Origin of the sequence: Burkholderia sp. BE17 (assembly GCF_009362305.1) — a bacterium.
GTDB classification, from domain to species: domain Bacteria; phylum Pseudomonadota; class Gammaproteobacteria; order Burkholderiales; family Burkholderiaceae; genus Burkholderia; species Burkholderia pyrrocinia_C.
Genome location: NZ_WHNU01000002.1, coordinates 1 through 114,231, shown reverse-complemented (window position 1 = coordinate 114,231; position 114,231 = coordinate 1). Strand labels below are relative to the sequence as shown.

The window sequence follows — 114,231 nt, the reverse complement described above, 5'->3', positions numbered from 1 at the left end:
CCGCGCCTTCCGGTACCGTATCGACCTTGGCAGCGGCACGCGCCTGCGCCTTCTTGCTGCGCGGGATGATGCGCTTGGCCGGCGCCGGGCGCTTGGCCGTGGCCTTCTTCGCGGTCGTGGCGGTCGTACCCTGGGCAAACGCGCTCGGAGCCGACACCAGCATCGTGGCGGACAAGGCGCCGATGGCGGTAGCGATCAGGAGTTTCTTCATGGAGTCAGAACCTTTCGATAATCAGTTGACAAGGGCCGGCAATCGAAGCTGCCGGCCGGTTTGAAACTGCACGCGCCCCGAAAGCGCGCAGCGGCCGCTATTTTCACCTATTTGGCCGCGCATACATCAGGTTTTCGGGCTCCGTTACGTTTTTTGTCGTTTCGCAAACCTCTGCCCGGTTCGCGCCCCGGCGAATGCATGAAACTCGTGTATCGGCCGGCGGCGCGCGCTCACCGCGCGTCGCCTGCGGCGGCCGGGCCGAACAGCGGCGCGGCCTCGGCCGGTACGGGCTGGCCGGTGGCCCGCGCGCGGCGCAGCACCGACCAGTAATAGCGATAGCTCGCGCGATCGTGCAGCGTATCACCGTGGCGCGTCGGACCCCAGTCGGCGGCCTGCGCGGCCAGCAGGATCTCGGCGGCCAGCACGACCTCGTCGGTGCGCGGCGCGAATGCGTCGACGATCGGGCGGATCTGCGCGGGGTGGATGCTCCACATCCGCGTCAATGCGAATTCGTCGCGCGCGCGGCGCGCATCGGCGGCGACGACGCTCATGTCGCGCACCTCGGTCGTCACGTTGTGCGACGGCGTCTTGCCGTGCGCATGGCAGGCCGCGGCGATTTCCAGCTTTGCGCGGCGCACGAGCGGGTGTTCGAACTGGCCGGGCGAGCGCATCGCGGCATCGGGAATCGCGCCGTGGTGCGCGGACACGAAATCCATCAGCCCGAAGCTCAGCGTGCCGACCATCGGCAGCGCGGCGAGGGCGGCCGCCTGCGCGAGCGCGCCGTGCGTCTCGACCAGCACGTCGACCGGGATCGGCTGCGCGATGCCGAGCTCGCGGCGCGCGCCTTCGATGAACGCGGCCATTTCGGCCGCGTCGGCGGCGTTTGCGATCTTCGGGAGCGTGAGGTAGGCGGGCGCGCGCGCGGCGCGCAGCACGATGCGGACGTCGTCACGCCAGTGCGGGTGGGAAAAGTCGTGGATCCGTACGCCGACGCGCCCGAAGCGGTTCTCGGCGCTGCCGAGCAGTTCGGCGACGAGTTCCGCGTGCGCCGCTTCCTGGCCGACGGCCGCGCCGTCCTCGCAGTCGAGCGTGATGTCGAACACGGGGCCCGTTTCGGCCTGCAGCGCGAGCGACTTGCGCATCAGCTTCTCGCTGCCCGCGTAGTGATCGCAGCATGGCAGGATCGCGGGCGGGGACGCCCCGTCGTACAGCACTTGTGCAGGAGTGAGCGCGGCCATCTCTTCTACGTCAGGGAAGCGGGTCAACGTGGAGAAAATCGGATTCGGGCGCGTTCTGGGCCGGTGCGCGGTGCGCACGAGGCGGCAAAACGTGCCCGGATCGGATCGGGCGGCAGGGCCGGCGGCGCGCCGGCCCTGCGGTGACGGGCTGCCCGGAGGCCGCCCGTCGCGGTGCCGAATTTAGTTCTTCAGCAGGTGGGCGACGCCGTCGCGCTCTTCGAGCAGCTCGTTCAGCGTGCCGTCCATCTTCTCGCGCGAGAACGCGTCGATTTCCAGGCCTTCGACGCGCTTGTATTCGCCGTTTTCGCAAACGACCGGCACACCGTAGATGATGTCTTCGGGGATGCCGTACGAGCCGTCCGACGGGATGCCCATCGTGACCCACTTGCCGTTCGTGCCGAGCACCCAGTCACGGACGTGGTCGATCGCCGCGTTGGCTGCCGACGCTGCCGACGACAGGCCGCGCGCTTCGATGATCGCCGCGCCGCGCTTGCCGACGGTCGGGATGAACGTGTCGCGGTTCCACACGTCGTCGTTGATCAGCTTCAGCATCGATTCGCCTTCGGCGGTCGCGAAGCGGAAGTCGGGGTACATCGTCGGCGAGTGGTTGCCCCACACGGCGAGCTTCTCGATCGACGCGACCGGCTTGCCCGACTTGGCGGCGAGCTGCGACAGTGCGCGGTTGTGGTCGAGGCGCAGCATGGCCGTGAAGTTCTTCTTCGGCAGGTCCGGTGCCGACTTCATCGCGATGTACGCGTTCGTGTTCGCCGGGTTGCCGACGACCAGCACCTTCACGTCGCGGCTCGCGACTTCGTTCAGCGCAGCGCCCTGAACCGTGAAGATCTCGGCGTTCGCCGACAGCAGGTCCTTGCGCTCCATGCCCTTCGAGCGCGGACGTGCGCCGACCAGCAGCGCGACGTCTGCATCCTTGAATGCAACCTTCGGATCGTCGGTGATCACGACGCCCGCGAGCAGCGGGAACGCGCAATCGTCGAGTTCCATCACGACGCCTTTGACGGCGGCTTGGGCTTGCGGGAGGTCGAGCAGTTGCAGGATGACCGGCTGGTCCTTGCCGAGCAGGTCGCCGTTCGCGATGCGGAACAGCAGGGAGTAAGCGATTTGACCTGCGGCGCCGGTCACGGCAACGCGCTTTGCGGGCTTAGCCATTGAAAATCTCCAGGACGGGTGAAGCGTTGGACGCTAGCGAAAACGCCATTCTATGCGCGTTGTGCGTAACGTTGCATTGAAGCAGGGCGGAGGACTCGCGATGGCAGACGCGGTGAACCTGGAGACGGCCGTGGCACGTAGCCGGGGACGCGCTTTTGCACCCGCGAACCCTTGCTCGACCGGGAGTGTAGGAGCCGTCACGCGCAAAGTCAAACGGTATCATATGTCTTATATAAGACAGATGTTTTGCGGAAATTGAGTGGACGAAAAAGTGCGGTTTGTGATGAAATGCGCGCCATGACATCGAACCAGGCGAATACCGCGAATCAGACCGGCGCAGGCGGCCCAGGGCAGCCGGGCGCGAGCGATCCCGCACCTTCGCCTGCGGCGTCTGCGTCGCCGACGTTCAGCCCGTTATACCAGCAGATCAAGTCATTGATCACGCAAAGTCTCGAAACCGGCGAATGGAAGCCGGGCGAGATCATCCCGAGCGAAGTGGAGCTCGCGGCCCGTTACAAGGTCAGCCAGGGCACCGTGCGCAAGGCGATCGACGAGCTGGCCGCCGAAAACCTCGTGGTCCGGCGGCAGGGCAAGGGCACTTTTGTTGCAACGCACAACGAGGATCGCGCGCAGTTCCGCTTCCTGCGCCTGCTTGCCGACGACGGTGCCGAGCACCCGCACGTGAGCCGCCTGCTCGAATGCCGGCGCCTGCGTGCGCCGGCCGAGATCGCGCGGCAGCTCGACCTGAAGCCGGCCGATCCCGTCGTGCAGGTGCGCCGCCTGCTGGAGTTCGACAGCGAAGTGACGGTGCTCGACGAGATCTGGCTGCCGGGCGCGATGTTTCGCGGGCTCACGTTCGAGCGGCTGAGCGAGTACAAGGGGCCGCTCTACGCGATGTTCGAGACGGAGTTCGGCACGCGGATGATCCGCGCGACGGAGAAGATCCGCGCGGTCGCGGCGGATCCGGCGGTGGCCGACCTGCTGCACGTGCCCGCGGGTTTTCCGTTGCTGTCGGTCGAGCGCGTGTCCTATACATACGGGGATCGGCCGGTGGAAGTGCGTCGCGGCTGGTATGTCACAACCGGGTACTACTATCAGAATGACTTGAGCTGACGACGGTTCGGTTCAGGCCGAGTGCCTCGCGACTCCCACGCTCGCGAAGCACGTTTCGGGCCGCCTTTGTTCTCGTTCGCGCAATTATCCAGAGCAGACTTTCGCTGCAGCGCGATATAAAAAGGCGCTAAAATCGCGGATTGGTGTGACAACATAGTAGGGGTCTAGCATGACTGACGCAGTAAGAAAACCGAGACCGGAATACCGGAACATCGGATTCGGCGATATCACGATGAAATATCGCATGCCGCTGGCAGCGATTTTGTCGATCCTCCATCGAGTCAGCGGTGCGCTGCTGTTCTTGTTCCTGCCGTTCCTGTTGTTCCTGTTCGACCAGAGCCTGACGTCCGAACTCAGCTTCGAAGTCTTCAAGGCCTTCCTCTCCAACATCGTCGTCAAGCTGATCGTCCTCGCGTTGTCCTGGGCTTTCTTCCACCATTTCTGCGCCGGCATTCGCCACCTGCTGATGGACGTCAACCACGACGCCGTCACGAAGGAAAGCGGCAAGCGGACGGCAGTCGTCGTCTTTGTCGTCTCGATCGCACTGACGATCGCCATGGCACTCAAACTGTTCGGAGCATTCTAAGAAAATGGCAGCCAATAACCGAATCGGCTCGAAGCGCCTCGTCGTCGGCGCGCACTACGGCCTGCGCGACTGGCTCGCGCAGCGCATCACCGCCACGATCATGGCGGTCTACACGGTCATCCTGCTCGTCCTGTTCTTCGGCGCGCACGACTTCTCGTACGAAGGCTGGGCGTCGATCTTCTCCGCGCAATGGATGAAGCTCGCGACCTTCGTGATGCTGCTTTCCCTCTTCTACCACGCATGGGTCGGCGTGCGCGACATCTGGATGGATTACGTGAAGCCCGTCGGTGTGCGCCTGCTGCTGCAATCGCTGACCATCGTCTGGCTGCTCGCATGTGCGGGCTACGCCGCGCAGATTCTCTGGAGAGTGTAAAGAATGGCTGCAATCAAAACTTCCCTCCCGCGTCGCAAGTTCGACGTAGTGATCGTCGGCGCGGGCGGCTCCGGCTTGCGCGCGGCGCTGCAACTGTCGCGCGCGGGCCTGTCGGTCGGCGTGCTGTCGAAGGTGTTCCCGACGCGTTCGCACACGGTGGCCGCGCAGGGCGGCATCGGCGCATCGCTCGGCAACATGAGCGAAGACAACTGGCACTTCCACTTCTACGACACGATCAAGGGCTCCGACTGGCTCGGCGACCAGGACGCGATCGAATTCATGTGCCGTGAAGCGCCGAACGTCGTGTACGAACTCGAGCACTTCGGCATGCCGTTCGACCGCAACGCGGACGGCACGATCTACCAGCGTCCGTTCGGCGGCCACACCGCGAACTACGGCGAGAAGCCGGTCCAGCGCGCTTGCGCGGCCGCCGACCGTACCGGTCACGCGCTGTTGCACACGCTGTACCAGCAGAACGTCGAGGCGAAGACGCAGTTCTTCGTCGAATGGATGGCGCTCGACCTGATCCGCGACGCGGAAGGCGACGTGCTCGGCGTGACGGCCCTCGAGATGGAGACGGGCGACGTCTACATCATGGAAGGCAAGACGACGCTGTTCGCGACGGGCGGCGCAGGCCGGATCTTCGCGGCATCGACCAATGCGTTCATCAACACCGGCGACGGCCTCGGCATGGCTGCACGTTCGGGCATCGCGCTGCAGGACATGGAGTTCTGGCAGTTCCACCCGACCGGCGTGGCCGGCGCGGGCGTGCTGATCACCGAAGGCGTGCGCGGCGAAGGCGGCATCCTGCGCAACGCGAACGGCGAGCGCTTCATGGAGCGCTATGCACCGACGCTGAAGGATCTGGCGCCGCGTGACTTCGTGTCGCGCTCGATGGACCAGGAAATCAAGGAAGGCCGCGGCGTGGGTCCGAACAAGGATCACGTGCTGCTCGACCTGTCGCACATCGGCGCCGAGACGATCATGAAGCGTCTGCCGTCGATCCGCGAAATCGCGCTGAAGTTCGCGAACGTCGACGCGATCAAGGAACCGATCCCGGTCGTCCCGACGATCCACTACCAGATGGGCGGCATCCCGACCAACATCCACGGTCAGGTCGTCGGCACGTCGCGCGGTCACAAGGATCCGGTCAACGGCTTCTACGCAGTGGGCGAGTGCTCGTGCGTGTCCGTGCACGGCGCGAACCGCCTCGGCACGAACTCGCTGCTGGACCTCGTGGTGTTCGGCCGTGCGGCCGGCAACCACATCGTCGAGCACGTGAAGAACCAGAAGGAACACAAGCCGCTGCCGGCCGATGCAGGCGAGTTCTCGCTGGCGCGCCTGAACAAGCTCGAGAAGTCGACGGCGGGCGAATACACGCAGGACGTCGCGAACGACATCCGCTCGACGATGCAGAAGCACGCAGGCGTGTTCCGCACGTCGGAACTGCTGAAGGAAGGCGTCGACCAGATGGCCGGCCTGAAGGCGCGCGTGGAAAGCATTCACCTGAAGGACAAGTCGAAGGTGTTCAACACCGCGCGCGTCGAAGCGCTCGAGCTGGAGAACCTGATCGAAGTCGCCCGCGCGACGATGGTGTCGGCGGAAGCGCGCAAGGAAAGCCGCGGCGCGCACGCACACAGCGACTACGAACACCGCGACGACGAGAACTGGCTGCGCCACACGCTGTGGTACAGCGAAGGCGATCGCCTCGACTACAAGCCGGTTCAAATGAAGCCGCTGACGGTCGAATCCGTGCCGCCGAAGCCGCGCACGTTCTAAGCCGAGTCAAAGGAATCCGAAATGGCAAAACGCATTTTTGAAGTCTACCGCTACGATCCGGACAAGGACGCAGCGCCGCGCATGCAGACGTATGAGCTCGAGATCCAGCACGAGCGCATGCTGCTCGACGCACTGGTCAAGCTGAAGGCACTGGACGAGACGCTGTCGTTCCGCCGTTCGTGCCGCGAAGGCGTGTGCGGTTCGGACGCGATGAACATCAACGGCAAGAACGGTCTCGCGTGCCTGACGAACCTGAACGACCTGCCGCAGAAGATCGTGCTGCGTCCGCTGCCGGGCCTGCCCGTCGTGCGCGACCTGATCGTCGACATGACGCACTTCTTCAACCAGTATCACTCGATCAAGCCGTACCTGATCAACGACGCGCCGCCGCCGGAGAAGGAACGCCTCCAGTCGCCGGAAGAGCGCGACGAGCTCGACGGCGTGTACGAGTGCATTCTGTGCGCGAGCTGCTCGACGTCGTGCCCGAGCTTCTGGTGGAACCCGGACAAGTTCGTCGGCCCGGCCGGCCTGCTGCAGGCTTACCGCTTCATCGCGGACAGCCGCGACACGGCCACCGGCGAGCGTCTCGACAACCTGGAAGACCCGTACCGTCTGTTCCGTTGCCACACGATCATGAACTGCGTCGACGTCTGCCCGAAGGGCCTGAACCCGACGAAGGCGATCGGCAAGATCAAGGAACTGATGGTTCGCCGCACGGTTTAAGGCCGGTGCAATGAGCGACGATTCGCATCAATCCGACCCGCACCGTCGCGCGCGCCTTCGCTGGCGCGCGCGGCGGGGTCTGCTGGAAAACGACATCATCTTCGAGCGTTTCTTCGGCAGATACGAGCATGACCTCACCGATGCAGACGTAGGCGCGTTGTCGCGCCTGCTCGATCTGAGCGACAACGACCTGATGGACTTGCTCCTCGCGCGCAAGGAACCAGAGGGCGACCTAGACAGCCCGGATATCCGCCGGCTGTTGGAGATGCTGCGCAACGTGTAACGCGTTACGCCCGTTATCGAATCCCGTTTCTTTATTTCGATTGAGGATGTGCCATGACTCCGTCTGATGTTAAAGCCACGCTATCGTTCAGCGACAACTCGCCGAGCGTCGAACTGCCGATCTACAAGGGCACGATGGGCCCGGACGTAATCGACATCCGCAAGCTGTACGGCCAGACCGGCAAGTTCACATACGACCCGGGCTTCATGTCGACGGCAGCTTGTAATTCGGCGATCACGTACATCGACGGCGACAAGGGCGAACTGCTGTACCGCGGCTACCCGATCGACAACCTCGCGCAAAACGCGGACTTCCTCGAAAGCTGCTACCTGCTGCTGAAGGGCGAGCTGCCGAACGCGGCGCAGAAGAAGGAATTCGTCGACACCGTCACGAAGCACACGATGGTGCACGAGCAGATGCACTTCTTCTTCCGTGGCTTCCGCCGCGATGCGCACCCGATGGCAGTGCTGGTGGCGGCTGTCGGCGCGCTGTCGGCGTTCTATCACGACTCGCTCGACATCAACGACCCGCGTCACCGCGAAGTGTCGGCGATCCGCATGATCGCGAAGCTGCCGACGCTCGTCGCGATGGCGTACAAGTTCAGCATCGGCCAGCCGTTCGTCTATCCGAAGAACGAACTGTCGTACAGCGCGAACTTCATGCACATGATGTTCTCGAACCCGTGCGAAGAGTACAAGGTCAACGACGTGCTGGTCCGCGCACTCGACCGCATTCTGATCCTGCACGCCGATCACGAGCAGAACGCATCGACGTCGACGGTCCGCCTGGCCGGCTCGTCGGGCGCGAACCCGTTTGCGTGTATCGCAGCCGGTATCGCCTGCCTGTGGGGCCCGGCGCACGGTGGTGCGAACGAAGCCGCGCTGAACATGCTCGAGCAGATCGGTTCGCCGGACAACATCCCCGAATTCATCAAGCAGGTGAAGGACAAGAATTCGGGCGTGAAGCTGATGGGCTTCGGCCACCGCGTGTACAAGAACTACGACCCGCGTGCGAAGCTGATGCGCGAAACGTGCTACGAAGTGCTGAACGAACTGGGCCTGCACGACGACCCGCTGTTCAAGCTCGCGATGCAGCTCGAGAAGATCGCGCTGGAAGACGAATACTTCGTATCGCGCAAGCTGTACCCGAACGTCGACTTCTACTCGGGCATCGTCCAGCGCGCGCTGGGCATCCCGACGTCGATGTTCACGTGTATCTTCGCGATGGCACGTACGGTCGGCTGGATCGCGCAGTGGAACGAAATGATTGCCGATCCCGAGCAGAAGATCGGCCGTCCGCGCCAGCTGTTCATCGGCGATACGCCGCGCGAAGCGAAGCCGATCAACGCACGTTAAGTCGTGTGCGGCGCGACGGCCGGCAGGCCGCTCGCGTCGGGCAATCGCAACGCCACGACACCCCGACGGGTCAGCCCGTCGGGGTGTTTTCATTTGCGCGCCGGATCGGCGCGGCGCTCCAGCGACGGCGGCCGCGTATCGAGCGCCGGCGCGTCTTCGTCGGGCGCGTGGCCGTGCCGCAGGAAGAACTGCCGGTACGCGCCGGGCGTCATCCCGCGCGCGGCGAGGAACTGGCGGTTGAAGTTCGCGGCATTCGGAATGCCGCAACGCGCGGCGACCGTCGCGATCGGCCAGTCGGTGCCGACGAGATGGCGGCATGCGTGCGCGAGCCGCAGCCGCTGCACGTAGCGACCGACGCTTTCGCCGAGATGCCGGACGAACAGGCGCTGCAACGTGCGCTCGGACATGTGCGCGGCAGCGGCGAGTGCGTCGATACGCAGCGGTTCGTGGAAGTGCCGGTCGATCGCGTCGAGCACGCGATCGAGGCGCTCGGCTTCGGGCGCGGCCGCATCGGCGTGCAGTGTCGTGCCGTCGGGCCCGCCGTACGCATGCGCGGTGGCGAGCGGCTCGCCGCCGGCTTCCGCGAGATCGGCGAGCGTGTCGAGCGCGGCCGCGAGCCGTACGCGCGGCGAAGGGTCGAGCAACTGCGGCAGCCGCGCGCGCATCGTGCGGGCCGTGTCCGCGTCGAAGCGCAGGCCCGGCGCCGCGCGCCGCAGCAGCGAGCGCAGCGGCGCGTATTCGGGGCAGCAGTCGGCAAGCCGCCGCACCCAGTCGCCGTCGAACCAGACGACGAGCGCGACTTCGGGCGCATCGCGATCGATGCGCGCGTTCGACGACCAGGTGTGCGGCAGGTTGGGCGGCACGAGCACCAGATCGTCGTCCGCGTAGCGCGCGACGTGATCGCCGATGAAGCGCTGGCCGCGGCTGTTGAGCGTGAGCGTCAGCTCGTATTCGGGATGGCGGTGCCATTCGAACGGGATGCGCGCGAGCTGGCGGTGGTACACGCGGATCGAACAGCCGGGAGCGAACGTCACGTGCTCGTATTGCGGTTTCATCGCGGCCTCCGGGTGGCGCGGGCTGCGCGCCGTGGCATGATCGTGAGCGATCGTCACCACGGAGCGATGCCATGTTTTCACATGTTTGCGTGGGCGTCGGCGATACGACGCGCGCCTACGATTTCTATGCGCCGCTGTTCGCGGAACTCGGGTTGCGCCTGAAGTTCCGCGAGCCGGACGGCTGGTCGGGCTGGATGCCGGCCGACGCCGACCGGCCGCTGTTCTTCTTCGGCCAGCCGCTCGACGGCCGCGCACCCGAGCCGGGCAATGGCCACACGATCGCGTTCGACGCGCCGACGCGCGCGCACGTCGACCACTGCCACGCGCTCGCGCTGCGACACGGCGGCACCTGCGAAGGGCCGCCGGGCCTGCGGCCGCATTACCACCGCGACTACTACGGCGCGTATTTCCGCGACCCGGACGGCAACAAGCTCTGCGTGGTTTGCAATCGTCCCGAGTAACGCACGGTTGTCAGGATTGTATCGATTGTTGACCGGATAGCGGTGATGGCGGTCGTGCGCCGGCCGTACGCTGGCAGCACATCACGACACGCTTCAGCGAGGAGACACGATGCAACTGACGATTGACGATCTGCCCGCCGCGATCCGCGCGGCGAAACAGGCGCTGCGCGCCGACCTGCCCGGTTATGCGGCCACGTTCCGCGAGCTGGAAGGCGACATCGCGCGGCAGGTCGACGCGATCCGCCGCGCGCATGCGCATGGCCGCGACGTGATTCCGGTCGTGCCGTCCGCGGATATTGCGGGCGGCGCCGTCGATCCGCACGCGGTTGCCGCGATCCGCGCGCATGGTGCGGTCGTGCTTCGCGGCGTGTTCGATGCGCGGCAGGCGCGCGACTGGAACGACGAGATCGGCGCGTATCTGGATTCGAACCGTTTCACCGACCGGCTGCATGCGCGCGCCGAGGATCGCTATTTCGGCAATCTCGCGTCGGGCAAGCCGCAGATCTACGGCGTCTACTGGTCGAAGCCGCAGGTGGCCGCGCGCCAGTCGCCGGCGCTCACGCAGGCGCGCGTGTTCCTGAACCGTTTGTGGCGGCATGCGGACGGCGCGCGCACGCATTTCGATCCCGACCAGGTGCCGGCCTACGCGGACCGGATTCGCCGCCGGCCGCCGGGATCGACGTCGCTCGGGCTGTCGCCGCATGTCGACGGCGGCTCCGTCGAACGCTGGCTCGGCGCGAACTTCCGCCAGGTCTATCGCCACGTGCTGGCCGGCCGCTGGCGCGATTACGACCCGTTCGACGCCGCATTCCGTCCCGACGTCGAGGAGATTCCGTCGCCGGCCGTGTGTTCGATGTTCCGCACCTTCCAGGGCTGGACCGCGCTGACGCCGCAGGGGCCCGGCGACGGCACGCTGCAACTTATTCCGGTCGCGAACGCGATGGCCTATGTCGTGCTGCGCGCGCTGCAGGACGACGTCGCCGACGACGACCTGTGCGGCGCGCGTCCAGGCCGAGCGTTGTCGATCCGGCCCGAATGGCACGCGCTGCTGCTCGACGGGCTGGTGCCGATCCCGCACATGGAGCCGGGCGACGCGGTGTTCTGGCATGGCGACGTCGTGCATGCGGTCGAGGATGCGCATCGCGGCAGCGGCGACAGCAACGTGATGTACATCGCGGCCGCGCCTGGTTGCGCGAAGAACGACGCGTACCTGCGGCGCCAGCAGTCCGCGTTCTTGCGCGGCGAGAGCCCGCCCGATTTCCCGGCCGATCATTTCGAGGTCGAATTCGACGGGCGCGGCGGGGAGGGCGATCTCACGGCGCTCGGCCGGTCGCAGATGGGGTTCGGGCCCGGCGCGTAACGGGCGCGCCGCATACGAAAGCGGTCGTTCGCGATGCGGCGAACGGCCGTCTGCCGATTCCGCTGCGTACTGCGCGCAATTCGACGCAATCGGCTGTCGGCGCAGCCGAAATCGACGCGAATTGCGCAATTTGGCTTCCGATAATGGTCCGGACACAACGCCGCTGCCCCGTGCGCCGCACGGGCGTGGCGATGACCAAGGAGGAGTCGATGCAATTCACGCAAGCGATCGTTCGCCGTCCCGCGCCGTCCTGTGGCGCGGGCCTGACCACCGCCGAGCTCGGCGCACCCGACTACGACAAGACGCTCACGCAGTTCCACGCGTATTGCGACGCGCTGCGCACGCTTGGCGTCGAGCTGACCGAGCTGCCGCCGCTGGACGCATTCCCCGATTCGCATTTCGTCGAGGACGTGGCCGTCGTGACGCCGGAATTCGCGGTGATCACGCGTCCCGGCGCGCCCGCGCGGCGCGGCGAGACGGCGCACATCGAAGCGGCGCTCGCCGCGCATCGCGACCTGCTGCCGATGCAGGACGGCCGTCTCGACGGCGGCGACGTGATGCTGGTGGGCAAGCGTTTCTACATCGGCCTGACCGGCCGCACCGACGCCGAAGGCATTGCCGCATTCGAGGCGCTCGTGTCGCGCTACGGTTATTCGGTCGTCGCGGTGCCGGTCGGCGCGGGCCTGCACCTGAAGTCGGTCGTCAACGCGCTCGGCGACGACACGCTGCTCGTGACCGAAGCGCTGGCCGCGCACCCGGCGTTCGCCGACTATCGCCGGATCGCGATTTCGGCCGCCGACGAATACGCGGGCAACACGCTGCGCGTGAACGGCACGCTGATCACGCCGGCCGGCTATCCGCGCGTGCACGATGCGATCGCGTCGCTCGGGCTGCCGCTGCACGCGATCGACACGAGCGAGTTCCGCAAGATGGATGGCGGCCTGACCTGCCTGTCGCTGCGGTTCTAGCCGATTGGCGATTGGTGTGCAGCCGCTTCGGCCGGATAATGTGGCCCCCCGCGCGGACAAGGAGACGTTCCGCGTACCAGCCACGACCCGACCGGAGCGAACGCGGATGACCGACAAGAAGATGCAGCTCGACAAGATAGATCTCCGGATCCTCGACATCCTGCGCAACGACGGACGGATTTCATACCGGAAGCTGTCGGAGCTCGTGAACCTCACGCCGCGACCCTGCCAGGCGCGCGTGGAGCGGCTCGAGGCGCTCGGCGTGATCGAAGGCTACCGCGCGGTGATCAACCCGCCGCGCGCGACCAAGCCGATCGTCGTGATCGCGCAGATCGTGCTGGCCGATCACGGGCGTTCGCAGGCGCCGTTCGAGGATGAAATGCGGGCGAATCCGGCCGTGCTCGATTGCTGGCTCGTCAGCGGCACGTTCGATTTTCTCGTGCGGCTCGCATGCGAGGATCTCGACGAGTACCGGCGGATCGCGAACGCGTGGCTGGAAAGCCCGCGGTTCCGGATCGAGAAGATCGTGACGACGGCCGAACTGCAGGCGATCAAGCGCAGCGTCGTTTGACGCGGCCGGGAAGGTCCGGTTTCGATGCGAATGACCAGGTCAATCAATTTGCATTCCGAATAAAATCAGGATGAACACCATGGATGCTTTGCAAGCGGCAGCGCAGACGGCCGCGCCGTCCGGGACGACGCTGAAGCGCCGTCTGCAGGGGCGCCACATCGCGATGATCGCGATCGGCGGCTCGATCGGCACGGGGCTGTTCGTCGCGTCGGGCGCGTCGGTCGCGCAGGCGGGGCCGGGCGGTGCGATCGCCGCGTATCTCGCGATCGGGATCATGGTCTACTTCGTCGTCACGGGGCTCGGCGAGATGGCGGCGCTGATGCCCGTGTCGGGCTCGTTCGCGATCTACGGCGAAAAGTACGTCGACGAAGGCTTCGGCGTCGCGCTCGGCTGGACCTACTGGTATAGCTGGGCCGTGACGATCGCGATCGAGCTGGTCGCCGCGCAGATCGTGATGCGCTACTGGTTTCCGGCCGTGCCGGGCGTATGGTGGGGCGCGGCCTTCCTCGTGCTGATCTTCCTGCTGAATACGTTGTCGGTGCGCGGCTTCGGTGAATCGGAATACTGGTTCTCGCTGATCAAGGTCGTCACCGTGATCGCGTTCATCGCGGCCGGGCTGCTGATCGCGACCGGCGTGCTAGGCAGCGGGCATCCGGTCGGCTGGCGCAACTTCACGACGGGCGATGCGCCGTTCGTCGGCGGCGTGCACGCGATGATGAGCGTCGCGCTGATCGCGGGCTTCTCGTTTCTCGGCACGGAACTGGTCGGGATCACGGCCGGCGAATCGGAGAATCCGCGCAAGACGATCCCGCGCGCGGTGAAGCAGATCTTCTGGCGGATCATGCTGTTCTACGTGCTCGCGATCTTCGTGATCGGCCTGCTCGTGCCGTACACGGATCCGAACCTGCTGAAGAGCGACGTGACCGACATCGGCGTGAGCCCGTTCACGCTGGTGTTCAGCCATGCGGGCTTTCCGATCGCGGCCGGCGCGATGAATCTCGTGATCCTGACGGCCGTGCTGTCGGCCGGCAATTCCGGCACCTACGCGGCGACGCGGATGCTGTACAACCTCGCATCGGAAGGGCGTGCGCCGGCGATGTTCGCGACGCTGTCGCCGGGCGGCGTGCCGCGCAACGCGCTGTACGCGACGATGGCCGTCGGCGGGCTGTGTTTCCTCACGTCGCTGACCAACAACCAGAGCATCTATCTGTGGCTGTTGAATACGGTGGGCATCACGGGCTTCATCGCATGGCTCGGCATCGCGGTCTGCCATTACCGGTTCCGCAAGGGCTTCCTGAAGCAGGGCTACCGTCTCGATCAGCTGCCGTATCGAGCGAAGTGGTTTCCGTTCGGGCCGCTGTTCGCGATCGCGATCTGCATCGTGATCTCGCTCGGGCAGGATTACCAGGCGTTCTTCGCGGCCCGCATCGACTGGATGGAAGTGCTGTCGATCTATGTGTGGATTCCGCTGTTCGTCGCGATCTGGTTCGCGTATCGCCGTGCACGCAAGAGCCGGCTCGTGCGCCACGAGGAGATGGACATCGGGCCTTGGCTGACACGCTCGGTCGAGGCCGTCGACGCGGCGGCGGACCCGCGCGAGCGAGCGCGCGACGCGTAATGCGCAGCGTGCGAGCCGGCCGCGTGACGGCCGGCCGCACACCGGGATACCATCGCGGTTCGCGCGGCGTGTCGCACAGGGCCTGCGGCACGCCGCGCATTTCCCGATCGATTCCGCGTCCAGCACACAACATGACAACACAGCCGAACCGCGTTTCTTCCCAGTCACCTGATTCCGGCGCCAGCGTGCGCGAGATAGCCGATGCGGTGCGCACGGCCGGACGGCGTGCCGTCGATGTCGCCGGCGACGCGCTCGCGCGTCTCGCGGCGATCGCGCCGCTCAATGCGATGGTGCATGTCGATGCCGATCTCGCGCGCCGCACGGCCGAGCGCGTCGATGCGCGCGTCGCGCAAGGCGACGCGCTGCCGCTTGCCGGTGTGCCGTTCGTGATCAAGGACAACCTCGATACCGTCGCGATGCCGACGCTCGGCGCGAGCCCGGCGGTGAGCGGCTATCGCGCGGCGGAAGACGCGCTCACGGTACGGCGCCTGCTCGATGCCGGCGCGGTGCCGCTCGGCAAGGCGAACATGCATGAACTCGCATTCGGCATCACGAGCGGCAACGGGCATTTCGGCGCGGTCGGCAATCCGCATGACCCGCGGCGCATCGCCGGCGGGTCGAGCGGCGGCACGGCGGCCGCCGTCGCGGCCGGCGTCCCGTTCGGTCTCGGCACCGACACCGGCGGCTCGGTGCGGATTCCGGCGGCATTCTGCGGCGTGTACGGGCTGAGGCCGTCCGCGCAGCGCTATTCGCCGCACGGCGTGCTGTCGCTGTCGCCCACGCGCGATACCGTCGGACCGATCGGCCAGGGCATCGACGACCTGCTGCTGCTCGATGCCGTGCTGACGCGCGACGGCAGCACGGCCGTCGCGCCCGAATGGCACCGCCTGCGCATCGGCGTGCCCGGCGCGCCTTACTTCGACGCGCTCGACCCGGGCGTCGCGGCCTGCATCGAGCATGCGCTCGCGTCGTTCGCGGCGGCCGGTGCGACACTCGTGCCGCTGCCGGCGATGCCGCTGCACGAGGCGAGCGACGCATGCGGCTTTCCGATCGCCGCGTTCGAGGCGAACCGGTACTGGCGCCGTTTCGCGGCGGAACGGCTCGGCATCCCGTTCGAGATGTTCGTCGAGCGGATCGCGAGCGACGACGTGCGCGACATCTTCCGGTCGTTCGTGTCCGCGCCGATCGACGCCGGCGCCTATGCGGAAGCGATCGTGTGCCGTCGGCATCTCGTGCACTGGTACGACGGCGCATTCGGCGCGCCGGTCGACTGCATCGCGATGCCGACGGTGCCGGGCGAGCCGCCGTCGCTCGACGACGTGGCCGCGATGACGGCCGGGCAGGGCGCGGCGCTGTTCGAGCGCGTCGCGCGCCAGACGTCGCCGGCGACTCTCGCCGGCGTGCCGTCCGTGTCGATCCCGGCCGGGCGCTCCGCGCAAACGGGGCTGCCGGTCGGACTGATGCTGGAAGGGCCGTGGGGCAGCGATCGCCGCCTGCTGGCGATCGCGCGCCGGATAGACGCGCGGCTGCGGGAGGGCGCGACGGCCAGCTGAGCCGCCGCGTTCAGGCCAGGTAGGCCTTCATGAAGTCGACCCACGCGCGCACCTTCTGCGGCACGTGCGGGGTCGACGGGTACAGCGCGTAGACGGCCTGCGGCGGAAACCGGTAGTCGGGGAGCGCGTCGACCAGCGCGCCGCTCGCGAGGTCGTCGCGCACGAGCCATTCGGGCAGCAGCGCGACGCCGCTGCCTTGTCGCGCGAGCACGCGCAGTACCGACGCGTTGTCGACGACCACGCGCGGCTTGGCGCCCGGTTGAAATGCGTGCGGGTTGCCGTCGCGATCCGCGAGCGTCCAGGTGGCGATCCGCTCTAGCCGCGTGTGGCCGAGCTGCGGCAGGCGCGCCAGCACGTCGGGCGAATCGATGCGCGACAGGCCGGCAGCGGCGAGCAGCGACGGGGCGATCACGGGCCGCACTTCATAGGTCGCAAGGCACGCGCCACGGTACGGCAGGTCCTGGAACTGTTCGAGGCGCCCGAGCCGGATCGCGACGTCGACGCGCTCGCGCACCAGATCGACCTGCGACGCATGCGTCTCGAGCCGCACGCGCAACGCGGGATGGCGCTGCATGAATTCGTGCAGCGCCGGCGCGACGACCATCGTCCCGTACTCGACGGTCGACGTCACGCGCAGCACGCCGTGCATCCCGCCGTGCTCGCTGCGGGCGTCGTCGATCGCGCTCTCGGCTTCCTCCAGCACGCGCAGGCAGCGCGCATAAAAGCGCTCGCCCGCGTCGGTCAGCTCGACGCGCCGCGTCGTGCGCGTGAGCAGCGTGACGCCGAGCTCGGTTTCCAGCTGCTTGATGTTGAAGCTGACCGCGGCCCGGGCCTGATTCAACTGGGCGGCGGCGGCCGTAAACGACCCCGATTCCACGACGGCGCGGAAGACGGCGAAACGATCGAGACTCACCATGGCATGTCGGCTGCTCTGCGGAAAACCGACATGTTGCCCTGATTGTCAAAATTTTTCGACCAGTCTTGCCGGCCGGGCGGTCTTATCGACGCGTGCGCCGAACCTTACACTGCGGCGTTTCGTTCGTCTTCCGCCGTCATGACCGATCGCTCGAAAATTGCCGCTGTGTACCTGCTCGGGTTCGCGATCGACCTCGCCAACATGTTCGTCATCAATGCCGCGTATCCGACGATCCAGCGCGAGCTGCACGCATCGGTCGCCCAACTGGCGTGGATCGGCAACATGTACGTGCTCGGGCTGACCGTCGTGATCCCGCTCGGCACGTGGCTCGCGCGGCGTTTCGGCGAGCGCCGGCTGCTGATCGCGTCGCTGCTGCTGTTCGCGCTCGGCAGCCTCGGGGTCGGGCTGTCGGCGTCGATCGGCGCGCTGCTGGCGTGGCGGCTGATCCAGGGGCTCGGCGGCGGTCTGCTGATTCCGGTCGGGCAGACGATGGCTTATCGTGCGTATCCGCCCGATGCGCGCACACACCTGACGTCGATCGTGATGATGGTTGCGCTGCTCGTGCCGGCGCTGTCGCCGGCGCTCGGCGGCGTGATCGTCGATCGTGCGTCGTGGCGCGCGATCTTCTTCGGCATGCTGCCGCTGGCCGCGGCCACCAGCGTGCTCGCGTTCGCGTGGCTGCCGCCCGACGACGCGAGCGAACGCCCGGCGGCGCTCGATGTGCGCGGCCTCGCGTTGAGCGCCGTGGCGCTCGTCGCGCTGCTGCTCGGCCTCACGTTCGCGGGACAAGCGGGGGCGGCCCGCCAGGCGATCGCGCCGCTCGCGATCGCGCTCGTCGCCGGCGGCGCATACGTCGCGCATGCGCGACGCGCGGCCGCGCCGCTGCTCGACCTCAGCCTGGTCGCGCAGCCGCTGCTGCGGATCGGCCTGATCGTCTATCTGTGCGTGCCGGGCGTGTTCACCGGTGTGAACCTGGTCGCGGCGCTGTATCTGCAGAACACGCTGGGGCTCAGCGCGACGCATACGGGCGCGCTGATGGTGCCGTGGGCGATCGCGTCGTTCGTCGCGATCGCGACGACGCGCCGCTGTTTCCCGAAGTGGGGCGCGAGGCCGCTGTTCATGTGCGGGATCGTGATCGACGGGATCGGCATCGCGTTGCTCGCGACGCCGCTCGCCGGTTTCGAGGCCGGGCGCGTGCTGGCTTTCGTCGCGATGGGGCTCGGCGCCAGCATGTGCACGAGCACGTCGCAAAGCGCGGCGTTCCTCGACGTGCCTGCCGCGCGGATGGGAGATGCGAGCGCGCTCTGGAACATCAACCGGCAGTTGAGCTTCTGCCTCGGCGTCGCGGTGCTGGGCAGCGCACTGAATTTCCTGCTGTCGATGCACGGCGACGACGCACGGCTGCCGTACCAGCAGTGTTTCGGCCTGGCCGCGTTGCTGACGCTGCTGCCGCTGCCGTTCGTCGCGCGCGTCGCGGGGCGACGCGCGCCTGCCGGGCAGCCGGTTTCCCAACGTTCGTGAGTGTCGAGATGAATTCGTCAAACCCGTTTTTCCAGGAAGTCGTCGGCGCGCATGTCGACATCGAGCAATGGCTGTCCGGCAGCGCCGCACGCGAGGGTCTCGCGCCGCTGCTCGCGCGTTTTTCGCGGCGTTTCTCGATGATTTCGCTGCAGGGGCATGCGCTGGACTTCGCGGATATCGACGTCCTGTTCTCGCGCGGCTTCGGCGTGCGTCCCGGCCTGCGGATCGCGATCGACGAACTGCACGAAGTGAGCGCCTGGCAGGGTGGCGCGGCGATCGCCTATCGCGAGACGCAAGTCGACGGAGAGGGGCGGCGCAGCGTCCGCCGCTCGACCGTCGTGTTCGAGCGTGACGCGAGCGGCCGCATCGGCTGGCTGCGCCTGCACGAAACACCGGTGACGGGCTGACCGTCACCGACACGCCTGCCGCCGGGTGCCCGGCGGCAGCACACGCTGCCCGAGCGGCACCCAAGACTAGAAACCTGAGAGATGACCATAAAAGCAATCGAATCCGCGCGCCGCGACGGCGCGCGGCGGCAGCGCGTCCGCGGCCGGAGGTGTGCATGACGGCGCAACCGTTCAACGATGCGGTGGCGGCGCTCGTGCGCGAGACCGAGGTGCACAAGGATCTCTACCTGTCGCCGCGGATCTTCGAGCTGGAAATGCGCCACCTGTTCGCGAACACGTGGGTCTATGTCGGCCACGTCAGCCAGATTCCGGATACCGGCGACTACGTGACGACGACGATCGGCGCCGAGCCGGTCGTGATGGTGCGCCACGTCGACGGATCGGTGCGTGTGCTGCACAACCGCTGTTCGCACAAGGGCACGCAGCTCGTGACCGATGCATGCGGCAACACGGGCACGTTCTTCCGTTGTCCGTACCATGCATGGTCGTACCGGACCGACGGCAGCCTCTATGCGATCCCGCTGCGGCGCGGCTACGAGAACACCGGCTTCGAATCGTGCGAGGCGAGCAAGGGCATGCAGGCGGTCGGCGCGACCCATGACCATCGCGGCTTCGTGTTCTGCCGCCTGAATCCGTCGGGTGTCGATTTCCACGACTATTTCGGCGATGCGCTGTCGTCGCTCGACAACCTGGTCGACCGCTCGCCGGAAGGACGTGTCGAGGTCGCGGGCGGCGTGTTCCGGTACGTGCACGCGTGCAACTGGAAGATGCTGGTCGAGAACCAGACCGACACCTGCCATCCGATGGTCGCGCACGAGTCGTCGGCCGGCACGGCCGTGCGCGTGTGGGAGCGCGACGGCGCGGAAGGTGCGAAGCCGATGGCGGTCGAGCTGCTGGAGCCGTTCATCCAGCCGCATGCGTTCTTCGAACAGATGGGGCTGCGCGTGTGGCCCAACGGGCACGGCCACACCGGCACGGCCGATTCGATCCATGCGCGCTATACGCCGATTCCCGGGTATCACGAGAAGATGGTGGCGGCCTACGGCGAAGCGCGTGCGGCGCGCATTCTAGGCGAGGTCCGTCACAACACGGTGTTGTTTCCGAACGCGATGGTGAAGGGGCCGATCCAGATCCTGCGCGTGTTCAAGCCGCTCGCGGCCGACCGCACGCTGGTGGAGTCGTGGTCGTTCCGTCTCGTCGGCGCGCCCGATTCGCTGTTCGAGCGCACGCTTGCGTACAACCGGCTGATCAACGCGCCGACGTCGATCGTCGCGCACGACGATCTCGAGATGTACGAACGCGCGCAGCGCGGCCTCGCGACGCAGTCGCGCGACTGGGTGCACGTGGGGCGGTTGTTCGATCCGCAGGAGTTCGCGCAGCCGACGTCGGAAACGAACGGCACCAGCGAGCAGCAGATCCGCAACCAGTTTCGCGCGTGGCTGCGCTACATCGCGCCCGCGGCGACGAAGGAGGCGGGCGATGCGCACCTTTCCGCACGATGAACTCGCCGCGTTCGTCTACCGCGAGGCGCGCCTGCTCGACGAGCGGCGCTACGACGACTGGCTTGCGCTCTACGCGGACGACGCGCGCTACTGGATGCCGCTGTCGCCGGACCAGCCCGACACCGGGCTGCACGGCGCGCTGATGGACGAGGACCGGCTGCTGCTGCGCATCCGCATCGAACGCCTGGCCGGCCGCCGCACGTTTTCGCAGCAGCCGGCGAGCCGCGGCCACCATCTGCTGCAGCAGCCGCAGGTCGAGCGTGCCGACCGCGAGCGCGGCGTGTACGTACTGCGCACGCCGTTCCATTACGTCGAAGCGCGGCGCGACGAGCAGACCCTGTTCGCCGGCTGGTACACGCATGAACTCGCGGTGCACGACGACGCGTTGCGCATCCGCGTGAAGCGCGTCGACCTCGTCAACGCCGACGCACCGCTCGGCAGCATCCACCTGCCCGTATGAGCGCGGGCTCGCGCATCCGGCTTCCACCTTTGATCCCGATCCCATGAACGCCCCTGAACGCCTGCCGCACACGCTACCGTACATCGACACGCTGTACGACTATGACGCTTTCCTGTCCCGCACCGGCGGCCGTCTCGGCACGCTGCCGGCCGAAGGCGCGCACGATGCGCGGATCGCGATCGTCGGCGCGGGCGTCGGCGGCCTCGTCGCGGCGTGCGAACTGCTGCGCGCGGGTGCCCGGCAGGTCGTCGTGTTCGAGGCGAACCGTGCGCGCGTCGGCGGTCGCCTGCTGACCCAGTCGATCAATCCCGATCATCCGCATCTGCTCGCCGAAATGGGTGCGATGCGCTTTCCGCCGTCGCAGGCCGCGCTTTACCACTACCTCGACCGGTTCGGCGTCGACAGCGCATCCGCGTTTCCCGACCCGGGCATCGTCGATACCGAGATCCACTACCAGGGCCACGCGTATCGCTGGCCGGCCGGCGATGCACCGCCCGCACTGTTCGAACGCGTCGACCGCGGCTGGCGCGCGTTCATCCGCGACGGCGTGCGGCTCGACGACGGCACGCTGCTGCCCGCGCCGGCCGAACTGACGGCGCTGCTGCGCGCGCATCGCTACGACGACGCGCGGCGCGGCTGGCAGCAGTACATCGACCGGTTCGGTGACGAGTCGTTCTATTCGGCGATCGTGAAGATCTTCACCGGCGCAACGCCGCCCGGCGGCGTGCGCTGGCGCAAGGGCGAGGACCTGCGCCTGTTCGGCACGCTCGGCATCGGATCGGGCGGCTTCCAGCCGGTCTATCGCGCGTCGTTCCTCGAAATCCTGCGGATCGTCGTCAACGAGCTTGAGGTCGACCAGCGGCTGATCCCGGCCGGCATCTTCGCGCTCGCGCAGGGGCTGCTGGATGACGGCGCCGACGGCGCGCACGTGCGCGACTGCATCGTTTACGCGGCCGTGCGCGGCGTGACGAAGCAGCCCGACGGCACGTTTGCGCTCGCGCTCGACGACGGATCGACACGCGTGTTCGACCGCGTGATCGTCGCGACGACGACGCGCGCGATGCAGGTCGGCATGGGCATGACGGGCATCGCGAACCTGTTCGCGCCGGACGTCGTCCGCGCGATCAACGAGACGCACATGGTCAGTTCGTCGAAGCTCTTCGTGCTGACCCGCGACAAGTTCTGGCTCAAGCACGGGCTGCCGCACAACATCCAGACCGATACGCTCGCGCGCGGCATCTACTGCCTCGACTACGCGCCCGACGATCCCGACGCGCATGGCGTCGTGCTGATCAGCTACACGTGGGAGGACGATTCGCACAAGATCCTGTCGCTCACCGACAAGATCGAGCGGTTCAAGCGGCTCGTTGCCGAGATCGGCGTCGTGTCGCCGGCGTTCGCCGCGCACCTGCGCCCGCTCGACGACGACTACGCGCGCAACGTCACGAGCCACGACTGGCTGTCGGACCGCTACGCGCTGGGCGCGTTCAAGCTGAACTATCCGGGCGAGGACATCCACTCGCAGGCGCTGTTCTACCAGTTCCAGACGGCGGCCGATCCGTCGACCGACCGCGGGATCTATCTGGCCGGCTGCTGCTGTTCGTTCACGGGCGGCTGGATCGAGGGCGCGGTGCAGACCGCGATCAACGCGGCGAGCGCGGTGATCCGCAGCCTCGGCGGCACGCTCGCCGACGGCAATCCGCTCGATGCGATGCGCAGCCGCTATCGCTATGGCGACTGATGCGGCACGCCGCTATTCGTCCAGCTCCGGATAGTGCCGGAAGATCCCCATGTCGTTGAACGGGATGCGGCGCTCCGAGTCGAGATAACGCGCGACGGGCGGATGCCGCGCGACGCGGTCGTGCAGTGCGACGAGCGCCGCGACCTTCCGCTCGGCGCGCTTCATCGCTTTCGGAAACGCGTAGCGCAGCCCGTCGATCAGCTGGAACATCGACAGGTCCGCATAGCTGAGCGCGCTGCCGACGATATAGCCGCTCTTGTGCGGATTCTGTTCGAGCACGCGATCGAAATAGCCGAGGAATTTCGGCAGCCGATTCTCGAGGAAATCGGCCGCGCGCTCGGCCGCTTCCGCTTTCTGGTCCTCGTAGTACAGGCCGCTTGCGATCGGATGATGGGTGTCGTGGATCTCGGTGACGAAATCGGCGACGGTCAGCTGGAGCTGGTGCACCCATAGCCGGCCGGCCTCGTCGTCGGGCGCGAGCCCGAGCCGCGCCCCGAGGAACAGCAGGATATTTGCGGTCTGCCCGACGACCACATCGCCGGCCTTCAGGAACGGCGGCGCGAACGGCACGCATTCCGCTTTCGTGCTGTCCATCATGCGCATCATCGCCGACACGCCCATGCCGCGGCCCGATTCGCGCGCGATGTCGACATAGTCGGCTTCGGCCGCCTCGAGCGCGAGCCGCACATATTCGCCGCGGCCCTGGATCTCGGGCCAGTAATAGAGTTCGTATCGCATGCTGTTCTCCTGTCCAGTTGAACCGGATGCTTGAGCTATCGTGATGACCGGGCGGCCGCGCACCGTCCGCCGCGAATTGACAGTCCAGGCAATCGCAAGAAAAGTGCTGCGCGTCATGCGCCGCGGTTGCCGCGTTCGCCGCCTTCGGGGCCGTAGAAGAACACCCAGGTCGAGAAGTCGCCGGAGAAACCGACGAAGCGGTGCTCCGCGTGCGCAGGGACGAACAGCGCGTCACCGGCTGCGACGTCGCATTCGCGTCCGTCGACGGCGAAGCGCGACGTGCCGTTGGCGATCACGTAAACCTCGTCGCGCGTATGCGGCTTCTGCTTGTCCTCGATGCGAGGCCGGTACAGCTCGACGTCGAGCGTGCCGTGCTGAAACAGCGTCGTGAACAGCGTGCCTTCTTCGTCGAGGCGAGCAAGCGATTCGTTCAGGCCGAGCTTCATCGTGGTGGGCTCCGGGTCGGATCGTGGGGGCGTGCGTTGCGCCATCGTAACGCGAAATCCGGAGATCACCCTGCAGTGCGCGACCATGCGCGCGAATCGCATGCTCGCCACCGGTGAAACGGCGGCTGCGTTCACTCGCCAAGGATGAAACACGCTCGTCCATCGGTGAAACGGCGTGACGATCGCCTGCATTCGATCGACAGGTTCACCGCAATTTAATAAACACCCACTACGATCCAGCATCGTCGATCGACAGAGCGCAGCGATCCGATCCGCGCGTCGATCCTGCCGTCCGTCTCCCAATCGCGCGACGTGCCCGCTTGTCCCTTCCCGTGAACCCGCGATTTGCAACGCCGCGACCTGCTGCCGGCGTTGTTCGCTTCGTTTCGTATCTCTTATGAATCTGAATCCGTCGGCTTCTTCACGCAGAAAATTTCTTGCCGCCGCACCCGCCGTTGCGGCAGCACCGCTGCTGAGCGCTTGCGGTGGCGACGACGTCACGTCGGCGCCCATCACCGATAGCGCACTTGCCGTACAGATGTCCGCGAAGCTGAACGCGCAGTTCGGCGACGCGGCGACGGTCAATGCGATCGTGCCGGCGATGACCGATGTCGGCTTCACCTGGGACCTGCCGACGGTGCCGGCCGCGCAGATCGGCGCGATCGTCGCATACAGCTTCGGCAACCGTCCGAACGCGGCGAGCGGCAACACGTCGAGCACGGGCGGCAACCAGTCCGCGCTGCCCGATCCGGGGCCGGTCAACGAGGCGCTCGCGGACGCGGTCTATCGCATCCATCAGCTGAAGCTCGTCAAGGTCTACGCGCAGTGGGAGATCGCGCGCTTTCTCGTGTCGAAATACGGGATGGGCGCCGACGTGCTGTCGTCGATCGAACCGGTGATCGCGAGCGACGGCACGATCGTGTACCTGAGCACGGCCGGCGTCGCGGCCGTGGCCGTGTCGCGCGCCGGCGGCGCGGCCGCGATGGGCGCCGTCGCGGTGGTCGGCCATCGCGACCATGCGAAGCGCTGCATCCAGACTTCGCGGCAGGCGGGCATGAATGCGGCTGCCGTTGCCGAGGTGCCGCTCCCGACGCTCTACGACCCGCAATCGGGCCAGCCGTGGACGCGCAACCGCAGCCTGTACCTCGTGCACGATATGTATGCGCAGATGCTTGGCCGCGCGATGACCGCGACGATGCAGGCGTTCCCGAAGGGCTGACGCCTTCCGCTCTCCACTCGATTCTCATGACCATGACGACCCGCCGCCATTTCCTGGCTTCCACTTCCGCACTCGCCGCATCGTGCGCGGCCGCCACGCCCGTGTTCGCGAGCGACGCGCCGGCCTCCGATGCCGAACTGCAGCGTCAGATGCTCGGCAAGCTGACGACCGAGCTGAACGACCGCGCAACGGCCGCCGACGAGGCCGGCTACCTGTTCGACGCCTTCTTTTCGTGGACACCGCCGACCGTCGATGCGAGCCGCATCCACACGATCGTCGCATACGGCTTCGGCAGCCGTGCGGCGGCATCCGGCACCGTGCCCGTACCGGGGCCCGTGAACGAAGCGATCGCCGATGCCGTGTTCCGGCTTCGCCAGACGATTGCGACGCCGGTCTTCGCGCAGCAGGAAGTGGCGGCCGTGCTCGCGTCGAAGTACGGGCTGACGAGCGGCGTGACGTCGATCGCGACGCCTGCGACGGTCGCCGGCAGCCCGATACCGACGCCCGCCGGCGTCGCCGCCGCGATCGTCAAACAGGCCGGCTCGGCCGCGGCGCTCGGCACGGTCGCGATCGTCGCGCACGCGGATCAGGCGTCGATCGCGGTGCGCGTGTCGAACGCGGCGGGAATGCAGGCGGCGGTGCCGGCCGGGCTGGCGCTGCCGTCGCTCTACGATACGTCCGCGCAGCAGCCGGCGATGCGCCGCCGCGATCTCTACCTGATGAGCAACGCCGGCATGCAACTCGCGATGCTGCGGCTCGACCTGATCAATCGCGAATATCCGAACGGCTGAGGCAGTCGGGTTCCGGCGCGTCGCGCCCGGTCCGGGCGACGCGATCCGCGATCGCGGTCATCCGGGCCCGGCGCGCCCCATTTGCCGGGTAATGCCGATACAGGTATTGGCACTACCAGCCAAACCACTGTTTTTAATGGGTTTTTTCGCGTCCGGCCTGCGCCGCGACGCGTTCCGCGTGGCATAATCGACCGCATCCGTAAGGCTTGTAGTCACAACGACCCCGCATACCCATGGCACAGACTCTCTACGACAAACTGTGGAATACCCACGTCGTCCACACCGAGGAAGACGGCACGACCTTGCTGTACATCGACCGTCAACTGCTGCATGAAGTCACGAGCCCGCAGGCGTTCGAAGGGCTGAAGATCGCGCACCGTCCGGTGTGGCGCATCAGCGCGAACCTGGCCGTGTCGGATCACAACGTGCCGACGACGGACCGCAGCCACGGCATCGCCGACCCCGTCTCGAAGCTGCAGGTCGACACGCTCGACGCGAACTGCGATGCGTTCGGCATCACGCAGTTCAAGATGAACGACGTGCGCCAGGGCATCGTCCACATCATCGGGCCGGAGCAGGGCGCGACGCTGCCGGGCATGACGATCGTGTGCGGCGATTCGCATACGTCGACGCACGGCGCGTTCGGCGCGCTCGCGCACGGCATCGGCACGTCGGAAGTCGAGCACGTGCTGGCGACGCAAACGCTGCTGCAGAAGAAGAGCAAGAACATGCTCGTGAAGGTCGAGGGCGCACTGCCGCGCGGCTGCACCGCGAAGGACATCGTGCTCGCGATCATCGGCAAGATCGGCACGGCAGGCGGCACGGGCTACGCGATCGAATTCGGCGGCTCGACGATTCGCGCGCTGACGATGGAAGGCCGCATGACGGTCTGCAACATGGCGATCGAGGCCGGCGCGCGCGCGGGCATGGTCGCGGTGGACGACACGACGATCGATTATCTGTTGGGCCGTCCTTTCGTGCCGACCGGCGCGGAATGGGATCAGGCCGTCGAATACTGGCGCCAGTTCAAGTCGGACGAAGGCGCGCAGTTCGACCGTGTCGTCGAGCTGAACGCAGCCGAGATCGTCCCGCAGGTCACGTGGGGCACGTCGCCGGAAATGGTCACGTCGATCGACGGTCGCGTGCCCGATCCCGAGCGCGAGAAGGATCCGGTCAAGCGCGACGCGATGGAGCGCGCGCTGGCCTACATGGCGCTCGAGCCGAACACGCCGATCGAATCGATCAAGGTCGACAAGATCTTCATCGGCTCGTGCACGAACGCGCGGATCGAGGACATCCGCGCGGCCGCGTATGTCGTGAAGAAGCTGAACCGTCGCATCGCGTCGAACGTGCGGCTCGCGATGGTCGTGCCGGGCTCGGGCCTCGTGAAGGCGCAGGCCGAACGCGAAGGGCTCGACAAGGTGTTCACGGATGCGGGCTTCGAATGGCGCGAGCCGGGCTGCTCGATGTGCCTCGCGATGAACGCCGACCGGCTCGATCCGGGCGAGCGCTGCGCGTCGACGTCGAACCGCAACTTCGAAGGCCGGCAGGGCGCGGGCGGCCGCACGCACCTCGTGAGCCCCGCGATGGCGGCGGCCGCGGCGATCGAAGGCCATTTCGTCGACATTCGCAAGCTGGGGTAACGCGTGACGGCATCGAAGATCATTGCGCGGCTGGTTGCCGCGCTGGCGCTCGCGGGGCTGGGTTTCGGCCTCGCGGGCTGCAATACCGTCCAGGGCTTCGGGCAGGACGTCAACGCCGCCGGCAACGCGCTGAAGCGCGCCGCGGAGTGACGATTCCCGCCGAGAATTTGTCGATGTGCGCCGGCTGAACGCCGGCCCTCCAACCGGATAGACGGATCATGGAAAAATTCACAGTACATACCGGCGTCGTGGCGCCGCTCGATCGCGAGAACGTCGACACCGACGCGATCATCCCGAAGCAGTTCCTGAAGTCGATCAAGCGCACGGGCTTCGGTCCGAACGCGTTCGACGAGTGGCGTTACCTCGATCACGGCGAGCCGGGCCAGGACAACTCGAAGCGTCCGCTGAATCCCGATTTCGTGCTGAACCAGCCGCGCTACCAGGGCGCATCGGTGCTGGTCGCGCGCAAGAACTTCGGCTGCGGCAGCTCGCGCGAGCACGCGCCGTGGGCGCTGCAGCAGTACGGCTTCCGCGCGATCATCGCGCCGAGCTTCGCGGACATCTTCTTCAACAACTGCTACAAGAACGGCCTGCTGCCGATCGTGCTGACCGAGCAGCAGGTCGATCACGTGTTCAACGACACGTACGCGTTCAACGGCTACCAGCTGACGATCGACCTCGACGCGCAGGTCGTGCGCACGGGCGACGGCCGCGAGTATCCGTTCGAGATCGCCGCGTTCCGCAAGTACTGCCTGCTGAACGGCTTCGACGACATCGGCCTCACGCTGCGCCATGCGGACAAGATCCGCCAGTTCGAAGCCGAGCGGCTCGTGAAGCAGCCGTGGCTCAACACCAAGCTGGTCGGCTGATATATCGCCTTCGAGGCGGGCGCGCTATCCGCGCGTTCGCCGGCCTGCTCCATAACCTACCCAGTCAGGAATAACGCATGAAGATTGCAGTGCTGCCCGGCGACGGCATCGGTCCGGAAATCGTCAACGAAGCGGTCAAGGTGCTGAACGCACTCGACGAGAAGTTCGAACTCGAGCAGGCGCCGGTCGGCGGCGCGGGCTACGAGGCGAGCGGCCATCCGCTGCCCGACGCGACGCTGAAGCTCGCGAAGGAAGCCGACGCGATCCTGTTCGGCGCGGTCGGCGACTGGAAGTACGACTCGCTCGAGCGCGCGCTGCGCCCCGAGCAGGCGATCCTCGGGCTGCGCAAGCATCTCGAGCTGTTCGCGAATTTCCGCCCGGCGATCTGCTATCCGCAGCTCGTCGACGCGTCGCCGTTGAAGCCGGAGCTCGTCGCGGGCCTCGACATCCTGATCGTGCGCGAACTGAACGGCGACATCTACTTCGGCCAGCCGCGCGGCGTGCGCGCCGCACCGGACGGCCCGTTTGCCGGCGAGCGCGAAGGCTTCGACACGATGCGCTACTCGGAACCGGAAGTGCGCCGCATCGCGCACGTCGCGTTCCAGGCCGCACGCAAGCGCGCGAAGAAGCTGCTGTCGGTCGACAAGTCGAACGTGCTCGAAACGTCGCAGTTCTGGCGCGACATCATGATCGACGTGTCGAAGGAATACGCGGACGTCGAGCTGTCGCACATGTACGTCGACAACGCGGCGATGCAGCTCGCGAAGGCGCCGAAGCAGTTCGACGTGATCGTCACGGGCAACATGTTCGGCGACATCCTGTCGGATGAAGCGTCGATGCTGACGGGCTCGATCGGCATGCTGCCGTCGGCGTCGCTCGACAAGGACAACAAGGGCCTGTACGAACCGTCGCACGGTTCGGCACCGGACATCGCGGGCAAGGGCATCGCGAACCCGCTCGCGACGATCCTGTCGGCCGCGATGCTGCTGCGCTACTCGCTGAATCGCGCGGAGCAGGCCGATCGCATCGAGCGCGCGGTGAAAACGGTGCTCGAACAGGGCTACCGCACGGGCGACATCGCGACGCCGGGCTGCAAGCAGGTCGGTACGGCGGCGATGGGCGACGCGGTGGTCGCGGCGCTGTAAGTAGGCAGTAAAGGGTGCGAACGCGACCGGTAAAAACGGCGCGTTCGCACCGGGTTGGCCGTTGTGCGGCCGAATAGGTTTGTGTAGACTCGAACGATGGCGCAAATTTCCCTGATCTCCCCGGTCTTGAAACTCCACGGCAACATTGCCCGTGCGGGTGCGCGCGCCATCGTCATCACGAAAACCATTACCACGAAAACGATCATTAAACGCTGATCGTCCGTCGTGCCCGCCTTTTTCCCCGCGCGGTCACAGCGGGGACGGAAATGGCGGGGAAGCTCCATTCAAAGGGTTAGTCATGAACGTAGGTCTCGTAGGTTGGCGCGGCATGGTCGGCAGCGTCCTGATGCAGCGCATGCAGGAAGAGGGCGATTTCGACCTGATCGAACCGGTGTTTTTCAGCACCAGCAACACGGGCGGCAAAGCGCCGTCGTTCGCGAAAAACGAGACTACGCTCAAGGACGCGACCAACGTCGACGAGCTGAAGAAGTGCGACGTGATCATCACGTGCCAGGGCGGCGACTACACGAACGACGTGTTCCCGAAGCTGCGCGCGGCCGGCTGGAACGGCTACTGGATCGATGCGGCATCGTCGCTGCGGATGAACGACGACGCGGTCATCATCCTCGATCCGGTCAACCTCGACGTGATCAAGGACGCGCTCGTCAAGGGCACGAAGAACTTCGTCGGCGGCAACTGCACGGTCAGCCTGATGCTGATGGCGCTCGGCGGCCTGTTCCGCGAGAACCTCGTCGACTGGATGACGGCGATGACCTACCAGGCCGCCTCGGGCGCGGGCGCGCAGAACATGCGCGAGCTGCTGTCGCAGATGGGCACGCTGAACGGCGCGGTGCAGGAACAGCTCGCCGATCCGGCTTCCGCGATCCTCGACATCGACCGCCGCGTGCAGGCCGCGATGAACAGCGACGCGATGCCGACCAGCAACTTCGGCGTGCCGCTCGCCGGCTCGCTGATCCCGTGGATCGACAAGGATCTCGGCAACGGGATGTCGAAGGAAGAGTGGAAGGGCGGCGCGGAAACCAACAAGATCCTCGGCAAGCCGGCGATTGGCGAGCCGGGTTCGATCCCGGTCGACGGCCTGTGCGTGCGGATCGGCGCAATGCGCTGCCACTCGCAGGCGCTGACGATCAAGCTGAACAAGGATGTGCCGCTCGACGAAATCAACGGCATCCTCGCATCGGCGAACGACTGGGTGAAGGTCGTGCCGAACGAGCGTGAAGCATCGATGCGCGACCTGTCGCCGGCGAAGATCACCGGCACGCTGACGGTGCCGGTCGGCCGCCTGCGCAAGCTCGCGATGGGCGGCGAATACCTGTCGGCATTCACGGTCGGCGACCAGCTGCTGTGGGGCGCGGCCGAGCCGCTGCGCCGCATGCTGCGCATCCTGCTCGACAAGTAAGCCCGCTTGCGTGCCCGGCCCGCGGGCCGGGCTGCACAAGATGACGCGCCGCGTCGGCCTTGACGATGTCAAGGCTGGCGCGGCGCGTTTTTCATGCGCGGATCAGCGCAGGTTCAGCAGCGTCTGGTCGACCGTCTGCTGGGTCTTGATCGTCTGCGCGTTGGCCTGGTAATTGCGCTGCGCGGTGATCAGGTTCACGAGCTCGGTCGTCAGGTTGACGTTCGAGTTTTCCAGCGCGCTGCCCTGCAGCGTGCCGTGGTTCGTGCTGCCCGGCGCGGAGATCTGCGGCACGCCCGACGCGGCGGTCTCCGCATACTGGTTGCCGCCGATGTTCACGAGCCCGTTCGGGTTGTTGAAGTTCGCGAGCGCGATCAGGCCGAGAACCGCGCTCTGGCCGTTCGAGTAGTTGCCGGTCAGCTTGCCGTCGGCGCCGATCGAGAACGTCGTCAGCGTGCCGCTCGCGAAGCCGTCCTGCGCGAGGTTGTTCACGCCATCCTTCCCGCCGTACTGCGTCGTGCCGGTCAGGTCGAGCGTCAGGTTCTGCGGGTTGGCGCCGCCCGTCGTGTTCGGGATCGAGAACGCGAACTGGCCGAGGCTCGGCGTGGGCAGGCCGGTGGCGGCCGACGTCGTCGAGCTGATCCGGCCCGATGCATCGAACGTGACGGTGCCGAGATTCGTCGGCGTCTGGCCCTGCACGCCCGCGTAGGCCTGCCAGGTGCCGGCGGCACTCTTCGCGAAATACATCGTGACCTGCTGCGAGCCGCCGAGCGTGTCGTAGACCTGGATCGACGAATTGTAGTTGTACGTCGTGTTGTCGCTCGCGTTGAACGGCGTCTTGGCCGGCACCTTGTCCTGCGAGTTCAGGTTGAACTGGCCGGTGATCTTGCTCGTCGCCTGCGGCGCGATGTTGCTGGTCGGCGCCTGCAGCGGCACGGTCTGCGCGGTGTTGATCACGCCGCCCGCGCCTGCCGCATAGCCCATCAGGTTGCGGCCTTGCGAGTCGACGATGGCGCCGGTCTTGTCGCGGTGGAACGTGCCGTCGCGCGAGTACGTCGTCGCGCCGTTGCTCGACATCTGGAAGAAGCCGTTGCCGTTGATCGCGATGTCCAGCGACGAGTGGGTCGTATTGATCGTGCCCTGGCCGAACTGCTGCTGCACCGACGCGAGCCTCGTGCCGATGCCGATCTGCGTGTTGACCGACGTCGCGACCGAATTCGCATACATGTCGGAGAAGTTCGCGCGGCCCTGCTTGAAGCCGGTCGTGTTTGCGTTCGCGATGTTGTTGCCGATCACGTCGAGGTTGCTCGACGCGCCGGCCAACCCGCTCAAACCCTGCTGATAGCCCATCTTCGATCCCCGTAACGAGCTGGTGAGTGAATGCAGTCTTGCAACTGCGCGTTGACCCTCTGACGCCTCGCGGCGTCAGCCCGGCCGATCGCGTTCCCGTTCCCGCCATTCCGGCAGATGCGAACGCGATGGTCGAATTGCGCCGATTCTTGTTTGAAGAAGATCGTAGCGACGGCAATTATTTGATCTGTGTAATTTTGTGTAATGTAATTGAATTGTTGTCGAAACGATCGCTTTTGTATGAGCAATTGGGCGCGATGTCAGGCATGAAAGCCTTATGGGGCGGGGATCTGGTGGGAGGGCTGTTCAATTCGTCGATAAGAGAGGGGAATTGCCTTCTTATCATTCAATTGAAATTGATTGGAATGGAATTGGCGATACGGCGGGGTTTATTTGGAATGGCGGCCGTTAATCAATTAACGGCAGGCGACGCGAATTGTTGAGCGAATGCGCTCGATTACCCCGGTCGTGGTTCGGCGCCGGATGTCCGCGTGTGCGGACCGCCCGGCTGAAATGTGGACGCACCGAACCGCTTGCGCGGCGGTTCCCGCATCGCATCGTTTGGCGCGCGGAAAGGAACCGGCGCAGCGTAAAGCCGTGTCATTCGTTCCGGATGCGATGTTGTCGCAAGGATTTCCATTCATCGATGCATATCGTTGCGGTCGATCCGGCGCGCCGGCTGCAGTGCGCGACCGGTGCGGCAGCCCGACGCGATCGCTGCGTGCGCCGCGACGTGCGAGCGCGGCCGGTTGCACCCGCAGCCGATGAATTCGGCCCGAACGCGAGCACGTGAAGTAAACTACGCGGTTACGACGCACAGACCAGCCGAAAGCGTCGCGTTCCGCGCGACGCTTTTGCATTTCTGCGGCAACTTTATTGACGCTTCCAACCGTGAATCCGAGCCGCGCCCGCGCGCGGCGATAGAGCCTACGATGTCCCGAATTTCCTTGTTTCCGCGTCAGTCCCGTCTGTCGCGCGCCGTGCGTGGCGCGCTGGCGATTCTGGCGCTCGGCGCAGCCGCGTCGGCCTGGGCGGCCAGCACGGGCGAACTGCCGGCGTCTGCCGCCGGCGGCGCCGCGCCGCTTACCGTGACGGTCCAGCCGGGCCAGTCGCTGAACGACATCGCGAAAGCGGCCACGCAATCGCACGATCCCGGCGTGCTCGCGCGCGCCGGCCGCGCGCTGTTCGACGCCAATCCGCAGGCGTTCATGAAGCGCGATGCGAGTCGCCTGAAAGTCGGCGCGACGCTGACCGTGCCCGCGCTCGACGCAACGGGCGCGGCGCTCGCGCCGGCCGGCGCGTCTGGCGCATCCGGCGCGGCGGCTGCCTCCGCGCCCGCTGCCGCGTCGGGCGGGGCGGCGCTCGCGCAGCCCGTTGCGTCCGCGCCGCATCCGGGGTCGGCCGTGCAATCCGCGCCGGTGGCGCCGGCCGTGCATGCGGCGCCGGTGAGCGGTGCGAGCGTCGCGACGGCGACGGCGGGGGCGTCGGCTTCGGTCGGCGCATCGGCCGCGCACGGCGCGTCGGCTGTCGAAAACATGCAGCCGGCGGCGCCTGCTGCCGGCGCCAGCGGCCCGCATGTGTGGAGCGGCGCGATCCAGTCGGCGCCGTCGTCCGCGAGCGAGGCCGCTGCGCAGCCCGCGCCGGGCAGCCAGGTTTCGGGCACGAACGAACCGGCTGGTGCGGCACCCGCCACGGGGGCATCGCAGCCGCGGCCGTCGAGCCTGCAGCAACTGCTGGCATTGAAGAACCGCGTGCTGATGGAGTTGCAGAAGCACGGCATCGGCAAGCCGGCCGCGACGAACAACGTCGCGCCTGCGCCGGCGCCTGCCGCGCCGCGTCCGGCAGCGAACGATGCGGGCGCACCGTCTGCCGCATCGCCGGCAGCCGAAGCGGCGTCCGGCGTGGCCGCCAGCGCTGCGCAGCCGGTATCGGCGCCCGCGCAGCCGGTCGCACCCGTGACGGCGCCTGCGCGCGCTGCGGATCAGACGGACTGGCGTCCGGTCGCAGCGGCCGGCGCGGCCGTGATCGTCCTCGCGGCCGGGTTCGCGTGGCGCAGGCGCAGGAAGGGCCGGCCCACGGACGATGCGGACACGACGGCTGCAGCCGCTGCAGCGGGCGGTGCCCTGGCTGCCGAAGCGGAAGCGGAAGCAGCGCCGTCCGTCGAACGCGAACTGCCGATCCTGCCCGAAATGCCGGTCGCCCGCGACGCGGCTACCGACATGAATCTCGCCGCGGCGACTGCCGCAGCGGCGGAGACGGTCGCGCCGCCCGAGGCGGATGCATCGCCGGCGCCTGAAGTAACGAAGCCGCATGACGACCAGCCTGAATTGCCGCCTGCGCAGGCTTACGCAGCAGTACCGCCGGAGAACGACGCGACTTCGGCTCCGGCTTTGCACGACGCAGAATCGGTAGAACAGGCGGCCGCCGACGTAACGAAGCCGCATGACGACCAGCCTGAATTGCCGCCTGCGCAGGCTCACGCCGCAGTACCGCCGGCGAACGACGCCACTTCGGCTCCGGCTCCGCACGACGCAGAACCGGTAGAACAGGCGGCCGCCGACAAGCCGGCCGAGCCGCCCGCCGCGCCTTCGCCGACCGAAGCGCAGCACGCGGCGCTGATGCAGAACGCGATCAGCGCGCTCAGCAGCCTCGACATGCCGCTGCCGCCGCGCACGCAGGACGATCCGTCGCTGGCGGCGGATGAGCCGGCTGAACAGGCAGGGCAGTCCGGCACCGATGAAATCGCAACTAACGGTCAGTCCGAGCCGCGCCCGCCGATTGGCTCGATCGAGCCGGCCGCGGAACATCCGGCCGACCAGGACGACGAGTTCGAATGGGATCCGGACGCGACGACGCCGGCCGACCACGCGGGCAGCCCGTCCGCGACGTCGTCGCTGCCGCCGCTCGGCGGCGCGCAGTTCGGCGCGCTGAAGCTCGATTTCGATCTCGACCTGCCGTCCGCGCCGGGCGCCGCGCTGCCCGCGCTGACCCCGGACGAGCTCGCACGCATCGCGCGCAACAAGCTCGACCTGGCGGCCGAGTACGTCGAACTGGGCGACCTGTCCGGTGCGCGGACGCTGCTGCAGGAAGTGGTCGACGCGAACGACGCGGCGACGCGCGACGATGCGCGCGCGCTGCTCGCGAAACTCGCGGACGAGGCGTGATGCGGATCGCGCTGGGCATTCAGTACGACGGCGCGGCATTCTGCGGCTGGCAGGCGCAGCCGCACGGCAAGACCGTGCAGAACGGACTCGAGCATGCGCTGGCCGAGTTCGCGCGGGTGCCGCTGCATACGACGGTGGCCGGGCGGACCGACACCGGCGTGCACGGGCTCGGACAGGTCGTGCACTTCGACACGGATCTCGATCGCGAGGCATTCTCGTGGGTGCGCGGCACCAATGCGTTCCTGCCGTCGACCGTGTCGGTGCAATGGGCGAAGCCGATGCCGGAGACGTTCCACGCGCGTTTCTCGGCGTTCGAGCGCACCTATTACTACGTGCTGTACGTGCACCCCGTGCGCTCGCCGATGCTGGCCGGGCGTGCAGGCTGGATCCATACGCCGCTCGACGACGACGCGATGCGCGCCGCCGCCGCCCACCTGATCGGCGAGCACGATTTCTCGTCGTTCCGGTCGTCGGAATGCCAGTCGAAGACGCCGGTCAAACACCTGTACCAGATCGACGTGCGGCGCGCGGGCCATTTCATCCATTTCCGCTTCCGCGCCAACGCGTTCCTGCACCACATGGTGCGCAACCTGATGGGCTGCCTCGTCGCGGTCGGGCGCGGCCGCTATCCGGCCGACTGGGTCGCCGACGTGCTGGCGGGGCGCGACCGCAACCTCGCGGCGCCCACGTTCATGGCCGACGGGCTGTACCTCGCCCACGTCGGCTACCCGGCGGAATTCGCCGTCCCGCCCGCGCAGCTCGGCAGCGTGCCGTGGAGCAGCGTCTGGGCCGATCTGGACCTTCAATCATGACGGATCACGCCGTGTCTCCTTCGACTTCCGCCGCGGCCGGCCTGCCGCCGCGCACGCGCATCAAGCTGTGCGGGCTGTCGCGTCCCGAGGACGTGCTGCACGCGGCAGCGCTCGGCGCCGATGCGATCGGCCTGGTGTTCTACCCGAAGAGTCCGCGCGCGGTGACGATCGCGCAGGCGGCCGAACTCGCGCGCCTCGCGCCGCCGTTCGTGTCGGTGGTCGGACTGTTCGTGAATGCGACCGCAGCCGAGATCGAAGCCGTCGTGCGCGACGTGCCGCTCACGCTGCTGCAGTTCCATGGCGACGAGACGCCGGAGCAATGCGACGCGCTCGGCCGCGCGGCACGCCTGCCGTGGTTGCGCGCGGTGCGCGTCGGCCCCTCGACGCAGCCGTCCGATTTGGTAGAATCGGCTCTTCATTATTCGAAAGCGCGCGGCCTCCTGTTCGACACCCTGGTGCCGGACTACGGCGGTAGCGGCAAGGTCTTCGATTGGTCTCTTATTCCCGCAGAGCTCGCGCATCGGGCCGTTTTGAGTGGTGGCTTGAGCGCGCAAAACGTCGGTGATGCGATCCGCCACTTGCGCCCGTTTGCTGTCGATGTCTCGAGTGGCATCGAAGTGGAGGGCGCGAAGGGCGTGAAGGATCACGCCCGGATGGCGGCGTTCGTACGCGCGGTGCGCGAAGCGGACGCCGGGTGATGCAAGCCGGTGCGGCCCCGAAAGCGGGGCGCATCGACCGATCGAGAGAGACACCATGTACAACCTTCCTGATGCTCGCGGCCACTTCGGCCCGTACGGCGGCACGTTCGTCGCCGAGACGCTGATTCACGCGCTGGACGAATTGCGCGCGGCGTATGAAAAATTCCAGCACGATCCCGACTTCGTCGCCGAATTCGAGCGCGAGCTGAAGCATTTCGTCGGCCGTCCGTCGCCGATCTACCACGCGCAGCGCTGGAGCGAGACGCTCGGCGGCGCGCAGATCTACCTGAAGCGCGAGGACCTGAACCACACGGGCGCGCACAAGATCAACAACGTGATCGGCCAGGCGCTGCTCGCGAAGCGCATGGGCAAGAAGCGCGTGATCGCCGAGACGGGCGCCGGCCAGCACGGCGTCGCGACCGCGACGATCTGCGCGCGCTTCGGGATGGAGTGCGTCGTCTACATGGGTTCCGAGGACGTGCGCCGGCAGGCCGCGAACGTCTACCGGATGAAGCTGCTCGGTGCGACGGTCGTGCCGGTCGAGTCGGGTTCGCGCACGCTGAAGGACGCGCTGAACGAAGCGATGCGCGACTGGGTCACGAACATCGAGAGCACGTTCTACATCATCGGCACGGTTGCGGGCCCGCACCCGTACCCGATGATGGTGCGCGACTTCCAGCGCGTGATCGGCGACGAGTGCAAGGTGCAGATGCCCGAGCTCGCAGGCCGGCAGCCCGACGCGGTGATTGCCTGCGTCGGCGGCGGCTCGAACGCGATGGGCATCTTCTATCCGTATATCGACGATCAAGCGGTGCAGCTGATCGGTGTCGAAGCGGCCGGCGACGGCCTCGACACCGGCCATCACGCGGCGTCGCTGATCGCCGGCAGCCCGGGCGTGCTGCACGGCAACCGCACGTATCTGCTGCAGGACGACAACGGCCAGATCATCGAGACGCATTCGGTGTCGGCGGGCCTCGATTATCCGGGCGTCGGCCCCGAGCACGCATGGCTGAAGGACAGCGGCCGCGCGCAGTATGTCGCGATCACCGACGAGGAAGCGCTGAAGGCGTTTCACGACTGCTGCCGGATCGAGGGGATCATTCCCGCGCTCGAGTCGAGCCACGCGATCGCGTATGGGGTGAAGCTCGCGCCGACGTTGCCGAAGGACAAGATCCTGCTCGTCAACCTGTCGGGCCGCGGCGACAAGGACATGCACACGGTCGCCGAGCGATCGGGCATCGAGCTCTGACCCCGACCGATGCGTGACCTGATCGAAGAGCCGGGCGGCGGCGGCGCGAGCGAGGCGGAGGCGGTTCAGCCCGCCGCCGTCGCGCCGCGCGTGCTGCCGTCCGGTATCGAACTGCACAACCGCGATTTCCTGACCGATGCCGCGAACCTGCCGGATGCGTCGATCGACCTGATCGTCGCCGATCCGCCGTACGGGCTCGGCAAGGACTACGGCAACGACTCGGACAAGCGTTCGGGCGACGACTTTCTCGCGTGGACGCGCGAGTGGCTCGAGCTCGCGATTCCGAAGCTCAAGCCGAGCGGGTCGATGTACATCTTCTGCACATGGCAGTACGCGCCGGAAATCTTCAGTTTCCTGAAGACGAAGCTCACGATGGTCAACGAGATCATCTGGGACCGGCGCGTGCCGAGCATGGGCGGCACGACGCGCCGTTTCACGTCGGTGCACGACAACATCGGCTTTTTCGCGGTTTCCAAGGCGTATTACTTCGATCTCGATCCGGTCCGCATCCCGTACGACGCCGACACGAAGAAGGCCCGCTCGCGCAAGCTGTTCGAAGGCAGCAAGTGGCTGGAGATGGGCTATAACCCGAAGGACGTCTGGTCGGTCTCGCGCCTGCACCGGCAGCATGCGGAGCGCGTCGATCATCCGACCCAGAAGCCGCTGGAAATCGTCGAGCGGATGGTGCTCGCAAGCTGCCCGCCGGGCGGCCGCGTGCTCGATCCGTTCATGGGCAGCGGCACGACCGCGGTGGCCTGCGCACGGCAGGGGCGCGACTTCGTCGGCTACGAGATCAACGAAAGTTATTGTGCGATCGCGCACGAGCGCGTGAGCGCGCTCGTCGCACCGGCATGCGCGTGAATCGCGCCGCCGCATCGCCGAACGAATCCTAGGAAAATTGCCATGTCCCGTATCCAGCAGACCTTTGCCGCGCTCGCCGAACAAGGCCGAAAGGGCCTGATCCCGTTCATCACGGCCGGCGACCCGGATCCCGCGAAGACCGTCGAATTCATGCACGCGCTCGCCGAAGGCGGCGCGGACGTGATCGAGCTCGGGGTGCCGTTCTCGGACCCGATGGCCGACGGCCCCGTGATCCAGCGCTCGTCGGAACGCGCGCTCGCGCGCGGCGTCACGCTGAAGAGCGTGCTCGCCGACGTGAAGCGCTTCCGCGAAACCGATGCGAAAACCCCCGTCGTGCTGATGGGCTATGCGAACCCGATCGAGCGGATGGGTGTCGACGCATTCGCGGCCGCGGCGCAGGCGGCCGGCGTCGACGGCGTGCTCGTCGTCGACTATCCGCCTGAAGAGGCGGGGGTATTCGCCGAAAAGATGCGCGCCGCGCAGATCGATCCGATCTTCCTGCTCGCACCTACGTCGACCGACGAACGCATCGCCGACGTCGGCAAGATCGCGAGCGGCTACGTGTATTACGTGTCGCTCAAGGGCGTGACCGGCGCGGGAAATCTGGATGTTTCGAGCATTGCGGGTAAAATCCCGGCCATCAAGTCGCGCGTGCCGGTTCCGGTCGGCGTCGGCTTCGGCATCCGCGACGCCGAAACGGCGCGCGCGGTGGCCGAGGTGTCGGACGCCGTCGTGATCGGCAGCCGCCTCGTGCAGCTGCTCGAAAGCGCCGCGCCGGAAGGCTCCGCCGCCGCGCTGAAGGCGTTCATCGCCGAGCTGCGTGCCGCGCTGGACGGCGCGGGCAAGACGGCGCGATAAACACAACACAGGGAGCGGGCGGGCCATGCGGCCCGGCCCGCCACGGAACAGGGAAACCATACGATGAGCTGGCTCGACAAACTGTTGCCGCCGAAGATCAAGCAGACCGACCCGAAAAGCCGCAAGGGCATTCCGGAAGGCCTGTGGGTCAAGTGCCCGTCCTGCGAGGCCGTGCTGTACCGCAACGACGTGGACGCGAACCTGCACGTGTGCCCGAAGTGCGATCACCACATGCGCATCGGTGCACGCGAGCGCCTCGACGGGCTGCTCGATCCGGAAGGTCGTTATGAAATCGGCCAGGAAATCGTGCCGGTCGACTCGCTGAAGTTCAAGGACAGCCGCAAGTACCCCGATCGTCTGAAGGAAGCGATGGACGAGACGGGCGAGACCGACGCGATGGTCGTGATGGGCGGTGCGATCCACACGCTGCCCGTCGTCGCGGCCTGCTTCGAGTTCTCGTTCATGGGCGGCTCGATGGGCTCGGTCGTCGGCGAGCGCTTCGCGCGCGGCGCGCAGAACGCGCTGGAACAGCACGTGCCGTTCATCTGCTTCACGGCGTCGGGTGGCGCACGGATGCAGGAAAGCCTGCTGTCGCTGATGCAGATGGCGAAAACCACCGCGATGCTGACCAAGCTGGCCGAAGCGAAGCTGCCGTTCATCTCGGTGCTGACCGACCCGACGATGGGCGGCGTGTCGGCGAGCTTCGCGTTCCTCGGCGACGTCGTGATCGCCGAGCCGAAGGCGCTGATCGGCTTCGCCGGCCCGCGCGTGATCGAGCAGACGGTCCGCGAGAAGCTGCCGGAAGGCTTCCAGCGCGCCGAATTCCTGCTGACCACGGGCGCGATCGACATGATCGTCGATCGCCGCAAGATGCGCGACGAGATCGCACAACTGCTCGCGCTGCTGCAGCGACAGCCGGCCGACGCGCTGGCCTGACCGGCGCGAGGTGGTGACTCTGCGCGTCGCCTGGCTTCAGCGTCAGGCGGCGCGCTTCGTTTTTTGGCGTAGTGGCGGTACCGATCCAGATTTGATCCGATGAGCACTTTTCCCACTCTCGACGCGTGGCTTTCGCATCTCGAACGCGCGCACCCGGTCGGCATCGACATGGGCCTGACCCGCATCGGGCAGGTCAAGGCGGCGCTGCAGCTCGAATTCGCATGCCCCGTCATCACCGTCGGCGGCACGAACGGCAAGGGCTCGACCTGCGCGTTCCTCGAGACGATCCTCGTGCGCGCGGGCTACAAGGTCGGCTGCCACACGTCGCCGCACCTGCTCGAATTCAACGAGCGCGCGCGCGTGAACGGGCAGAACGTCACCGATGACGAACTGCTGCCGCACTTCGAGGCCGTCGAAGCCGCACGGACGTCACTGGCCGAGCCCGTGTCGCTCACGTACTTCGAATTCACGACACTCGCGATCCTGCATCTGTTCGCGTCGCGCGGGCTCGACGCGGTGGTCCTCGAGGTCGGCCTCGGCGGCCGGCTCGATGCGGTCAACATCGTCGATGCCGATTGCGCGATCGTCACGAGCATCGACATCGACCACACCGAATACCTCGGCGACACGCGCGAGAAGATCGCGTTCGAGAAGGCCGGGATCTTCCGCGCGGGCAAGCCGGCGATCTGCGGCGATCCGGCCGCGCCGCAAACGTTGATCGACCATGCCGAAGCGATCGGCGCCGACCTGTGGCTCGTCGGCCGCGATTTTCGCTACGAGGCGCAGGCGGGCGCGGAGCGCCAGCAGTGGAGCTACCTCGGCCGCGAGAAGCGCTATCCGGCGCTTGCGTATCCGGCGCTGCGCGGCGCGAATCAGCTGATCAATGCATCGGCCGCGCTCGCCGCGCTCGAGGCGCTGCGCCCGGTGCTGCCGGTGTCCGCGCAGGACATCCGGCTCGGGCTCGCGAACGTCGAGCTGCCGGGGCGCTTCCAGGTGCTGCCCGGCAAGCCGGCGATCGTGCTCGATGTCGCGCACAACCCGCATGCGGCGGCCGTGCTCGAGCAGAATCTCGGCAACATGGGCTTCTTCCCGTACACGTACGCGGTGTTCGGCGCGATGCACGACAAGGACATCGACGGCGTGCTGCGGCATCTGAAAGGCGAGATCGACCACTGGTGCGTGACCGACCTGCCGCTGCCGCGCGCGGCCTCCGCGGAGCAGCTCGAAGCCGCGCTGCGCAAGGCTGGCGTGGAGGAGGGGCCCGACTCGAGCGTCACGCGATACGCGTCGCCGGCCGAAGCGTTTCGCGATGCACTAAAAAGAGCATCCGAGAATGATAGAATCGTGGTTTTCGGCAGTTTCCATACGGTTGCCGGCGTGCTGGCCTACCGTAAATCGCAGCAACACTGACTGACGGGCAGTTTCGGACTCAGCCATTCATGGGAATTTTCTCGTTCGGCAAAAAAGACGACGACGCGCCCACGCGGCGCGGCGGTCGCACCGGGACCTCCCGGAACGTGCGCACGGAGCGCACTGAACGCGTCGAGCGGCGCCCGCGCCGCACCGAGCGTCCGGAATCGGACGCACTTCTCCTCGATCCGACCCTTCCAGAAAAGCAACGCGCGCGCCGTCGCCTCGTTGGCGCGATCGCGCTCGTCGTGGCCGCCGTGATCGTGCTGCCGATGGTGCTCGATTCGCACCCGAAGCCGGTGACGGACGACATCGCGATCGACATCCCGAACCGGCCCGCGCACCAGGCGGTCGCGCCGCGTGACGACGATGCGTCCGACATGCAGGCAGGCGTCGCGCACGACGAGCCGCCGGCATCCGACACCGCCGTCGCGGCGGTTCCGGCGCCTGCGCCGAAGGATGCCGCCAAGCCGGCCGCGAAACCCGATACGACCACCACGGCGAGCGTGACGCCGCCGAAGCCGGCACCGAAACCGGCCGCCCCCGCGCCGAAGCCGGCTCCGGCGACCGTCGCGAATGCCGACGCCGCGAGCCCGGACAGCGGCGACGCATCGTCGCCGGCGTCGCCGGCCGGTGCGCGCTTCGCGGTGCAGCTCGGTTCGTTCAAGGATGACGCGACGGCCCGTTCGTGGGCCACCAAGTTGAAATCTGCGGGTGTGCCCGCATATGTCGAACATCGCAAGCAGGCGGACGGCAGCACGGCTACACTGTTGCGTGCCGGCCCGTTCGCGGATCGCACGGCGGCTTCCGCCGCGATCGCGAAGGTGCGCGAAGCCGGTCTGACGCAGTAACGCACGATGCTGACGGCTTTCGACTACGCTGTATTGGCGGTGATCGTGTTGTCGGCGCTGCGCGGTGCGTGGCGCGGCTTCGTGTCGGAGATTTTCGGGCTGATCGGCTGGATCGCGGCGATCGTGATCGCCGGTCGCTATGTTGGGCTGGTCGTGCCGTACATTCCGGCGAACTGGCCGGGCGGCGCGCTGACGCAGTGGGTGATCGCCTTCGCGTTGGTCGTGATCGGTGTGGTACTGGTCGCCGGCGTCGCGAACGCGCTGCTGTCGCGGATCGCGCAGGCGAGCGGCCTGGGCGGCGTCGACCGCTCGCTGGGCATGATGTTCGGGCTCGTCCGCGGCTGTGTGCTGGTGGTGCTGCTGGTCGCGGCGGCCGGGCTGACCGAACTGCCCAAACAGGAATTCTGGCGCAATGCGCTATTGCGTCCTTTTGCCGAACAGGGCGTGCACGAGCTGAAGCAGCTCCTGCCCGACGGCATGGCCCAGTATGTACGCGTGTGACGACGCGGCCGGGCAGGACGTAACCGATTTTGTCATTCTGAAGGACATGCCATGTGCGGCATCGTAGGCGTTATCTCCCAATCTCCGGTCAACCAGCTGATCTATGACAGCCTGCTGCTGCTGCAGCATCGCGGTCAGGACGCGGCGGGCATCGCGACGGCGGACGGCAGCAATTTCCACATGTACAAGGCGAACGGCATGGTGCGCGACGTGTTCCGCACGCGCAACATGCGCAGCCTGCCCGGCACCTACGGCATCGGCCAGGTGCGCTACCCGACGGCCGGTTCGGCGTCGAGCGAAGCCGAGGCACAGCCGTTCTACGTGAACGCGCCGTTCGGCATCATCCTCGCGCACAACGGCAACCTGACGAACTGGCAGCAACTGAAGGACGAGATGTTCCGGATCGACCGCCGGCACATCAACACCAATTCCGACAGCGAAGTGCTGCTCAACGTGTTCGCGCACGAGCTGCAACTGTCGACCACGGGCCTCGAGCTCGATCCGGCCTCGGTGTTCAAGGCGGTTTCCGGTGTTCATCGCCGCCTGCAGGGCTCGTACGCGATCGTGTCGCTGATCGCCGGCTACGGCCTGCTCGCGTTCCGCGATCCGTTCGGCATCCGCCCGCTCTGCATCGGCAAGCTCGAAACCGAGCACGGCACCGAATGGATGGTCGCGTCGGAGTCGGTCGCGGTCGAAGGCATCGGTTTCGAATTCGTGCGCGACGTGCAGCCGGGCGAGGCGATCTTCATCGACCCGGCCGGCAACTTCCACAGCCAGCAATGCGCGGAGAAGCCGACGCTGAATCCGTGCATGTTCGAATACGTGTACCTCGCGCGTCCGGATTCGTGCCTCGACGGCGTGCCCGTCTACAACGTGCGCCTGCGCATGGGCGACTATCTCGCCGAGAAGATCAAGCGCGAGTTGCCGAACGTGCCGATCGACGTCGTGATGCCGATTCCCGATTCGTCGCGCCCGGCCGCGATGCAGGTCGCCGCGAAGCTCGGCGTCGAGTATCGCGAAGGCTTCTTCAAGAACCGCTACGTCGGCCGTACGTTCATCATGCCGGGGCAGGCCGTGCGCAAGAAGTCGGTGCGCCAGAAGCTCAACGCGATGAGCATCGAGTTCAAGGACAAGCACGTGCTGATCGTCGACGATTCGATCGTGCGCGGTACGACCTCGCATGAAATCGTGCAGATGGCGCGCGATGCGGGCGCGAAATCGGTGATCTTCGCATCGGCGGCGCCGCCCGTGAAGTTCCCGAACGTGTACGGCATCGACATGCCGACGCGCGGCGAGCTCGTCGCGCACGGCCGCACCGACGATGAAGTCGCGAAGATCATCGGCGCCGACCACCTGATCTACCAGGACGTCGACGACCTGCGCCGCGCGGTGCGCGACATCAACCCGAAGCTCGAGGGCTTCGAGGCGTCGTGCTTCGACGGCAACTACATCACCGGTGACGTGACGCCCGAGTATCTCGATACGATCGAGCGCGCGCGCCTCACGCCGGCATCGCAGGCCGATCGCGATACGGCCGGCGACACCCAGCGCTCGCAGATGAACCTGCAGCTGTCGGTCGAGTGACACCGGCGCACGCTTTTTCCGAAGCGTGATAGGATGTGGCCTTGCGTCGATTTGATTCAGCTTGCGGACGCGGGGCGACTTCCCAAAACAGCTAAAGCGAAGGCCGGCGGCAGTCGGCCCGAGTCGATCGCTGTCGTACCGCACCGAAGCCCGCTGATGCCGACGCATAGCGGGCTTTTTGTTTTGGCCTGGTTTTGACTTGGCTTGCGCGACACGCGCGGCCATCGAATACGGAAAACGGAACATGGACGACTCCCTCAACTTCGACACGCTTGCCGTGCGCGCGGGCACGCTGCGCAGCGACTTCAACGAGCACTCGGAAGCGCTGTTCCTCACGTCGAGCTTCTGCTTCCAGAGCGCGGCCGACGCGGCCGAGCGCTTCGCGAATTCGGAAGACTACTTCACCTATTCGCGCTTCACGAACCCGACCGTCACCATGTTCCAGGAGCGTCTCGCGGCGCTCGAGGGCGGCGAGGCGTGCATCGCCACTGCCTCCGGGATGGCCGCGATCATGTCGGTCGTGATGTCCGCGCTGCAGGCGGGCGACCACCTCGTCAGCTCGCGCAGCCTGTTCGGCTCGACGCTCGGGATGTTCTCGCAGATCTTCAGCAAGTTCGGGATCACGACGACCTTCGTCGACCCGACCGACCTGAACGCATGGCAGGAAGCCGTGCGGCCCGAAACGAAGATGTTCTTCCTCGAGACGCCGTCGAACCCGCTGACCGAACTCGCCGACATCGAGGCGATCGGCAAGATCGCGAAGGCAGCGAACGCGCTGTTCGTCGTCGACAACTGTTTCTGCAGCCCGGTGCTGCAGCAGCCGCTGAAGCTCGGCGCGGACGTCGTGATGCACTCGGCAACGAAATTCCTCGACGGGCAGGGCCGCGTGCTCGGCGGCGCGCTGGTCGGCTCGAAGGAATTCATCATGGGCAAGGTGTTCCCGTTCGTGCGCAGCGCGGGCCCGACGCTGTCGGCGTTCAATGCGTGGGTGTTGCTGAAGGGGATGGAGACGCTGTCGCTGCGCGTCGAGAAGCAATCGGCGAACGCGCTGGAAATCGCGCGCTGGCTCGATTCGCATCCGGCGGTGGCGCGCGTGTTTCATCCGGGCCTCGAGTCGCACCCGCAGTACGAACTCGCGAAGCGTCAGCAGAAGGCGGGCGGCGCGATCCTGTCGTTCGAGCTGAAGGGCGACACGCCCGAGCAGCAGCGCGCGAACGCATGGCGCGTGATCGACAACACGAAGCTGATCTCGATCACCGGCAACCTCGGCGATACGCGCACGACGATCACGCATCCGGCGACGACGACGCACGGCCGCATCACGCCGGAAGCGCGCGCGGCGGCGGGGATTACCGAAGGTTTGATTCGCTTGTCGGTCGGCCTCGAGCACGCGGGCGACCTGCGTAACGATCTCGTGCGCGGCCTGGAGGGCTGAGCGACGCGGTGCTTTCGCCGCATCGACGCATCGACGACAACGCATCGACGACAACGCATCGACGACAACGCATCAACGACAACGCATCAACGACAACGGGCCGCCTGCAAAGCAGACGGCCCGTTGTTTTTTTCGCATGAAGCTGCCGTCCGGCGCACCGCGTTAGCGTATGCGCCGCGTGATTCAGCCGCCGTGCCCTTGCGGCGTGGCGCGCATCGCATCCACCATCCACCGCAGCGTTTCGTCGAGCGGCGTGACGGGCAGCTCGCCCACCGCGCGCCGCAGCTTGTCGCGCGACCCGCTCAGGCTTTTCACCTCGTTGTGCCGCACGAAACGCGGATCGACAGTCACGTCGATCACGTAACCGGCGATGCGCGACAGCATCGCCAGCACTTCCTTCAGCGAATACGCGCGCTCCGAGCAGACGTTGAACGTCTCGCCGGCCGGCGCCGCTTCGAGCAGCTTCAGATAGGCGGCCGTCACGTCGCGCACGTCGGAGAAATCGCGGCTCACGTCGAGATTGCCGAGCGAGATGCGCGGTTCGTTGCGCGCGTAGTGCGCGGCAAGCTTCGGCAGCAGATACGCTTCGCCCTGACCGACGCCCGTGTAGTTGAACGGCCGCGCGATCGCGATCGGCAGCCGGTCGGCCCACAGCTTCGCCGCGTATTCCATCGCGAGCTTGCTGACCGCGTAGTCGTTGGCGGGGGCGGGCGAGACGGTCTCGTCGAGCACGCCGGCCGTCGAATTGCCGTAGATGTTCGCACTGCTCGCGAGCAGCACGGCCGACGGGCGGCGGTCGAGGCCCGCGAGCGCAGCCAGCAGGTTGCGTGTGCCGACGATGTTGACCGCGTAGGTCTGCGACGGCTCGTCCTGCGCGACATGCGCGCGCGCGGCGAGATGCACGACCGCATCGGGCCGCGCATCGGCCGCCGCCGCGCGCATCGCGTCCGCGTCGAGCAGGTCGACGGGCAGCAGCGTGCAGTGCGCGAAGGCCGGATCGTCGGGCCGCGGCGCGCCGGGCGCGATCGTGCCCCAGACGTCATAGCCGGCCGCCTGCAGGCGCTCGGCCATGTAGCGGCCCGTGAAGCCCGTCAGGCCCGTGACGAACGCACGGCGCGACGGGCGTCCGGCTTCAGAACGTGTCATGGTGTTGATTCCGCGTCAAATCCGCTTCGACCATCATCTGGCAAAGTTGTTCGAGCGTCGTCTTCGGCACCCAGCCGAGCTTGGATTTAGCCTTGTCCGCGCAGCCGATCAGCAGGTCGACCTCGGCGGGGCGGTAGAACTTCGGGTTCACTTCGATCAGCACGTTGCCGTTCGACGCGTCAAGGCCGCGTTCCTGCTCGCCCTTGCCGGTCCATTCGAGCTGGTAGCCGGCAGCCGCGAATGCCATCTGCACGAAGTCGCGCACGGTCTCGGTGCGATCGGTCGCGAGCACGTAGGTGTCGGGCTCGTCGGCCTGCAGCATGCGCCACATCCCTTCGACGTATTCGAGCGCGAAGCCCCAGTCGCGCTTCGCGTCGAGGTTGCCGAGCTCGAGGCGGGTCGCCTTGCCGAGCTTGATCTTCGCGACGGTGTCGGTGATCTTGCGCGTGACGAACTCGCGGCCGCGCAGCGGCGATTCGTGATTGAACAGGATGCCGCTGCTGCCGAACAGGCCGTACGACTCGCGGTAGTTCACGGTCATCCAGTGCGCGTACAGCTTCGCGACGCCGTAGGGGCTGCGCGGGTAGAACGCGGTCGTTTCGGTCTGCGGAATCGCCTGGACCTTGCCGAACATCTCGGACGTCGACGCCTGGTAGAAGCGCGTCTTCGGGCTCACGACGCGGATCGCCTCGAGCAGGTTCAACGGGCCGAGGCCCGTCACTTCGGCAGTCGTCGTCGGCTGGTCGAACGACACGCCGACGAAGCTCTGCGCGGCCAGGTTGTACAGCTCGTCGGGCTGCGTGCGTTCGAGCAGGCGCAGGCTCGAGCCCGCGTCGGTCAGGTCGTGTTCGACGAGCGTGAGGTTCGGGTGCGTGTCGACGCCGAGCTCGGCGATGCGCCAGAAATTCACCGAACTGGTGCGGCGATAGGTGCCCGTGACCTCGTAGCCCTTGTCGAGCAGCAGCTTGGTCAGGTAGGCGCCGTCTTGCCCCGAGATTCCGGTAATGATGGCCTTCTTGCGAGTTTGGCTCATGGCGTTGTCCTGGTAGAAGCGAAAGGGAAAATCAGGCGGTCGTGCTGGTGGCGGCAGCCGGCAGCGCGCGGCGTGCGGGGCCGCGCGTCAGGCGCCGTTCGAAGCCGTACCAGCTCAGGGTCGCGTAGGCGAGCGTGATCGCGAGCGCGAGCGCGGCCGTGACGAAGCGGTTCAGGTGCAGCGGCCAGAGCGCGTACAGCACGCTCAGGTGGATCAGGTACACGGTGTAGCTGACGGTGCCTACGTAGACGAGCATCGGGTTCGTCAGCACGCGCTGCACGATGCCGCGGCCGCGCAGCGCGATCACGACGATCGACGTGCACAGCAGCAGCGAGATGCTGTAGAGCGCCGCATTCGACAGCGGCGTGTTCGCGGCGCGAAAGCGCGGGAACGACAGGTGCAGCCAGCCGAGGATCGCGAGCGACACGAGCGCGCCGAGGATCGCGAGCGGGTAGAACGGCTCCAGCGCGCGCCGGTCGCGGCGCAGCACGATCGCGAGCAGCGCGCCCGCGGCGAGCAGGTCCATCCGGAACGGCGTCAGGTAGTAGATCGGCCAGAACGAGTCGAACCACGGCGTCGCGATCGCGCGCAGCACCGGCGCCGCGACGATCAGCGCGGCGGCGACCCACAGCAGCGCGCGCTCCGAGCACCACAGCACGACGAACGGCCAGAAGATATAGAACTGCTCCTCGACCGCGAGCGACCACAGCACGTTCAGGCTGTCGTGGCCGATGCTGCCGAGCGACAGACCGATATTGGTCGAGAAGAAGGCGAACCACGGCCAGTGCGGCAGCCAGCTCGCACCGAACAGGAGCGTCGACACCACCAGCAGCAGCACGTACGGCGGCAGGATGCGGCGCACGCGGCGAGCGTAGAAGTGGCTGAAATACGACTGCCCGCGCGCCTTGCGATCGAGCAGGATGCCGGTGATCAGCAGGCCGCTCAGCACGAAGAACAGGTCGACACCCATCCACAGCGGCGCCTTCAGCGCGTGCTGCAGGAACACGGCGCCGACCGCGATCGCGCGCAGCCCGTCGAGCTGCACGATGCGGCCGTGTTGCGGCGGGGCCAGGTCGGCGGGTCGCGAAATGCCCGTCATCGCGCCGCTCCTTCGCGACGCGCGGCGGGGGCCGCGGCGTGTCGCACATCCGATGCGTGAACGTAATGCATGCCTTTAAATGAAATATCGAATCGAAAACGATTCTAGGGAAAAGAAATCGGCAAAAAAACGCGCGCCATTTATCTGACGACAAACATTCAAATGCCGATTATTCCGATCGTGAGATGAAAGGTTGATGCCCGGGCAGCCGCGACAGGCGGTGCGAGGCGGCACTTTCTACGTGGCGACGTGCGAGAGGCGGTCGTTATTGCCGTTTTCAGGCGCCATTTCGCGCTTGTTCCGGTTCGATATTTCAGGCGGAAACATCCCCAAATATTTCCAAATTTCTTGTGATTATTTTTGCTTGTAACCTGCATCGCGACGTTTGAAACCTATTTAGCGACAGGGTGCGCCGGCGGTAGTCCGCGGCGGTGCCGGTCGCTGTTGCATCGAGTCTGGAGAAGCGCATTGCGACGTCTGATTCTGGTAGGCATGACGGTATGCGCGACGCTGCTGACGAGCGTCGCGCCGGCCGAAACGGTGTTGCCCGCGACGACGTCGTGGATCGGCAACACGTTCGGCTATGGCGACGGCAGCTGGACGCAGATCGACATCCGCGCGATCGCGGTGACGCCTGAAGGCAAGGTGTATACGAATGCGCCGTGGGACGAAAGCGGGGCCGAGGCGAGCGTCTACCAGGACGGGAAGATGCTCGGCTTCGCCGGTGGCACGCACGGCTGGGGCAATCTCGGCGGCAACGCGATCGCCGTGAACAGCAAGTACGCGTATGTCGCGATCGGCGTCGGCAACGAGCGCGGCCACCTGCAGTCGCCCGGCATCTGGCCGGACAAGGGCAAGCAGTGGTTCGGCATCTCGCGGCGCACGATCGGCGACATGAAGCAGCCCGCGCCGTTTCGCGCGGCGCCGCAGGTCGCGCCGGGCGGGCGTGCCGACGCCGGCCGCGCGCGCATGGCCGCGAGCTTCATGATGATGAACGAGGTGCCGGCCCCCGCGCGCTCGGAAGTGGGCGAGGTGAAGGCGGAAGTGGGCGGCCTCGCGGCCGACGACAAGACGCTGTTCGCGACCAATCCGTCGCATGACGTGGTGGACGTGTACGACGCGGAGACGATGCAGCAGAAGGGCACGTGGAGCGCGCACGAGCCGGGCCGCATCGCGCTCGCGGGCGACGGCACGCTGTGGCTGCTCACGGACACGCTCAACGGCCCCGCGCACCTCGTGCACGTGCGCGCGGATGGCCGCAAGCTCGACGACGCGCCCGCGCTGCCCGAAGGCACCGACGCGGTGGATGTCGCGGTCGACGCGAAAGGGCGCGTGCTCGTCGCGGACAACGGGCCACGCCAGCAGATCCTGATCTTCTCCAAAGGCGGCAAGGGTTATGCGCAATCCGGCACGCTCGGCGAGCGCGGCGGCATCTTCGCCGGCCCGGTGCCGGGGCGGCCGGGGCCGCAGCGCTTCAACGGGCTGACGGGCGTCGGCGTCGATCGCGCGGGCAACGTGTATGTCGCGATGAACGGCATCGGGCCGCGCCACGACACGATCGGCGCGGGGCTCGGCGCGGTGCTCGAAAGCTACACGCCGGACGGCAAGCCGCGCTGGCAGGTGCAGGGGCTGCTGTTCGTCGACGGCGCGTGGCTCGACCCCGCGCGACCGAACAGCGTGTACACGGGCAACAAGCGCTTCGAGCTCGACCTGTCGAAGCCGCCGGGCCAGGACTGGAAATACGTCGGCTTCCTGTCGAACCGCTTCAAGTATCCGGACGATCCGGTGTTCCACACGGACCAGTATCCGGGCATGCCGATCGCGCGCCGCGTCGACGGCCGCACGTTCCTGTACCTGACCGACATGTATGCCGATCACCTGAAGATCTACCGCTTCGACGCGAAGCGCGACGGCGAGGTCGCGATTCCGTCGGGCCTGATCGCGGGCCGCGCGCGGCCGGTCGACAAGGTGCCGAACAAGCCGCCCGGCGGCGACTGGCTGTGGCGCGATGCGAACGGCAACGGCCGGCTCGACGCCGACGAGTTCGAGATCAACACGACCGGCAAGGCGAAGGCGGGCGGCTGGGGCTGGTGGGTCGACACGAAGGGCGACATCTGGCGCACGAGCGACGTGCGCGGCATTCACCGGTTCAGCTATGGCGGCGTCGACAAGGCCGGCAACCCGATCTACTCGTACGACAAGGTCACGACCTACCCGATGCCGCAGCCGTTCACGCAGTTGCGCCGCTCGATCTACGACGCGCAAGCGGACACGCTGTACGTGACCGGCTACACGGCCGACGCGCCGCCGCAGCCGGGCATCAACAAGGAAGTCGGCCGCGTGCTGGTGCGCTTCGACAAGTGGTCGAGCGGCTCGCCCGTCGTGCGCTACACGGTCGCGCTGCCGTGGCAGCTCGACGCGAAGCCGATCCTGGACCTGATCGGGATCACGGTCGAGGGCCGCTACATCTTCACCGTGGAGCCGGTCGGCAAGATCCACGTGTACGACAAGGACACCGGCAAGGAAGTGGGCGTGATGAACCCGGGCACCGAAGTCGGCAAGGCATCCGGCTGGGTCGACGTGCCGTTCGGCATCAGTGCGCTCCGGCGCGAGAACGGCGAGTACCTCGTGTTCGTCGAGGAAGACGCGCGCGGCAAGGTGCTGATGTATCGCTGGAAACCGTGACGGGCGGCGCGCCGTCGTCGACGTCACACAAGGCAGAAGCATGGACAAAGGCATACTCAAGAACGTTTCGATCAATTTCATCGGGCTGATCCTGCCGACCTTCGTGTCGCTGGTGACGGTGCCCGCGTATATCCACGCGCTCGGCGTCGAACGCTATGGCGTCGTCAGCCTCGTGTGGACGCTGATCGGCTATTTCGGGATCCTCGATCTCGGGATGAGCATGGCCGCGCAGAACCACATCTCGAAGGCGCTCGCGAGCGGCAACGACGACGAAAGCGCGCGCGTGTTCTGGAGCGCGTTCTGGCTGAATCTCGGCACCGGCGTCGTGGGCGGGTTGCTGATCTATTTCGGCGCGTTCGTCTACACCGCGTATTTCACGAAGGTGTCGGCCGCGATGCAGCACGAGGTGTATCTCGCGCTGCCGTGGCTCGCGCTCGCGATTCCGCTGGCGAACGTGTCGTGGGTGTTCGCCGGCGCGATCAACGGCGCCGAACGGTTCGGCGTGTTCAACACGAACCAGACGATCGGCACGTTCCTGTTCCAGTTGCTGCCGCTCGGCGCCGCATGGTGGATCGCGCCGAACCTGCAGACGGTGCTCGCCGCGGCAGTCGTCGCGCGGCTGATCGCGGCGGTGATGCTCGGCCACGCCAGCATCAAGGTGCTCGGCATCCGCCGCATCGATCCGCCGCAGTGGGGCACCGCGAAGGGGCTGTTCAACTTCGGCGGCTGGATGCTGATCGCGAGCACGACGAGCATGATCGCGGACACGCTCGACCGCGTGATGCTCGGCGCCGGCATGGGCGCGAAGTTCGTCACCTACTACACGGTGCCGCAGAACCTCGTCACGCGCCTGAACATGCTGCCGAACGCGCTCGTGCGCACGCTGTTCCCGCGCTTGTCGGCGGTCGGCCGCGACCACGCGGACACGCTCGCGCGCCAGTCGCTCGAATTCCTGAACGGCGTGTTCACGCCGGTCGGCATCGTCGCGATCTTCGCGCTCGCGCCGTTCCTCACGCTGTGGGTCGGCGCCGATCTGGCCGCGCACTCGGCGCCGGTCGGCCGCGTGCTGGTGATCAGCGTGTGGCTCGTCGGCCAGGCGAGTGTGACGCGGATCCTGATCCAGTCGCAGGTCAATCCGTCCCGTGCGGCATTCGCCGGGCTCGTCCAGATGCCGTTCTTCGTCGGCGGCCTGTGGTTCGGCATTCACCACTTCGGGCTGATCGGCGCGGCGGTGGTCGTCGCGGCGCGCGCGTTCGTCGACTACGGCGTGCTGCTCTACCTGTCGGCGATCCGGATGCGCGCGATCGTGCTCGACATGCTGGCGCACCTTGCCTTCCTGCTCGCGAGCCTGTTTCTCGCGCAGGCGTGGCCGGGGCTCGGCGAGTCGATCGGCATGTGCGCGATCGTGCTGGTGCTGAACGTCGCGTGGTCGCTCACGATGACGCCGGGGTTGCGCGCGCTCGTGCGCGACCTGTTTGTCCGTCTCAATGCGAGGAAAACCGTATGAATCGCGATCTGGCGGAACACGCCGTATTGAATCTCGCCACCGCCGATGCGGCCGTGGCCGAAGCGGGCGATGCCGTCGCGCTGCGCCGGTCCATGCCGGCCGAGCGGGCCAGCGCACGCCAGCCGGCGCGCGCGCTGCGCGTGGTGATCGTCCACGACTGGCTCGTCACCTATGCGGGCGCCGAGCGCGTGCTCGAACAGATCGTCGCGTGCTTTCCCGACGCGGACCTGTTCAGCCTCGTCGATTTTCTCGACGATCGCGCGTTCGTGCGCGGCAAGCCGGTGACGACGTCGTTCATCCAGAAACTGCCGTTCGCGCGCACCAAGTACCGCAGCTACCTGCCGCTGATGCCGCTCGCGATCGAGCAACTCGACGTGTCCGAGTACGACCTCGTGATCTCGAGCAGCCACGCGGTTGCGAAGGGCGTGCTGACCGGGCCGGACCAGGTGCACATCAGCTACGTGCATTCGCCGATCCGCTATGCGTGGGATCTGCAGCACCAGTATCTGGAGCAGTCGAACCTCACGCACGGGCCGAAATCGCTGCTTGCGCGGATGATTCTTCACTACATCCGCAACTGGGACACGCGCACCGCGAACGCGGTGGACGGCTTCGTCGCGAACTCCGCGTTCATCGCGCGGCGCATCAAGAAGGTCTACCACCGCGACGCGGCGGTGATCTTCCCGCCGGTCGACGTCGACGGTTTCTCGCTGAACGCGGTCAAGGACGATTTCTACCTGACCGCGTCGCGGATGGTGCCGTACAAGAAGATCGACCTGATCGTCGAGGCATTCTCGAAGACGCCCGAGCGCAAGCTGGTCGTGATCGGCGACGGCCCCGAGATGCAGAAGATCCGCGCGAAGGCCGGCCCGAACGTCGAGATCATGGGCTACCAGCCGTTCGCGGTGCTGCACGACCGGATGCGGCGCGCGAAGGCGTTCGTGTTCGCGGCCGAGGAGGATTTCGGGATCTCGGTCGTCGAGGCGCAGGCCTGCGGCACGCCGGTGATCGCATACGGCAAGGGCGGTGCGCTCGAAACCGTGCTCGACCCGCAATCGGGCGCGAACCCGACCGGGCTGTTCTTCGACGAGCAGACGCCGCACGCGATCGTCGCGGCCGTCGACGATTTCGAGCGCGCGCCGCAGCGTTTCACGCCGAACGCATGCCGCGCGAACGCGGAGCGGTTTTCCGCCGATACGTTCCGGCGGCGCTTTCTCGACTATGTGGAAACCGCGCTGCCCGGCTCGACCACGCAGCGCGGCACGGCCGTCGCGCCGATGCCGGCCGCGCGCGGCCCGGCGACGCTCGTGCTCGACCAGAGCGGCGTGCTCGGCGGCGCCGAGCTGTCGCTGCTCGAGATCATGAAGCACATGCGCGCGAACGCCGACGTGCTGCTGTTCGACGACGGCCCGTTCCGCGCGGCGCTCGACGAGATCGGCGCACGCGTCGACGTGGTCGACCAGGGCGCGCTCGCGGGCGTGCGCAAGCAGGGCGGCGTGTCGGTCGGCGCATTGAAGCAGCTCGTGCGGCTCGTGCGTGACGTCGCGCGGCGCGCGCGCCGCGCCGAGGTGATCTACGCGAACACGCAGCGCGCGATGGTGGTCGCCGCGCTCGCAGGGCGGCTCGCGCGCAAGCCGGTGGTCTGGCATCTGCGCGACATTGTCAGCACCGACCATTTCGGCAGCAAACAGTTGCTGGCGATCAAGTACTGCGCGCGGCTCGGCGTCACGCGCGTGATCGCGAATTCCGACGCGTCCGCGCAGGCGTTCCGCACGCTGACGGGCTTCACGCCGCAGCACGTCGACGTCGTGTTCAACGGCATTTCGGCCGAGCCGTTCGATGCGCTGGAAGGCGTCAGCCAGGCCGCGCTGCGCGCGCGCCTCGGGTTGCCGCAGGATGCGTGGCTCGTCGGCTCGTTCAGCCGCCTCGCGCGCTGGAAGGGGCAGCACCTGCTGCTGGAGGCTGCCGCGCAGCACCCCGACATGCACGTGGTGCTGGTCGGCGCACCGCTGTTCGGCGAGGACGAATACGCGGCGCAACTGCACGAATACGTCGCGCAGCACGGGATGGACGCGCGCGTGCATTTCCTCGGGTTCCAGCGCGACGTGGCCGCGTGCATGACGGCGGTCGACGTCGTCGCGCACACGTCGATCACGCCGGAGCCGTTCGGGCGCGTGATCGTCGAAGGGATGCTCGCGCGCCGGCCGGTCGTCGCGGCTCGCGCGGGCGGCGTCGTCGAGATCATCGAGGACGGCGACAACGGGCTGCTCTGCGAGCCTGGCGACGCGACCGCACTGGCCAACGCGCTGGACACGCTGAAGCGCGACGGCGCGCTGCGCGAGCGGCTCGTCGCGAGCGGGCGTGCGACGGCGGTGCGCCGGTTCGGCACCGAGACCTACGTGGAGCGCGTCGAGAAGATCCTCGCGGATACGGCGAAGGCCGCGAAGGCGAAGAAGCAGGCGTAGTCGACGGCGCCAGCCGGCGGGAAACGAGCCCTCATGCGGCGTTGCGCTGCGTGGGGGCTTCGTTTTTCAGGGTGGGGTGTTGGGTCGGGCGCGCGGCGGGGAGGTTGTTGCGAGCTGAACTGAGCCGAGTCGTGTCGGGCACGGGTGTGGGTTTGGGATCGACCGGTTGCCGATTCGATCGGGGTCGTGCGGCTGACCGGGCCGCAGGGCGGCCAGGCGGCGCCGGGACAAATCCGACAGGGGTGGCAGGGTGGATGGCATCGCAGCCGGACAGGCGGCCGTCACGCACGCCGGCATACAGGGTTGGCTGCGTACCTGCTCAACCCGCCATGCCGTCACGCGCCGGCCATGAAAAAGCCCCCGCGCAGCGCAACGCTGCACGGGGGCTTCGGAACCGGTCCGGCCGGATCAGACGGCCCGTTCGGGCGCCGGCGCAACGGCGCGGGCGGGGCGTGTCGGCTTGAAGCTGGCCGACCACGTCATCGCGGGCCGTTCGAACAGCCGGTAGAAGATGTACGCGACCGGAATCGCGGCGGCCATGAACGCGATCGACGGCCAGATCGACAGTTGCAGTTCGGAGTGGAACAGCACGGAGCCGAGGCAGACGAACAGCGGCAGGTGGATCAGGTACAGCGAGTAGCTGAAGTCGCCGAACCAGCCGAGCACGCGCAGCGGCGGCGTCGAGCGCGGCGGGCGGGCGAGCGCGCGGTACAGGAAGCACGCGAAACCGGCCGACCACAGCTGGAACGCGCCGTACTGGCCGAAACGGAATGCGCCGCAGCCGGCGGCCAGCAGCACGGCGGCCGCGACGTACCACGCGCGCGACGGCACGGTGGCCGGGCCGCGCGCCTGCTGGGCACGCACGTCGGCGATCCATGCACCGATCGTCCAGGACAGCCAGTACGACGTGAAGAACTGCAGGTCGTGCCGTTCGAGCAGCCACGCCGATGCGACGTTGACGAGCGCGACCGCGGCCACGACGGCCGGCATGCCGATGCGCCGGCGCAGCGCGAACAGCAGCGGATAGATCGCGTAGAACTGCACTTCGAGCGACAGCGTCCACAGCGCGCCGTTCGACCCGTACGTGTAGCCGGCGACGCCTTGCAGCGAGAACAGGTTCACGAGGAATGCCGTGAGGCCGATGTCGCGGATCTTGTGGCTGACGGGCTCGATCTGCAGGCTGACCGCGTCGAGCGCGAGCGTGAACAGCAGCGCGGCGAGCAGCACCGGGTAGATGCGCGCGAACCGGCGGGCCCAGAAGTTGGGCGCGTCGAGCCGGTAGGCAGGATCGGCCGCGAGCTTGAGCGCCGCGTTGCGGTGGATGCAGTAGCCGCTGATCACGAAGAAGATCGGCACGCCGGCGGAGCCCCACGCGAACGGGAAGGTCAGGTAGCCGACGATCACGCTCGGGTCGAGCGCGCGACCGTAAGCGTGATGGAAGGTCTGCATGCCGACCCAGACGACCTGGCGGCAATGGAAATAGGCGACGAGCAGCGCCGCGAAGCCGCGCATCGCGTCGATTACGTGTTCCTTGCGATCGGCGACGGGCGGCGCGGTCAGAGACGATCCGCTGAAAGCTTGCATGCGATTCGATTCCTTGCGACGGGTGAGTGGAAGACGGACGAACGGAAAGTTTCATCGTAATGCGCAAGAATTCGATCAATGAATAAAAAAATCTCGCCCGGAAATATCGGGATTCCACATGATGGTTTTATCGGGTTCTGAAAGCGGTTCCGCAGGCGCGTCAATTATTTGCCGATTTTTTTCTGATAGTTTGAAGCTCCAGTTGATTGATGCAAGGAGCGGCAAGATGGACATGCATTGGATCGCGAGCGCTGCAGTACTGCTGGTCATGGCCGTGCTGTCGGCGTACCGCGAAGCGCTGAAGAACGAGCCGATTCGCCCGGGCCTCGAACGGGGCGGCGTGCCCTATATCGAGGAATTCGAATCGTAAGAATTTGTATCTGGAAAATCGGTAATTTGTTTCTGCTTCGGCACACGGTCCGGAAATATCGACCGGATTGAAGGGATTATATTTTTTTCGGAATAATTGGGCAATCAGTCCATATCGAAAATGAGCGGAGTGGAATTGGCAGTGCCGTCGATTCTCGATATGCCGTTCGGAACACAATCGCGCCGGGTCGCAGCAGGTCGACGCGGTGCAGTCAACGCAATCAGGATGCGAACATGTTGAAAGTCACCAAGGCCGTGTTCCCCGTTGCCGGTCTCGGCACGCGGTTCCTCCCGGCAACGAAGGCGAGCCCGAAGGAAATGTTGCCCGTCGTCGACAAGCCGCTGATTCAGTACGCGGTCGAGGAGGCGATCAACGCCGGTATCACCGAGATGATCTTCGTCACCGGGCGCAGCAAGCGCGCGATCGAGGATCACTTCGACAAGTCGTACGAGATCGAGGCCGAACTCGAGGCGCGCGGCAAGGAAAAGCTGCTCGAACTCGTGCGCGGCATCAAGCCGAGCCACGTCAACTGCTTCTACGTGCGCCAGCCGGAAGCACTCGGCCTCGGCCATGCGGTGTTGTGCGCGGAGAAGCTCGTGCACGGCGAGCCGTTCGCGGTGATCCTCGCCGACGACCTGCTGCACGGCGAGCAGCCGGTGCTCAAGCAGCTCGTCGACGTGTTCGACCACTATCACAGCTCGGTGATCGGGGTCGAGACGATCCCGCGCGAGGACAGCCGCTCGTACGGCGTCGTCGAAGGCCGCGAATGGGAAGAGGACATCATCAAGCTGTCGGGCATCATCGAGAAGCCCGCGCCCGAGGATGCGCCGTCGAACCTCGGCGTGGTCGGCCGCTACGTGTTCATGCCGACGATCTTCGATCACCTGCGCAAGCTCAAGCCGGGCGCAGGCGGCGAACTGCAACTGACCGATGCGGTCCAGACGCTGCTCGCGAACGAGCAGGTGCTCGCGTACCGCTACTTCGGCACGCGTTTCGACTGCGGCAGCAAGATCGGCTATCTCAAGGCGACCGTCGAGCTGGCGCTCCAGCATCCGGAAGTGAGCCGCGAATTCGAGGCGTACCTGCGTACCTGCTTGCCCGCGCTGGCTGCCGTCGCGTAAGCGGCCGCGCGCTTCATTGTTTCAGGTGGTGGTTGTTCCGTTGGCCCCGGCCGCTCAGGCGCCGGGGCTTTTTTGCATGTGCCGGTGCGCGATCGTGGTGCGTGCGGCCGGCACGTCGTGTCGTCGTGTTCGAAGGGAGCGCGTGGCGCGTGCGGAGCGAGGCGCTTCGGCGCGCTCTGGCGTCATGCTTGAAACCGGTGCCGAGGCGCTTGCCGGGCGAACGGGGCGGTGTTGTCGTTACGCGATGCGCGTCGACGTTCGCGCCGCCGCCGGTTTCGTCGATGTCGGTTCATGACGCGGCGCCGCCGCGTGTCAGCTTCCCGGCACTACTTGTCTCGCGGTTTTCCCGCGCCTTTCCCGTCCGGTGTGTTCCGCTTCCGCGCGGCGCTCAACGCGCCGACGTGCCCGGCCGCGCGACGAAGTGCCGGGCCAGCATCGCGGCAATCGGCTTCTTGAAGTCGAGCAGCCTTTTTTCGAGATAGCGCCAGGACAGGTGCGCGAGCAGCACGGCGAGCGCGAACTGCAGCATCTCGGGCAGCGCTTCGCGGACGATTTCCGGCATCGGCACGTGCGCGAAGAGCGCGGGCATCGCGCCGAAGCGCGTCGGAATCAGGTTGTGGAACAGGTAGAAGCCGTAGCTGATCGTGCCGAGATAGACGAGCGGCCCCCAGTCGAGCAGCGCCACGACGGGATGCTCGGGTTCGCTGACGATCCACAGCATCAGCGCGCCGAGGGACGCGGACAGGCCGAGATCCGCGAGCCCCGCGACCGCGTCGGGCAGCGCCGTGCACGCGGGCAGCGCGAGGAAGAACACGACGCCTGCCGCGCCGAGCCAGCCGGGCGGAATGCGGCGCACGGCGGCCGGGCCGTGATCGGCGAGTGCGATCGCGCCGACACCGCCGAGCGCGATCAGCGCGAAATTCCATGGGGAAAATGCGTAGATCAGCACCGGCGACGCGTCGGACAGGTAGAGCGCGAGATGCGCGAGCGCGCACAGCGCGACGGCCGCGATGCCGAGCGCGACGTGTCGCGCGGCGGGCACCGCGAGCAGCGCGAGCGGCGCGATCAGATAGAACTGCTGTTCAACCGCGAGGCTCCAGAAGTGCGACGTGGAGCCCGGCCAGCCATCCTTGACGGCGCCGATCCAGTAATTCGACAGGAACACCGCATGCCACGGGAGCCCGAGGTTGACGCCGCGCTGGTAGAACAGCGCGTGCGCGATCGCGAGCGCCGCGAGCAGCAGGTAGTACACGGGGAAGATCCGCAGCGCGCGCTTCGCGAGGAACAGCGCGAGCGCATGGCGGCGCGTCATGGTTCCGCATTCGACTGCCTGGCGGTTGCGATGCAGCTCGCCGACGATCAGGAATCCGCTGATGAAGAAAAACGTCCACACGCCAAGCTTGCCGACGTCGACGGCAAGGACGTGGCCCTTGTGGGACAGGAAAACGAGGATGACGGCGATGGCTCGCAGGCCGTCGAGTCCTTTGACGTATCTGGCTTCGCGCATGGAGGCATCCGGGCATTGAGCGAGCCCAGTATAGGTGCGCAAATATCGAACGTAATTCGTGTTCGGGCACATACGTGAAGGTGTTTTTTGACGCTCGAGCGTCGTTGAAGTCGGTCGCGCGCAACAAAACCTGCGGGAAACCCCGCGAAAACGCATAAAAGTACTGCACGAAGCGTCAAGGCGCTTGTAGAATCCGGCGTTGAAGCGCGCGCATTGCACGCTTCGTGTATCCAACGAACGACCACACCTGGTAGGAGAAACATGGCGACTTCCGCAAAAAAGGTGGCCAAGAAGGCTGCCGCCGCACCGGCCAAGAAAGTGGCTGCTAAGAAAGTAGCGCCCGCGAAGAAAGTAGTGGCCAAGAAGGCCGCCGTCGCGAAGGCGCCCGCTGCTCCGACGCCGCTGAAGGACAAGTTCACGAAGGCATCGCTCGCAACGCACATCGCTGAGCGCGCAGCCGTGGAAGTGAAGGCGGTCAAAGCAGTGCTCGTCGCACTCGAGAACGTCGTGCTGGGCTCGGTCCACAAGAAGGGCGCAGGCGAGTTCACGCTGCCGGGTCTGCTGAAGATCACGGCACAAGTCGTGCCGGCGAAGAAGAAGCGCTTCGGCAAGGATCCGTTCACGGGCGAAGAGCGTTGGTTCCCGGCGAAGCCGGCCAGCGTGCGCGTGAAGGCACGTGCGCTGAAGAAGCTGAAGGACGCGGCAGCGTAATGCCGCGCAACGGCTGCCGATGCATGTCGGCAGCCGTTGCGATGTCCCGAGATCCCCGCACGCGAAAGCGTGCGGGGATTTTTATTGCGCCGCGCAAATCGTGCGGCAGCGAAAACACGAAACGGCTGCGAGGTGCGGTTCGATGCGTGCCGCGTGCCGCGTGCCGCGTGGCGAATGGCGTGCCGCGCTTGCGCAATGCCGGACGGCAATCGTCATCCGCACGTGCCGTTGTTCCGCCTCAGCCCGTCGCTCTCGTTACCTCGTCGCTCCCGCTGCGCCCGTTGCGTGCGCATCGTGAGGCCCGCGCATCGTGACTGAATTCGTCCCGCCCGAAATCGCCGGGCAGCTTGCCGCCGCGCGCGCCGCGATCGAGCGGCACCTCGGTGCGACGCTGGATGCGATCCACCTGTTCGGCTCGGCACTCGACGGCGGCCTGAAACCGCGCAGCGACATCGACCTGCTGGTGACGGTGGCCGCGCGGCCCGACGAAACGGCGCGGCGCGCGCTGATGTTCGACCTGCTCGCCGCGTCGGCGCCGCCCGGTTGCGCAGGCGGCATGCGCGCGCTCGAGGTCACCGTCGTCGCGCGCGGCGACGCGGTGCCGTGGCGTCATCCGGCGCGACGCGAACTGCAGTTCGGCGAGTGGCTGCGCCGCGACCTCGAAGCCGGCATCGTCGAACCGGCGCTCGCCGATCACGATCTGGCGATCCTGTTGACGAAGGCGCGGCAGCACGGTGTCGCGCTGGTCGGTCCGCCGGCGGCCGCGCTGTTCGAGCCGGTGCCCCCGCGCGACTTCGTCGCCGCGCTTCTCGCTACCGTTGCGCAGTGGGATGCCGAACCGGACTGGCGCGGCGACGAGTGCAACGTGGTGCTCGCGCTCGTGCGCATCTGGTACACCGCGGAAACCGGCAGGATCGCGCCCAAGGACGTCGCCGCGGCATGGGTGCTGGAGCGCCTGCCGGACGCTTGCCGGCCGGTTGTAGCGGCTGCGCGCGCCGCCTATCTCGGCGGCGAAGCGGGTGCGGCGCTCCTGTCGGGTGAACCGCTCGCCGCGTTCATCGGCAATGCGCGGCGGACCGTCGAATCGATGCTGTCGGCGTAGCGGCGATTGCAGCGGTGCGCGCGATCGGCTCGCGGGCCGGCACACCGCGGATCATCAGCGCTTTCGCCGCCGTCGCACGCACAAGCAGCCGATCCGGACGCTCGCCGGCGATTCGCGACGCCGCTCGACCGGCGCGCCGTCACGCATTCAAGGCACGACGTGCTGCGTCAACCCGCCGTGCCCGCATAGGCAGCCTTCAGCGCGGCGTCGTCGAACTTGGTCATCTGCATCATCGCCGCGGCCACGCGTGCCGCCTTGACTGCGTCGCGATCGGCCATCATCGGGATGAGCGCTTCCGGAACGATCTGCCACGACACGCCGTAGCGGTCCCTGAGCCAGCCGCAGCCGTCGGCCGTGCCGCCGTTGTCGAGCAGGGCGCTCCAGTAGCGGTCGAGTTCCGCCTGGTCGGCGCAGCTGACCAGCAGCGAGATCGCGTGATTGAACGTCTCCGTGCGCGGGTGGCTCATCGCGATGAACGGCTGCCCGAACAGCTCGAATTCGACCATCCGCGTACCGTCGGTGCCGGACACCGACGTGACGCGCACGATGCGCGAATCCGGAAAGATGCGTGTGTAGAAGGCGGCTGCTTCCTCGGCTTCCGTCGAGTACCAGAGAAAAGGCGTGATCTTCTGAATCGTCATGGCGAATCTCCTGTCTGTAGTGGCCGGGCCGCAAACCGCGTGCCGCCATCGATACGACGGACGACGGCCGCCGAATTCGACACGCGGGGGCGAATCCGTCGCGCCGGACGAGCGGCGCCGACAGTGCGGATGGTAGTCGCCGGGACGGAAGACGGCGACCCGCCCGGGCATCCGGAAGCGGCGTTTGCGTGCGCTTTACGGCCGCCAGGTGCCGTTGCCGGCCCGCCGGCATGCGTCGGCATCGGCGTTGTTCGCCGGCCCGTGCAGGCGCCGCAGGCACGCGGGAGACGGACGAAAAAAAGCCAGCCGCGGCCGAAACCGGGGCTGGCTTTCCAGTTCGGCGGCAAGGCGTCGGAGACGCCATGCACGCCGGATACATCGTTTTTAGAACTTGTGGCGAATGCCGAGTGCGACCATTTCGGCCGAGCTCTTGCCGGCGAAGCCGTACGAAGCGATCGACGCTTGCGCGCTTTGCTGCACGCCGTCGACGAGCTGCGTGCCGCTCGCGTGCTGGTATGCGCCAACCAGGTAGATGTCCGTGCGCTTCGACAGCGAGTAGTCCGCGCCGACGCCGACCTGATGGTACTTCGCGGTCGTGTCGCCGCTTGCCTTCGTGTACGAGTAGCCGAGGCCCAACAGCAGCGGCGGCGTGACCTGGTACGTCACGAACGCGCGGCCCGTGTTGTACTTTTCGGTCGAGCCGAAGCCCGAGAACGCGTCCGGCTTGTACTGTGCGTTGCTGTAGCCGAGGCCGAACGTCACCGGGCCGATCGCGTACTGACCTGCAACTTGCGCGATGGCGATCGACTTCGCCGTGGCGTAACCCGAGTTGATCGGGCCGTCGAAGATCGCGTCGGACGTCGTCGAACCCCAGCCGCTGCGCAGGGCCGTGGCCGTCGGCGACGGGTTGTTCGCGTAGAAGTAGCCTGCGGCAACGCCGACCGGGCCGTTGTTGTAGGCGGCTGCGACCGACCAGGTCTGGCCCGCGCCCGTCTTGCCCGCGACACCGCCGAGGCCGTACATGCCTTCGAACTGGAAGCCAGCGAAGACCGGCGACGTGTACTTGATCGCGTTGCTGACGCGCAGGCTGTTGTCGTTGTTGTCGACGTCGCCCGGCGTGGCCATCACGCTACCGAAGTAGTTGTCGGCCGTGACTGCCTGGACCATGTCGACCAGCGGGTCGTACTGGCGGCCGAGCGTCAGCGTACCGTATTGCTTGCTGTCGAGACCGACGAATGCCTGACGACCGAACATGCGGCCGCCCTGGTTCAGGTGGCCCGTGCCCGGATCAAAGCCGTTTTCCAACTGGAAGATCGCCTTCAGGCCACCGCCGAGGTCTTCTGCGCCCTTCAGGCCGAAGCGGCTGCCTTGCAGGTTGCCCGACAGCATTTGCCACGAGTTGTTGGCTTGACCGTTATTGCCGTGCACCCATGCGATCGACGTATCGATCACGCCGTACAGCGTCACGCTCGATTGAGCGTGAGCAGCGCCAGCGGCGCCCAGCAGGGCGAGCGAGAGGGTCGAGAGAGCGAGTTTCTTCATCGTTGAGTTTCTCCACGCAAGTGATTCATCGTTATTTGTTGCGGATTGGAGAATAGCTCAGTGCCATCGACGCAAGAAAGCTTAAAAAATAAAGTGTCTCGAAAAGGTAACAGCATCAAAAAGTCTATATATATCAAGCACATCAACGACTGTTCCTGTTTTTGAAATAGTTGACATTTGTTGCGGTGCGATTGTTTCAGTACTTGGTGCACATTGCGGCAGATGCCCCGTTTCGGCCGGTTGGAGTAGGGAAATGAGTAGCTGCAAACGTTTGCGGTTGCGGAGACGAACGCGCCGGCGTGCAAAGAACGTGTCGATGCCGCGCGAATGCGCGGCGGACGGCGTGGTTGCCAGAAGTCGGCGGATGTGCGGGAGTCATTTCGCGGCGCGCGCGATGGCGGTGCGCAGCCGCCTTGCGGAACAGGCGGGTAAATCAGTCGTCGCGCATGCGATCGGTTTGAGCGGGTACGGCTGGTGCGATGCCGGCGGGCCGATGCGCGTCGCCGCGCGCCGCCGCGAATTCCGCACCGAGCAGCAGCACGATCGCGGAGAAGTACAGCCACATCAGCAGGACCGCGAACGATCCGGCCGCACCGAACGCACTCGCGGTGCCTGCGCGCGCGAGGTACAGCGCGAACAGCTTCTTGCCGCCGGAGAACAGGATCGCGGACACGACTCCGCCGACCGCGGCGTCGCGCCACGCGACGCGGGCATCGGGCAGGAACTTCATCAACGCGGCGAACGCGGCCGCGAGCACCGCGATGCCGACGAAGAACTGCACGATGTTCGTGACGACGACATACGGCGAATTGCCCAGCAGCCAGGTGCCGACGAACGTGATCGCGGTGTCGAGCACGAGCGACACGATCAGCAGGAACGCGACGCCGAGCACGAGCCCGAACGAGATCAGCCGCACGCGCACGAGCCCGAGCATGCTCGACCAGCGGTTTTCGGTGGCCGGCCAGATCACGCTGAGCGCCGCGCTGAGCGACGCGAACGTGGCCGACGCGCCGATCGCGAGCGCGGCGAACGAGATCAGCGTGGCGAGGCCGCCGCGTTCGCCCGCGCGGTGCGCGTTCTGCACGATCGTCTGGATGCTGGCCGCCGCGTCGTTGCCGATCAGCTGGTGCGCCTGTTCGAACACCTGGCCGCGCGCGGCGTCGTCGCCGTAGAACCAGCCGGCCACCGCGATCACCATCACGAGCGTCGGCGCGAGCGAGAACGCGGAGAAAAACGCGATGCCCGCGGCCATCGCGGAGCAGCGGTCGGACGAGAAGCGCTTGAACGCGGTGAGGGCCCAGTTGGCCTGTCGTTGGGCAAGACGGGTCGCGTCGGTGGTGATCTGTCGTTTCATGAGGGTTCGGTCGAGATGCCGTGCGGCGGTCACCGTTGGTAATCGGACAATTCAGTATTGATCCGAGGATTCGAACATAGTTGCGCGGACTGTCTATAATTCCTTTCAGTTTCCTCCACCCCACAATAACGCCGAGACCACCATGCTACAAATGTCCCGGCGCCAGTTCCTGAAGGTGACGGCCACGTCGCTTGCCGGATCGAGTCTTGCCCTGATGGGCTTTTCTCCATCCGAAGCGCTTGCCGAAGTCCGACAGTACAAGCTGGCGCGCACCGTCGAAACGCGCAACACCTGCCCTTACTGTTCAGTGGGTTGCGGCATCCTCATGTACAGCCTCGGAGACGGCGCGAAGAATGCGCAGCCGAGCATCATCCATATCGAGGGCGATCCCGACCATCCCGTCAATCGCGGCACGCTGTGCCCGAAGGGCGCGAGCCTGATCGACTTCATCCACAGCCCGAATCGCCTGACGCACCCCGAATACCGGGCGCCGGGCTCGGACAAGTGGGAGCCCATCTCGTGGAGCGACGCGCTCGACCGGATCGCGAAGCTGATGAAGGCCGACCGCGACGCGAACTTCGTCGAGACGGCGGAAGACGGCGCGAAGGTCAACCGCTGGCTCACGACCGGCATGCTGGCCGCGTCGGCGAGCAGCAACGAGGTCGGTTACCTGACGCACAAGGCTGTCCGCAGCCTGGGAATGCTCGTATTCGACAATCAGGCGCGTGTCTGACATGGCCCGACGGTGGCAGGTCTTGCCCCGACGTTTGGCCGTGGAGCGATGACGAACCATTGGGTCGACATCAAGAACGCGGACGTGATTCTCGTGATGGGCGGCAATGCAGCCGAGGCCCATCCGTGCGGTTTCAAGTGGGTAACGGAGGCGAAGGCGCACCGCAAGGCGCGGCTGATCGTCGTCGACCCGCGCTTTACGCGTACGGCCTCGGTGGCCGACTATTACGCGCCGATTCGCACCGGCACCGACATCGTCTTCCTGGGCGGCGTCATCAACTATCTGCTGACGAACGACAAGATCCAGCATGAGTACGTGAAGAACTACACGGACTTCACGTTCATCGTGCGCGAGGATTTCGCGTTCAACGACGGCATCTATTCCGGCTACGACGCGGAGAAACACGCGTACCCCGACAAATCGAGCTGGGATTACGAGCGCGGCGACGACGGTTTCGTGAAGGTCGACCCGACGCTGCAGCATCCGCGCTGCGTGTACAACATGCTGAAGCAGCACTACGCGCGTTATACGCCGGACATGGTCCAGCAGACCTGCGGCACGCCGAAGGAGAAGTTCCTGAAGGTGTGCGAGATGCTCGCGACGACGGCCGTTCCCGGCCGCGCCGGCACGGTGCTGTACGCGCTCGGCTGGACGCACCACTCGATCGGCTCGCAGATCATCCGTACCGGCGCGATGGTGCAGCTGCTGCTCGGCAACATCGGCATCGCCGGCGGCGGGATGAACGCGCTGCGCGGCCACTCGAACATCCAGGGGTTGACCGACCTCGGGCTGATGTCGAACCTGTTGCCGGGCTACATGACGCTGCCGATGCAGTCCGAGCAGGATTTCGACGGCTACATCAAGAAGCGCACGCAGCTGCCGCTGCGGCCGAACCAGTTGAGCTACTGGAAGAACTACAAGGCGTTCCACGTCAGCTTCATGAAGTCGTGGTGGGGCGATGCGGCGACCGCCGAGAACAACTGGGGCTACGACTACCTGCCGAAGCTGGACAAGCAGTACGACCTGCTGCAGGCGATCGAGCTGATGAATGCCGGCAAGATGAACGGCTACATCTGCCAGGGCTTCAACCCGCTCGCGGCGGCGCCGTCGAAGGTGAAGACGGCCGCGGGGCTCGCGAAGCTGAAGTGGCTTGTGATCATGGATCCGCTCGCGACCGAGACGTCCGAGTTCTGGAAACATCACGGCGACTACAACGACGTCGATGCGTCGAAGATCCAGACGGAGGTGTTCCGTCTGCCGACCACGTGCTTTGCGGAGGAAAACGGCTCGCTCGTGAGTTCGAGCCGCGTGCTGCAATGGCACTGGAAGGGCGCGGAGCCGCCGGGCGAAGCGAAGAGCGATCTCGAGATCATGTCGGGGCTGTTCCTGCGCATGCGCAAGATGTACCAGGCGGACGGCGGCAAGTACCCGGACCCGATCGTGAACCTGACCTGGCCGTACGCGAATCCGGCAAGCCCGACGCCCGAAGAGCTCGCGATGGAGTTCAATGGCAAGGCGCTCGCCGACTTGCCCGACCCGAAGGATCCGGCCAAGACGCTCGTGAAGAAGGGCGAGCAGCTCGCCGCGTTCGCGCAACTGAAGGACGACGGCACGACCGCGAGCGGCTGCTGGATCTTCTGCGGCGCATGGACGCAGGCCGGCAACCAGATGGGGCGGCGCGACAACTCGGATCCGACCGGCATCGGCCAGACGCTGAACTGGGCGTGGGCCTGGCCGGCGAACCGGCGGATCCTGTACAACCGCGCATCGTGCGACGTGAACGGCAAGCCGTTCGACCCGACCCGCAAGCTGATCGGCTGGAACGGCAAGGCGTGGGCGGGCCCCGACATTCCGGACTTCAAGGCGGACGAACCGCCCGAGAACGGGATGGGGCCGTTCATCATGAACCCGGAAGGCGTCGCGCGCTTCTTCGCGCGCGCGGGGATGAACGAAGGTCCGTTCCCCGAGCACTACGAGCCGTTCGAGACGCCGATCGGCACGAACCCGCTGCACCCGAACAACCCGCAGGCGCTGAACAACCCGGCCGCCCGCGTGTTCCCGGACGACCGCGCGTCGTTCGGCAAGGCACCGGAGTTCCCGCACGCCGCGACGACTTACCGGCTGACCGAGCACTTCCACTACTGGACCAAGCATGCGCGGCTGAACTCGATCATCCAGCCCGAGCAATTCGTCGAGATCGGCGAAGACCTCGCGAAGGAAGTCGGCGTCGCGCATGGCGAACGCGTGAAGGTGTCGTCCAAGCGCGGCTACATCATCGCGGTCGCACTCGTCACGAAGCGGATCAAGCCGCTGACGGTCGACGGCAAGAAGGTCCAGACGGTCGGCATCCCGTTGCACTGGGGCTTCAAGGGTCTGACGAAGCCCGGCTATCTCGCCAATACCCTGACTCCGTCCGTGGGTGACGGCAACTCGTACACACCGGAATTCAAGTCGTTCCTGGTGAAGGTCGAAAAGGCGTAAGGGGAAAGAGATGGCATTGCAATCGCTGGATATCAAGCGCGTCTCGGCCACCACGACGCCACCGCCCACGGTGCGCGAACCGGTGACCGGGAGCGTCGCGAAGCTGATCGACGTATCGAAGTGCATCGGCTGCAAGGCATGCCAGACGGCGTGCATGGAGTGGAACGACCTGCGCGACGAGGTCGGCACCAACGTCGGCGTGTACGACAACCCGGCCGACCTGACCGAGCACTCTTGGACGGTCATGCGGTTTTCCGAATACGAAAACCCGGCCGGCGACCTCGAATGGCTGATCCGCAAGGACGGCTGCATGCACTGCGAGGATCCGGGCTGCCTGAAGGCGTGTCCGTCGCCGGGCGCGATCGTGCAGTACAACAACGGGATCGTCGATTTCCACGAGGAGAACTGCATCGGTTGCGGCTATTGCGTGACCGGCTGCCCGTTCAACGTTCCGCGGATCTCGAAGAAGGATCATCGCGCGTACAAGTGCACGCTCTGTTCCGACCGCGTCGCGGTCGGCCAGGAACCGGCCTGCGTGAAGACCTGCCCGACGGGCGCGATCGTGTTCGGCACCAAGGAGGACATGAAGCAGCACGCGGCCGAGCGGATCGAGGACCTGAAGGAGCGCGGCTTCGAGCATGCGGGGCTGTACGACCCGCAGGGCGTCGGCGGCACGCACGTGATGTACGTGCTGCACCATGCCGACAAGCCGTCGCTGTACCACGGGCTGCCCGACAATCCGTCGATCAGCCCGATGGTGAAGCTGTGGAAGGGCATCGCGAAGCCGCTCGCGGTCGCCGGCATCGCGCTGACGGCGCTTGCCGGGTTCTTCCACTATGTCCGGGTCGGCCCGAACGAGGTGAGCGACGACGAGGAATCGGCCGCGCGCGACGAGGCGCGACGCATCAAGGAGGACGCGAAATGAAGCACGACGACCCCAACCTGATCGTCCGCTACTCGGCGAACGAGCGCACGAACCACTGGATCACCGCGATCACGTTCGTGCTGCTCGCGTTGTCCGGGCTCGCGCTGTTCCATCCGTCGATGTTCTGGCTGACCGCGCTGTTCGGCGGCGGCCAGTGGACGCGGATCCTGCATCCGTTCGTCGGCCTCGTGATGTTCGTGTCGTTCGCGATCCTGGTGGTGCGCTTCTGGCACCACAACGCACTCGACGCGGACGACCGGCAGTGGCTGAAGCAGATCGGCGACGTGCTGACCAACCAGGAAGACAAGCTGCCGCCAGTCGGCCGCTATAACGCCGGGCAGAAGCTGCTATTCTTTACGCTGGTGGCGTGCCTGCTGTTGCTCCTGTTGTCGGGGATCGTGATCTGGCGGCGCTACTTCTCGTTCTACTTCCCGATCGGGGTGATCCGCGCGGCCGCTGTCGTGCATGCCGTGGCGGCCTTCGTGCTGATCGCGAGCATCATCGTGCACATTTACGCGGCGTTGTGGGTGAAGGGCTCGATCGGCGCGATGGTGCGTGGCACCGTCACGCTGGGCTGGGCTCGCAAGCATCACCCGAAGTGGTTCCGTGAAAGCGTGAAATAACGCACCGGAGCGGGCGGCTCGCCGATCGCGGCGGGCCGCTCCGTCAGCCGTCGGAACCGCCCGAAGCGCCGATCCGTCGGCGCTTGTTTATTTGGAATACATTTCTGTGACACAACGCATTCTCGAACCGACCGAGATCTCGGCACTCGATCATTCGGCCATTCCGCGCTTTCGCCTGCCGGAGCGCGCCACCGTGTTTTCGGCGCGCGCCGCGCGGCTGCGCAAGCTTGCCGACCTGAACCCGATCAGCGGCTACCTGCGGCTGATGGCCACCGTCGCCGATGCGCAGCACGCGACGCTGCAGACGCTGGAGCTGCCGCTGCCGTCGAAGGAAGCGATCGCGCGTGCGCAGCAGCATTCGATGCCGCTCGTGCCGGCTCTTGACGGCGAGCGCGATCCGCGCTGGCGCGCCGTGCTGTACGAACTGCTCGATCGCGTCGAAGGCGCGGGGCTCATCAATCCGCCGCTCGCGAAGCTGCTCGACCGGCTGCGCCTGATGGCGCCCGCCGAACTCGATGCGCAGGCCGACGCGATCCTCGCACTGCGTTTCGCCGAGGTCGACCCGGCCACCGCGCCGTTCCTGATGGCCGCGCTGCAGGTCGTGTGGACCGATCTCGCCAGCCGCGTGACGCCGGCCGACGTTCCGTATCTCGACCAGCCGGGGCTGTGCCCGGTGTGCGGCTCGCATCCGGTCGCGAGCGTCGTGCGGGTGGGCGGCCAGTTCCAGGGCTACCGTTTCCTGCAGTGCGGCCTGTGCACGACCGAGTGGCATATGGTGCGCACGAAGTGCACGCACTGCGATTCGACGAAGGGCATCGCATACCACGGGATCGAGGGCGGCAGCGAAGCCGTCAAGGCCGAATCGTGCGACGAGTGCAAGACCTACCGCAAGATCGGCTATCAGGAGAAGGACTACGAGTTCGAGCCGCTGGCGGACGATCTCGCGAGTCTCACGCTCGACCTGCTGATGAACGAGGCCGGATACCAGCGCAGTTCGCCGAACCCGCTGCTGTGGCCGGATGTCTCGCGGGAAGCGGATTGACGGCACGGGGCCGGGGGCGGTGCGCGAGCGCCGGCCTCGGCCGACTGCGAAGCTGAGACTGGAGCCACTACTACGTGACCGAACCGGGTGTGAATGAACTGAACGCAGTACTGGCGCGTGTGCCGTCGGTCGAGCGCGTGTTGTCGTCGGCACCGCTGCAACCGCTGCTTGCCGACCATGGCCGCACGCGCGTGCTGAGCGCCGTGCGCGCCGAACTCGAACGCTGGCGTACCGCCGCGCAGCACGATCCGGCGGCGGCCGAGCCGCTCGACGAGCCGCGCATCGCCGCGGCCGTCGCGCGCACGCTGGCCGCGCAGAGCGCCGGCGCCGTGCGCACGGTGTTCAACCTGACCGGCACCGTGCTGCATACGAATCTCGGGCGCGCGCTGTTGCCCGACGACGCGGTGCGCGCGGTGATCGACGTGCTTACGCGGCCCGTCAACCTCGAATTCGATCTCGCCACGGGCCGTCGCGGCGATCGCGACGACCTGATCGACGATCTGTTGTGCGAACTGACGGGCGCGGAAGCGGCGACCGTCGTCAACAACAATGCGGCGGCCGTGCTGCTGACGCTGTCGGCGCTCGCGACGAAGCGCGAAGTCGTCGTGTCGCGCGGCGAGCTGGTCGAGATCGGCGGCGCCTTCCGGATTCCCGACATCATGAGTCGCGCCGGCGCCAGGTTGCGCGAGGTCGGCACGACCAACCGCACCCATCTGCGCGACTACGCGGACGCTATCGGCCCACGCACCGCGCTGCTGATGAAGGTGCACTGCAGCAACTATGCGATCAGCGGCTTCACGAAGGAGGCGACGCTCGCCGAACTCGCGCCGCTCGCGCGCGAGCATGGGCTGCCGGTCGCCGTCGATCTCGGCAGCGGCACGCTCGCCGACCTGTCGTTATGGGGGCTGCCGCACGAGACGACCGTGCAGGAAACCGTCGCCGCCGGCGCAAACGTTGTCACCTTCAGCGGCGACAAATTGCTCGGCGGGCCGCAGGCCGGCCTGATCGTCGGCGATCGCGCACTGGTCGCGAAGATCAAGAAACATCCGCTCAAGCGCGCGCTGCGCGTCGGCAAGCTGACGCTCGCGGCGCTCGAGCCCGTGCTGCGGCTCTACCAGGCGCCCGAATTCCTGCGGGAGCGGCTCACGACGTTGCGCCTGCTGACGCGTCCGCAGCGCGAGATCGCCGAGGCCGCCGAGCGCGTGCGCCCGGCGCTGCAGGCCGCGCTCGGCAACGGTTTCGACGTGACGGTCGAACCGATGTTCAGCCAGATCGGCAGCGGCGCGCTGCCGGTCGACCAACTGCCGAGCGCCGGGCTCGTCGTGCGCACGCCGGACGGCAAGCGCGGCGGCCGCGCGCTCGCACAGCTCGAGAAGCGGCTGCGCGAATGGCCGCGCCCGGTGATCGGCCGCATCGCCGACAACGCGCTGCGGCTCGACCTGCGCTGCCTCGAAGCCGCCGACGAAGCGGCATTCGTCGCGCAATGCGTGCCGTCAGAGGGGCCCACTGCATGATCGTCGGTACCGCGGGGCACATAGACCACGGCAAGACGACGCTTGTGCGGGCGCTGACGGGCGTCGATACCGACCGCTTGAAGGAAGAGAAGGCGCGCGGCATTTCGATCGAGCTGGGCTATGCGTATACGCCGCTCGAGAACGGCGACGTGCTCGGCCTGATCGACGTGCCGGGCCACGAGAAGCTGATTCACACGATGGCGGCCGGCGCGTGCGGGATCGACTTCGCGCTGCTCGTGATCGCCGCCGACGACGGCGTGATGCCGCAGACGCGCGAGCATCTCGCGATCCTGCAACTGCTCGGCGTCACGCATGGCGCGGTCGCGCTGACGAAGTGCGATCGTGTCGACGCCGCGCGCGTTGCCCAGGCGCGCGACGAGATCGCCGCATGGCTGCACGACTCGACGCTGGCCGGCGCGCCGATCTTCGAAACCCGTGCGACGGCTGCGGACGATCCGGGCGTCGCCGCGTTGAAGCGTCACCTGGCCGACGCGGCGATCGCATGGCGCGCGCGCCGCGACGACGGCCTGTTCCGGCTCGCGGTCGATCGCGTGTTTACGCTCGCGGGGCAGGGGACCGTCGTGACGGGCACCGCGTTCGCGGGCCGCGTCGCGACGGGCGACACGCTCGCGATCGTGCGCACGGGCGGCGCGGCGCGCGTGCGCAGCATCCATGCGCAGAACCGGCCGGTCGAGGCCGGCCGCGCGGGCGAGCGTTGCGCACTGAACCTGGCCGGCGTCGACAAGGCCGACGTGGAGCGCGGCGATACCGTCGCCGATGCGCGGCTCGCCGCGACGTCGCCGCGCGTGGACGTCGAGTTGACGCTGCTCGCGGACGCGGGGCTGACGCTCACGCACTGGGCGCCGCTGCACGTGCATCTCGGCACGCTGCATCGCGTCGCGCATGTCGCGCTGCTCGACGGCGATACGCTCGCGTCCGGCCAGCGCATGCGCGTGCAACTGGTATTCGACGAACCGGTGTTCGCGCTGCCGGGCGACCGCTTTATCGTCCGCAATCCGCAGGCGACCCGCACCGTTGGCGGCGGTCGCGTGCTCGATCCGTTCGGGCCGGCGAGCAAGCGTCGCACGCCGGCGCGCCGCGCGTGGCTCGATGCGCTCGCCGAGTGGCTCGACGCGGGGCGTCTCGATGCGCTGCTCGCGCAGGCGCCGCTCGGCATTCCGCGCGCGACGCTCACGCATCTCACCGGTTTCGCGCCGGACGCGCTCGCGTTGCCCGACGACGCGCTGGCGATCGGGCAGCGCGATGCCGCGTCGAACGACGGCGCGGTGATTTCGCATGCGCACTGGCGCGCGCTGCAGACGCGGGCGATCGATACGCTGCGCGCGTATCACGAGCGCATGCCCGACGAACAGGGACTCGACGCCGCGCGCCTGCGGCGGATGGCTGCACCGCTCGCCGGCGATGCGCTGTGGCGCGCGCTCGTCGATGCGCTGGTGGGTGGCGGCGAAGTCGCGCGAAGCGGTCCGTGGCTGCATCTGCCGTCGCATTCGGTGAACCTCGATTCGCGCGAGGAAGCGCTGGCGCGGCAACTGCTGCCGCTGATTCATGCAGGGCGCTTCGATCCGCCGTGGGTACGCGACCTGGCCCGCGACACGGGCGCGGCCGAGGACGCGGTGCGCACGCTGCTGCGCAAGCTTGCGCGGCGCGGTAACGTGCACCAGGTCGTGCGCGACCTGTTCTATCACGCGGATGTCGTACGCGAGCTGGCGGAACTGGTCGCGCATCTCGCGCCTTCGTACGGCGGCGGGCTCGATGCCGCGACGTTTCGCGACGCGACGGGGCTCGGCCGCAAGCGCGCGATCCAGATTCTCGAGTTCTTCGATCGGGTTGGGTATACTCGCTTCCGCCGCGATCTTCACTTCCTGCGGCCTGACAGCGGTTGGGTGGGTATTCAGGCGTAGGTGCTCGTTGTTCTTTTGGTTTTTCTCCTCACGGAAGGCATTCGTATCCGGTGGTACGGCTGGACTTCAAATCCAGTTGGGGGTGTCAGACACTCCTGGGTCAGTTCGACTCTGGCTGCCTTCCGCCAGTCAAGGCTTCCGCAGCGTTCCTGCGACTTCCGTAAACGCGCCGTAGATCGCTGATTTCAAAGCGATTTGTGGGTAACGTCGTGCTTGCCGCTTCCGCTCGCGTCCCGCACAATTTCCGCACGAAGTATGGGTAGCGGCGTGGGTTTTGTGGGTAGGAAAGGAGGGCGACATGGCGGGACGACAGTTGCATCGACTCAGCGCGCTGCGCGTCGCGAAGGCGGCCGATCCCGGCCATTACGCGGACGGCGGTGGCCTCTATATGCAGATCGCCGACAGCGGTGCACGCTCTTGGGTGTTTCGCTTCAAGCTCGACGGACGTCTGCGGGAAATGGGCCTCGGCTCGCTCTCGCGGGTTTCACTTGGAGAAGCCCGGAAACTGGCCAGCGGATATCGCGAGATGGTTGGGAACCAGATCGATCCTATCCTCGCACGGCGCGAAGAGCAGCGTCGGCGACAGCTTGATATCTCGATCGACGCCAATGTGACGTTCCGTGAGGCGGCTGAAGCGTTCATCCGCGCACGCGAACCGGAATGGCGAAACCGCAAGCATGTCCAGCAATGGGGCAACACGCTGAAGACGTACGCCTATCCCATCATCGGTGATGTGCGCGTGCGCGACATCGACACCGCGATGATCGTGCGTATCCTGCAGCCGATCTGGACCAAAAAGGCAGAAACGGCACGCCGGGTGCGCGGGCGCATCAAGGCAATCCTCGACGCGGAGACCGTGATGGGTCACCGCACCGGCGGCAACCCGGCCCGATACGTCGACCATCTCCAACTGGTGTTGCCGCGTTCGAAGAAGCGCTCGCAGATCAAGCATCATCCAGCACTGCCATGGGAAGACCTGCCGACGTTCATCCGGGAACTGGAACTCCGTCCCCGCCGGGCAGCACGGGTACTGCACCTGCTCATTCTCACGGCGACTCGTACGAACGAGGTCCGATTTGCGCGGGTCGACGAATTCGATCTCGACAGTCGTATCTGGAGCATCCCGGGCGATCGCACGAAAAGCGGTCGGCCGCTGCGCGTGCCGCTTTGTGAACGCGCCGTCGAAGTCGTCCGTGCTGCATTACCCAAGGCCAAATATGGGTATCTTTTCCCCGGCTGCACGGAAGGGCGCCCGCTGTCGAACATGGCAATGTTGGCCTTGTTGAAACGCATGTTGTACTCCGGGATCACCGTGCACGGTTTCCGGTCGACATTTCGTGACTGGGTCGCCGAATGTACCGACTATCCGGATTCCCTGGCAGAGGAAGCCTTGGCGCACATCATTACCTCGCAGACGATCGCGGCTTATCGGCGCCGCGATCAGCTCGAAAGACGGCGGCTCATGATGGAAGACTGGGGGGCGTATTGTTCAAGCGGACGCACGCATGAGCCATCAATGGCGCCAACCATTCCGCAAACGTTTGCCGCCTAAATCGATGCTGCTTCTCCTCTGGAAACGGCGCCGTGGGTCAGGTGTGTTCACACTCGCCCCGTATCGCGAGTGTGGGGCTATGTCGTCAGTATGTCGTTTGATCCTGGTGCAGTGCAGGCCGAATTCATCGACATCTGGCGGTATCGCTGCTACGTGAGAAATAGAGTTACCACCGAGACGAACGGCATGGATTCCGAAGGAGTGTGGGGTGTCTTCAACGTTCGGCAGCTAAGGTGGATCTGAATCGCTTGGGCCGGCACGGTTTGATACAGATTCGATGGGCCTGCAGTATGAAACTGCAGGCCCAGAGCGTGTCCGTCGAGCGACCGATCGTTAAGCTGCGGTGATCATTCGGCGATCAAGAAGCGATCACGTTTCTTACCTTTGATCCATGACGGTTCGCGCCCACGCCCGCTCCACGTTTTGCCCGTCTTCGGATCCTGATACTTCGGCGTCACGGGCTGGCTGCCATTCGCGCCACGTGCGCGCTTACGCCCGAAGACTTGTTCCGGCGTGAGGCCATACTCTTGGATACGTGCGCGAACCTCTTCGAGCACGGTCTGTAGTTCGGCCTGCCTAGCTTCTTCCGCCTGCAGGAGCAGTGCATCAGCCTTGGCTTTTAACTCATGATAGGTGGCCATTCTTCACTCCGCTTGGTTAAAGGAAACAGTATTCAAATCGTCGCTTTGAACAGCACAATTCAGGGCGACGCATCGTGTCTGCGACATGTCATTGTTCGGCAGCGCAATTGGAATGACTGGGCGATTTTCTCATCGTTTGGACCACGAGTCGATCATTTATCGTCGCCGTGGGACGCCGAAGCCATACATTCGACTATTGCAGTTGGGTACGAAAATTGCCGATGTTCATCGGCGAATTGTCGCGTGGTCGTACGTCGGGCGCCGATGTACGGTCAACTGATCTGATCCGCCCGGGGCGGGTAGCGGCCGTCTCGATTGGATTGCGTCGGAGGCACAATGAGGATGCCTATTTTGCGATCGAGAGGGGCTGCCAAAGCGTAAAGCATCAGACAAGCTGCGTTAATTTTTTGGGGACGCGCATGACCTAGTGCAATTGATAGCCCGACTCTGTCGCAATGTAGTGGTTGGATGTTTCGTTTTTTTCATGGAGCTTAAACTTGCCAGACACGCTGATTGCTGATTGGCGTCCTCCTAATCTTCACAGTTGACACTGCTGCGTGAAGGAACGAAAAAAGATGCACTGACCTGGGCCAGCACGATGAGTCCGGTCAGGTCGGTGCATCAATGGTCCGATTTTTCGCGGTGTGTGGAGTACATATCGCCACGTTCGAGGCGAGGTCTGCGATGGAGCAACGCGATAATGTTTGGCGATCGAGTGATACAAACGCATGCTTGACACCGGCCTGCGATTGCGAGGCTTTGCAGATACGTTTGCGACGCGCCGAAGCCCAGATTCGCCGCCTGACAAGATGCGTTGAACTGAAAGACGCGAAGCTGTGCGAGCTTGGCAAGGTTCTGGCGAACTCGGCGACTGCGCACTATTGCGTTGAGGAGCGATTGCAGCGTGAACTCGACGCGCTACGGATTGATATGCCGGCCGACGTGTCAAGCGAGCCCCACGGTCCAGTTGATGGCGGTTCAATGGGAGGCGGTGTGATCGTTCGGCTGCCTTATCTGACCGCGATCCTGTCGGTGTTGTTTGATGCAATGCATGTGTTTTGGGCCGACTGCGATGACGGTCGCCTGCCAAAATCTTCGACGGTCGCTCATGCAATTGACGAACGTCTCGGATTGCGCGCACAGGCAAGCGGCGAAGGTTCGCGCACAGGTCAGGCCTACGCGTCCGCCATCCGGCCAGACTGGGTAAAGGATGGGGATAACCGGCATCACCGCCAACGATCCACATCCTAGTTGTGGTCTTGGAAGTCGAGCGCACCAATGCCGGCGGAGCGCGACGGTACCGCAAGGGCGGCGTCTATTGCATGCCTGCCGCGCAGAGAGCAACGCGTAGCACGGTCCCCCAGCGAGTCAGGAACTTTCGACGCGAGCGATCGATACCATGTGATTGACGATCGGAGGCTATCGAAGTCGGTTCCAAGGTTGGCGAACGCGGCGGGCGTGAGATCAATGGCACAGACGACGAACGACAAGCCAGCGGTCTCTCGATGAGGTCCCACATACTGAAGATCGAGGCCAAAACGGCGATACAGTCGTGCGATGGCCGGGGTGACGACACCAATGATGCGGGTTGCGCCGAGGGATGCCGCGACGGCCATGACATAGGGAAAGAGTTGCATGCCGGAACCAGCGAACCGCGATAGCTCCCATACGGTCGGTGAGCAGGGAAAGTCGAGATTCGACGATCGAGGAAACAGTTCCCGGAGCAGGTACGGGGCGGTAGTTGGCATCAGGCGTGCGCAACCACATATTTTCCCCTCGGAAGTGAGTGCAACAACCTGAATGGTGGTTTCGCCATCGAAGTGATCCCATTCCAGGGTTTCATTTTCCTTAATATCGGGTAGGGGCCAGCCGAGGCGACGCACGAACACGTCGTACCGGAACGCGCCGAGTCCATCACGAAGTTCAAGCGGCAAGTCGCTTAACCCACCCGCGATAATGAGTGGCATTTGCGTTCTCCATCGTTTATTGATGGTCGCCACCCTATCAAGTCAAAACGATTACCGGAACTAGTGAGATAGGGAGGAGGTGCAAATGAATATCGGACGCGAATTATCCGCTCGATTGAAGATTTCAGAATGGTCCAGCACTATTCAATATATGGGATTCGAGGGTTCCGGAGACGTGGTTAAACAGTGCCGGTGATGTGTTTGCAAATTATTCGAAGAGGTTTTTGACTAGAAATACAGGTCCTAATCAAGCAATCCGCAATTTGAGGCGATGACAGCGGCTGCTATCCTGCTATTCACGTTCAGGATCTTCATTGCTTCAGCGATATGATATTCGACTGTGTGGCGGGATATCTCAAGAATCATACAGATTTCCGACGATGTTTTTCCTCGCGCGACCCACGAAAGACATTCACGCTGACGTGGAGAAAGCTCAACGAATGCCTTCGGACTGGGAGGGGCGAAGCGATCCAGCTCCAAACGAAATAGATTGCTGATAACGCTTGCAAGCTGCCGGCTCGTTCCTGCATTGATACGGGATGAAGGCCCTGAAAGATTGATGAGCAAAATACTGCCCCCGACCTCGCGGATTGGGACGCTAACCCCATTTTTGAGTCCGGCGTCGCCCGCTTCCACGAGCACATGTCGCTCAGCGTGGTTCAAGTCGGTAATATCGCCCCAGCGATAAGGTCCGGAGGAAGTAAAAGCCGCTCGATGCACGGGATCGACGAGACCGTAGTTGCGCTGTAGATAGTACTGTACCCAGTTATTGGGATAATGTGAGCAGATTGCCTCCATAGACATGCTGGGTCTAGAGCGAATGTAAGTCAGGGCGATCCGTGTGACGGCGTAACACGGAAAACCCAATGGAAGCACCGCATTGCCGAGCAAGTCAGAAAGCGAGGAGATATCTTTTGCTTGGGTAAAGAGAGACAGGATTGGCGTCATTCGAGCGGCCAATGTGACATTCCATGGTGGTGGTTTGGATGCTTTTTTGTTTGTGCGGTGCCGAAATCGCGTTCTCATGGCGCTGCCTCGTTTATTGCCTAGTGACATTAACAGAAATGCTGGATTAGAGTGCCGGCACTCTGGCGGCGGCTCGAGCAAACAGTATGGTAGTGGGGTGGTGATTGCGCGCGCATCCGCTATGCTGTGGCAGACGTCGGAGGTTACGTCGAGATGGACGTTCGGCGCGTAGCTAGTGTGAAGTCTAATGGTTGGAATCGGAACGTCATCCAATAGTTTGTAATAATTTAATACGGAATTGTTTAAAAAAAGGATGCCGTGCTGAACGGATGAAGTATCGCGATGTATTAGTAATCGTGTGCTGCGCCGACGGCGAAATTGGTTGGATTAAATAGTCTCGTTATCGAATGAAGAGCGCCGCTCCGGAAAATCCTCCCACTCCGCGGGCGCATAGCAGGAAAGGCTTACCGGGAACCAGATCATCGCAGTCGGCGAGATTGATGAATGGATCGCTGACCGTCACATGCGCGATGCGGGCAAAGTTGTCAGTAAACAGGCACCGTGCTGGAAGACCGAGCGATGCGACAGTTCGGCGCCAGGTGGGCAGATCAAGATGGGAAGGCAAGATGCGCTGAATCTCGGCTAGGGGCACATTCGCCACGGCGCTCGTTTGCGTCGCGAGTCGACGGGCCGCAAAGAAGTACTGCGCTGCGAAACGCGATTCATCTTCTCCCAGTGTGCCGCGCCAACCTTCTCCGCTCGCGTGAAATGCCAATGAGACCAATCGATTGATCGAGGCATTGCGTTCGACGAGCACGGCAGACGCGCCGTCGCTGAGCAATCCGGCCCCGGCGATCGACCGGTCGCTTGCGAGGGGCATGACGTCTGCGCCGACCAGCAGGCCGCGGTTGATGGCCGGACGGGCGGTAAACATCGCGCGAATGATTCGTAGCGCGCCCAGTGATGAGGCGCAATGCTGTTGCGCGAACGAGAATGCCTCCGCCTGCTCGAAACCAAAGTGTTCGCATAGCAGGCGTGGAAGGGATAGCGGCGGTGGGGCGACGCTGCCCTGAAGCGTATGAACGTAGACGAGAAAGTCGATCGTGTCGGGAGCAAAGCGGGTCGCACGAACGAGCGATTGGATGGCATTCGCGGCGAGGGAAAGCGCAGTCTGTCCTCGAGCATCATAGAACGAGCGCACCCCCGCTTCTTCGAGGCGTTTGACGGTCTCGACGGACTGCTTCGTTCGTTGGGCCCAACTGCGGACATCGTCGGCCGGCTCAGGCAGGTAGTAAGCGGTATGGACGATCCCGATAGAAGCGCTCATGACGGATTGAGATATAAGTGCGGCCTGCCATGCGATTCGAACAGTGCGCAGCCGACGAAACCGCCCAGGCCGATGCCGCACGTCAGGATTCGGTCGCACGCTGGCAGGTCGTGAGATTCGAGTACATTGGCGAGTTGCACGATAGGTTCGGCTGCACCTAGATGGGCGCAGCGGTGGTCGGGAAATTCAACGACACGGCGACTGAGATGTCGGCAAATAGCTTCATCAAGTCGCGGAATTCCTGTTCCCACGATGGTGCCAAGGTCGTTCGGTTGAAGCGCTTGTCGGAGCAGTATCGCGTCGATCGTCGATCGCAGCGCCGGAACCCAATCTGTGCGGATATCTCGGCTTGTGAGTGGGGCGGCTGTCGAGAACCGATGGAGGCGGCTGGTGCGCGCGTCGATGAGCATCAGTCCGCAGGACGCGGGTCTGGAGCGTTCCACGAGGATCGCACTGGCTGCGTCGCCCTGCACGATTCCCTGATCCGTCCATCGCGAAAACGGCCGACACCACTTTTCTGCAGCGACGATCAAGATGGTGTGGATTTCGGGCTCCGCAATCAACAGATCACTCGCCAACTGGAGCGCGGTGAACGTGGAGGCCCCCTGCTGTTGGGAGATGGAGAACGGGAAGCAGGGCGTGCTGATTACTGCGCGCAGGCGTCCAGCGGTCGTTGTGGACACGTGCTCGTTGAGGCTACTGTGGCAGAACATTGCAATATCGATCGGCGCTGCATTGGCTGGCCGCGCAGCACATATGGTTTGCGCCACTTTCGCGGCGAGCCCGGATAGATCGGTATCGCGCTCAACAGGCACACAACGAAATTCGTCCGGCGCTGCGCTGATTGCGGCGCTTGCGGTTGCAGCCGCCTTCTTCGTGCGGTGGAGGGCGTAATCCGCTTGCCACGACGTGACCCACGCGTGCCAACCGGAGCGCATCGGAGCACCGAGCGTCGGCTCGATTCCGCACTCACGATCACGATGTACGCGGACCGTGCGCGGCACGTAGCTGGCAAGTGCCGTGATCACGGGTGTATTCATGGTGCACGCGGTAGCGCGAGGTCCTCGGGCAGCAGGTCGTAGAGAAGTCGCCCGACGCGTATGCCATCGACGAGATGGCAGTCTCGTTGCTGTCCGATCAGACGAAAACCCAGGCGCGCGAGCAGACGTTGCGACGGAACATTGCAGTCGACAGCCCATGCGGTGATGCACCGCAGCTGATCACGGACGAACGCTTCATGAAGGAGGCATGTCGCTGCGTGGAAAGCCATATTGACGCAGGTTGGCCGCAACCGGTCGCGAAGGATCCAGAATGAGCCCGTCGAGAAGCGATGCGTGACATCACTGACGGCGACCACACCGCTCGGCAGCGGATAGCCGGCCGCACCGAACACGCGTATTCGATGCTGTCTGCTGTGGACCATCGCTTGCACCGCCAATGCGGGTAGGGTTTGGCGGCCAAGCCCGAAGTCGAACCACCGGCTGATGGTCGGCTGGGCGAGCCAGGTGACGATATCATCGATGTCATTCGGCCCTGGTTCGCGTAACCAGCACGTGGAAGACGTTACATGTGTGGCAGCATTGTCCACCGAGGGCGGAGACGTGCCGTCCGCAGGGGCGCAGCCATTCATCCGTCGACCTCCTCATTCGCCATCCGCGGCTGCGCGAGCCAGCCGAGCGCTGTGTCGATGCGCTGCAGCAGGAAGGCAAACCAGTGGCCCGTCTGGAAGCGGACTGCCGGCGGGAGACCTTCAACGTAACCGTGGCCGCCGCAAAGCTGCACGAATTCGCGATTGACGCTGACAGACTCCGCCGCGACGTGTCGCAGTAACTGACGGACCAGCGAGACCGGCGCCGACGGGCGGGCCGCACAAACAGCTTGCAGAAAGAGATGGGTGCCATGGGCGGTGATCAGCATGTCAGATAGGCGCGCCGCGACGAGTTGGTGGCTTGCTAACGGCTTTCGGAACGCTTGCCGAGTCGCCGCGTAATCGAACGCGAACCGGATGCTATGTTGCATGGTGCCCGTCAAGAGCGCAGCGAGATAGAGGCCGATTTCCGTCATGTATGTTTGCGCGGGAAGAACGCTATCGCTGTCGGCTCGCGCAATCACGGCCAGCGGCGTTTCGGCCGCGGCCTCGTCGAAATGCAATTGCTCCAGCATGAGGGCGCCGAGCGTGGCGATGCTTGTTGATCGCGAAGATCGCTGACTACGTGGGCGCTCAGTGAGGAGTAGACGCCGCTGGTCATCGATCCGAAAGCCGAGGGTCACCGCACCGCCCAGGGGACCGAGTTGCCATATGGTTGCGTTGTCGATGCCCGGCACGGACAACGCAATCGCTGTCGTGCCGTCGAAATACGCCTGAACAGGCCGAGCCAGAACCGGACCGAGCGCATTGTGCGTGCGGAGCGCCATGAGCGCGGGTGCGGTCAGCGTCAACTCCATCGCACGCTCGAGCGGTCCAGCGGCGAGCGCTTCGACAACAAGCGCCAGACCGTGACGATCGATTCCCAGACCGCCGTACTCCTCGGGTAGGACCATGGCTCCAAGATCCAGTGTTGCGGCAGCGAGCCTGCCGGTTTCTTGCCACGCGGCTACGCTGGGTGAACCGGCAAGCAAGGGCTCCAGTCGGTCGCGGGCGAAGCGTTGGCTCGCGATATAGAGGTTGCGTTGATCATCGGTCAGTACCCACGGCGCCGGAGCCGGCCCCGGCGGGAAGGAATCAGGGGAGAACATCACAATCCTCCGCAAAGAACGAGGGTGGTCAGACGAGCATCTCGATCGCATCAGGGTGGCCGAGAAAGTCCTTGGGGCTGGCCGAGCGTCCATACGCACCGGATTGGAAGACGACCACAAAGTCCCCAATGCGAGCTTCGGGAAGCAGCACGTCGTCGGCGATCCGGTCGAGCGGCGTGCACAGGCATCCGACGATGTGGCAGCGCTCCGTAGGGGTTTGAGTCTGGCGATTCCCGATCACGACCGGAAAATTGCGGCGCAGGATCTGCCCGAAGTTCCCGGATGCCGCCAGATGGTGGTGCAGGCCGCCATCGGTGATCAGGAACGTTCGGTCGCGGGATACCTTGCGGTCGATCACTCGGCACACATAGATGCCGGCTTCGCCGACCAGATATCGTCCAAATTCCAGGGCCGCGCGTGTGTCCGGTAAACGACCGCGGAATACGCCGAGCCAATCGTGCATGGCATCGGCGACCGCAGCGAGGTCAAGTGGTGTTTCCCCCGCAAAATAGGGGATGCCGAAACCGCCTCCGAAGTTCACGTATTGCGGTGCGACTGGCAGGCCGTTGGCCAATCTCACGACGAGGTCCGCGCTTTTGCGTTGAGCTTCGATGACGGTCGGAGCGTGCAGACACTGGGATCCCCAAAAAATGTGGAAACCGGCCAGCGTCACTTCTCTGGCATCGAGTTCGCGCAGTAGCCCGGGCACCTGCTCCGCGTCGAGCCCAAAAGGGGTGACCCCGCCACCCATGCGCATGCCGCTGTGATCGACGCGAAAGTCCGGGTTGACTCGAATGGCGACCTTCGGCTGCACACCGAGCTCCCAGCCAAGTGCTGTCACGAGGTGCAGTTGGGTGATCGATTCGAGGTGAATGTTGACACCGCTTGCGACGGCGCGACGCAAGTCGTCGCGGCTTTTGCCTGGGCCGGCAAAGCCGATCAGTTCTGCGGGCATGCCCGCATTCAGCGCAAGTGCCATCTCGTTGGCCGATGCCACGTCGAACCCGTCCATCTGGGGCGCGAGGTGATGGACGACCGCGGGCATTGGGTTCGCCTTGATCGAATAATGGAGGTCGATACCGGCTGGCAACGCATCGCGCAGCATGCATACACGCGCATCGAGCGTTGCGCGATCATAGGCGAAGAAGGGGGTGCGCCCTGCGCGATCGGCCAGGCGATTGATCGCGACGCCGCCGACGGTGAGGATACCTTCACGCTGACCAAACAGTCCGTTCATGATTGCCTCACTTCGGAGCCGGCGTCAGGGCCGGCAAACGCGGCGCGCAATGCGGCGCGATCGAATTTTCCGTTGGGGTTGCGCGGGACCGTCTCGCGAACCACGATGCGATGCGGCACCATGTAGCGCGGCAAATGCTCCACGCACCAGGCCTGAAGCACGTGAGCATCGAAGTCAGTGGCGGTTGGCACGACCAACAGGACGATCGCTTCGCCGAGGTCATCGTCAGCGATGCCGAAGGCAACCGCTTCCGTGACAAGGCCACTGTCATGAACCACTTCTTCAACCTCTTCAGGGCTGATGCGATAACCGGAGCTCTTGATCTGCGCATCGTTGCGTGCGACGAAGTACAGGAATCCTTCTGCATCTCGCCGTACCAGATCACCTGACCAGACAGCACGATCTCGCGGCGCGCCGCCGGGTTTCAGCTCGGGCGAAGGTCGATAGCGCTGGGCGGTGCGCGTCGCGTCATTCCAATAACCGAGCGTGACGCAGGCTCCGACATGGACGAGTTCTCCGGTTTCGTCCGGCCCACACGGCGAGCCATCATCGCGAACGACCAGAATTCGGGCGTTAGGTACGGCTTTCCCGATGGAATCGGGGCGACGATCGACCTCTGAGGGGTCGAGAAAAGTTGAGCGAAACGCCTCAGTCAGGCCATACATCAAATAGGGTTTGGCCTGCGGAAACAATTCCCGGAGTTGCTGCAAGACGGGCGCCGGCAGCTTACCGCCGGTATTCGCGAAGTAGCGCAGCGTCCGGCGTGCTGGCTCGGGCCAACTCGTACGGGCCAGTTGCATCCACAAGGGCGGTACGCCCGTGATCGCCGTAATGCGTTCGCTTGCGCAGGCAGCGACGACGTCTTGCGGTGCCAGATAGTTGATGAGCACGGCGGTGGCTCCCGCCGCCCAGGCCGATGTGAGCTGGCTCAGGCCGGCATCGAAGCTGAGCGGCAGGACGGCGAGGATGCGATCGGACGAGGCGTGGTTCAGATAGTGGGCAACGCTCCAGGCACCTTCGAGCAGGTTGCGGTGGCTGAGCATCACGCCTTTCGGCAGTCCGGTAGAACCCGAGGTGTAGAGGATGGCGGCCAAATCCGTGTCGACAGTGGACGACGCCGGAGAGCGCGACGGATCGTCACCATCGCGTCCTACGCAACCCGCGCTTGCCGATTCGGGCCAGCTGTGGACGCGCGTTGTGGTTCGGAGATGCCGGCTGGCGGAGTCGGCATCGTCGATGATGATCGTGTGGGAGACGCCGGTGATTCCATGTTCGTCAAGGACCCGCGCGCGCAGCGCGCTGGTGATCAGGCAATCGGCGCCGCAGTCGTGCAGGATGTGAGCGACCTGCTGGGGTTTGAGGAGCGGATTGATCGGAACGAACACGCATTGCGCGGCAGCTGCACCCAGTATCGACACGACGGTTTCGATACGTTTGTCCAGATAGATCGCAATGCGCGCGCCGACCGTGAATCCGAGTGCGTCGAGTGCATCGCCCATGCCGCGCGCGCGGTGAACGAGATCCTGATAGCGTACTCGGGCGGGACCGCAGACGAGCGCTTCCGCGTCAGGTGTACGGTTTGCAGCGGCTTGCACGAGGTCGAGGATATTTCTCATGACGGGTATCTGGATCGAATGTCGAGCGGTGAAAGGAAGTTGTTGGGCTGATCAGTGACGGACCACCATTGCGCCGAAGCAACCCGCCAAGCCACACGAGAACAGCAGCGACCAGCCGCTCGGTTCCCGCTTCGAACATGTCTGGAAGTTAATGAAGGGATCCGCGCCAAAGACGTGACCGATTGGCGCGAAGTTCTCCGTGAAAAGTCGCTCACGAGGAATGGCAAGCATTGTCATCAGTCTGAACCAGCCCGGCAGATTGGCGTGATGAGGCAGTACGTGCGTAATCTCGCGTGTCGTGATGCCTGCTTGTTGAATGGCGGCCCGCATGGTCGTGAATGCAGACCAGTAGTACCGATCGTCGGGAACCGGCTGCAGATCCTCGTCGGTGCCGCGGAAGGATCGTCCGTCTGTGTACACGTGCAGGCCCGCAATGGCGTTTCGACGTCCGTCTCGTTCGAGCAATAGCGCACAGGCACCGTCGCTATGGAGGGCAAGATCCTGGATGGCTCGCAGTCGGTCGCAGTGGGATCCGATCACATCGGCGCAGACCACGATTGCGCGCCGGATGGCGGGCCGCCGCATGGCGAGCGCTTGCAACACACGGATCGCGGCCATTGGCGAGACGCAGTGCTGCTGCGTGACTGAAAATGTGAGCGCGCGGTTCAGATTCAGTTGAGACTGGATCTGTTGCGTAGTACTCGCGGGCGGTGCGATGACGCTGGTCTGAATCGTGTGCGTGTACACGAACGCATCGATCGTTTCCGGTGCTGTTCGGGTGTCGTGCAGCAGGGACGATATGGCGTCGATGGCAAGTGTCACGGGCGATTCGCCAGCCGCGTCGAGGAACTGCGTTACGCCGTTTTCGATCAGTGCGCGTGCGCGAGCCGACGGCTGACCACATCGCTGGGCCCAGCGATGTGCATCCACCGTTCGATCCGGCAGACTGAATGCGATGCCAGCCAGTGCAAGCGAGCTAGGCTGTTGCGGCGCAATCATGATCGATCTCCACGATATTCTAGGAGAGCGCAACCGGCCTGCCCTTGGAAGCCGACGGACCAAACGAGGGCATGTTGTCCCTCGCTAGGGTTGATCGACCGCAGCAGCGCGTCGAGCCGTGCAGGCGTGTCAGCGGCGCAGAAATGGCCCGGCGCGTCCATACGTATGTGACAGACCCGTTCGGGCCGCAGTCCGCAACGCGTATTGGTTTCGTGAGCCAGTCGAGTGTCGATTGGCGCGGGAAGTACCCAGTCGACATTGGCAGGTTGTATACCTGCGCTTGCGCACGTCTCGCTAATGACGTCCGTGAGCGTCGATATGTAGACGGGTTCGCGTTCACTTGCGAGAGGTGGTATTCCGGGCGTCCGGACGGTGAGCTCGCTCACGCACCATCCCGGCCTGGGGTGTTTCGCGAGCAGTACGGCTGCGGCCCCGTCGCCCATGTCGATCAGTGCACCGATCCGACGTGAGAACGGCCGGCGCCAGCGTTCCGCGGCGACAATCACGACGGTGTTCAGTCGGATGTCAGCGCCCATCATCGCCACGGCAATCTCCAACGCCATCAGGAACGACACGCCTTGAAGCTGACCGACTGCCAGCGGTGCTCGGCTTGATCCAAGTTCGCTGTGGAGGCGGCAGGCACACGACAATGCCAGATCATGCTCTAAGCTTGTTGTGCACACGATGATTTGATCGGGTGTGGGCGCGGCGACCTGAGGCGACGATTCAAGCAGCGCTCGCACCGTGGCAAGTGCCATGTCGGACAACGTCAGGTCAGATTCCACAGCGACCCGGTGATCAGTCGCTCGTGATGCTTGCGGCAACGAAATACTGGCCACGCCAAATGGGGCACCACTGTCGCGCCACCGCAGCGTATCGGCATACACGGCTTGCATTACATCCTCTCGTGCGGACCCACCCGAAACCATGAATGGTTCCAGATGTGACGCGGCCGGGACATGGTGCTGTGGGATATATCGTGCCGTGGCGACAATGTGCGGTTCGTCGCCAGTGACGTTAGTCGAAGGACGCATGGGATTCGACGAACGAGACGAGATTACCGAAGCGCAGGAACAGATCGGCGGATAGATCCTCGGGGGCCAGCGTGAAGCCGAAGCGCTGTTCGAGTTGCAGCAGCAAGTCAGTCATATTCATTGAATCCACGCCGACATCGAAGAGGTTGGTGTCGTCGACGATGAGATCTGTGCTCAGGGTGCTGCCAAGTACCGATAGCAAGCAGGTTTTTACTGTCTCGGACACGCCAGCGGAGCTGGGGGAGGCGGGGTTGGGTGCCATGAACGATCTCCAGTGCGAATTTCGGACGGGTTCAGGATGGGTGTGCTTCTGTGGAGCGGTGCGACGCGGGAGAGATGGCCTCCCAGGGAAGTGATGCCGAGCGGAGTGCGGAGCGAGCAATCATGAGCCGCTGCAGGTCCCCGGTGCCTTCCATGATGTCGAAGGCCTTCGCATCGCGATAGCTTTGCTCAAGCGACGGAAAGGCAGCGATACCATCAAGGCCGGCGAGATCGATCGCCGCTCGGGTGACGCGGGCGGCTACTTGTGACGCATACGCCTTGGCCATTGACGAATCCATGGAAGTCGCGATGCTTTGATCGGTTTTCCACGCGGCGTGCCGGCAGAGCAACTGCGCTGTAGTGATTTGCCGATCGATATCGAGCAGAGCTTCGTTCACATCGGCAGTGCGCTGGTGTGGGTTCACAGGATGTCCGCCTGCTTCGAAGTAGGCGGCGAGATCGTCGCGTACTCGTCGACATGCGCCGACCATGACCGCCGAAAGTAGGGGACGAAAGTAGTCCCATGCGTGTTGTGCGCCCGAGAATGCGTCGCTAAGGGGCCTTTCGTCACCACGACTGAGAAGCGCGTCGTCAGATACTTCGCAATCGTTGTAAGAGAGAACTGCGAGCTGACTGGCGCGCAGTCCCACCATTTGCTCGACGCGATCAACAGAGAAGCCCGGGATATTGCGATCGACGTGGAACGCTCGAACGCCGAAACGACCAGCATGCCGATTGATGGTGGCGAACGTGATCACGTCGTCCGCGCGTGCGCCGTTGGTGATGAAGCACTTGGTACCATTCAGCACCCAGCCGCGTGCCGTCTTGCGAGCGGTGGTCCGCATCGCGGTCGCATCCGAGCCGCAGTCGGGCTCCGTAATGGCAAATGCACCCCAGCGCGGTGTGTCGCTGCGAAATCGTTCGAAGAATCGGGTCAGTTGCTCGCCGCTGCCGAGTGCGAGGACGGGGGGCATGGCGAGGCCGGGGCCGGGCAGCGCGAGCGCGAGTGCCGCGTCGGCGTACCCGAGATATTCCATCAGTGTGGCGCGCGACATCAGTGATTGCATGTCCGAGCAACCACCATACTCGGCCGGAACGAGATTCAAGTTCAGCGCAGGTACGTCCGACGGTGCACAAACTGCATCTGGAATCTGCCGTGTCCGGTCGGCTTCGGGGCCGTGCAAACGCATGCGTGCAGCCAGCTGATCCAGATCCAGCCCGTCGGCCGAGAGCTTGGCCCGGATGGTCGCAAGCGTAGATTGCACCTGAGACGACTTCACCGACTGTGACATGACGGATTTCTCCTGATGGCAACCAATATCGAGCGACAGACATGCAAGGAAGTGATGGGTACTCGGCGCATGGCGTTCGGATTGCAGCGTAGGTCCTGGTCACGATCCCGGCTACTCCTAACGTTGGGAGGGAGGCCTGCATGGAGTCGGAAATCTGGTCGTGCTGAGCTCGGATGCCTGATAATGGCGCCGGGATACAGCAGAGAATGGCCAACGACGGACGTGACCGATATGGCAGGGCGAAAACCGACAACCGAAAAGAAGATGTCGCCGGCGCAGCCGGATAAGCGAGGCTCGCGCGCAATCAAGCGCGGCGACCAAGTTGCCGAGCAGATCAAGCGTTGGATTAACGACGGGCAGGCACGGCCGGGAAAGCGCTTGAACAAGGAGGCCGAGCTTCAGCAGATGTTCAACGTCAGCCGCGGCTCAATGCGCGATGCGCTCAAGGCGCTGGAGATACAAGGGCTCGTAAGCCTGAGTACCGGGCCGGATGGCGGGGCGACGATTACGCGCGTGCCACTGGCCCGAGCATTCCAGTCGCTGCAGAACTATCTGTTTTTCGAGAGCATCACGCTGGAGGACATTTATGCGGTGCGTCGGACGCTGGAACCCATGGTCGCGGCCGGCGCGGTTCCCTATCTGAGCGACGCGGACTTCGAGGCGCTTGAGCGTAGCGTATCGGTTTGCGAGCCGTTCGAAGCGCGTCATGCCGAGGCGCTCGACCAGCGCCACGAGGATATCCATTTCCACGATGTCTTGGCTGCGGCGCATCCGAATGCGTTCCTGCGCAGCCTGTGCCAGATCATCAACCAGATGCTACACACGCTCGTGATCGTGGCGGGAAACGTGACGCAGCAGGACTATCAGGCATTCGGGCGGCATACGGTTGCCGCGCACCGCGCGATACTGGATGCCGCGCGACGCCGGGATGCCGACGCGGTCGCCGAACTCATGACCGAGCACATGGACGAAGCGTATGCGCAACTGCGCGCAGTGCACGCTGCGCTGCAACAGAAGCTGGTGCTGGATTCGGAGTTGGACCTGAGCTCCGATCGTGACGCCGACTAAAGCGTTCAGGTGTCACTCGGTCTACTTCTGCTGCTAGCTCGTTAGGCAGGCGTTGCGCCTGCCGCAGCGCCGTAGAGCTCACGTGTCAGCTCACCGAAGGGGGCGATCCCAAACGCGTGTTCAAGCATATGGCTTGCCCACAGTACCAGTGCATCGGCATGACGGCCGCCGACAATTTGAATCCCGATGGGCAGGCGTGAGGCAGTCATCCCGGCATAGAGGCTCGCTGCCGGCAGGCCCAACTGATTGCACCATGCCGTGAAATGCGGAAACAGCGCGTTTTTTGCGTTCACCTCGGCGAGTGACGGCGCCACGTGCGGATACACGGGACAGATGAGGAGGTCGTGCTGCTCGAAGAACGCGTTCATGGCAGCACCCAACTCGCCTCGTTCGATCAGCGCACCCAGCAACGCCTCCCGCGAGATGTCGTTACCGGCTTGCGCATACGCCTGCAGCGACGGATCAAGCTCGGCCCACCCGTCGACCAGCCCGTCTGCGAGCTGACGGCAGCACGCCCGCCAAAGCGTTGTGTGCACTGCGTTGCATTGCGCGACGCCAGGCGGATCCGTGATTTGAACGAGCGCCCCCCATTCGCGAAACATCGCTGCGGCGCGGGCTACGGCGTCGTGGATTGCTGGCTCTACGGTGACCGGCAATCCGAGCGAGGGACTGCACGCAATTCGAATGCCGCCCGGAACGGGTTGGCATGTCAGCCCGCGCGTATAGTTGGCACCCTCGAACGGCAACGCATACCAGTCGCGACTGTCCGGGCGGCTAATGATCGTAAGCGTCTGCGCGGCATCCTGAACGCACCGTGTCATCGGTCCGGCATGGCTAAGAAGGCCAAAGGGACCGCGAGGTGCGTGGGGTACTCGCCCAAAACTGGGCTTGAATCCGAAGACGCCGGTGAAGGAGGCCGGGATCCGGATGGATCCGCCACCGTCTGTGCCGATGGCGACCGGACCCATTCCGAGCGCGACCGCGACTGCCGCGCCTCCACTGCTGCCGCCCGGCGTACGCGAGCGGTCCCATGGATTGCTGGTGGTGCCGGTGAGGGGGCTGTCGGTGACGATCTTGTGTGCGAAATCCGGCAGGGTTGTTTTGCCAAAGCAGATTGCCCCCGCCTCCCTTAGGCGCGCCACGCTCGGACTGTCCGATACGGCGGCTTCCGGCGTCGTTGCCAGCGACCCGTAGCGCGTCGGGAGTCCGGCAACGGCAATGTTGTCCTTGATGCTGACCGGGACACCGTCGAGCTGGCTGAGCGGCGCGCCACGTCGCCAGCGCGTCTCGGACGCCCGCGCCAATTCGAGAGCATCATCGGCGATTTGACAGAATGCATTGACCGTCGGATCCAACGACTGGATCCGCGCCAGGGTGGTCTCCATTACATCGACGGGCGACGTTTGCCCGTTCGCGTAGAGCGTGCTGAGTTCACACGCAGTCAGTTCACACAGGTCGTTTCCCATGCTCACCTCAAGTTAATTATAATAAATTGACGGTAGACGTGATTGACCCTGCTTGTCAAGGTGTAAGATATCGCATCGATGGACGAAGCGTCGGGTAAACGCCGTGAAGATGCATATTGACGTGGGATCGGGGCGAGCGTAAATTTTATAATAATAAATTGGTGCTGTGCCGAGCTTGGCCCGGCACGGGAGCGCAGAAGCGGTGAAATGCCGCGTACTTCGGACGCAAGATGTTTAGCGTCGTTTGCTCGAGAGAACCGGGGAGTATTGGGCGGGTGTGTTGTGCCGTTGCCGGCGCAGAGGTGCTGCGAGTATGCGATCGATGAGGGGCGAGGTTGAGCGCTATTCTTGCGCGAGTGCTTCCGCGCTCGCGATAAGTGCCCTTTTCTTTTCCTTGCTCAGCCGGCCTGCGATGGCAAGAATGCTTGCGAGCAGATCGTCGTCCTCATAGAGGAAGCTGGTGGGGACGAGCATCGCGCGCGCCAGACGTTGGCTGGTTTGAAGCGTGGGCGTATGTTTGCCCTTTTCGTACTGGTTGACGCGGGCGCTGGCGGAAAATTCGTCTATGCCTGCCTGAATGCCGAGCTGTTCCTGTGTAAGGCCCGAGCGCAATCGAGCCTGTTTCAGGCGCTTGGGAAACACGGAAGGAGAGGTGGCATCGCTGGACATTCATGAAGTGTCCGGGAAAGGTGAGCAGTTTTTACTAAGTAATTCTTAGTCTGTGGGCTAAAATTTACTTGATCTTGAAGGTCAGGCCGGCAGTCTGCGCCAACGCTTCAGCGCTCTTGAGGAGGGCCTTTCTCTTTTCGCGGGGCAACCTTACGGCAGTCGCGAGAAGGCTTGCGAGAAGGTCATCTTCTTCGTAAAGGAAACTGGTTGGAACCTGGAGTGCCCTGGCCAGCCGTTGCCCCATCTGAAGCTTGGGTGTGTGCTTTCCGCGTTCGTATTGGTTCACGCGAGCGCTTGCGGAGAATTCGTCGATTCCCGCTGCGATCCCAAGTTGCTCCTGGGTGAGGCGCGAGCGCAGGCGAGCCTGTTTCAGGCGTTTGGAAAAAACAGAGGATGTCGATGACGATCGAGGCATCCTAAGAGTTTCTTTAGTTATTGCGGGATTTTTACTAAGTATTTCTTAGTCTATAAGCTAAGAATTTCTTAGGTTGAGGGCGACGAAGTAACGACTTCTCTGCTTGGTGAAACGAGGACGCCGCAGCTTTTCGAATTGGACAGGATTGGCATGGCGGACATGACATGACGGACTTTTGACGATGGCGACAATCTTGAACATCCTCAGCTACGTGAGCATCCTGGCGCTAGTCGCGCTGGGTCTCGCGATCATCTTCGGTTTGATGGATATCGTGAACCTCGCTCACGCGGAATGGGTGACGATCGGTGCCTACACATTGGCGGTGGCGCAATCGTTGGGCGGCCCGCATGCGTTCTGGCTCGCGTTGTTTGTGGCGCCGGTGGTGGGTGCGGCGCTCGGGTGGTTCCTGGAGCGCCTTGTGATCCGATTGCTCTACGACCGTCCGCTCGACACATTGCTCGCGACATACGCCATCAGCTTGATCGTCCAGAAAGCCCTCGAACTCGTCTTCGGCACACATCCGATGCTGGTGTATGCGCCCGTAAACGGCGCGATTCCAGTGCCGGGAGGCAGCTATCCAGCGTACAGGCTCTTGGTGATCGGCGTGGCGCTCGCAGTGACGGGAGGGTGCTGGCTGTTGTTCGCTCGCACGCGCTTTGGCACACAGCTGCGCGCGGTGATCCAGCATCCGGCGATGGCCGAGGCGGTGGGTATCGATACGCGGCGCCTGAACCGGCTCGCTTTCTGCGGCGGCGCTGCGCTCGCGTCGCTCGCCGGTGTGCTAGTGGCACCAATGGTCTCGGTGGAGTCCCACCTCGGTGTCGCCTATCTCGCCAAGGCTTTTTTCGTGATCGTGCTGGGTGGGATTGGCTCGATCGCCGGGAGTCTGTTCGGTAGCGCCCTCGTCGGCGCGGCCGAGACGCTGCTCAGCTATCGGGTGGATCCGTCGCTCGCCTCGGCGATCGTGCTGATCCTGTCCATCGTTCTGATTCGCTTCCGCCCACAGGGTCTGTTGCCCGGCTTCAGCGCCGCGCATCAGCTTCACGGTAAGGGTTAAGTCATGCGCCAACCACCTTTTGCACATGTGCGTCGCTGGTTGTGGCAGCCGGCAATGAATAGCGAAGACACTTCCCCGATGGTAGCCGGCGTCGCGATCGTCGCTGCCGCGTTGATCCTGCCGTTTTGCCTGGGACCCTACGTGCTCTCGACCGTGCGCGACGCGCTGATCATGGGATTGCTCGCACTGAGCTATGACCTGCTGTGGGGCAGGGCGGGTGTGCTCACGCTTGGGCATACGACGTTTTTCGGACTGGGCGCGTACGGCTTTGCGGTCGCCACCGTGCAGTTCGGACAGACGCCTGTCATCGGATTCATCGTTGGACTGGTCTGTGCGATGGCGGTGGCGGGCGTATTGGGCTACTTCTTGCTGTTCGCGGGAGTCCGGCTGCACTTCTTCGCCATTATCAGCATGGCCGTGCTGATCATCGTTCAGCAACTGGCGACGAGTTGGCAATCGATCACGGGTGGCGACACGGGCCTCCTGGGCATACCGGGACTGTCCTTTTCACTGATCGGGTACACGCTCGATTTGAGCGGAGCGGGCAGGGCCTGGTACGCGGTAGCAGCCGTGCTTGCCATGTTGCTCGTCACGACCTGGCTCGTGTGCCGCAGTCGATACGGCAAGGTTCTGTCGGCGATTGCGACCAACGAATGGCGCGCGAAAGCGTGCGGCTATCACACGTCGGGGCACTTGCTGCTGGTATTCGTCGCGTCTGCGGGGCTTGCCGCAATCGCCGGTGTGCTGATGGCCGCCTGCTCGGGGGTCGTGGCGCCGGACGTGTTCTCACCAGTGCTGGCGACCGAAGTCATTCTCTGGGTCGCGATCGGTGGCCGCGGCACGCTCGGCGGTCCGGTGCTCGCGGCGGTCGCGCTTACGCTGCTCAAGCAAACCGTATCGAGCTTCAGCACCGACGGATGGCCGCTGTTGCTTGGTGCGTTGTTCCTCGGATGCGTGCTGTTCCTGCCGAACGGGGTCCGGCCTCAGGGCTTGATCACTGGCGTGCGGCAAATCGGTCGGACCCGCCTAGGGCGAACCGCCATGCAGCGCGCCGAACACGTGGAAGGAGGGCGGTGATGAACGCACCGTTGATGAAGGGCGAGGGGCTGAAGCGCGCATTCGGCGGCATTCACGCAGTCGACAACGTCGACGTGACAATCGGGCCGCGCGACCTGCTGTGCGTCATTGGCCCGAACGGCGCCGGCAAGAGCACGCTGGTCGGGCTGTTGTCCGGGGCGATCGCACCAGGCGCCGGAGAGTTGTATCTGGCCGGTGAGCGCATGACGGGGCGGCCGATGCACCGATTTTGCCGACGCGGCGTGGTGCGCAAGTTCCAAGGCACGAATACATTTCTTTCAATGAGCGTGCGCGAGAACCTCGTCGTCGCGGGCCTCGGTGTTGCCTCGTACCGGGACACGCCGATGCCGGACCCGGACGCTGTTCTGGACGAGATAGGGCTGTCGGAGCAGGCCAACTTACGGGCGATGATCCTTCCGCATGGTGAACGCCAGTGGTTGGAGATCGGTATGGCGATGATGTGCCAGCCGGCACTGCTGCTGCTCGACGAGCCCGCCGCCGGCCTGTCGGCCGTCGATGCGCAGCGGCTCGTGCGCCTGATCCACCGTTTGCGCGAGCGCTGCGCGGTACTGGCGATCGAGCACGATTTGAGCTTTGTCGAGGCGCTGCGGTGCGAGACATGGGTCATGCATCGTGGGCAGATCGTCCGCCAGGGCAGTTATGCCGATATCGCGCGCGACGACGAAATCCGGCGCATCTATCTCGGTCAGGGGGCAGGCCATGTTGCACATTGAGAATCTTTCGGCCGGCTACGGCGATGTCGCAGTGCTGCAGCAGATCGACCTCGAGGTTGGACCCAACGAAGTGGTCGGTGTGCTCGGCTGTAATGGCGCGGGCAAGACGACCCTGGTCAAAGCGATCATGGGCTTGCTGCCACGCGTGACAGGCGATGTGCGGTTTCAGGGGCAATCCATCAACGGCTGGCGCACCCACGCGATCGCCCGACGCGGCATCGGACTGGTCCCTCAGGGGCGCTGGATATTCCCGAAGCTGACCGTGCGCGAGAACCTCATCATGGGCACGCAGGCGGCCGGCGGTGGGGCGATTCTCGACGAGGTGTTCGAGTACTTCCCGATCCTCAAGTCCCGGCTCGCGCAGCAAGGCGGCACGCTTTCGGGTGGCGAGCAGCAGGTGCTGGCTATTGCCCGTGCGCTGTGCGGCCGGCCGAAACTGCTGTTGCTGGACGAACCGTCCGATGGCGTGCAGCCGAATCTGGTCGAACTGATCGGCGAGGTGATCCCGACCCTGTGCCGCCGCTCGCAGCTTGCCGTGCTCCTCGTTGAGCAGAACCTCGATCTCATGCTGCGCAGCGCGCAGCGCTGCATCGTGCTCAAGAACGGACGACTCGCCCATGCTGGCCGCATCGAGCCGCGAAGCGGTGCCGCGGGGGGCCATCCATTGGCGCAATACCTGTCGCCGACCGCGGAGTCCGATACGTCTGCCATCGCTCCACCCTATTCGACGCAATCCCACCTGGACCTCACCCGATGAAGACTACGATGAATCGTCGCGACTTTATCCGGACCGCCATATTCAGTGCCATTGGCGCAATCGCGACCTCCGCCGTACCGTTGCTCGCGCGCGCCGCAGCGCCGCTCAAGATCGGCCTGCTCGCGCCTTTGAGCGGTCCGCTCACCCGCGTGGGCGAGACCAACCGCAACTGCGCCCAGCTGGCCATCGACGAAATCAACGCCGCCGGTGGACTGCTGGGACGCCCGTTGCAACTGAGCGTCGAGGATACCCAGATGTCCACTGCCGTGACGCTGCAGAAGGCCCGGCAACTCTTGATGCGCGACGAGGTTGCGGTCCTGACCGGCATGGTTCTACCGTCCGAGCGCGAAGCAGCGTTGCAGGCCGCTAGGTCCGCTGGGCGGCTTGTGATCTACCCGAACTTCGACGAGGGGCGCTGCGATCCGAATCTGCTCACGACGGGCCTGACCGTCAACCAGCGCGTCGACCCGCTGGTCGATTGGCTGATGCGCGAGGGGGGCCGCTCGGTCTGCGCGGTGGTCTCCGACATCGGCAGCAACCGCAAGGTGCTCGTGCCTGCACTGCAGGCGGCGGTGAAGCGCCACGGCGGACAGTTTCTCAACGTGTACTGGCTGCCGTTCGGTACGCGTGACTATGGGGCGGTGTTGCAGCAGATCGCCAACGAGCACCCGCAGATCGCCTGGCACAGCATCGGCGACGATCCGGTAACGTTCGTCAAGCAGTACCGCTCGTTCGGCATGAAGCCGCAGCTCGTGACCGACATCGCACACGAGTCGCTGTCGATCGCGACCACGGGCGCGTCGACCGGAGTCATTGGTGTTTCCTCGTATTTCATGAGCGTCGACAACCCGGAGAACCGGGATTTTCTCGCCCGCTACACGGCGCATGAAGCGGGTTCACACGACCCTCGGTTAGGGCAGACGGCCGTGGTGCTACCGCACGGCGAGTGCACGTATGCTGGACTTCGCCTGTTTGCAGCGGCTGTCAAGGCGGCCGGCAGCGTCGACGTTGCCCGCGTGAAAGCCGCACTGTCACGCGTTTCGTTGAATCTGCCGCGTGGCAAGGCGGGCGTGAGCCAGAACGGCGACCACGTGTTGTGCCAAACCCGTATCGGCCGCGCACTGTCGGACAATAGTTTCGCGGTGTTGGACTCGGATGGACCGGTTTCACCGCAGTGCGAGGGATAGGCGTGAGCTATTCAAACACGTTCCAATTTCTTTAAATTATTAAGGTATGCATATGAATGATGTGCTGGGAATAAACACCGAGCAGCTCATGGTTGGTTACCGACGCCGCTCGTTTTCGCCCGTCGAGGTGATTTGCGCTGTGCTGGACCGGGTCGCGCTCTTCAATCCCCTAGTCAACGGCGTGTGCAGTCTCGATGAGGATAGCTTGCTGGCCGCCGCTCGTGAGTCCGAGCGGCGCTGGATGCGCGGTGAGCCATGTGGATCGCTCGACGGCGTGCCGGTTTCGGTCAAGGACCTCGTCGGCGTACGTGGGCTGCCTACACGATACGGATCACTCACGTCACCCAGCACGCCGGAGGCTGATGACGCACCCGCGGTCGCGCGACTGCGACAGGCCGGCGCGCTGCTGTTCGGCAAGACCACGACCTCGGAGTTTGGTAACAAGATCGTCACGGACAGCCCGCTCACCGGCATTACTCGTAACCCATGGGATCTGCATCTGACGTCCGGCGGGAGCAGTGGCGGATCGGCTGTAGCGGTTGCGCTCGGCATGGGACCGTTGTCGCTGGCCACCGACGGCGGCGGCTCGATCCGCATCCCAGCCTGCTGGAGCGGGGTGGTCGGAATGAAACCGTCGTTCAACCGAGTGCCAGCCGGCGCGGCGGTGAGTTGGACTCACCTGTCGACGCTTGGTCCGATCGCGCGCTGCGTCAGCGACGCGGCGCTGATGCTTACCGTGATGGCTCGCCCACGCGATGCGCGAAGTCTGTCTTCTGCTTGTCCCGATCTGCGCATCGGTCTGGATGATGGCATCGCCGGCTTGCGCATTGCCTATTGCCCGGCCCCTGCGGGGGTACAGGTCGAGCCCGACATCTCCGCGAGCGTCCGTCAGGCGGTGAGCCTGTTCGAGGCGCTCGGGGCACAGGTCGAGGAAATGGCCGTGAAGCCGCTCGAGGGCTATCTGGAGAGCGGCATGCACGCCATCCAGTGGGCTGTCTTCTTTGCGCAAAGAGCACGGCAGCTGCCTCCCTCTGCGCGGCAGCAGCTCGATCCGGATGTGTGTGCGCTGGCCGAGGCGGGCGATAGCGTCCCCACTTCGACCTTCGTCGATGCGCTTCAGGCGCGCCACGCGCTTACGGTCGCGATGGCCGCGTTCTTTGAAGACTACGACCTACTGCTCACGCCGACATTCCATTGTGCGCCGCCGCTCGCGCAGGGGCGGCCCGAGCACTCACGCATGGCGCCGCCGTTGACGTCGTGGTGCAACCAGACTGGCTTGCCGGCGGCGAGCGTGCCGTGTGGTTTGCCGGGTGGGTTACCGACGGGCCTACAGATCATCGGCCCGTCGGGCGGCGATGCGCTGGTGCTGCGCGTGGCGCGGGCGTACGAGTGCGCCCGTGGTCCGTTTCCGGCTCCGTCTGAGGCGGTCCGGGATCGGACCGAGGACGCGGAGGTGCGCACGTGAGTCCTCCTATCGCGAAGATCCTGGTTCATCTGGTCGAGCGACGTGCAGAACTAGACGTACCGGTTGACCCGCCGCATCGACAAGTCGTCGTGGCGGCCGTCCTGCGGCTCGACGGCTGGCGAGCGGACACGCCGCTTGTAGCGCTTGAGTCGCTCTATGTACTGGGCGCAGAGCTTGGCACGTTGCTCACAGGCCGCGCGCGAGGGGCGCTGGATGTCGCGCCGTCGGAGATCCAGGCCTACGGCAAGGCCGCGCTCGTGGGCAGCGAGGTACCGCTCGAATGTGCGGCGGCGATCTTGCATCCCCGCATGGGCAAGGCCATGCGCGAGAGCTTGCCCGGCGCCACGTCGTTGATTCCGTCAGTGACCAAGCGCGGCACGCCAGGCACGTGCGTGGACGTTCCGTTGCACGGCAGCACCGACATGTGGAGCTTCGACCACTTCGACACGGTCTCGCTGATGCTCGCCGATGCGCCGGCGCCGAACGAGATCGTGGTGGCGATCGCGCTGGCCGATAGCGGTCGGCCGCTCGCGCGTGTGCGACCGGACTGAACAGTGCCGATGCCAAGACGGCGCGACACGAACAAACAACCGCAAAGAGGAAGCAGACGTCATGCAGATAAGAAGATGTCGGGGAAGCGCGGGCAAGTTGGCTGTCATGTTGGGCGTGTGCACCTGTGCCGGGATCGCGCAAGCGCAGTCATCGGTCTCGCTGTATGGGCTAGCGGACGCGTTCGTTGGTGAAGTGCATCCTGCCGGTGCAGCCGGCAATGCGTGGCAAGTCGGTTCTGGCGGGATGACGACTTCGTACTGGGGGATGTCCGGTACAGAGGAGCTGGGCGGGGGGATGAAAGCTGTCTTCACGCTTGAGAGCTTTTATCGCATCAACGGCGGCCAGGTCGGCTCGTTTCCCGGACAGTCATTTTTCGGGCGAAATGCCTTCGTGGGTCTGAGCGGCCATTTCGGGGAGTTGACGCTGGGGCGCAATACGGCGCCGCTGTTCGTGTCTACGCTGCTGTTCAATCCGTTCGGCAATTCATTCGTCTTCTCGCCGATCGTCGCGCACAGTTTCCTCGGCTCGGCCATGGGTGCTGCGTCACTCCAGAGCGATACGGCGATCGACAATTCGCTCCTTTATCAGACGCCCGAGGTGGCAGGTCTGTCGGGAAGCGTGCTTTACAGCAACGCCGGCGTTGCCGGCCATGCCGGGCAAGCCAACTATAGCGCGAACGTGTTGTACTTCGCCGGTCCGTTTTCCGCGACGGCCGCGGTGCAGAGTTTGCACACGGCATCGCTGTTTCTCAACGGCGCCACCGCGCAGACCGCCTGGATGGCCGGTGGCGCGTATCGGTTGCATGTGGTCAAGTTGTTCGCCCAGTACGAGCGTGTGGACAACAACAATCACGTCACGGACGATACGGTGCAGCTGGGGGCAAGTATTCGGATAGGGTTAGGAAGCGTACTGATGTCGTGGGCGGGAACGCGGCGGCGACCGTCGGTAGGCGATCATATCCGCTGGTCGACGGTTGCGTTGGGTTACGACTACCCGCTGTCGAAGCGAACCGATGTGTACGCAGCTTGGCGTTATGACACGATTACCGGTGTGGCGACGGGCAATAGCGTGGGTGCCGGGATGCGGGTCAAATTCTGAGCAGCACGACCTCGTCAGGGTAGAACACGGCCGGATCGGGTGTCCGGCCTTCAGTGCAGCACTTGCTTGGGTTCGAAGCAGGATGCATTCGGCTGGATGTGAGGCGCGCGGTATCATGTCCCAACATCATCTCGAATACTTCATGCCTCATGGTTTCGCCGAAAGTTCGACGCCCGAGTCGCAAGCCGCTTACGAAAGGTGACCTCTTGCCATTGCCGAGCGCGAAGGTCCGTGCGCTGTCCCTCGAAAATCATATGGCGCTGGCCGCTGTGCGGGCCGGTCGTGGGGGAGAAGAGCAAATCAGTTGTCTGCTACGAGTTGTCTACCTCGCGTTTTATATGCGCAACGAGACCGACGCGGGCGCGGATTTGAGTATGTATCGGCAAGCCGAAGCCGCTTTGGACGCGTGCATTGCACGCGCGGAGCAGGGCGCGGCTTGGCTGTTGCTCGATCGCGAGCAGTCCACGATTGAGCAGATCCTGGTCGTTCATGACGACCAGTTGGCGGCCGTGCTGATGCACCGGTATTGCGCAGCCTGGGAAAACCTCCAGCGATTGATGACGGGACAGCTCGCGTCACCCATTGCAACGCTAAACGTGGCGTCGTGAAACCGACCAGTTACCCGTATAGCACTCGGAGATCACCTTCCCAGCCTATGGGGAGGTTGTGAAGTCGACCGCCTCGGGGACGTTGCATCAACGCGCGATGGCCTCGCACTGCAGCTCGTGCGTGCGGGCCTCGGTCATACCATCCACGATTTCCGACGAGATGCTGCTCTGCACCGACGGAATGTCCCGTCGATAAGACGGGTTTGGCCCTTCGTCGTGTTCGCTGCTTGAATGCCTTTCAGTTCCGGCCACGTTCGTGCCGGATATGGAGGGCGAATCATGTCTTGGAATGGTGACGGAACGCTGACAATCTTGCGCCGACGGCAGGTCGAGCAGTGCACCGGTTTATCGAGGTCGACGATCTACAAGCGCATGCAAGAGGGGACGTTTCCCCGCGCCATTGTGCTTGGCGGGCGAATGGTAGGGTGGCGGGCGGCCGATATCGAACAGTTCTTGGCAGATCCCGCGCGATATCGAGCTTCGCAGGCGCGCGAACCTGAAGAGCAGGACGGCAGCGGTGAAAAACGATAAGCCGCCGCCGACGCTCGATGAGCGTCTTCGCAACTGGGGGCAGTCGAATCGTGGTGCCCATGATCCCGCTGATGCAGAATATGTGACCCAAGCGTGGCGAACGCTGTCGCCCAGAAATCAGGACCTTCTGCGCATGGTCTATCTCTGGCATGCGAGTCGGGAAGTCGTGTGTCGACGGCTGAAGATTGCCCGTCATCCGCGTCAACATTTCGATCTGGAGCTCGATGCGGCACGAGCCGCGCTTGCCCGCGCGCTTGCAGAAGGCGAGAACCAACAGTGACAGTCGCGGGATGAATGTTGGGCGACGTCCATAATGCGGGTGCTCGCGCAGCATGAATCGCAGTCGCTTCGCGTTGGTGTGTCGTGGAAATGTCCCGGTCGCTCCGAGCACAAAAATAAATATAGGAATAGCGAGGAGCTTCACGGCACGATAGGGAGATCGCCTCATCTCGTCGACGCATATCGGCTCTTGAATCGGCGTAGCGGCTGACCTACAGTGGAGCCAACAATCTGATCCGGTCAACGTGCGTAGCACGACCGAGTACGCGTTAGCGGCCCCGTAGCATTGACGTCCGTGTGATGGCGTAGTGTGCCGTAGCGCGCGTGAGAAAGCCTGCAATCGCAGGCTTTTCTGTTTTGTGACGTGCTCTTGAGAATGCACGTTGAACTGGTCGCGACCTTTCCTCGCGCCGACACTCTCTCACTTTCATGAAAAGACGTCGCTGCTCGGAGCCCCATCCGAGGAATGACGACCATGAAATCGCTTCTGGTGGCTTCGGCCCGTGGTGGTACAGGCAGAACGACCGTGGTGTGTCAGTTCGCCCATTATCTTCATCGCGTCCGTGGATATCGGGTGTTGGTGCTTGATCTGGCCGAGCCGGCGTGCAGTGCCATTTTGCTTACACGCGGTGCCCGTGCACGCTCGACGAAGCGCGGAACACCAGATGTTCGGTCCGGCCGGCTTTCTGAGGTCGCAGAACCGTGCATTTGCGTGCTTGCGGCGGACGCCATTGCCGGCATTGCGTATCGAGCCGATCCGGCTCGCGTGCGTTGCTACGCCAACTTGCGACACCTATTGACTCAGGTCGCTCCGTTGTTTGACGTCTGTTTGATCGATAGCCCGCCGTGGCCTGACTCACGTGCCATTTGCGCGGCTGCGCTCGCCGACGCGCTGATCAGTCCCGTTCTGTTGTCGCCGGACACGCTTGAGCAGGTCGCCGATATCGTCAATGGCAGCAATGGGGTGCGCAATGTCCGAGCTCGACTCAATCCGTCGTTATGCTTTATCGGTATTCTGCCCAACTGCGTCGAGATGACTCCGCGGCAGCAGGCCCGATTCAAGCCGTTCGAGGCGTGCATGGCCACCTGGCTGGTTCCGCATGATCAAAGTCCAAGCGGCCACCTATTGCTCCCCCGGATTGCCGCCATTTCGCAGGCGCAGGCGGATGGGGTCTCGCTCATGGATTTCGTTCTGGCCGGTCTGGTGGCCCATCGCGAATGGCAGACCATGAGCGCGTGCTTCGACGTGCTCGCTCGGCGACTCGATTCTGCGAGTGAAGCGGCATTGCCTTCTGAAATGGCCGAGGCATGCCATGCGTAATTCAGCGTTGATTCCGGATGTGCGACAAAACGTCTGGCGCGGCGTGGTGTCGCTTGCGTTCGTGCTTGGCATGTCGATGGCGTGGCCCGATGTTGCACGCGCGGCCGATTGGGGGTGTCAGGTGAGGTTGTGCCTGTCTAACCCCGGTGGCCCGGAACAGTACGCCGAATGCGTGCCGCCAATCGAAAGACTATGGGCCGCGCTGCGAGATGGCGATTCCTTTCCAACCTGTGATCTTGCCACGGTTGGGACGCTGAGCGGAGCGGCACGCAACAATGCACGTTCCACCCAGTATCCCGCGACGTCGGTCTTGCATCGCCTGCAACAGGTCGATCGCTCAGGAGAGGGGGATCGATGATGCCGCTCGATTTCATGTCGCTCGCGCACGACTGCGCGCCGCAGATCGCCCCGGCCACGATGGCGGCGATCGTGCGCACCGAATCAGGATTCAATCCCTACGCGATCGGCGTCGTTCACGGACGGCTGCGTCGACAGCCATCGAATGTGGTCGAAGCAGTCGCGACGGTACGCGCGCTGGAGGCGGGCGGCTGGAATTTCAGTGTCGGGCTCGCGCAGGTGAATCGAGCGAACTGGCTGGCCTATGGCCTGTCTGCCGAGAACGCGTTCGAGCCTTGTCGCAACCTGGCAGCGGGTGCTGCCATTCTCCACCGCTGTTTTACCGCGGCGGTGACGACCCAAAAGTTCGACGTGGGGACCGACTATCAGGCGGATGTACAGGCTGCACTACGCGCGAGTCTGTCTTGCTATGCGAGCGGCAATTTCTCGACCGGCTACCGGACGGGCTACGTCCAGCGTGTCGTGGAGAACGCTTCGGCGCACGCTTCCTCGGATTCGTCTGTTCCAGCGATTGCACCTATTCCGGTGGTACCGATCGGTTCCGCAATGCCGATTCGCGCCCCCCGCTCTGACCCTGCGATTCGGCAGCTATTGCGGCGGGATCGTGATGGGATGAACGCCGCTTCGCCCGTTACCGAGGAACGACTTAAACCGGACAGTAGTGCCGTGGTGTTCTAACTCGACATTGGCGAATCAGTTAGAGATATATCGGAAAGGATTCGATCATGTGCTTAGGAGTGCGATATAAATTATCGATGTTCTTCGAACGGACGATGCGATTTCTGTCCGATCGAAAGACGGCGCTGGCAACCATTTTTGCCACTTCGTCCTTGATGTTCACTGCACCGGCCCGCGCACAACTATCGCAGGTCAATACGCTGCTCAACACGATCCAGACGACGCTGCTGAGCGTTGGGGGCGTGATCTGTTCGATTTCTATTATCTGGGCGGGCTTTCGGATGATGTTCCAGCACGCCCGATTCGGTGATATCGCGAACGTATTTATCGGCGGTCTGTTCGTCGGTTGCGCGACCGTTATCGCCGGCATGCTGATTCCTTCGAGCTGATCGGGGCGCCGAACCATGCATTCGCTCAAGGATCCCGTCTTCAAAGGCTGCACGCGTCCCGCGATGCTTTGGGGTGTGCCGCTGGTGCCCCTCCTGATGGTCGGCGGCGGCATGCTGATCCCCGCAATCTGGGCACTGCTTGCCAGCCCTGCGCTGGGTGTGGCGATCCTCTTTTTGATGATTCCGGTGTTCGTCGCGATGCGGGTGACGACGCGCCACGACGATCAACGGCTTGCGCAGCACGCGCGACGCGCTCGCATGGCATTGCGTCAGGGCAATCGCCGCTTCTGGGGCGCACATGCGTATGTGCCGGTGCGCCTGAAGAGGAGGGCATGACATGGCGCGCCAATCGCACATCGGATCCGTCGCGAGCCGGGAAGTGCCGCTTGCCGGCTATATCCCGTACTCGACGCATGTGACCGACCACGTCATCAAGACGCGCGAAGGCGACTACCTGCAAATCTGGAAGATCGCCGGCATTGCGTTCGAGGCAGCCGATCCCGCCGACATCCTCGCGCGGCATGAGGGGTTCAACCAATTTGTGCGCGGACTGGCGGGCGGTCATGTGGCGTTGTGGTCGCATCGTCTGCGTCGGCGGGTGTCGGACCGATTCTCGACGCAGTACGAAAACCGCTTCTGCCAAGAGTTGGCGACCCGCTACTACGCGAGTTTTGCGGGTTACCGGATGATGGCCAACGAGTTGTATCTGACGGTGGTCTACCGGCCAAACCGCACCCGCCTTGGCCGTGTCTTCAGCCGAGCGGCACGCCGCACGCGCGACGATATTCGGCGCGATCAGCTTGACGCACTGAAGATGATGTCGGAGCTCGCTGCCCAGGTTGAATCGAGCCTGAAACCCTATGAACCGGTCGCGCTCGGCGTCTATCGCCGGCCGAGTCCCGTCGTGGCCACGTCGCGCCGCTATTCGTCAGCGCTGGAACTGCTCGGCTATCTGGTCAATGGCGTCTGGGAACCTGAGCCCGTGCCAACTGGCACGATCCGCGAGGCGCTGCCAATTTCGCGGCTTTTCGTTGGTGCCGAGAAAATCGAGATTCGCATGCCGACGGCAACCCGGTTTGCGGCGATGCTCGACCTCAAGGATTATCCGGAAGACACCGAACCGGGCATGCTCAATGGCCTGCTGTACGGCGACTTCGAATATATCGAGACGCAGAGCTTCACGATTCTGGATAAGCCCACGGCGAAGGAGACGTTGGAGCGGCAGCGCAATCAGCTTATCGCCGGTGAGGACGTTGCCCTGTCCCAGGTCGACGCGATCGACCGCGCGCTCGATGAGCTGATCAACGGGAATTTCGTTCTTGGCGAGTATCACTATTCGCTGGCGGTGCTCGGCGACTCGTTGAATGAAGTGTCTCGAAGCGTCGCGAAGGCACGGACGCAACTGGCCGATGCGGGGTTCCAGACGGCTTTGATCGATCTCGTGGCTGATGCGGCCTGGTTTGCTCAATTACCCGCCAACTGGCGCTACCGACCGCGCGAAGCGAAGCTCACGTCGCGGAATTTTTGCGGTTTGGCGAGCCTGCACAACTTCGCGACCGGCAAGCGCGACGGCAATCCGTGGGGCGAGGCAATCACGATCGTCAAGACACCCAGCGGCCAACCGCTCTATCTGAACTTTCACGCGACACCGGACAAGCAGGACTCAATCGACGAGAAGGCACTTGCCAACACGCAGATCATCGGCCGAGCCGGAGCGGGCAAGACGGTGCTCGAGCTGTTCTTGCTCGCGATGGCGACCAAGTATGGCCTGACGGCGATGCTGTTCGACAAGGATCGCGGCACTGAGATCGCGATCCGTGCGATGGGCGGCACCTATACCGTGTTCCGCCGCGGTGAGCCCACCGGGCTGAATCCATTCCAGATGGCGCCGGATGAGCCGGTGATCGATTTCTGGGAGCGCCTCGTGCGCAAGCTCGTCGACGTCGGCGAGCCGTTGTCTGCAAAGGACGAACTCGACATCTCACGTGCCGTGCGAGAGGTCGCGCGTATGGATAAGCCCCTGCGCCGTCTGTCGATGGTTCGGCAGCTTCTCCCGAACGTGGGCGAAAACAGCTTGCACTCGCGGCTGGCCAAATGGTGTGCGGGCGGCCGTCTGGGGTGGGTGCTCGATAACCCGACGGACCGTATCGATCTGGCGCACGCGAAACTGTTTGGTTTTGACGACACCGAACTGCTGGACGATCCCGAGGTGTCGACGCCAGTGACGATGTACCTGCTGCATCGAACCGAAAACCTGATCGACGGGCGACGCTTCATCTATGTGATGACCGAGTTCTGGAAGCGGCTCGGGGATCCGGTTTTCACCGATTTTGCGAAGAACAAGCAGAAGACAATCCGCAAGCAGAACGGGCTGGGGATTTTTGATACCCAGTCCCCGGCCGACGTATTGCGAAGCGAAATCGCCAGTGCGCTGATCGAACAGAGCGCGACGTTTTTCTTCCTGCCGAATCCACGTGCCGACTACGACGATTACGTGCATGGCTTCAAGCTGACCGAAGCCGAATTCAATATCGTGCGCAACCTGGGCGAGAGCAGCCGCTTGTTTCTCGTCAAGCAGGGCCATCGCTCCGCGATCGGCCGCCTCGATCTCGCAGGACTTGGCGATGTGCTCGATGTCCTGTCTGGCACGACCGATAACGTCGAGTTGCTCGATGCGATTCGTGCCGAAGTCGGAGAGTTGCCCAAAGACTGGTTGCCCGTTTTTCATGAGCGACTATCGAAGCGCCGGGCGGCTCAGGCGAACTCGAGCTTGTCTCCGACACCCGGGCCGGGAGGGGCGCGATGAGCGGCCTCTATACTGCCGTGGGGGGCACCCTCGAGAACGGCATGTCGACCTACGTTACGACCGTATCGTCGGCGCTTTCCGGAGCGCTCGTGCCGGTCGTGACCACGGGCGTCACGATCTGGGTGCTGGCCTATGGTCTCGCGGTGGTGCGCGGCGAAGCCCACGAGGCGGTGCCGGCCTTTGCCTGGCGAGGGCTGAAAGTGTCGATCACGCTGGCGTTCGCGCTGAGCGCCGGGATCTACCAGCAGCAGGTTGTCACCGCCGTCAACGGCGCGACGGCCGGGCTGGCCCAGACCATCCAGAACGCGGCGAACACGACGGGTGGGGGCAACCCGGGATGCGGGTCGGCCAACGGCAGCACCGTGACGGGACAGGGCGCCGCGACCAGCATTTACCAGACACTCGACTGCTACGACCAACAGGTCGACCTCGTGATGGACGCCTACTTCAACAAGGCGACGCATGAGGGAATCAGTCCGAGCGGTCTGGCCGCCGCGATTGGGGATTTCCTCTGCGGCCTCATTGCCGCGCTCGGCGGGTCCATCTTTTTGATCGTGCTTGCCTTCGAGGTCGTGATGGCAAGGATGCTGCTCGATCTCGTGCTTGGGCTGGGCCCGATCTTCATCGCGTGTGCCGCGTTTGCGCCCACTGCGCGATTTTTCGAAGCATGGACTGCCAAGGTTGCCAATTACGCGTTGCTACAGGTTCTGGTTGCTGCGTTCCTTGGCATGGCGCTTACGGCGTTCTCGACCGATCTCACTTCGTTCCACGCGACGGGCGGTTCACCCGGTGACGATTCGTCAGCCCTGATGCAAGCAGTTTCCGCCTCCCTAGACGATGCCGCCGCAGCGGCTGCCGCGATTGGGCTCTTTGCGACCGGGGTGTTCCTCGCGATGGTCGGTTGGCAGTTGCCTTCGGTTGCGGCGGGCCTGTCTGGCGGTGCCACGCTGTCGGGTTTCGGTGCGTTTGTGGCCGGCATGGCATCGCGAAGCCTCGTCACGGCGATCGGGCGGGCGTTCAGCCGTAACGGACGAGGCCCGCCCTCCGGTGGCGAAATTCGCGACCGGACGGGTTCAGGCGGGGGGTCGGGGTCGGGCGGCGGCGGGCCCCCAGCTTACCAGCGCGCTGCACGCGCGAATTTGGGCCACCAGGACAGCTGACCAGGAGGTAATGACCATGAACGGACGAAGCAAATGGATCACTGTCGCATGCGTGTGTGCGGCGCAGTGCGCGGGCGCCGACGCGCAAGGGATCCCCGTCTATGACGCGCAGAGCGTTGTGCAGGCCATTGCCACCGTGGGCCAACTCAAGCAGCAAGTGCAGCAAGAAATACAGATCTACCAGTCGACGATCGGCACACGCGGTTTCGGCGCGCTTCTGAGCAATCCGGTCGTCGCCAACTCGTTGCCGTCGAACTGGCAGAGCGTCTATACCGCGATCCAGAACGGCGGCTACGCGGGCCTGACGGGCAGTGCGCAGGCATTACGCTCGGCCAGCCGGATCTACGACTGCGAGGACCAGACCGGGGTGGATCAGCAGGTGTGTCGGCGCACGCTCAACAAGCCCTACCAGGACAAGGCGTTCGGCCTGCAGGCATACCAGACCGAGCTGCAGGAGCTGGACCAGATCCAGAGTCTCGCGCAACAGATCAACGCGACGCAGGACCCGAAGGGCGTCGCGGAGTTGCAAGCGCGCATTCAGACCGAATCTACAACGGTCGGCAATGAGATGAACAAGCTGCAGCTCTTTCGCATGCTGGCCGAGACCGAGGACAAGCTCGTATCCGAGCAGCAAAGTGAACTGGTGCTGAGCCGAGCGGGTAAGACCAACCGGCTCCAGGACCAGATGGTGCCCGCGTCATTCGGCAACTGAGGCGACACCATGTCCATCCTGAGTTCGATGACGTTCGCCGGGTGCCTCGCCTGGAGTCTTGCCGCCTGCAGCAGTGGGCCACCCAAGCCCGTACTGCCGGACGGCCTGCACCGCGTGCCGGTCAATCGTGTCCCGCCCGTGCCTGACGTGCCAACGACCGTGCCGGCTGCTCCTGACCAGCCCGCGTTGCCGGATGCTGGAGATCACTCATGAGCTCGCACGGTTATGGCCGCGTACTCGACATCGAGGCATCGCTGACTCACCTGCAGGAGCGCTCGGAACGGCGTGCGTGGCACGTTGCTTACGGGGCAGTTGGCATTGCCGTGCTGAGCACGGTAGCGCTCGCCGTGATGGCGCCGTTCTATCGCGTCGTGCCTCTGCCCATTGAGGTCGATCGCCTGACGGGAGAATCCCAGGTGATCGACGTGCTCGACGCCCGCCACGTGCATACGAAGGAAATCCAGGACAAGCACTGGGTCGAGACGTATGTGCGCGCACGCGAGCGCTACGACTGGGGACTGCTGCAGATGGACTACGACAGCGTGCTCACGATGAGCGACGACGTGGTCGCTCGTGATTACCGTGGCATCTACAGCGGTCCCGATGCACTGGATCGGCAGTTGGGGACTGGTGTTGAGCGGCGCATCCGGATTCTCTCGGTCACGCTGCCGCCCTACGAACCCGGTCGTGCAGTTGTGCACGTCGAACGGACGTCGTTCAAGAATGGCGAAGCCCATGCTGAGCCAACCCAGCGTTTCGTGATCACGCTGGCTTATACCTACCGGCCGCCCGTGTTTACGCGCGAGAGCGTGGCGATCGCCAATCCGTTCGGCTTCAAGGTCACAGCCTATAGCCGGGATGCGGAATATACACCGCCGGCGTCGGCAGTAGGAGGCACACCATGAGAGCGCTTCCGTTCGGCGTTGCGCTGGCGAGCCTGCTGTTCGTTGGGGGCGCGAGGGCGGTTGATCTGCCCGGTTGGAACGGCGACTCGCGCGTTCGCCAGGTGATCTACCGGGCCGATGAGGTGGTGCGCGTGGAGGCGCAACGCGGCTTTGCGACGCACATCGCGCTGGGGTCCCACGAGCACATTCAGGTGGTCGCGCCTGGAGATCGAGACGGCTGGCAAGTGGTGGCGAACAAGGGCGATCACGATGTGTACCTGAAACCGCAGCTTGCAGCCCACGATTCGAATCTCGAAATTCGCACCGACCGGCACAGCTACAGCTTTGATCTCGTGGTGCTTCCGCTGAGGTCGAAGTTCGGCAATGACCGCGTGATGTATCGCGTGACTTTCGTCTATCCGGACGAGTTGGCGAAGCTGGCGTCGGGGGAGTCGGATGTCGAGTTGGTCGCGAAGCGCTTGGCGCAACCGGCGGTCGTGCGTAACGCACGATATTCGATGCAGGTGATGCCGAGCTCCGACGACATCGCGCCGACCTCGGCATGGGACGACGGACGTTTTACGTATCTGCGTATCCCGAACAACCGACGCATGCCGGCGATTTTTCGGGTGGCCGACGACGGTACGGAAAGCGTGGTCGACAAGCACATCGACGGCGACACGATCGTCGTGCATGAGGTGGCGAAGCGATTCGTGCTGCGGCTCGCACGGGAGGTCGTTGGAATTTGGAATGACGCTTACGACATCGACGGCGTGCCGGCTCATGACGGCACGACGGTCAACGGGGTGAAGCGCATTCGGCGGAGCCATCGCGATGAATGACGATACCCCGCGCAACGTGATCGGGCCCGACGATAGTTCGGACCGTCAGCCTGAAGGTGGCCAGAACGCGGGCGCATCAAATGCTTCCGCTGATCGCGGTATGCCAGCGTTGGGGCAATACCGTGGTGTACGCCCGCGCGCCTGGTGGCTGACGCCTATCGTAATCGTGCTGATTGTCGGGGTGGGTGCCGTCTGGACCGTGCACGGTTTTCTCGCGCGACATGATGCCGAAGCGAAGGCGCGGCGCGATTCGGCGGCAGGTACGTCTTCCCAGGGGCGCACGTTCAACGATCTAGCCGCTTCGTCGGCCGGTAGCGCAGCCTCGGCAACGGTACCAGAAAGCGCGGTTGCCGTGCGCCCCGCATCGACTTCGAGCGTGGTTACCTCTGATCGTATCGCACACACTGCGATCACCCGCAGCTACTACGATGCGCCGCTGCTTGCAG

Annotated in this window: 107 protein-coding genes, 1 tRNA gene and 2 pseudogenes (1 of these 110 only partly in view); 78 read left to right on the top strand and 32 right to left on the bottom strand. The window is 64.9% G+C overall.

Features of this window, described 5'->3' with window-relative positions; translation table 11 throughout:
* The 3 genes from GD429_RS03005 to GD429_RS02995 form a co-directional block, all read right to left on the bottom strand.
* Positions 1-211, bottom strand: partial view of a hypothetical protein gene (locus GD429_RS03005; protein WP_152855603.1) — the 5' end (the start) only. 305 nt of this gene lie to the left of the window's left edge; only the first 211 of its 516 coding nucleotides appear in the window; it begins with the start codon at positions 209-211; its stop codon lies off the left edge, out of view.
* A 230-nt stretch (positions 212-441) separates the two neighbouring features.
* Complete coding sequence (locus GD429_RS03000) at positions 442-1,449, bottom strand: HpcH/HpaI aldolase/citrate lyase family protein (protein WP_152855755.1); 1,008 nt, start codon at positions 1,447-1,449, stop codon at positions 442-444.
* Between the two features lie 180 nt (positions 1,450-1,629).
* Complete coding sequence (locus GD429_RS02995; RefSeq protein WP_096474776.1) at positions 1,630-2,616, bottom strand: malate dehydrogenase; 987 nt, start codon at positions 2,614-2,616, stop codon at positions 1,630-1,632.
* Between the two features lie 288 nt (positions 2,617-2,904).
* Here GD429_RS02995 and GD429_RS02990 point away from each other — a divergent pair, with 288 nt between their 5' ends.
* The 7 genes from GD429_RS02990 to gltA all read left to right on the top strand — a co-directional run bounded on the left by GD429_RS02990 (position 2,905) and on the right by gltA (position 8,828).
* A complete protein-coding gene (locus tag GD429_RS02990; protein WP_152855602.1) occupies positions 2,905-3,729 on the top strand; it encodes a GntR family transcriptional regulator in 825 nt (274 codons plus the stop codon).
* 169 nt (positions 3,730-3,898) lie between these two features.
* Complete coding sequence (sdhC, locus tag GD429_RS02985; RefSeq protein WP_084908228.1) at positions 3,899-4,315, top strand: succinate dehydrogenase, cytochrome b556 subunit; 417 nt, start codon at positions 3,899-3,901, stop codon at positions 4,313-4,315.
* Between the two features lie 4 nt (positions 4,316-4,319).
* Positions 4,320-4,688: a succinate dehydrogenase, hydrophobic membrane anchor protein gene (gene sdhD / locus GD429_RS02980; protein WP_034180015.1), complete on the top strand. Its 369-nt coding sequence runs from the start codon at positions 4,320-4,322 to the stop codon at positions 4,686-4,688.
* Between the two features lie 3 nt (positions 4,689-4,691).
* Positions 4,692-6,467, top strand: a complete 1,776-nt coding sequence (gene sdhA / locus GD429_RS02975; RefSeq protein ID WP_152855601.1) for a succinate dehydrogenase flavoprotein subunit — start codon at positions 4,692-4,694, stop codon at positions 6,465-6,467.
* 21 nt (positions 6,468-6,488) lie between these two features.
* On the top strand, positions 6,489-7,190 hold the full coding sequence (locus GD429_RS02970) for a succinate dehydrogenase iron-sulfur subunit (RefSeq protein ID WP_152855600.1): 702 nt from the start codon (positions 6,489-6,491) through the stop codon (positions 7,188-7,190).
* A gap of 10 nt (positions 7,191-7,200) precedes the next feature.
* On the top strand, positions 7,201-7,473 hold the full coding sequence (locus GD429_RS02965) for a succinate dehydrogenase assembly factor 2 (RefSeq protein WP_152855599.1): 273 nt from the start codon (positions 7,201-7,203) through the stop codon (positions 7,471-7,473).
* A 53-nt stretch (positions 7,474-7,526) separates the two neighbouring features.
* Positions 7,527-8,828 carry a citrate synthase gene (gene gltA, locus GD429_RS02960; protein ID WP_152855598.1) on the top strand — a complete coding sequence of 434 codons (1,302 nt, stop codon included), beginning with the start codon at positions 7,527-7,529 and terminating at the stop codon, positions 8,826-8,828.
* Positions 8,829-8,917: 89 nt separating this feature from the next.
* On the opposite strand, the gene GD429_RS02955 is transcribed toward gltA, so the two are convergent.
* Positions 8,918-9,883 carry a helix-turn-helix domain-containing protein gene (locus GD429_RS02955; RefSeq protein WP_152855597.1) on the bottom strand — a complete coding sequence of 322 codons (966 nt, stop codon included), beginning with the start codon at positions 9,881-9,883 and terminating at the stop codon, positions 8,918-8,920.
* Positions 9,884-9,954: 71 nt separating this feature from the next.
* On the opposite strand from GD429_RS02955, the gene GD429_RS02950 reads away from it, so the two are divergent.
* The 6 genes from GD429_RS02950 to iaaH all read left to right on the top strand — a co-directional run bounded on the left by GD429_RS02950 (position 9,955) and on the right by iaaH (position 16,414).
* Complete coding sequence (locus GD429_RS02950; protein WP_152855596.1) at positions 9,955-10,344, top strand: VOC family protein; 390 nt, start codon at positions 9,955-9,957, stop codon at positions 10,342-10,344.
* Positions 10,345-10,453: 109 nt separating this feature from the next.
* Positions 10,454-11,704, top strand: a complete 1,251-nt coding sequence (locus tag GD429_RS02945) for a DUF1479 domain-containing protein (protein WP_152855595.1) — start codon at positions 10,454-10,456, stop codon at positions 11,702-11,704.
* A gap of 209 nt (positions 11,705-11,913) precedes the next feature.
* A complete protein-coding gene (locus tag GD429_RS02940) occupies positions 11,914-12,672 on the top strand; it encodes a dimethylarginine dimethylaminohydrolase family protein (RefSeq protein ID WP_152855594.1) in 759 nt (252 codons plus the stop codon).
* A gap of 106 nt (positions 12,673-12,778) precedes the next feature.
* Positions 12,779-13,243, top strand: a complete 465-nt coding sequence (locus tag GD429_RS02935) for an Lrp/AsnC family transcriptional regulator (RefSeq protein WP_152855593.1) — start codon at positions 12,779-12,781, stop codon at positions 13,241-13,243.
* 79 nt (positions 13,244-13,322) lie between these two features.
* A complete protein-coding gene (locus GD429_RS02930; RefSeq protein ID WP_152855592.1) occupies positions 13,323-14,861 on the top strand; it encodes an amino acid permease in 1,539 nt (512 codons plus the stop codon).
* A gap of 131 nt (positions 14,862-14,992) precedes the next feature.
* Positions 14,993-16,414 carry an indoleacetamide hydrolase gene (gene iaaH, locus GD429_RS02925; RefSeq protein WP_152855591.1) on the top strand — a complete coding sequence of 474 codons (1,422 nt, stop codon included), beginning with the start codon at positions 14,993-14,995 and terminating at the stop codon, positions 16,412-16,414.
* Between the two features lie 10 nt (positions 16,415-16,424).
* On the opposite strand, the gene GD429_RS02920 is transcribed toward iaaH, so the two are convergent.
* Positions 16,425-17,330: a LysR family transcriptional regulator gene (locus tag GD429_RS02920; protein WP_152855590.1), complete on the bottom strand. Its 906-nt coding sequence runs from the start codon at positions 17,328-17,330 to the stop codon at positions 16,425-16,427.
* 138 nt (positions 17,331-17,468) lie between these two features.
* Here GD429_RS02920 and GD429_RS02915 point away from each other — a divergent pair, with 138 nt between their 5' ends.
* The 5 genes from GD429_RS02915 (at position 17,469) to GD429_RS02895 (ending at position 22,961) form a co-directional block, all read left to right on the top strand.
* Positions 17,469-18,851: an MFS transporter gene (locus GD429_RS02915; RefSeq protein ID WP_152855589.1), complete on the top strand. Its 1,383-nt coding sequence runs from the start codon at positions 17,469-17,471 to the stop codon at positions 18,849-18,851.
* Between the two features lie 8 nt (positions 18,852-18,859).
* Complete coding sequence (locus tag GD429_RS02910; RefSeq protein ID WP_152855588.1) at positions 18,860-19,258, top strand: DUF4440 domain-containing protein; 399 nt, start codon at positions 18,860-18,862, stop codon at positions 19,256-19,258.
* 155 nt (positions 19,259-19,413) lie between these two features.
* The gene (locus tag GD429_RS02905; protein WP_152855587.1) at positions 19,414-20,760 is read left to right on the top strand and encodes an aromatic ring-hydroxylating dioxygenase subunit alpha; all 1,347 of its coding nucleotides are present in this window, start codon (positions 19,414-19,416) and stop codon (positions 20,758-20,760) included.
* Entirely contained in the window at positions 20,738-21,220 is a 483-nt protein-coding gene (locus GD429_RS02900; protein ID WP_152855586.1) for an aromatic-ring-hydroxylating dioxygenase subunit beta, read from the top strand. Before GD429_RS02905 ends, GD429_RS02900 begins: the two co-directional genes overlap by 23 nt.
* Positions 21,221-21,263: 43 nt before the next feature.
* The gene (locus GD429_RS02895; protein WP_152855585.1) at positions 21,264-22,961 is read left to right on the top strand and encodes a flavin monoamine oxidase family protein; all 1,698 of its coding nucleotides are present in this window, start codon (positions 21,264-21,266) and stop codon (positions 22,959-22,961) included.
* 12 nt (positions 22,962-22,973) lie between these two features.
* Here GD429_RS02895 and GD429_RS02890 read toward each other — a convergent pair whose 3' ends face one another.
* Both GD429_RS02890 and GD429_RS02885 read right to left on the bottom strand, forming a co-directional pair.
* Entirely contained in the window at positions 22,974-23,699 is a 726-nt protein-coding gene (locus tag GD429_RS02890; protein ID WP_152855584.1) for a glutathione S-transferase, read from the bottom strand.
* Positions 23,700-23,812: 113 nt separating this feature from the next.
* On the bottom strand, positions 23,813-24,145 hold the full coding sequence (locus GD429_RS02885; protein WP_152855583.1) for a cupin domain-containing protein: 333 nt from the start codon (positions 24,143-24,145) through the stop codon (positions 23,813-23,815).
* A gap of 397 nt (positions 24,146-24,542) precedes the next feature.
* On the opposite strand from GD429_RS02885, the gene GD429_RS02880 reads away from it, so the two are divergent.
* The 8 genes from GD429_RS02880 to asd all read left to right on the top strand — a co-directional run bounded on the left by GD429_RS02880 (position 24,543) and on the right by asd (position 31,232).
* Positions 24,543-25,364, top strand: a complete 822-nt coding sequence (locus GD429_RS02880; RefSeq protein WP_152855582.1) for a hypothetical protein — start codon at positions 24,543-24,545, stop codon at positions 25,362-25,364.
* 32 nt (positions 25,365-25,396) lie between these two features.
* Positions 25,397-26,155, top strand: a complete 759-nt coding sequence (locus tag GD429_RS02875) for a Tat pathway signal protein (RefSeq protein ID WP_152855754.1) — start codon at positions 25,397-25,399, stop codon at positions 26,153-26,155.
* A 233-nt stretch (positions 26,156-26,388) separates the two neighbouring features.
* The gene (gene leuC / locus GD429_RS02870; RefSeq protein ID WP_096474768.1) at positions 26,389-27,798 is read left to right on the top strand and encodes a 3-isopropylmalate dehydratase large subunit; all 1,410 of its coding nucleotides are present in this window, start codon (positions 26,389-26,391) and stop codon (positions 27,796-27,798) included.
* Between the two features lie 3 nt (positions 27,799-27,801).
* Entirely contained in the window at positions 27,802-27,948 is a 147-nt protein-coding gene (locus GD429_RS02865) for an entericidin A/B family lipoprotein (RefSeq protein WP_034179997.1), read from the top strand.
* Positions 27,949-28,016: 68 nt separating this feature from the next.
* The gene (gene leuD, locus GD429_RS02860) at positions 28,017-28,667 is read left to right on the top strand and encodes a 3-isopropylmalate dehydratase small subunit (protein WP_034179996.1); all 651 of its coding nucleotides are present in this window, start codon (positions 28,017-28,019) and stop codon (positions 28,665-28,667) included.
* Between the two features lie 77 nt (positions 28,668-28,744).
* Positions 28,745-29,812 carry a 3-isopropylmalate dehydrogenase gene (leuB, locus tag GD429_RS02855; protein ID WP_152855581.1) on the top strand — a complete coding sequence of 356 codons (1,068 nt, stop codon included), beginning with the start codon at positions 28,745-28,747 and terminating at the stop codon, positions 29,810-29,812.
* 96 nt (positions 29,813-29,908) lie between these two features.
* Positions 29,909-30,028: a hypothetical protein gene (locus GD429_RS40885; protein WP_021158720.1), complete on the top strand. Its 120-nt coding sequence runs from the start codon at positions 29,909-29,911 to the stop codon at positions 30,026-30,028.
* Between the two features lie 82 nt (positions 30,029-30,110).
* A complete protein-coding gene (gene asd, locus GD429_RS02845) occupies positions 30,111-31,232 on the top strand; it encodes an aspartate-semialdehyde dehydrogenase (protein WP_152855580.1) in 1,122 nt (373 codons plus the stop codon).
* 102 nt (positions 31,233-31,334) lie between these two features.
* Here the strand turns inward: asd and flgE are convergent, their stop codons facing one another.
* Positions 31,335-32,579, bottom strand: coding sequence for a flagellar hook protein FlgE (flgE, locus tag GD429_RS02840; protein WP_152855579.1), 1,245 nt, complete (start codon positions 32,577-32,579; stop codon positions 31,335-31,337).
* Positions 32,580-32,605: 26 nt separating this feature from the next.
* On the opposite strand from flgE, the gene GD429_RS02835 reads away from it, so the two are divergent.
* The 13 genes from GD429_RS02835 to GD429_RS02775 all read left to right on the top strand — a co-directional run bounded on the left by GD429_RS02835 (position 32,606) and on the right by GD429_RS02775 (position 46,938).
* Complete coding sequence (locus tag GD429_RS02835; protein WP_152855578.1) at positions 32,606-33,022, top strand: hypothetical protein; 417 nt, start codon at positions 32,606-32,608, stop codon at positions 33,020-33,022.
* A 489-nt stretch (positions 33,023-33,511) separates the two neighbouring features.
* Positions 33,512-35,743 carry a FimV/HubP family polar landmark protein gene (locus tag GD429_RS02830; RefSeq protein ID WP_152855577.1) on the top strand — a complete coding sequence of 744 codons (2,232 nt, stop codon included), beginning with the start codon at positions 33,512-33,514 and terminating at the stop codon, positions 35,741-35,743.
* Positions 35,743-36,555 carry a tRNA pseudouridine(38-40) synthase TruA gene (gene truA, locus GD429_RS02825; RefSeq protein ID WP_152855576.1) on the top strand — a complete coding sequence of 271 codons (813 nt, stop codon included), beginning with the start codon at positions 35,743-35,745 and terminating at the stop codon, positions 36,553-36,555. The genes GD429_RS02830 and truA overlap by 1 nt, the downstream gene beginning before the upstream one ends.
* Positions 36,552-37,253 carry a phosphoribosylanthranilate isomerase gene (locus GD429_RS02820; protein ID WP_152855575.1) on the top strand — a complete coding sequence of 234 codons (702 nt, stop codon included), beginning with the start codon at positions 36,552-36,554 and terminating at the stop codon, positions 37,251-37,253. The genes truA and GD429_RS02820 overlap by 4 nt, the downstream gene beginning before the upstream one ends.
* A 55-nt stretch (positions 37,254-37,308) precedes the next feature.
* Positions 37,309-38,502, top strand: coding sequence for a tryptophan synthase subunit beta (gene trpB, locus GD429_RS02815; RefSeq protein ID WP_152855574.1), 1,194 nt, complete (start codon positions 37,309-37,311; stop codon positions 38,500-38,502).
* A 9-nt stretch (positions 38,503-38,511) separates the two neighbouring features.
* Positions 38,512-39,363, top strand: a complete 852-nt coding sequence (locus GD429_RS02810; protein WP_152855573.1) for a DNA-methyltransferase — start codon at positions 38,512-38,514, stop codon at positions 39,361-39,363.
* Positions 39,364-39,405: 42 nt separating this feature from the next.
* Entirely contained in the window at positions 39,406-40,221 is an 816-nt protein-coding gene (trpA, locus tag GD429_RS02805) for a tryptophan synthase subunit alpha (RefSeq protein WP_152855572.1), read from the top strand.
* Positions 40,222-40,284: 63 nt separating this feature from the next.
* Positions 40,285-41,157: an acetyl-CoA carboxylase, carboxyltransferase subunit beta gene (gene accD, locus GD429_RS02800; protein ID WP_006755101.1), complete on the top strand. Its 873-nt coding sequence runs from the start codon at positions 40,285-40,287 to the stop codon at positions 41,155-41,157.
* A 99-nt stretch (positions 41,158-41,256) separates the two neighbouring features.
* On the top strand, positions 41,257-42,567 hold the full coding sequence (gene folC, locus GD429_RS02795; RefSeq protein WP_152855571.1) for a bifunctional tetrahydrofolate synthase/dihydrofolate synthase: 1,311 nt from the start codon (positions 41,257-41,259) through the stop codon (positions 42,565-42,567).
* 29 nt (positions 42,568-42,596) lie between these two features.
* Positions 42,597-43,418: an SPOR domain-containing protein gene (locus GD429_RS02790; protein ID WP_152855570.1), complete on the top strand. Its 822-nt coding sequence runs from the start codon at positions 42,597-42,599 to the stop codon at positions 43,416-43,418.
* A 6-nt stretch (positions 43,419-43,424) separates the two neighbouring features.
* Positions 43,425-43,919 (top strand): CvpA family protein, encoded by a 495-nt coding sequence (locus GD429_RS02785; RefSeq protein ID WP_152855569.1) that lies wholly within the window; start codon positions 43,425-43,427, stop codon positions 43,917-43,919.
* A gap of 51 nt (positions 43,920-43,970) precedes the next feature.
* Positions 43,971-45,503, top strand: a complete 1,533-nt coding sequence (gene purF / locus GD429_RS02780; RefSeq protein WP_152855568.1) for an amidophosphoribosyltransferase — start codon at positions 43,971-43,973, stop codon at positions 45,501-45,503.
* Between the two features lie 244 nt (positions 45,504-45,747).
* On the top strand, positions 45,748-46,938 hold the full coding sequence (locus GD429_RS02775) for an O-succinylhomoserine sulfhydrylase (RefSeq protein WP_152855567.1): 1,191 nt from the start codon (positions 45,748-45,750) through the stop codon (positions 46,936-46,938).
* A 183-nt stretch (positions 46,939-47,121) separates the two neighbouring features.
* Here GD429_RS02775 and GD429_RS02770 read toward each other — a convergent pair whose 3' ends face one another.
* From GD429_RS02770 to GD429_RS02760, 3 genes are read right to left on the bottom strand one after another with little or no spacing between them, the layout of a single operon-like run.
* Positions 47,122-48,084 carry an NAD-dependent epimerase/dehydratase family protein gene (locus GD429_RS02770; RefSeq protein WP_152855566.1) on the bottom strand — a complete coding sequence of 321 codons (963 nt, stop codon included), beginning with the start codon at positions 48,082-48,084 and terminating at the stop codon, positions 47,122-47,124.
* A complete protein-coding gene (gene gmd, locus GD429_RS02765; protein ID WP_152855565.1) occupies positions 48,071-49,117 on the bottom strand; it encodes a GDP-mannose 4,6-dehydratase in 1,047 nt (348 codons plus the stop codon). Before gmd ends, GD429_RS02770 begins: the two co-directional genes overlap by 14 nt.
* Before the next feature lie 31 nt (positions 49,118-49,148).
* Positions 49,149-50,216, bottom strand: coding sequence for an acyltransferase family protein (locus GD429_RS02760; RefSeq protein WP_152855564.1), 1,068 nt, complete (start codon positions 50,214-50,216; stop codon positions 49,149-49,151).
* A 492-nt stretch (positions 50,217-50,708) separates the two neighbouring features.
* Here GD429_RS02760 and GD429_RS02755 point away from each other — a divergent pair, with 492 nt between their 5' ends.
* The 3 genes from GD429_RS02755 to GD429_RS02745 are packed head-to-tail and all read left to right on the top strand — an operon-like array spanning position 50,709 to position 56,873.
* Positions 50,709-52,901, top strand: a complete 2,193-nt coding sequence (locus GD429_RS02755; protein WP_193727049.1) for a hypothetical protein — start codon at positions 50,709-50,711, stop codon at positions 52,899-52,901.
* A 40-nt stretch (positions 52,902-52,941) separates the two neighbouring features.
* Positions 52,942-54,408, top strand: coding sequence for a flippase (locus GD429_RS02750; protein ID WP_152855562.1), 1,467 nt, complete (start codon positions 52,942-52,944; stop codon positions 54,406-54,408).
* Positions 54,405-56,873 (top strand): glycosyltransferase family 4 protein, encoded by a 2,469-nt coding sequence (locus GD429_RS02745; protein WP_152855561.1) that lies wholly within the window; start codon positions 54,405-54,407, stop codon positions 56,871-56,873. The genes GD429_RS02750 and GD429_RS02745 overlap by 4 nt, the downstream gene beginning before the upstream one ends.
* 408 nt (positions 56,874-57,281) lie before the next feature.
* Here GD429_RS02745 and GD429_RS02740 read toward each other — a convergent pair whose 3' ends face one another.
* A complete protein-coding gene (locus GD429_RS02740) occupies positions 57,282-58,457 on the bottom strand; it encodes an acyltransferase family protein (protein ID WP_152855560.1) in 1,176 nt (391 codons plus the stop codon).
* Positions 58,458-58,683: 226 nt separating this feature from the next.
* Here GD429_RS02740 and GD429_RS40250 point away from each other — a divergent pair, with 226 nt between their 5' ends.
* Together GD429_RS40250 and galU are read left to right on the top strand one after the other, a co-directional pair.
* Positions 58,684-58,827: a hypothetical protein gene (locus GD429_RS40250; RefSeq protein WP_006479318.1), complete on the top strand. Its 144-nt coding sequence runs from the start codon at positions 58,684-58,686 to the stop codon at positions 58,825-58,827.
* Positions 58,828-59,060: 233 nt separating this feature from the next.
* A complete protein-coding gene (galU, locus tag GD429_RS02735) occupies positions 59,061-59,948 on the top strand; it encodes a UTP--glucose-1-phosphate uridylyltransferase GalU (RefSeq protein ID WP_152855559.1) in 888 nt (295 codons plus the stop codon).
* A 388-nt stretch (positions 59,949-60,336) separates the two neighbouring features.
* Here galU and GD429_RS02730 read toward each other — a convergent pair whose 3' ends face one another.
* The gene (locus tag GD429_RS02730; RefSeq protein ID WP_152855558.1) at positions 60,337-61,455 is read right to left on the bottom strand and encodes an acyltransferase family protein; all 1,119 of its coding nucleotides are present in this window, start codon (positions 61,453-61,455) and stop codon (positions 60,337-60,339) included.
* 261 nt (positions 61,456-61,716) lie between these two features.
* On the opposite strand from GD429_RS02730, the gene GD429_RS02720 reads away from it, so the two are divergent.
* Together GD429_RS02720 and GD429_RS02715 are read left to right on the top strand one after the other, a co-directional pair.
* Entirely contained in the window at positions 61,717-62,166 is a 450-nt protein-coding gene (locus GD429_RS02720) for an HU family DNA-binding protein (RefSeq protein ID WP_034179973.1), read from the top strand.
* Between the two features lie 310 nt (positions 62,167-62,476).
* Complete coding sequence (locus GD429_RS02715) at positions 62,477-63,268, top strand: AadA family aminoglycoside 3''-O-nucleotidyltransferase (protein ID WP_321574366.1); 792 nt, start codon at positions 62,477-62,479, stop codon at positions 63,266-63,268.
* Positions 63,269-63,435: 167 nt separating this feature from the next.
* Here the strand turns inward: GD429_RS02715 and GD429_RS02710 are convergent, their stop codons facing one another.
* From GD429_RS02710 to GD429_RS02700, 3 genes are all read right to left on the bottom strand, one after another.
* The gene (locus GD429_RS02710) at positions 63,436-63,909 is read right to left on the bottom strand and encodes a VOC family protein (protein ID WP_152855557.1); all 474 of its coding nucleotides are present in this window, start codon (positions 63,907-63,909) and stop codon (positions 63,436-63,438) included.
* A gap of 384 nt (positions 63,910-64,293) precedes the next feature.
* The gene (locus tag GD429_RS02705; RefSeq protein WP_152855556.1) at positions 64,294-65,451 is read right to left on the bottom strand and encodes a porin; all 1,158 of its coding nucleotides are present in this window, start codon (positions 65,449-65,451) and stop codon (positions 64,294-64,296) included.
* Between the two features lie 433 nt (positions 65,452-65,884).
* A complete protein-coding gene (locus GD429_RS02700; RefSeq protein WP_152855555.1) occupies positions 65,885-66,805 on the bottom strand; it encodes a YihY/virulence factor BrkB family protein in 921 nt (306 codons plus the stop codon).
* 142 nt (positions 66,806-66,947) lie between these two features.
* On the opposite strand from GD429_RS02700, the gene fdnG reads away from it, so the two are divergent.
* From fdnG to GD429_RS02660, 8 genes are all read left to right on the top strand, one after another.
* The gene (gene fdnG / locus GD429_RS02695) at positions 66,948-70,019 is read left to right on the top strand and encodes a formate dehydrogenase-N subunit alpha (RefSeq protein ID WP_152855554.1); all 3,072 of its coding nucleotides are present in this window, start codon (positions 66,948-66,950) and stop codon (positions 70,017-70,019) included.
* Between the two features lie 10 nt (positions 70,020-70,029).
* On the top strand, positions 70,030-70,944 hold the full coding sequence (gene fdxH, locus GD429_RS02690) for a formate dehydrogenase subunit beta (protein ID WP_034179967.1): 915 nt from the start codon (positions 70,030-70,032) through the stop codon (positions 70,942-70,944).
* Positions 70,941-71,567 (top strand): formate dehydrogenase subunit gamma, encoded by a 627-nt coding sequence (locus GD429_RS02685; RefSeq protein WP_059599523.1) that lies wholly within the window; start codon positions 70,941-70,943, stop codon positions 71,565-71,567. Before fdxH ends, GD429_RS02685 begins: the two co-directional genes overlap by 4 nt.
* Positions 71,568-71,673: 106 nt before the next feature.
* A complete protein-coding gene (gene fdhE / locus GD429_RS02680; protein ID WP_321574362.1) occupies positions 71,674-72,609 on the top strand; it encodes a formate dehydrogenase accessory protein FdhE in 936 nt (311 codons plus the stop codon).
* A 74-nt stretch (positions 72,610-72,683) separates the two neighbouring features.
* The gene (selA, locus tag GD429_RS02675) at positions 72,684-74,123 is read left to right on the top strand and encodes an L-seryl-tRNA(Sec) selenium transferase (protein WP_321574361.1); all 1,440 of its coding nucleotides are present in this window, start codon (positions 72,684-72,686) and stop codon (positions 74,121-74,123) included.
* Positions 74,120-76,045: a selenocysteine-specific translation elongation factor gene (gene selB / locus GD429_RS02670; protein WP_152855552.1), complete on the top strand. Its 1,926-nt coding sequence runs from the start codon at positions 74,120-74,122 to the stop codon at positions 76,043-76,045. Before selA ends, selB begins: the two co-directional genes overlap by 4 nt.
* A 32-nt stretch (positions 76,046-76,077) precedes the next feature.
* Positions 76,078-76,173, top strand: a tRNA-Sec gene (locus GD429_RS02665).
* A 170-nt stretch (positions 76,174-76,343) separates the two neighbouring features.
* Positions 76,344-77,597 carry a tyrosine-type recombinase/integrase gene (locus GD429_RS02660; RefSeq protein WP_152855551.1) on the top strand — a complete coding sequence of 418 codons (1,254 nt, stop codon included), beginning with the start codon at positions 76,344-76,346 and terminating at the stop codon, positions 77,595-77,597.
* Positions 77,598-77,944: 347 nt separating this feature from the next.
* Here the strand turns inward: GD429_RS02660 and GD429_RS02655 are convergent, their stop codons facing one another.
* Positions 77,945-78,238, bottom strand: coding sequence for an H-NS family nucleoid-associated regulatory protein (locus GD429_RS02655; RefSeq protein WP_152855550.1), 294 nt, complete (start codon positions 78,236-78,238; stop codon positions 77,945-77,947).
* A gap of 684 nt (positions 78,239-78,922) precedes the next feature.
* Between GD429_RS02655 and GD429_RS02650 the strand changes: the two genes are divergently transcribed.
* Complete coding sequence (locus GD429_RS02650) at positions 78,923-79,489, top strand: hypothetical protein (protein ID WP_152855549.1); 567 nt, start codon at positions 78,923-78,925, stop codon at positions 79,487-79,489.
* Positions 79,490-79,671: 182 nt separating this feature from the next.
* On the opposite strand, the pseudogene GD429_RS02645 reads toward GD429_RS02650, so the two are convergent.
* The 12 genes and pseudogenes from GD429_RS02645 to GD429_RS02590 form a co-directional block, all read right to left on the bottom strand.
* Positions 79,672-80,205 (bottom strand): annotated as a pseudogene (locus GD429_RS02645) (acyl-homoserine-lactone synthase); the annotation flags it as partial.
* Positions 80,206-80,448: 243 nt separating this feature from the next.
* Positions 80,449-81,231 (bottom strand): LuxR family transcriptional regulator, encoded by a 783-nt coding sequence (locus GD429_RS02640; protein ID WP_152855548.1) that lies wholly within the window; start codon positions 81,229-81,231, stop codon positions 80,449-80,451.
* A gap of 340 nt (positions 81,232-81,571) precedes the next feature.
* Positions 81,572-82,498, bottom strand: coding sequence for a 3-oxoacyl-ACP synthase (locus GD429_RS02635; RefSeq protein ID WP_152855547.1), 927 nt, complete (start codon positions 82,496-82,498; stop codon positions 81,572-81,574).
* On the bottom strand, positions 82,495-83,538 hold the full coding sequence (locus GD429_RS02630) for a 3-oxoacyl-ACP synthase (RefSeq protein ID WP_152855546.1): 1,044 nt from the start codon (positions 83,536-83,538) through the stop codon (positions 82,495-82,497). The genes GD429_RS02635 and GD429_RS02630 overlap by 4 nt, the downstream gene beginning before the upstream one ends.
* Entirely contained in the window at positions 83,535-84,128 is a 594-nt protein-coding gene (locus GD429_RS02625) for a GNAT family N-acetyltransferase (protein ID WP_152855545.1), read from the bottom strand. The genes GD429_RS02630 and GD429_RS02625 overlap by 4 nt, the downstream gene beginning before the upstream one ends.
* Positions 84,125-85,234, bottom strand: coding sequence for an acyl-CoA dehydrogenase family protein (locus GD429_RS02620; protein WP_152855544.1), 1,110 nt, complete (start codon positions 85,232-85,234; stop codon positions 84,125-84,127). The genes GD429_RS02625 and GD429_RS02620 overlap by 4 nt, the downstream gene beginning before the upstream one ends.
* A 28-nt stretch (positions 85,235-85,262) precedes the next feature.
* Positions 85,263-86,471 carry a pyridoxal-dependent decarboxylase, exosortase A system-associated gene (locus GD429_RS02615; RefSeq protein ID WP_152855543.1) on the bottom strand — a complete coding sequence of 403 codons (1,209 nt, stop codon included), beginning with the start codon at positions 86,469-86,471 and terminating at the stop codon, positions 85,263-85,265.
* The gene (locus tag GD429_RS02610; protein WP_152855542.1) at positions 86,468-88,087 is read right to left on the bottom strand and encodes an acyl-CoA ligase (AMP-forming), exosortase A system-associated; all 1,620 of its coding nucleotides are present in this window, start codon (positions 88,085-88,087) and stop codon (positions 86,468-86,470) included. The genes GD429_RS02615 and GD429_RS02610 overlap by 4 nt, the downstream gene beginning before the upstream one ends.
* A gap of 51 nt (positions 88,088-88,138) precedes the next feature.
* Entirely contained in the window at positions 88,139-89,086 is a 948-nt protein-coding gene (locus tag GD429_RS02605; RefSeq protein ID WP_152855541.1) for a 3-oxoacyl-[acyl-carrier-protein] synthase III C-terminal domain-containing protein, read from the bottom strand.
* On the bottom strand, positions 89,083-89,982 hold the full coding sequence (locus GD429_RS02600) for a 3-oxoacyl-[acyl-carrier-protein] synthase III C-terminal domain-containing protein (protein ID WP_193727043.1): 900 nt from the start codon (positions 89,980-89,982) through the stop codon (positions 89,083-89,085). The genes GD429_RS02605 and GD429_RS02600 overlap by 4 nt, the downstream gene beginning before the upstream one ends.
* 121 nt (positions 89,983-90,103) lie before the next feature.
* Positions 90,104-90,382, bottom strand: coding sequence for an acyl carrier protein (locus GD429_RS02595; protein ID WP_152855539.1), 279 nt, complete (start codon positions 90,380-90,382; stop codon positions 90,104-90,106).
* A gap of 31 nt (positions 90,383-90,413) precedes the next feature.
* Entirely contained in the window at positions 90,414-91,673 is a 1,260-nt protein-coding gene (locus tag GD429_RS02590) for an acyl-CoA dehydrogenase family protein (RefSeq protein ID WP_152855538.1), read from the bottom strand.
* A gap of 231 nt (positions 91,674-91,904) precedes the next feature.
* Between GD429_RS02590 and GD429_RS02585 the strand changes: the two genes are divergently transcribed.
* Positions 91,905-92,741, top strand: a complete 837-nt coding sequence (locus tag GD429_RS02585) for a FadR/GntR family transcriptional regulator (protein WP_152855750.1) — start codon at positions 91,905-91,907, stop codon at positions 92,739-92,741.
* A 41-nt stretch (positions 92,742-92,782) separates the two neighbouring features.
* On the opposite strand, the gene GD429_RS02580 is transcribed toward GD429_RS02585, so the two are convergent.
* From GD429_RS02580 to GD429_RS02570, 3 genes are all read right to left on the bottom strand, one after another.
* The gene (locus GD429_RS02580) at positions 92,783-94,207 is read right to left on the bottom strand and encodes an amidase family protein (RefSeq protein WP_152855537.1); all 1,425 of its coding nucleotides are present in this window, start codon (positions 94,205-94,207) and stop codon (positions 92,783-92,785) included.
* A 342-nt stretch (positions 94,208-94,549) separates the two neighbouring features.
* The gene (locus GD429_RS02575; RefSeq protein WP_152855536.1) at positions 94,550-94,876 is read right to left on the bottom strand and encodes a helix-turn-helix transcriptional regulator; all 327 of its coding nucleotides are present in this window, start codon (positions 94,874-94,876) and stop codon (positions 94,550-94,552) included.
* Between the two features lie 64 nt (positions 94,877-94,940).
* Complete coding sequence (locus GD429_RS02570) at positions 94,941-95,291, bottom strand: helix-turn-helix transcriptional regulator (RefSeq protein WP_152855535.1); 351 nt, start codon at positions 95,289-95,291, stop codon at positions 94,941-94,943.
* Positions 95,292-95,472: 181 nt separating this feature from the next.
* On the opposite strand from GD429_RS02570, the gene urtB reads away from it, so the two are divergent.
* The 22 genes and pseudogenes from urtB to GD429_RS02455 all read left to right on the top strand — a co-directional run.
* Positions 95,473-96,348 carry an urea ABC transporter permease subunit UrtB gene (gene urtB, locus GD429_RS02565; RefSeq protein WP_152855534.1) on the top strand — a complete coding sequence of 292 codons (876 nt, stop codon included), beginning with the start codon at positions 95,473-95,475 and terminating at the stop codon, positions 96,346-96,348.
* 54 nt (positions 96,349-96,402) lie between these two features.
* Complete coding sequence (locus tag GD429_RS02560; protein ID WP_415748921.1) at positions 96,403-97,425, top strand: branched-chain amino acid ABC transporter permease; 1,023 nt, start codon at positions 96,403-96,405, stop codon at positions 97,423-97,425.
* Positions 97,425-98,159 (top strand): ABC transporter ATP-binding protein, encoded by a 735-nt coding sequence (locus tag GD429_RS02555; RefSeq protein WP_152855532.1) that lies wholly within the window; start codon positions 97,425-97,427, stop codon positions 98,157-98,159. Before GD429_RS02560 ends, GD429_RS02555 begins: the two co-directional genes overlap by 1 nt.
* Complete coding sequence (locus tag GD429_RS02550) at positions 98,146-98,916, top strand: ABC transporter ATP-binding protein (protein WP_152855531.1); 771 nt, start codon at positions 98,146-98,148, stop codon at positions 98,914-98,916. The genes GD429_RS02555 and GD429_RS02550 overlap by 14 nt, the downstream gene beginning before the upstream one ends.
* An 8-nt stretch (positions 98,917-98,924) precedes the next feature.
* Positions 98,925-100,103: an ABC transporter substrate-binding protein gene (locus GD429_RS02545; protein WP_152855530.1), complete on the top strand. Its 1,179-nt coding sequence runs from the start codon at positions 98,925-98,927 to the stop codon at positions 100,101-100,103.
* A gap of 52 nt (positions 100,104-100,155) precedes the next feature.
* Positions 100,156-101,568, top strand: coding sequence for an amidase family protein (locus GD429_RS02540; protein ID WP_152855529.1), 1,413 nt, complete (start codon positions 100,156-100,158; stop codon positions 101,566-101,568).
* Entirely contained in the window at positions 101,565-102,119 is a 555-nt protein-coding gene (locus GD429_RS02535; RefSeq protein ID WP_321574360.1) for an amino acid synthesis family protein, read from the top strand. The genes GD429_RS02540 and GD429_RS02535 overlap by 4 nt, the downstream gene beginning before the upstream one ends.
* 61 nt (positions 102,120-102,180) lie before the next feature.
* Positions 102,181-103,218, top strand: coding sequence for a porin (locus tag GD429_RS02530; protein WP_152855528.1), 1,038 nt, complete (start codon positions 102,181-102,183; stop codon positions 103,216-103,218).
* Between the two features lie 149 nt (positions 103,219-103,367).
* Positions 103,368-103,826, top strand: a complete 459-nt coding sequence (locus tag GD429_RS02525) for a hypothetical protein (protein ID WP_152855527.1) — start codon at positions 103,368-103,370, stop codon at positions 103,824-103,826.
* 279 nt (positions 103,827-104,105) lie between these two features.
* Positions 104,106-104,357 carry a helix-turn-helix transcriptional regulator gene (locus GD429_RS02520; RefSeq protein ID WP_152855526.1) on the top strand — a complete coding sequence of 84 codons (252 nt, stop codon included), beginning with the start codon at positions 104,106-104,108 and terminating at the stop codon, positions 104,355-104,357.
* Entirely contained in the window at positions 104,344-104,637 is a 294-nt protein-coding gene (locus GD429_RS02515) for a hypothetical protein (protein WP_321574359.1), read from the top strand. The genes GD429_RS02520 and GD429_RS02515 overlap by 14 nt, the downstream gene beginning before the upstream one ends.
* A gap of 474 nt (positions 104,638-105,111) precedes the next feature.
* Complete coding sequence (locus GD429_RS02510) at positions 105,112-105,957, top strand: ParA family protein (RefSeq protein ID WP_193727042.1); 846 nt, start codon at positions 105,112-105,114, stop codon at positions 105,955-105,957.
* A complete protein-coding gene (locus tag GD429_RS02505) occupies positions 105,950-106,315 on the top strand; it encodes a hypothetical protein (RefSeq protein WP_152855523.1) in 366 nt (121 codons plus the stop codon). The genes GD429_RS02510 and GD429_RS02505 overlap by 8 nt, the downstream gene beginning before the upstream one ends.
* A complete protein-coding gene (locus tag GD429_RS02500; RefSeq protein WP_227791525.1) occupies positions 106,312-106,992 on the top strand; it encodes a lytic transglycosylase domain-containing protein in 681 nt (226 codons plus the stop codon). Before GD429_RS02505 ends, GD429_RS02500 begins: the two co-directional genes overlap by 4 nt.
* Before the next feature lie 95 nt (positions 106,993-107,087).
* Positions 107,088-107,381 carry a TrbC/VirB2 family protein gene (locus GD429_RS02495; protein WP_227791524.1) on the top strand — a complete coding sequence of 98 codons (294 nt, stop codon included), beginning with the start codon at positions 107,088-107,090 and terminating at the stop codon, positions 107,379-107,381.
* 15 nt (positions 107,382-107,396) lie between these two features.
* Positions 107,397-107,717, top strand: coding sequence for a type IV secretion system protein VirB3 (locus tag GD429_RS02490; RefSeq protein ID WP_152855521.1), 321 nt, complete (start codon positions 107,397-107,399; stop codon positions 107,715-107,717).
* A 1-nt stretch (position 107,718) separates the two neighbouring features.
* Positions 107,719-110,187 (top strand): VirB4 family type IV secretion/conjugal transfer ATPase, encoded by a 2,469-nt coding sequence (locus GD429_RS02485; RefSeq protein ID WP_152855520.1) that lies wholly within the window; start codon positions 107,719-107,721, stop codon positions 110,185-110,187.
* Positions 110,184-111,347 carry a type IV secretion system protein gene (locus GD429_RS02480; RefSeq protein WP_152855519.1) on the top strand — a complete coding sequence of 388 codons (1,164 nt, stop codon included), beginning with the start codon at positions 110,184-110,186 and terminating at the stop codon, positions 111,345-111,347. The genes GD429_RS02485 and GD429_RS02480 overlap by 4 nt, the downstream gene beginning before the upstream one ends.
* A 16-nt stretch (positions 111,348-111,363) precedes the next feature.
* Positions 111,364-112,059 carry a P-type DNA transfer protein VirB5 gene (gene virB5 / locus GD429_RS02475; protein ID WP_152855518.1) on the top strand — a complete coding sequence of 232 codons (696 nt, stop codon included), beginning with the start codon at positions 111,364-111,366 and terminating at the stop codon, positions 112,057-112,059.
* Between the two features lie 209 nt (positions 112,060-112,268).
* Positions 112,269-112,964 (top strand): virB8 family protein, encoded by a 696-nt coding sequence (locus GD429_RS02465; protein ID WP_152855517.1) that lies wholly within the window; start codon positions 112,269-112,271, stop codon positions 112,962-112,964.
* Positions 112,961-113,785 (top strand): TrbG/VirB9 family P-type conjugative transfer protein, encoded by an 825-nt coding sequence (locus tag GD429_RS02460; RefSeq protein WP_152855516.1) that lies wholly within the window; start codon positions 112,961-112,963, stop codon positions 113,783-113,785. Before GD429_RS02465 ends, GD429_RS02460 begins: the two co-directional genes overlap by 4 nt.
* A pseudogene (locus GD429_RS02455) lies at positions 113,778-114,231 on the top strand (type IV secretion system protein VirB10); the annotation flags it as partial. The gene GD429_RS02460 and the pseudogene GD429_RS02455, both read left to right, overlap by 8 nt.

Bases quoted from the DNA above. Each gene is read 5' to 3' on its own strand.
- GD429_RS03000 (WP_152855755.1), bottom strand. From the start codon at position 1,449: ATGGCCGCGCTCACTCCTGCACAAGTGCTGTACGACGGGGCGTCCCCG.
- GD429_RS02995 (WP_096474776.1), bottom strand. From the start codon at position 2,616: ATGGCTAAGCCCGCAAAGCGCGTTGCCGTGACCGGCGCCGCAGGTCAA.
- GD429_RS02990 (WP_152855602.1), top strand. From the start codon at position 2,905: ATGCGCGCCATGACATCGAACCAGGCGAATACCGCGAATCAGACCGGC.
- sdhC (WP_084908228.1), top strand. From the start codon at position 3,899: ATGACTGACGCAGTAAGAAAACCGAGACCGGAATACCGGAACATCGGA.
- sdhD (WP_034180015.1), top strand. From the start codon at position 4,320: ATGGCAGCCAATAACCGAATCGGCTCGAAGCGCCTCGTCGTCGGCGCG.
- sdhA (WP_152855601.1), top strand. From the start codon at position 4,692: ATGGCTGCAATCAAAACTTCCCTCCCGCGTCGCAAGTTCGACGTAGTG.
- GD429_RS02970 (WP_152855600.1), top strand. From the start codon at position 6,489: ATGGCAAAACGCATTTTTGAAGTCTACCGCTACGATCCGGACAAGGAC.
- GD429_RS02965 (WP_152855599.1), top strand. From the start codon at position 7,201: ATGAGCGACGATTCGCATCAATCCGACCCGCACCGTCGCGCGCGCCTT.
- gltA (WP_152855598.1), top strand. From the start codon at position 7,527: ATGACTCCGTCTGATGTTAAAGCCACGCTATCGTTCAGCGACAACTCG.
- GD429_RS02955 (WP_152855597.1), bottom strand. From the start codon at position 9,883: ATGAAACCGCAATACGAGCACGTGACGTTCGCTCCCGGCTGTTCGATC.
- GD429_RS02950 (WP_152855596.1), top strand. From the start codon at position 9,955: ATGTTTTCACATGTTTGCGTGGGCGTCGGCGATACGACGCGCGCCTAC.
- GD429_RS02945 (WP_152855595.1), top strand. From the start codon at position 10,454: ATGCAACTGACGATTGACGATCTGCCCGCCGCGATCCGCGCGGCGAAA.
- GD429_RS02940 (WP_152855594.1), top strand. From the start codon at position 11,914: ATGCAATTCACGCAAGCGATCGTTCGCCGTCCCGCGCCGTCCTGTGGC.
- GD429_RS02935 (WP_152855593.1), top strand. From the start codon at position 12,779: ATGACCGACAAGAAGATGCAGCTCGACAAGATAGATCTCCGGATCCTC.
- GD429_RS02930 (WP_152855592.1), top strand. From the start codon at position 13,323: ATGGATGCTTTGCAAGCGGCAGCGCAGACGGCCGCGCCGTCCGGGACG.
- iaaH (WP_152855591.1), top strand. From the start codon at position 14,993: ATGACAACACAGCCGAACCGCGTTTCTTCCCAGTCACCTGATTCCGGC.
- GD429_RS02920 (WP_152855590.1), bottom strand. From the start codon at position 17,330: ATGGTGAGTCTCGATCGTTTCGCCGTCTTCCGCGCCGTCGTGGAATCG.
- GD429_RS02915 (WP_152855589.1), top strand. From the start codon at position 17,469: ATGACCGATCGCTCGAAAATTGCCGCTGTGTACCTGCTCGGGTTCGCG.
- GD429_RS02910 (WP_152855588.1), top strand. From the start codon at position 18,860: ATGAATTCGTCAAACCCGTTTTTCCAGGAAGTCGTCGGCGCGCATGTC.
- GD429_RS02905 (WP_152855587.1), top strand. From the start codon at position 19,414: ATGACGGCGCAACCGTTCAACGATGCGGTGGCGGCGCTCGTGCGCGAG.
- GD429_RS02900 (WP_152855586.1), top strand. From the start codon at position 20,738: ATGCGCACCTTTCCGCACGATGAACTCGCCGCGTTCGTCTACCGCGAG.
- GD429_RS02895 (WP_152855585.1), top strand. From the start codon at position 21,264: ATGAACGCCCCTGAACGCCTGCCGCACACGCTACCGTACATCGACACG.
- GD429_RS02890 (WP_152855584.1), bottom strand. From the start codon at position 23,699: ATGCGATACGAACTCTATTACTGGCCCGAGATCCAGGGCCGCGGCGAA.
- GD429_RS02885 (WP_152855583.1), bottom strand. From the start codon at position 24,145: ATGAAGCTCGGCCTGAACGAATCGCTTGCTCGCCTCGACGAAGAAGGC.
- GD429_RS02880 (WP_152855582.1), top strand. From the start codon at position 24,543: ATGAATCTGAATCCGTCGGCTTCTTCACGCAGAAAATTTCTTGCCGCC.
- GD429_RS02875 (WP_152855754.1), top strand. From the start codon at position 25,397: ATGACGACCCGCCGCCATTTCCTGGCTTCCACTTCCGCACTCGCCGCA.
- leuC (WP_096474768.1), top strand. From the start codon at position 26,389: ATGGCACAGACTCTCTACGACAAACTGTGGAATACCCACGTCGTCCAC.
- leuD (WP_034179996.1), top strand. From the start codon at position 28,017: ATGGAAAAATTCACAGTACATACCGGCGTCGTGGCGCCGCTCGATCGC.
- leuB (WP_152855581.1), top strand. From the start codon at position 28,745: ATGAAGATTGCAGTGCTGCCCGGCGACGGCATCGGTCCGGAAATCGTC.
- GD429_RS40885 (WP_021158720.1), top strand. From the start codon at position 29,909: ATGGCGCAAATTTCCCTGATCTCCCCGGTCTTGAAACTCCACGGCAAC.
- asd (WP_152855580.1), top strand. From the start codon at position 30,111: ATGAACGTAGGTCTCGTAGGTTGGCGCGGCATGGTCGGCAGCGTCCTG.
- flgE (WP_152855579.1), bottom strand. From the start codon at position 32,579: ATGGGCTATCAGCAGGGTTTGAGCGGGTTGGCCGGCGCGTCGAGCAAC.
- GD429_RS02830 (WP_152855577.1), top strand. From the start codon at position 33,512: ATGTCCCGAATTTCCTTGTTTCCGCGTCAGTCCCGTCTGTCGCGCGCC.
- truA (WP_152855576.1), top strand. From the start codon at position 35,743: ATGCGGATCGCGCTGGGCATTCAGTACGACGGCGCGGCATTCTGCGGC.
- GD429_RS02820 (WP_152855575.1), top strand. From the start codon at position 36,552: ATGACGGATCACGCCGTGTCTCCTTCGACTTCCGCCGCGGCCGGCCTG.
- trpB (WP_152855574.1), top strand. From the start codon at position 37,309: ATGTACAACCTTCCTGATGCTCGCGGCCACTTCGGCCCGTACGGCGGC.
- GD429_RS02810 (WP_152855573.1), top strand. From the start codon at position 38,512: ATGCGTGACCTGATCGAAGAGCCGGGCGGCGGCGGCGCGAGCGAGGCG.
- trpA (WP_152855572.1), top strand. From the start codon at position 39,406: ATGTCCCGTATCCAGCAGACCTTTGCCGCGCTCGCCGAACAAGGCCGA.
- accD (WP_006755101.1), top strand. From the start codon at position 40,285: ATGAGCTGGCTCGACAAACTGTTGCCGCCGAAGATCAAGCAGACCGAC.
- folC (WP_152855571.1), top strand. From the start codon at position 41,257: ATGAGCACTTTTCCCACTCTCGACGCGTGGCTTTCGCATCTCGAACGC.
- GD429_RS02790 (WP_152855570.1), top strand. From the start codon at position 42,597: ATGGGAATTTTCTCGTTCGGCAAAAAAGACGACGACGCGCCCACGCGG.
- GD429_RS02785 (WP_152855569.1), top strand. From the start codon at position 43,425: ATGCTGACGGCTTTCGACTACGCTGTATTGGCGGTGATCGTGTTGTCG.
- purF (WP_152855568.1), top strand. From the start codon at position 43,971: ATGTGCGGCATCGTAGGCGTTATCTCCCAATCTCCGGTCAACCAGCTG.
- GD429_RS02775 (WP_152855567.1), top strand. From the start codon at position 45,748: ATGGACGACTCCCTCAACTTCGACACGCTTGCCGTGCGCGCGGGCACG.
- GD429_RS02770 (WP_152855566.1), bottom strand. From the start codon at position 48,084: ATGACACGTTCTGAAGCCGGACGCCCGTCGCGCCGTGCGTTCGTCACG.
- gmd (WP_152855565.1), bottom strand. From the start codon at position 49,117: ATGAGCCAAACTCGCAAGAAGGCCATCATTACCGGAATCTCGGGGCAA.
- GD429_RS02760 (WP_152855564.1), bottom strand. From the start codon at position 50,216: ATGACGGGCATTTCGCGACCCGCCGACCTGGCCCCGCCGCAACACGGC.
- GD429_RS02755 (WP_193727049.1), top strand. From the start codon at position 50,709: ATGACGGTATGCGCGACGCTGCTGACGAGCGTCGCGCCGGCCGAAACG.
- GD429_RS02750 (WP_152855562.1), top strand. From the start codon at position 52,942: ATGGACAAAGGCATACTCAAGAACGTTTCGATCAATTTCATCGGGCTG.
- GD429_RS02745 (WP_152855561.1), top strand. From the start codon at position 54,405: ATGAATCGCGATCTGGCGGAACACGCCGTATTGAATCTCGCCACCGCC.
- GD429_RS02740 (WP_152855560.1), bottom strand. From the start codon at position 58,457: ATGCAAGCTTTCAGCGGATCGTCTCTGACCGCGCCGCCCGTCGCCGAT.
- GD429_RS40250 (WP_006479318.1), top strand. From the start codon at position 58,684: ATGGACATGCATTGGATCGCGAGCGCTGCAGTACTGCTGGTCATGGCC.
- galU (WP_152855559.1), top strand. From the start codon at position 59,061: ATGTTGAAAGTCACCAAGGCCGTGTTCCCCGTTGCCGGTCTCGGCACG.
- GD429_RS02730 (WP_152855558.1), bottom strand. From the start codon at position 61,455: ATGCGCGAAGCCAGATACGTCAAAGGACTCGACGGCCTGCGAGCCATC.
- GD429_RS02720 (WP_034179973.1), top strand. From the start codon at position 61,717: ATGGCGACTTCCGCAAAAAAGGTGGCCAAGAAGGCTGCCGCCGCACCG.
- GD429_RS02710 (WP_152855557.1), bottom strand. From the start codon at position 63,909: ATGACGATTCAGAAGATCACGCCTTTTCTCTGGTACTCGACGGAAGCC.
- GD429_RS02705 (WP_152855556.1), bottom strand. From the start codon at position 65,451: ATGAAGAAACTCGCTCTCTCGACCCTCTCGCTCGCCCTGCTGGGCGCC.
- GD429_RS02700 (WP_152855555.1), bottom strand. From the start codon at position 66,805: ATGAAACGACAGATCACCACCGACGCGACCCGTCTTGCCCAACGACAG.
- fdxH (WP_034179967.1), top strand. From the start codon at position 70,030: ATGGCATTGCAATCGCTGGATATCAAGCGCGTCTCGGCCACCACGACG.
- GD429_RS02685 (WP_059599523.1), top strand. From the start codon at position 70,941: ATGAAGCACGACGACCCCAACCTGATCGTCCGCTACTCGGCGAACGAG.
- selB (WP_152855552.1), top strand. From the start codon at position 74,120: ATGATCGTCGGTACCGCGGGGCACATAGACCACGGCAAGACGACGCTT.
- GD429_RS02660 (WP_152855551.1), top strand. From the start codon at position 76,344: ATGGCGGGACGACAGTTGCATCGACTCAGCGCGCTGCGCGTCGCGAAG.
- GD429_RS02655 (WP_152855550.1), bottom strand. From the start codon at position 78,238: ATGGCCACCTATCATGAGTTAAAAGCCAAGGCTGATGCACTGCTCCTG.
- GD429_RS02650 (WP_152855549.1), top strand. From the start codon at position 78,923: ATGGAGCAACGCGATAATGTTTGGCGATCGAGTGATACAAACGCATGC.
- GD429_RS02640 (WP_152855548.1), bottom strand. From the start codon at position 81,231: ATGAGAACGCGATTTCGGCACCGCACAAACAAAAAAGCATCCAAACCA.
- GD429_RS02635 (WP_152855547.1), bottom strand. From the start codon at position 82,498: ATGAGCGCTTCTATCGGGATCGTCCATACCGCTTACTACCTGCCTGAG.
- GD429_RS02630 (WP_152855546.1), bottom strand. From the start codon at position 83,538: ATGAATACACCCGTGATCACGGCACTTGCCAGCTACGTGCCGCGCACG.
- GD429_RS02625 (WP_152855545.1), bottom strand. From the start codon at position 84,128: ATGAATGGCTGCGCCCCTGCGGACGGCACGTCTCCGCCCTCGGTGGAC.
- GD429_RS02620 (WP_152855544.1), bottom strand. From the start codon at position 85,234: ATGTTCTCCCCTGATTCCTTCCCGCCGGGGCCGGCTCCGGCGCCGTGG.
- GD429_RS02615 (WP_152855543.1), bottom strand. From the start codon at position 86,471: ATGAACGGACTGTTTGGTCAGCGTGAAGGTATCCTCACCGTCGGCGGC.
- GD429_RS02610 (WP_152855542.1), bottom strand. From the start codon at position 88,087: ATGAGAAATATCCTCGACCTCGTGCAAGCCGCTGCAAACCGTACACCT.
- GD429_RS02605 (WP_152855541.1), bottom strand. From the start codon at position 89,086: ATGATTGCGCCGCAACAGCCTAGCTCGCTTGCACTGGCTGGCATCGCA.
- GD429_RS02600 (WP_193727043.1), bottom strand. From the start codon at position 89,982: ATGCAAGCCGTGTATGCCGATACGCTGCGGTGGCGCGACAGTGGTGCC.
- GD429_RS02595 (WP_152855539.1), bottom strand. From the start codon at position 90,382: ATGGCACCCAACCCCGCCTCCCCCAGCTCCGCTGGCGTGTCCGAGACA.
- GD429_RS02590 (WP_152855538.1), bottom strand. From the start codon at position 91,673: ATGTCACAGTCGGTGAAGTCGTCTCAGGTGCAATCTACGCTTGCGACC.
- GD429_RS02585 (WP_152855750.1), top strand. From the start codon at position 91,905: ATGGCAGGGCGAAAACCGACAACCGAAAAGAAGATGTCGCCGGCGCAG.
- GD429_RS02580 (WP_152855537.1), bottom strand. From the start codon at position 94,207: ATGGGAAACGACCTGTGTGAACTGACTGCGTGTGAACTCAGCACGCTC.
- GD429_RS02575 (WP_152855536.1), bottom strand. From the start codon at position 94,876: ATGTCCAGCGATGCCACCTCTCCTTCCGTGTTTCCCAAGCGCCTGAAA.
- GD429_RS02570 (WP_152855535.1), bottom strand. From the start codon at position 95,291: ATGCCTCGATCGTCATCGACATCCTCTGTTTTTTCCAAACGCCTGAAA.
- urtB (WP_152855534.1), top strand. From the start codon at position 95,473: ATGGCGACAATCTTGAACATCCTCAGCTACGTGAGCATCCTGGCGCTA.
- GD429_RS02560 (WP_415748921.1), top strand. From the start codon at position 96,403: ATGAATAGCGAAGACACTTCCCCGATGGTAGCCGGCGTCGCGATCGTC.
- GD429_RS02555 (WP_152855532.1), top strand. From the start codon at position 97,425: ATGAACGCACCGTTGATGAAGGGCGAGGGGCTGAAGCGCGCATTCGGC.
- GD429_RS02550 (WP_152855531.1), top strand. From the start codon at position 98,146: ATGTTGCACATTGAGAATCTTTCGGCCGGCTACGGCGATGTCGCAGTG.
- GD429_RS02545 (WP_152855530.1), top strand. From the start codon at position 98,925: ATGAATCGTCGCGACTTTATCCGGACCGCCATATTCAGTGCCATTGGC.
- GD429_RS02540 (WP_152855529.1), top strand. From the start codon at position 100,156: ATGAATGATGTGCTGGGAATAAACACCGAGCAGCTCATGGTTGGTTAC.
- GD429_RS02530 (WP_152855528.1), top strand. From the start codon at position 102,181: ATGCAGATAAGAAGATGTCGGGGAAGCGCGGGCAAGTTGGCTGTCATG.
- GD429_RS02525 (WP_152855527.1), top strand. From the start codon at position 103,368: ATGGTTTCGCCGAAAGTTCGACGCCCGAGTCGCAAGCCGCTTACGAAA.
- GD429_RS02520 (WP_152855526.1), top strand. From the start codon at position 104,106: ATGTCTTGGAATGGTGACGGAACGCTGACAATCTTGCGCCGACGGCAG.
- GD429_RS02510 (WP_193727042.1), top strand. From the start codon at position 105,112: ATGAAATCGCTTCTGGTGGCTTCGGCCCGTGGTGGTACAGGCAGAACG.
- GD429_RS02505 (WP_152855523.1), top strand. From the start codon at position 105,950: ATGCGTAATTCAGCGTTGATTCCGGATGTGCGACAAAACGTCTGGCGC.
- GD429_RS02500 (WP_227791525.1), top strand. From the start codon at position 106,312: ATGATGCCGCTCGATTTCATGTCGCTCGCGCACGACTGCGCGCCGCAG.
- GD429_RS02495 (WP_227791524.1), top strand. From the start codon at position 107,088: ATGCGATTTCTGTCCGATCGAAAGACGGCGCTGGCAACCATTTTTGCC.
- GD429_RS02490 (WP_152855521.1), top strand. From the start codon at position 107,397: ATGCATTCGCTCAAGGATCCCGTCTTCAAAGGCTGCACGCGTCCCGCG.
- GD429_RS02485 (WP_152855520.1), top strand. From the start codon at position 107,719: ATGGCGCGCCAATCGCACATCGGATCCGTCGCGAGCCGGGAAGTGCCG.
- GD429_RS02480 (WP_152855519.1), top strand. From the start codon at position 110,184: ATGAGCGGCCTCTATACTGCCGTGGGGGGCACCCTCGAGAACGGCATG.
- virB5 (WP_152855518.1), top strand. From the start codon at position 111,364: ATGAACGGACGAAGCAAATGGATCACTGTCGCATGCGTGTGTGCGGCG.
- GD429_RS02465 (WP_152855517.1), top strand. From the start codon at position 112,269: ATGAGCTCGCACGGTTATGGCCGCGTACTCGACATCGAGGCATCGCTG.
- GD429_RS02460 (WP_152855516.1), top strand. From the start codon at position 112,961: ATGAGAGCGCTTCCGTTCGGCGTTGCGCTGGCGAGCCTGCTGTTCGTT.